Raw genomic sequence first — 107,766 nt, forward strand, 5'->3', positions numbered from 1 at the left:
TCTCTAGCGTCATATCCGGACACTGTTTAAGCAGGCTTTCACGAACTTCATTCCAAGGACGCGGCATACGACCACCGCCCTCTTTTCGACTAAAGTCATCCAGCGAAACAGAGAAGTTAGGCAGAATAAAGCGACCCAAAACCTCTTCATCTGGGCTGGCGGTTGATGCACTGATCGCAACACCAATACAGCTCTCTTGTGCCGTCTCAGTATCAAAGAAGCTCATCGCCAGATAGCTGATAGAATCTTCACGGGCACTGTTGCTTTTACCACCATCATCCATAAAACCGAGACAGTAGGTGCGCAGTGAACGCTCAGACTTTTCACCCGCCGAGGCGTTAAAACTTAAGTGGCGCTTATGGCCACCCATCAAAATGGTCTGCATGGCGTCCAGTAGTGACGATTTACCTGAGCCGTTAGGACCTACAATCGCGACATTACCTTTGATCGGGATCTCTTGAGCACCCAATACATACCAGTTAACTAGAACGATGCGATTAAGCTGTTTCATCGTCAGACTCCTCTACTGCACCCTTCTCTTCTGACTCCACTGACTCATCAGCTGGCTCACTCACCTCTTCGATCGACTCCTCTGGAGTGTCAGCAATATCATCCATCAAGGCCGCATCAGCGCTTTCGATGTCACAGAGCGCCTCAAGCTGTCGGATGTAATCTTCGACCACCACTTGACGAATGGTGGGGTAGATGCCGATTGGAATGTTTTTAGGGTCGGTCTCATTCGCCTTGCCGCGTTCAATCAAACCGTGACGTGAGAAGAGCGACAGGATCTCTTTTAGACGCGTCTCATTAGGGATCTCTTTACCGGTTAAACTCTCGTAAGTGCTCAACAGATCATCAGACGTGGTGTACGCCTTACCGCTCTCTACTTCGAAATTTTCCAGTTTCTGTTCATACATTTGACGCATACAGAGCATCAACAGAGACTCATCGAGCTTCAATCGCATGACTCGCTCTTCACCCTGGGGTAGCACACCCAAATAGGCTTCATCAGGTTGATAGACCAGAGACCAACCCAGTGCCGCGAACAGGTTACGGAAGTACTCCATATTCTGCGAAATAAGGAAATAAGTATCACGCTGTGCAGGGCGATCCGCATAGAGGAACTGGTTTGTCAGTAGTGAGTTTGCAGCGCGAACGAAATCGGCTTCTGTACTCTTTTCATTGCGCGTCAGCGCTTTTTGTAAATCACCAAGCATCAGGCGTTGTTCCTGTGTATTTTGAAACCACGGCACTCCACCATATCGGCAACGCGCACGTACTCTTCATCAAATTCTATTTGGTAGCGTTCAGCTGTCTTACGCGCTTTCTTACCTAACGAATTTAGGTGTCGCACATAGCTGAAGCAGATGTAATCTTCGATTGAATCAATGGTAAATTCAGACGCCGAGACCAGGGTTTCACCATTTAAAAAGTGACGATCTAGGTAGGCCTCAATTCGATCCACTTTCACCTCACGGCGTGCCTTCCACTCTTTGAAGAGCTGACGCATGTAAAGAACCTTAGGATCGATCTGCTGTTGGGTAATGACTCTAGGCGCTGTCTCAACACGTCGACGCACTGGCGAGCGAATGGACGAAGGCGAGATAAAGCCATACTGATCAAGCGACTGAACCGGTGGTATCTCCCGACCATCTTTCTCCGCCAATTTGGCAATGACACGCGACAGTCGAGCCGCCATACCCGGCGTTGTCTTGTCCATGTAACGAACTGTGTCGGCTACCCGTTTCTCTAGCTGGTAACGGAAATCATCAATGATCGCCAGACGCTGGTCGACCGACTCGAAGATCCGGATGATGCGATTGATGTGCTGGTGCACCATCGCTTCCGCAGTTTCAGATTCGATTTCATACTGCATCTGATAGTGCTCAGTCAGCATCTCTACCTTCAGCGTATCGAACTGAAGATCACGCAATAAAGAGAGAATTTGACGTCTAAAACGGAAGGGGTTGTTCTTTGTTTTCAACGTCTTATAGTCAGAAACAAGAATGTGCTCAACGAAACGATCAAAGAAGCCACGGACAATCTCTTGCGGGTTATGCGACTCAGCCAATGATATTTTAAGTTCGCGCAGACCCAACATCATATCGGTCAGGTGTGCACTGAACTCGGCTGCTGTGTCTGCCGCTTCCGATAGGGTAATACCACGACCCACCGGATCATTGATGGCCGATTCCAGAGACGACAGCACGTTAAGAACGGTGCCACCGTAACTGCGTTTTTCCAAACGCGCGATCGAAACCAGGTTACGCAACAGGTAACTGACCGAAGGAGAGAGCAACACATAGGTGCGATAGATCTTCTGCTCTTCCTCTAACCAGCCCGTTTGCACTAGGCGTCGGTAGATACGGTTTGTGTAATCTGCGCTAGAGGTAGGCAGCTCCGCCTCCTCTTCAGACTCAGCCACCCAGCGACGAACACCAAGCTTAACAACGGCATTTTCGATGGTTGAACGGACTAAATCTTTGGCAATAAAGGGGTCTATAAGATCTTCATCAAAGAAGAGATCGGCCAATTCAAGAAGAACAGACTGGTAAACCTGTCTATTCTGCCCAGAGAGCGGCGCAAATATATCGTCTGGTAGCTTATTGAAAAGCACTAAAAATCCACCATTTGAGGGCTGCCCATTCAATAGGCAGCAAATCGAATAACCATCGATTCTAACAAAAAAAGGAGTGCTGTATAGGCCTCTTAGATGAGACTTTGGCGTAAAAGAAAAATCTTTAACCCTTGAGTCAAAAAACAGCCCTCAACCACCCTGCCACAAGAACTGTTTTACCTAACATGAAAGCTTGTTATTATCTGCTTTAAAGCGGGCCAACATGGCCCATCAGTACCGCAGAGTGACCTACCTCACCGAAGCGGATTCGTTTCACCACCTTAAAGGCGTTGTGGATGAAATTTCGTTTCCCTGTCGTCATCATTGACGAAGATTTCCGTTCTGAAAACATCTCTGGCTCAGGCATTCGTGACCTTGCAGCCGCTATTGAAAAAGAGGGTATGGAGGTTGTCGGCTTAACCAGCTACGGCGATCTTACAGCATTTGCTCAACAGGCGAGCCGCGCCAGCTGCTTCATCATCTCTGTCGATGATGAGGAGTTTGATTCGGGTGAAACGGATGATCTGTCCGACGAAGTACTGAATAACATCCGCGACTTTATTAGCGAAGTTCGCAAGCGTAATAACGAGATCCCAATCTTCTTGTACGGTGAAACTCGTACCTCTCGTCATGTGACGAATGATATTTTGCGTGAGCTTCACGGCTTCATCCATATGTTCGAAGACACTGCCGAGTTCGTTGCACGCCACATTATTCGTGAAGCGAAAAAGTACCTCGAATCACTAGCACCGCCCTTCTTCAATGCGTTGATGAACTACGCAAGCGACTCTTCATACTCTTGGCACTGCCCAGGACACTCGGGCGGTGTTGCCTTTTTGAAAAGTCCGGTTGGGCAGATGTTCCACCAATTCTTCGGGGAGAACATGCTGCGTGCCGATGTCTGTAATGCGGTTGAAGAGCTTGGACAGCTTCTGGACCACACAGGCCCTGTTTCAGATTCAGAGCAGAGTGCTGCGCGCATATTTGGCGCTGATCATCTCTTCTTTGTCACTAACGGTACCTCGACGTCGAACAAAGTAGTCTGGCATTCAACCGTTGCCCCTGGCGATATTGTGGTAGTGGATCGTAACTGTCATAAATCGATTCTGCATTCGATCATCATGTGTGGTGCGATACCGGTCTTCCTAATGCCAACTCGTAACCACTACGGCATTATCGGACCGATTCCAAAGAGTGAGTTTGATCCCGAGACGATTCGTCGCAAGATCGAAGAGAACCCCTTTGCTCGTGAAGCACTGAACAAAAAACCTCGCGTACTGACACTGACGCAATCGACCTATGATGGCATTCTCTACAACGTAGAGACGATCAAAGCGATGCTGGGCGACACCATTGATACGCTGCACTTTGACGAAGCTTGGCTGCCTCACGCAGCATTCCACAAGTTTTACAACCACATGCACGCGATTGGCGGCACAGAGAGCCGTGAACGCTCTGACGACACCCTGGTGTTTGCAACACAGTCAACGCACAAACTGTTGGCAGGTTTGTCACAGGCCTCTCAGATCCTAGTACAGGACGCTAAGAACCGTAAGCTGGATACCTTCCGATTCAACGAGTCCTACCTGATGCACTCATCGACCAGCCCTCAGTATGCGATCATCGCCTCTTGTGATGTTGCCGCTGCGATGATGGAGCCTCCCGGTGGTACAGCACTGGTCGAGGAGTCCTTGTATGAAGCGATCGACTTCCGTCGCGCCATGGTTAAGGTTGAAAAAGAGTTTGGTGAGAACGACTGGTGGTTCAAGGTTTGGGGGCCTCAGAAGTGGGATGATGAAGGTCTTGGCGATCGTGATGCTTGGGTCATCCATGAAGAAGACACTTGGCACGGCTTTGGCAAGATTGAGTCTGGCTTTAACATGCTCGACCCAATTAAGGCGACCATTATCACACCGGGATTGAACATCCATGGTGAGTTTGATGAGCACGGCATTCCCGCGGCGATTGTGAGCAAATACCTTGCAGAGCACGGCATTATCATTGAAAAAACGGGACTCTACTCATTCTTCATCATGTTCACCATCGGCATCACTAAGGGCCGCTGGAACTCCATGGTGACTGAACTTCAGCAGTTCAAAGATGACTTTGATAACAACCTACCCATGTGGCGGGTTATGCCTGAATTTGTCGCACAGCACCCTGAATATCAGCGCATTGGTCTGCGTGATCTTTGTCACTCACTGCACGACATCTACCGCAAGTACAATGTCGCAAAAATCACGACAGAGATGTACCTCTCTAAGATTGAGCCTGCTATGACACCGGCAGATGCCTGGTCGAAGATGGCGCACCGTGAAGTTGAACGTGTCTCAATCGATGAACTAGAGGGTCGAACCACCGCCATGCTCGTGACACCTTACCCACCGGGCATACCACTGCTTATACCGGGTGAGCGCTTTAACTCAACCATCGTTGACTACTTGAAGTTTGTTCGCGAATTTAACGCCCAGTTCCCTGGCTTCGAAACAGACTGTCACGGACTAGTGCGAGAGAACATAAACGGCGTCGACCACTACTACATCGATGTCGTAAAAGACTGATTCAACAAGACGAGATAACGGCACCTTCGGGTGCCGAATTTTTATGAAAATAGAGTTCGAAAAATCCATCACCACTGAACAAGCCGGCAGCAATGTCACCGACTTTCTGGCGCAAGAGACCGCAATCTCCAAACAGAAAATTAAGGACGCACTGAGTAAAGGTGCCTGCTGGCTGAAGCGTGGCCAAAAAGGTCGTAAGCGCCTGCGTAAGGCCAAGGAGATTCTGCAAAAAAACGATCGGATCTCTCTCTTTTACGATTCTGAACTCTTAGGCCGTAAACCAGAAGGTGCGCAATGTTTGGTGGATGCTCAAGGTTACTCTGTCTGGTTCAAACCAGCCGGTATGGTTGCACAGGGAAATGACTGGTGTGATCACCTTGCCATTACTCGTTTAGCCGAGCAAACACTTGAACCGAAACGCGCTTCGTTTTTAATACACCGTTTGGATCGTGAAACGGCAGGTCTGATCGTGATCGCTCATAAACAGGGTGTTGCAGGCGCCATCTCGCGCGAATTCCAAAACCGTAAGGTTGAAAAATTTTACCGCTGTCTTGTCTCAGGGCAGGCACCCGAGTCCGGTGAAATCATCAATAAACTGGATGGCAAACCGGCCCATACCAAATTCACCCGACTGCACTACAACTCCGATCGTGACTATTCGGATCTCTATGTAGAGATACTGACCGGGCGAACACACCAGATCCGACGTCATCTCAATCAGATCGACCACCCTGTTATGGGTGATCCACGCTACGGAAGTGACAACAAAAACCTAGCAGGCATGCAGTTATTTGCTGTCAAATTGGCATTCAACTGCCCTATTCAACGCCGCAAAGTCACGTTTGAACTCTCCAACGAGTTTTTGAAACAGCACAGCAACTCGGAGTTGTCTGACGCAACGCCTTAACAAAATTGCCAAGACAGTTGGGTGTAGCATCAAGGGCAGATGACAGGCTAAAGCCAGTCACTGGTTTAGCGACTTGGCTTCGGAGCTGCGGTGACTGGCTTTCAGCCTGTCATCCGCCAGACCAGCCACTCAATAGATATCGCCAACCACTGCGCAAAGCCTTACAATACTCGGCTGACCTATTTGGATGGAATCATGTTCGACAAAAAGACCAAAGCCCAGATCCGCGCCGAGCTTGAACAGCAAGTTCAGGATTTTCTGCGCTCTGGTGGCGAGGTTAAAGAGATTCCTCAGGGTCAGAGTGGAGTTCCGCACGGAGGACTGATACGCCCCGTCTTTAATGACGGCAAACCGCGCGAGTCGAGAACCCCCTGCGAGGGTGTGTTGCAGACCATCGATGCAAGACGCCTAATCAAAGAGCGCCCTAAATTAGCTAGAAAACTGAGTAAACCTAAACGCAAAGTCATTTACGACGATTTCGGAGAGCCTATCCGAGAAGTTTGGGAGTAAGAAACCTGCGAACAAGTCCCGCAGAGAAGATGCGAAACTTATTCGCAGATTCCCTAGGTCAGCGATTCATTAAATCCAGTGTGAATCTGAGTCGCTCCACCGCACTCTCCATCTCCAGTGCTTGCTGCAAATAGTGAGCATCAAATCGAATTAATCCAAACAGCTCAAAACTGAACGCTTGTGGCGATTTTGTTAACCACTCCTCTTGATTGAGAATGTCTCTCAATTTATTGGCCGCTCGGCTATCACCTTGCACCATTGCCAGTACACGATGGCGCACCTTATCAACCAGCTCAATCGCTTCTGATAACTCATCTTCAGTCATCTCACGATCAGCCATTGGTTGACACTCATACACCGAGTAGGGAATCTGCTGCAGTGATTGACCCAAACGGTATCGCTGATCGATATGGACATCCACCACTAGACGCCCATCATCTAACTGCTTAATCAGCTCGCACTGACCAGCACTAAACACTGTGTAGGGTCGATAGGTTGCTTGGTTTGTCTGCAACGCCTCTTTCAGAGGCAATCCCGATTTGGCAGGACTGATCTCTTTTTGTGTGTGACAAATCGCTACCGGCATACCTGTCTCCAAACAGTGATTGATCATCTGTCGGTAACGAGGTTCAAATACATGCAACGGAAACACTGTGCCAGGAAAGGTGACACAGTCGGGAATGGGAAAAATGGCGATTTGAGTCACGCAGCCTCCTTAAAGTAGTTAAAGAGATTACGCAACTCAATTAGGGTCGGACTACTTAAACTCGGTGACTGGCTTTCAGCCTGTCTTCCGCTCTACAAAATAGTGCCAAATGATAGTGCAGATGACAGACTAAAGTCAGTCACTGGACCTGGATTGGCGTCGCGGCCTTTTTAAGACCGCTCCAACTATCCCCTACTTACTTCGCCAGACCGACTTTAAGGGCCAGTTCGGCCGTACGGTTCGCGTAGCCCCACTCATTGTCGTACCAGAGGTAGAGCTTCACCTGAGTGTCGTTAACCACCATGGTCGAGAGCGCATCGACGACACTTGAACGAGGATCCGTCTTGTAATCGATCGAAACCAGTGGACGCTCTTCATAGCCCAAAATGCCTGCTAAATAGCTCTCTGATGCGGATTTAAGCAAATGATTAACCTCTTCAACACTGGTCGCTCTGTTGACCTCAAAGACACAGTCTGTAATCGATGCATTGGTTAGAGGTACACGTATCGCGTGGCCGTTCAACTTACCTTTTAGGTCTGGGAATATATGCGTAATTGCCGTCGCCGAACCGGTTGTGGTGGGAATCAAACTGGTACCACAAGAGCGAGCACGACGCAGATCTTTGTGCGGAGCATCAATAATAGTCTGGGTATTGGTAATATCATGAATGGTCGTCATAGAACCGTGTTTAATACCTAAATTCTCATGAATTACCTTCACCGCAGGTGCTAGACAGTTGGTAGTACAAGAGGCGGCTGTCACAATTCGATGCTGCTCAGGGTCAAATAGGTCATCATTCACCCCCATGACACAGTCCAGCACACCCTCTTGCTTGACCGGCGCAGTGACGACGACACGCTTAACCCCTTGATCAAGGTAGGGCTGGAGTGCCTCTTTTGATTTGAACTTCCCTGACGCCTCTATGACCAGGTCACAGCCACTCCAGTTGGTCTCATCAATGGTCTTGTGCGAGCTAACGGCAATGAACTGATCTGCCACCTGCATGCCACCATCAACGGGAAGTGCCTCTCTGCTCCAACGTCCATGAACGGAATCGAAATTCATAAGGTGAGCCAAGGTTGCCGCATCCCCAGCGGGATCATTGATCTGAACAATCTCCACATCCGCACTATCAAACAGTACACGAGCTGTCAGACGGCCCATTCGACCAAACCCATTGATACCAACGCGCATAAAATACTCCTTCATAAGATGACAGAATTATTTCAGCGTTTTGTTACAAATTGAAGACAAATGAATCTTTTGACACATATCAATGCGGCTATATTAGAAAGGCGTAATCTACAGTTAACCAAACAAACAGAAGGAGCAAGCAAATGGCTGCTATTTCAAAAGATCACACACCGGCAACTGTATGGGCACTGGATCTAGTCTTTCTACTGGTCGCGATTTCACCCGCCCTAATTTTTGTAGGCTCACTGATCGCAGGTTAATGGTCGATAAGGGTTAACTGCCCATAGGATAAAAGGTCAGCGGATGCTGGCCTTTTTTGTGGAAAAAAAAAGCACCCACTGCGGGTGCTGAATTGTGCTGCTAATAATAGGAATCGAACTAGACAGCCAAGGGACAATCACAAATTAAAACTAGCATCTAAATAGAGCCTCTGCGACCGCAACTGTGCTGACTGTCCCTATTGTCTTAATACCGTTTTTCATAAGAACCTGACTTCACATCATGCAAACGCTTATAGACTGTTAGCAGAGAGTGATGAGTGTTTAGGTTAGAGAATGTCTCATCAAGCCCGGACAGAGCATCGAACAGCTTCTCTCCAGCAATATTAGCCAGAGCTTCTTGGTATAGCGCTTCACCATAGAGCGCAACCAATGGGCGTTCATACTGTTCTCGTTCACGATTGGAATCTATCTCTAATCGTATCAATTCAGAAAGACAGCGGTGCAATTTAATCTCATCGTCTGTTAGGTGACCAAAGTTTAACATCCAGTCAACTTGCTCTAGGGCTAACTCTAACTCGCCAGACTTAAGCGCGAGCTTGAACTTAATATCCCCAATGCGAACACGATCCCAGGGCGAATCAGAGTCCGTTGCGACCCCTAACAGCTTAGCAAGACGCTGTTGATCATCAAATCCACCCTGCTCTAACTCTTCCAACAGATCCAACGCCATCTCCTGATCAAGTTGAGCGGGCGATAACAGTCGTGATCGCAGAGGCGCAGCTAGATTGTTGTTTCGCCAAATTAACTCATCAACAGGATAGATCTCTGACATCCCTGGGACCAAAATCCTGCAACAATCGAGCCCAAGGTGTTGATAGTCAGCAATATAGATCTGTAAATCTACGCCATGAATGATTCGACAGAGCTCGTCAAACTCATCCTCAGAACTTCCCTCTATATTCCACTCGGTAAAGGGGTAATCAGGCTCATCGGCGAACATATCCCATGCGACAACCCCACTGGAGTCGATAAAGTGCGTCTCCAAGTTTTGAGGCTCTGCCGCCTCATCAATATCAAAGGTTGGGTGCGGGAAATCGTTCAGAGAGTCCAAAGCCCTACCCTGCAACAACTCAGTGACGGTTCGCTCCAGTGCAACTTCAAACTTAGGGTGAGCACCAAATGAAGCGAAACAGCCACCATCATTGCGATTAAAGAGCGTGACATTTACCAGAGGGTATTTTCCCCCAAGAGAGGCGTCACGCACATCAACCAAAAATCCTTGAACACGCAGTGCTTTGATGGATGCTTCGATGCGAGGATATTGTGCAATCACCTTAGCCGGAATGCGCGGCAGTGTAATACCGCTGGAGATAATGGTGTTCTTTATATGACGCTCAAAAATCTCAGACAGCGCTTGAACGCGCGCTTCAAAGAGATTATTGCCGGCAGCCATACCATTGGAGACATAGAGATTCTCCAACACATTGACTGGAAACCAGACTGTCTGTTTATCCGACTGACGAACAAAGGGTAAAGCGCACACACCCCTATCAGCTCGACCCGAGTTTAGGTCTACCAACATATCGGCACTGAGCTCCTCATCAGGGTCGTAGTGATTTCGGCTGTTTTGATCCAGCAGGCCTTCTGGCCACTGACCGGCAGAGGCTGGGAACCAGCGCTCATTGGGATAGTGAACAAACTCACGATCGGAAATGTCTTGACCGAAAAAGTAATCGGCAAAAAAGTAATTAGTACTCAATCGTTCATAGAACTCGCCCAGCGCACTGGCAAGACAAGCTTCAGGAGTAGACCCTTTACCGTTAGTAAATAATAGTGGGCAGTGACGATCACGAATATGCAGTGACCAGACGTGAGGCACAGGATTGAGCCAACTCACCTCCTCTATGTCAAAACCAAGATCCTTCAGCCCCTGACTCATGCGCTCGATCGACTCTTCAAGCGGGGCATCTTTTCCTGGAATTCTGGTCATTTTTTGTACTCTTTGTGGACTAACAGAGGTGTCAGCTAACTTATTATTTATTCGAAAGATTATACCTGAAGAAATAGTAGGAAAAAGTTCAAATGAGCGCTTGACGAAGGTCCGCCCCGTAATTAGTATATGCGCCCTCAGTTGAGCAAACAGTTCCTCGATAGCTCAGTTGGTAGAGCAGTAGACTGTTAATCTATTGGTCGCTGGTTCGAGTCCAGCTCGAGGAGCCAACTTTACTCAACAAGAGAAAAAGTCGGAGTATAGCGCAGCCTGGTAGCGCATCTGCTTTGGGAGCAGAGGGTCGTAGGTTCGAATCCTACTACTCCGACCACTTTTTCTCACTCCTCGTCGGAGTATAGCGCAGCCTGGTAGCGCATCTGCTTTGGGAGCAGAGGGTCGTAGGTTCGAATCCTACTACTCCGACCATCTCTTTGTGCCGGTATAGCTCAGTTGGTAGAGCAACTGACTTGTAATCAGTAGGTCCCGAGTTCGACTCTTGGTGCCGGCACCATTTACTACCTCTTATCACCGTTCATTTTTTCTTTAAGCACTCTGCGAACATAGCCACTTTTATAGGCATTTTTAAGGTATAGTGCTCGCATGAATATTAAGCTCATTACCTTATCCCTTGCAGCCCTGACTCTTCAAGGCTGTGTACTTACTAAAGTCGTGACGGTACCTATGCGCGTTGGTGGGGCAATCATCTCTGTTGTACCCGTGGTCGGTGACCCAATTGACGAGTCAATCGACACCGTGGCGGATGGAATTGACAAAATCCCGATTTAAAATTGCTCTAAATCAGACAAAGATGTTCTTTTTCTGACACCCTACTAAACACTCTCTAAAGTACAGGCATTAGACCCAATCTGGAGAGTGTTATGCTACCTGCCGTAAACAATATTCTTTACGCATCAGACATTAATGATGGCTCACGCCCTGCGTTTCGACACGCTGTTAAACTCGCCGAGCTGTACGATGCCAAACTCACCTACTTGCACGCCGTAGAGAAGATCAGTGACGGCGCAGCTGCTGTTCTACAAAATGTCATCGATCGTGATGAGCTTAATGAGTTAGAGAGAAGTGGCTCTGCCCGTTTGATGGAAAAAGTGGAACAACGCATCAAAGCGTTTTGCGAGGACGAGGTTCCAGAAGGGTCCATTAATCCGAGCGACATTGCCACCTGCGTCGATCAAGGCACACCTTGGCAAGTCATCATCGATACAGCTGACAAGATCAATGCGGATATGATTGTCATGGGTGTACGGACCCATGCGACCCTTCAGCACATGTTATTGGGCTCAACGTCACGCAAAGTCATGAGCCACAGTGTAATACCTGTGTTGATCGTCCCTTTAAGCTAATAGTTAGCGATTAAACAGACGCTGCTCAAACTGATGATTGAGTTGAGCGTCTGTCTCTTTGAGATCAGTTACAACACTAAACCGAGTCACCTCACCATGCGTGAACGGAAAATTAGCCGTGTACATGATGCGCATCCCTTCATAAAACTCACGCATCTCCAATACCACGTCTCCTGTTGATCCTGACACTCTTACCTTTGGATCCTCAAATTGATAAGAACCGAAGGTCACAGGATCAACGCAAGTGATCGTCAAGTAGCCCAATGAGGGCTTACGTTCGAATCCATATAGATCTGCCACATGTTCGGAAAGCTCTTCACTCGCAGAAACATAGGTTTTAACCTTACAATCTTCTGCCCATACACCGGTTGAAACAAAGGCTAAAGAGCCAGCAAATAGTGAAGCAATTACCTGTTTTTTCATAACAATCCTTACTAGCGACCTAAACTGTAAAATTCATCATTAGGGCGCAAACTCATGACATTGGCCATGCGATTAGAGAAGCCAAACAACCCTGTGATTGAAGTGATATCCCAAATATCATCATCACTGAACCCCTGAGCATGCAGCCTATCAAAGTCTGCCTCACCGACCTCATTAGCTGATTGAGCTACCTTCATGGCAAAGTCCAACATAGCGCGCTGGCGTTCAGTAATATCTGCTTTACGGTAATTAGCGACTATCTGATCGGCAATCAATGGATTTTTCGCACGTATTCTCAAAATTGCGCCGTGCGCAACAACACAGTATTGGCACTGATTAAGACTACTAGTGGCTACCACAATCATCTCACGCTCAGCCTTTGTCAGCCCCGATTCCCGCTCCATAAGCGCATCGTGATAAGCAATGAACGCACGGAACTCGTCTGGCCTCCTAGCCAATGCCAGAAAAACATTAGGAACAAAACCGGACTTTTCCTGAACCGTTAAAATAAGATCACGGATATCCTCAGGTAGATCCTTTATATCAGGGGTACTAAAAACACTAATCTGATTACTCATTAGAAGAGACTCATATTCTAAATTTTTACTATTTATACCAGAAACATGATCTGTGCTGTATTGAACTGATTCAATCAGTGCTAGGATAAATCTATAGGATAAAGTAGATAGAACAATGACAGATGACACCCGAAAGCCAAGAATACTTATAGTTGAAGACGATGAATTTTCTCAAGATTTCATCAGTGGAGCCCTAGATACACTGGCTGAAGTGAGTATCGCAAACAGTGGCGAACAGGCGCTTCAAAAATTGAGTGACACCGGTCAATTGCCAGATTTAGTGGTTGTCGACATTGTCATGTATGCAATGAACGGTATCGAGATTACCCGTTATATTCGCCATGATTTGAGTGAATATAAAATACCTGTCTTTGTTCTGTCTTCACACGCTGATGCAGCAATGGAGAGAATTGCCTACAGTGCTGGTGCTACCGTGGTGTGTAAGAAAGGACTATCATCACAAGCTTTGTTACAGCGCATTCGCGGGCTTCTGGATATTTCATTTAATCCCCACTCTTAAGAAACATTGCGTACACAGGTATATTGGACCGTCAATAACTACTAAAAATCTTATTCCAACCGCACTACTCATTGCACTATGGGTGGTTCGTTAACGGATTAGGATTGGCGTTTCTGCATCGCCATAAAGTGCTCTATCCCTTTGATTTGATCTTCAGCGTGGTGGTTTACATACAAGACGGTCGTCTCGTTACCCTCACAGATCTTCTCAATCAGAGCCAATACCAACTGTCGGTTCATATCATCTAGCCCTAGACAGGGCTCATCCAGAATTAATAGCGGTGGATGTTTTACCATGGCGCGCGCAATCAACAAGAGTCGCTGATCACCGTAAGAGAGCTTGTTGAACGGCACATCGGCGCGATCCTGCATACCCAGCAGTGCAAGCCACTGATCGGCAATCATCTTCTGATTATCGGTTGATTTGGTGTACATACCAATGCTGTCAAAGAAGCCCGAGATAATGACATTTTTACAACTGATGCTGACACGATACTCCCATTGCAGTGCGGTCGACACATAACCAATAAACTGCTTAATCTGCCAGATACTCTCGCCGTTACCGCGCTGAAAACCGAACACAAAGATGTCGTTGACGTAACACTGCGGGTGATCGCCAGTAATCAATGAGAGCACACCTGTTTTACCACTGCCGTTTGGACCGCTCAGTTGCCAATGTTGGCCAGGATTTATCGTCCAGTTGAAGCCCTCAACAATTACTGCATCACTGTATTTGATCGAGATATCGGTCAGTTTGACCAGTGGATCATTCGGATTCAGTTCTGGAAGCGGGTTAGCAGGATCCGCCGGTGGAACCTCTAGATCTGTCGTTTTCAAGTGAAGCAGTTGGTATAGCTCTGCATAAGCCGATTCATCGCTGCGATCGACCTGAAACGCCAGACGGCCGGCATCATTACCCACTTTCTCCATGTAAGCGACATGCGTAATAAAATCGGGCATCTCATCGAAGCGGTTTAACACCAGTATCATCGGCGTTGTATCAATGATGCTTGCTAAATGCTTCTGCAGCATCGCAAGCGTATCAGCATCTAACCCATCAAAGGGTTCATCTAAGATCAACAGTTCAGGGTTGTTGGCCAACGCACGCACCAACATCATCTTTCGGCTCTCACCGGTCGAGAGCTTGCGGAATGCTCTATCCAACAGGGGTGACAGACCGAACTGCTCGACTAATTCAGCCGCTAATAGTTGATCTTCACAGTGTTCAAAGATCATCTCTCGAACGGGTGTTCCTTCTGAGATGACATCTAAAATATCCGCGTCGTCCTTTTTCAGCTCCTGCTTGATCAATTCAGCCTGTGCTTCGAATGAGACGAGTCCAACTCTGTTTGGGACTCCCTCTATGGATCCATTCAATGCATCACCAAACCCTGCTAACACCGCTGCAAGCGCCGACTTACCAGAACCATTGGTACCGGTGATGACCCAATGCTGATTGGGCTCAATGGTCCAATCGACCCCTTTAAGGTCAAAGCGTTCATCAAAGTTTACGTCAAGGTTTTCAATGTGAATGGATGTCGACATGGGGATTCCTAATCAACAAATAGAGTTTATAAAAAGCATAAAGCCGAGTACTCCTTGCGAGGCACTCGGCTTTGAGTCGTTTAAATTTTATCTAAAATTAAACGATCTTCTTCATGTCAGCCATGTGGCCACGAAGAACTGTACCGATCGCTTCAACTGGGTGAGCGCGTAGTGCAGCGTTAACTTCGATTAGACGAGCGTTATCTACGCCGTTGTCGTCAAGATCTAGGCCTTTACCGATAACGTCAGACTTGATGCCCTTCATGAAGTCAGCTAGTAGCGGAACACACGCGTGGTTGTATAGGTAACAGCCGTACTCTGCAGTATCAGAGATTGTTGCGTTCATTTCGTAAAGCTTCTTACGAGCGATAGTGTTTGCGATTAGTGGAGTCTCGTGAAGTGACTCGTAGTACGCAGACTCAGCGATGATACCAGCAGCCGTCATTGTTTCGAATGCAAGCTCAACACCTGCTTTGACCATAGCAACCATAAGGATGCCTTTGTCGAAGTACTCTTGCTCAGAGATCTCTACGTCGCCTGCTGGAGTCTTCTCGAAGTTAGTCTCTGCAGTCTCTGCACGCCATTTAAGAAGATTAGCGTCATCGTTCGCCCAATCCTCCATCATGACACGTGAGAAAGTGCCGTCGATGATGTCATCCTGGTGCTTGTTGTAAAGCGGACGCATGATCACTTTTAGCTCTTCAGCAAGGTCGAAACACTTGATCTTAGCTGGGTTAGATAGACGGTCTAGCATGTTGGTAACGCCGCCGTACTTAAGTGCTTCAGTGATGGTTTCCCAACCGTACTGAATCAACTTAGATGCGTAACCAGCGTCGATACCCTCTTCAACCATCTTGTCGAAACATAGGATCGAACCAGTCTGCAACATACCACAAAGGATAGTCTGTTCACCCATAAGGTCAGACTTAACTTCTGCGATGAACGATGACATTAGAACGCCCGCTTTGTGACCGCCAGTACCTACAGCGTAAGCTTTAGCCAGTGCTAGACCTTCACCCTTAGGATCGTTATCTTCGTGAACCGCGATCAGTGTAGGTACACCGAAGCCACGCACGTACTCAGCACGTACTTCTGAACCAGGACACTTAGGTGCAACCATGATAACGGTTAGGTCGTCACGGATCTGCATACCCTCTTCAACGATGTTGAAACCGTGTGAGTAAGATAGGCAAGCGCCCTCTTTCATCAGAGGCATCACCGCGTTAACAACGGCTGTGTGCTGCTTATCTGGAGTTAGGTTAAGTACGACGTCTGCAGTAGGAATAAGCTCTTCGTAAGTACCAACAGTGAAACCGTTGTCCGTTGCGTTTTTCCATGACTGACGCTTTTCAGCAATCGCTTCAGGACGCAGAGCGTAAGAGACATCTAGGCCTGAGTCGCGTAGGTTAAGACCCTGGTTAAGGCCTTGCGCACCACAACCTATTACAACCATTTTTTTGCCTTTAAGCGCTTCAACGCCATCAGCAAATTCAGACATATCCATGAAACGGCACTTTGCCAGTTCCGCTAGCTGCTCACGTAGTGGCAGTGTATTGAAGTAGTTAGCCATGCTAAACAGATCCTCATTTAATTGGGAGGTGCGTCGTTGAACGACACGGACAACTGACTAGAGTTCTAATCAAAGTGGGCAGATTATAAGCAAAACCAATAGTTTCTTAAATTGATATATTTGCAACACAACATCCCGATTTGCGCAACAATAGACAATTTAGATAGACTACCCCCATGAATTTAAAGAATCTGAAACAGTTTTTAGCATTGGCCGACACTCTGCACTTTGGACGGGCCAGTGAAGAGTGCCATGTCAGTCTATCAGCCCTCTCTCGAAACATTCGCCAACTCGAAGAGGAGCTGGGCGTAGAACTGTTCAAACGTGATAATCGGACTGTAGTTCTTACCCAAGAGGGGCAACGCTTTCTACAGTACGCCCGCGAAACTTACAGTCAGTGGAATATTATTCGCAGCGAATTGACGGACAAAACAGGACAGCTCAGCGGTGAGATCAGTATCTACTGCTCGGTAACAGCTAGTTACAGCTTCCTGTACGAATTGTTAAACCGCTTTCGCCAAGTACATCCGCATATCGAGATTAAGCTTCATACAGGGGACCCTGATCGCGCCATTGCACGTATCCAAGAGGGTATAGAGGAGATCACCATTGCCGCTCAACCCGACAACCTGAGCAAAAGCCTCTCATTTAAACCGATTACCCAATCTCCCTTAGTATTTATTGCACCGGCAGAGGCACAACCCAACTTACCCAACAGCTCACCACAAAGCGTTGAGGATTGGCAGAGCACCCCTATGATTCTCTCTGAAGCGGGTGTTGCTCGAAGTCGGGTCGACGACTGGTTAAACGAGCAAGGCATCACACCCAATATCTATGCTCAGGTTGCAGGTAACGAGGCGATCGTCAGCATGGTGAGCTTGGGGTTCGGCATTGGTGTCGTGCCCAAAATTGTTTTGGATAACAGTCCACTGGTCGAGCGAATCAGAATACTGGATGTACAACCCGCTCTAAAACCCTATGAGATCGGACTATTTACACTAACACGTAGCTTAAAAAACCCATTGATTGAAGCGTTCTGGGAGCTAAGCTAATGATGAAACTGATCGCTGTTGCATTTCTGCTTCTCACCACTCCTCTTCAAGCCGCCAGTTTCAGGGAGACCTGGCAAGCACTGTTCAGTGAACAGTATTCAGAAGCTATCGCCGGTGCTCGTGATATTCAGCTCAATGAAGACCCCAGAGGCAATTTTCTGTTTGGTTATATGTATCTGTTTGGTAAAGGGCTGGAACAAGATCCTGTTAAGGCTGAATCCTATTTCAAACGCGCCTCGGAGGCCGGCTTTAATGGTGCAACCTTTCGATTGGGAAAGATGTACCGGGAGGGACACCCTGGCGTACCGAAACAGACAGCACTGGCCTATCAGCTCATTTCACAAGCCGCTGAAAAAGGCGGACCCAACGCACAGTTCAACTTAGCGCAGATGGTCGAAAACGGGGAAGGTACCGAGATCGATTGGGAGAGAGCGTTTAAGCTATACCAAGGCGCAGCTTCCAAAAAACACGCCTTCGCGCACTGGAATCTAGGCTACTACTACCTCACTGGAAGAGTCGTTGCTAAAGACGTCAATAAAGCGTCTGAACACTTTGAGACCGCCTTCAAGGAGGGATCTTCCAAATGGCTAGCAATTGAGATTAATAGGCGCTTGATTGAAGATATAGCCCCTGAGATTAGAGGGATACTAGAAGAACAACTCATCACCCTGTCTCGCAGCCCCCGTGACTGACTTCAGTCTGTCATCGGCTCTATGAGCGTTTTCCAGACAACCCAATTAACCGGACAGCGGATGACAGGCTAAAGCCAGTCACCGGAAAACAAAAAGGGCCACCCTAACGGGTGACTTTATTCCTGTTGGAGCGATTTTGAGCACAGCGAAAAGTCGCGAATTTGAGATGAGAGGATTACGAAACAGATCCCTGTATTTCGCCCCTTCGGGGCCGCGCTTTGATCGCCTGCGACGTGACTGACTTCAGTCTGTCATCGGCTTTATGAGCGTTTTCCAGAGGGTCCATTTAAGCCAACAGCGGATGACAGGCTAAAGCCAGTCACCAGAAACACAAAGGGCCACCCTAACGGGTGGCCCTTTGTGTTTGTATGGTCGGAATGAGAGGATTCGAACCTCCGACCCCCTGCACCCCATGCAGGTGCGCTACCAGGCTGCGCTACATTCCGGAAACTTGGCGCGCATGTTACAGGATGCGCTTTCGGGTTTAAAGCCTAGTTGGCGTTAATTCTCATCGATTTAAGAATATCTTCCAGCTCGGTAATCGATTGGCGAATCAACTGCTTATACCGCCCTTGATCATCGTGTGTATTACCTGCTGTCAGATACTGTTTTGCTCCAGCAATAGTAAGGCCTTGTTCGTAGAGAAGGCCCTTGATTTCACGAATCAGAAGAATGTCTTGGTGCTGATAGTAGCGGCGATTACTGCGTTTAACCGGCTCAATTTGTTCGAACTCTTGCTCCCAGTAGCGAAGCACATGAGGCTTTAGATCACACAACTTGCTGACTTCACCAATCGTAAAGTAACGCTTGGTTGGGATGGTAGGAAGATCGCTCGACATTATTGTTGCTTAGCTGAATGCAGCTCTACTCGCTCTTTAAGCTTTTGCCCCGGACGGAAGGTTACCACTCGACGGGCAGAGATAGGCACCTCTTCACCCGTCTTAGGGTTACGTCCAGGACGCTGTCGCTTATCGCGTAGATCAAAATTACCAAAACCCGAGAGTTTGACATGCTCGTTATGCGAAAGACTCTCTTTGATCTCATCGAACATCGATTCAACCATCTCTTTCGCTTCGCGTTTGTTTAGACCGAGTTCTTCAAAAAGACGCTCTGCCATATCCGCTTTGGTTAACGCACTCATACCAAACCCCTTTATTAGGCTTAATCTCGCAATACTGCACCTAGATCAGAGGTCAGTTTTTCAACGACCGCTTGCACTGATGCATTGATCTCTTCTTCGTTAAGAGTGCGCGATGGGTGCTGCCAGGTCAAGCCAAGAGCAAGACTTTTTTGTCCATCTTCAATACCTTGGCCGGTATATACGTCAAATAGGATGACCTCTTTTAGGAATTCACCGCCCTCTGACTGCGCAATAGAACGAACCGAGTCAAAGCTCACCTCTGCACCGATCACCATCGCTAAATCACGACGTGACTCTGGGAATTTAGAGAGGGATGCAAAACGAGGTAGACGCCCTTCCAACAGAGATGATAGCTTCATCTCGAATAGATAGACTGGACCTGCAAGATCTAAGCTCTTCTGTAAGCTTGGGTGCATCGCACCAACCCAACCCACTGTCACGCCCGCTTTCTCAATGCGAGCTGACTGACCTGGGTGAAGGGCATGGTGAGTATCGGCAACCAGCTTAAACTGGCTCGCATCGCCACCCAAAGAAAACAAGGATTCCAGATCACCTTTGATATCAAAGAAATCGACCTTGTCACTCTTACCCATCCATGACTCGGGTGAACGGTTACCCGAAATAATACCCGCTAGGCTGTTCTCTTGTTCAAGCTCATCACCATTGGCAATAAAACACTGACCAATCTCGAACAGACGCACTCGACTCTGTTGACGCGCTTGGTTATAAGCAACTGCTTTAGAGAGACCTGGCCAGATAGTGGTACGCATAACCGCCATTTCAGCAGAGATAGGGTTAGCAAGCGCTACCGCTTCATTCTGATCGTCAAACTGTTTTGCTAGACCCGCTTCGATGAAGCTGTAGGTAATCGCCTCTTGGTATCCACGAGAGACCAAATGACGACGCAGGGTGCTTGCCGTTAGTTTCGACTCTTTGATTGAGGGCAGAGGAAGCTCGGCACGGGGTGTGTTAGACGGCAGATTGTTGTAGCCGTAAACGCGTGCAATCTCTTCAATCAGATCAACTTCGATGCTGATATCAAAACGGTAGCTAGGAACCGCAACCATCCATGAGCCATCGCCATTAGCACGCAACTGAAGACCTAGACGCGTTAGGATCTCTTCGATCTCTGCCGCTGGAATTTCAAGTGCCAACATATCAGTGACACGCTGGTGACGCAGTTCAAGTGCGACCGGCTTCGGCAAGTTCGTTTCAGATACAGCCTGGATAACCGGACCAACCTCACCACCGACAATATCAATCAGCAAGGCTGTCGCACGCTCAATAGCACGCGCCTGTAACTGCCAATCAACACCACGTTCGTAACGGTGGGATGCATCCGTATGCAGACCATAGTTTCGTGCGCGACCTGCAATCGCGATAGGGTCAAAGTAGGCACACTCAAGCAGAATATCTTTACTCTCTTCAGAGACTTCAGAGTTACCGCCCCCCATGATGCCCGCCATCGCAATTGCTTTATTGTGATCGGCAATCACTAGCGTATCAGCGTTCAGCTTAATCTCACTGCCATCAAGCAGTGTTAGCGCTTCGCCCTGCTCGGCCATGCGAACACGAATACCACCTTCAATCTTATTCAGATCAAAAGCGTGCATTGGCTGCCCTAACTCAAGCAACACATAGTTGGTAACATCGACAACAGGATCGATAGAGCGAACGCCAGAACGTTCTAAACGCTCAACCATCCAACGTGGCGTCTGTGCATTGATATCGATGCCACGAATGACACGACCCAAGTAGCGAGGGCAAGCTGAAGCGGCTTCTAACTCGATCGAAACGGTATCACCAATGGTTGCTGCAACAGCAGAGCAATCGATCTCAGCCACAGCGGCTTTATTCAATACACCCACTTCACGAGCCATACCGACCATACCTAGGCAGTCACCACGGTTAGGCGTCAAATCGACATCGATAATCATATCTTCAAGATTAAGGTAGTCACGGACACTCTGACCGACTGGAGCATCGGCTGGAAGCTCCATGATGCCGCCATGATCATCCGATAGGCCTAGCTCATCTTCAGCACAGAGCATACCCATGGATTCAACACCACGTAGCTTGGCTTTTTTAATCTTAAAGTTACCCGGTAGAACGGCACCGACCGTTGCAAAAGCGGTCTTGATTCCAGCACGGGCGTTGGGGGCACCACACACCACTTGGAAGGTCTCACTACCGTCACTTACCTGACATACGCGCAGTTTATCGGCATCTGGGTGCTGCTCGGCACTCAGAACTTCACCCACAACCACACCGGAAAACTCTTTGGCAACCGACTCAATCTCATCAACTTCTAAACCCGCAAGGCTGAGTTGATCCGCTAAACCCTGCGTATCGATGGCAGGCTGAACCAGTTCACGTAACCACTGTTCACTGAATTTCATAGTTAAATACTCTCGTCTGCTATCGGCTGAATTAGTTGAACTGGCTTAGGAAGCGCAGATCGTTTTCAAAGAATAGTCGTAGATCGTCAACGCCATAACGCAGCATTGCGAAACGCTCTACCCCCATACCAAAGGCAAATCCGGTGTACTCTTCAGAGTCGATACCCGACATCTCAAGTACTTTTGGATGAACCATGCCGCAGCCTAGTACTTCTAGCCATTTACCATCACCGCGATCGATATCGACTTCAATAGAAGGCTCAGTAAATGGGAAGTAGGAAGGACGGAAGCGCACACGCACATCCTCTTCAAAGAACTCACGTAAGAACTGCTCAAGCGTACCTTTAAGATCTGCAAAGCTGATGTTCTTATCGATGATCAAACCTTCAACCTGATGGAACATTGGTGAGTGGGTCTGGTCATAGTCACAACGGTAGACACGACCTGGACAGATAATACGAATAGGCGGCTTCTGCGCCTCCATCGTACGAACCTGTACTGGAGAAGTGTGGGTTCTTAACAGACGGTGAGCGTCAAAATAGAAGGTATCGTGCATCGCACGCGCTGGGTGGTGCGATGGAATGTTGAGCGCTTCGAAGTTGTGGTAATCATCTTCGATCTCAGGCCCCTCTTCTACCGAGTAACCGATGCGACTGAAGAAAGCTTCAATACGATCCATCGTTTTTGTCACTGGGTGCAGGCCACCCAACTCTGGCTGACGACCAGGAAGCGTGACATCCACCTTCTCTGCAGCCAACTTCGCTTCAAGTGCAGCATTTTCGAGTAGGCTCTTACGCGCATTCAGCACATCGGACAGCGCCTCTTTGGCCACGTTGATGCGTGCACCTGCAGCAGGACGCTCTTCGTTAGATAGTTTACCAAGCCCTTTCAATAGCTGGGTAAGGTGCCCCTTCTTACCTAGGTACTGAACACGAACTTCGTCTAAAGTTTTTACATCGCTCGCTGCTTCAGCAGCGGCTTTTCCTTCCGCCAACAGGGCGTCAAGATTTTCCATTTACGGCTCCACTCTCTGGGTCCAAATACAAAAATAGGGGAAGAGCGAGCACCCTTCCCCTATCTGAGTCGATCAATTCATCACCCTAGGGTGACGATTGTCTTAGGCTAGTGCTGCTTTTGCTTTTTCAACAACAGCGGTAAACGCTGTTTGCTGATGCACTGCCAGATCAGCCAGTACCTTACGGTCGATCTCAACGTTAGCCTTTTTAAGGCCAGCGATCAGACGGCTGTACGACAAACCATTGATGCGAGCTGCTGCGTTAATACGAGCAATCCACAGAGCACGGAACTGACGTTTGCGCTGACGGCGGTCACGGTAAGCGTACTGACCCGCTTTGATGACAGCTTGTTTGGCTACGCGGAATACACGACTACGAGCGCCGTAGTAACCTTTAGCCTGTTTCAATACTTTTTTATGACGTGCACGAGCTTGTACACCACGTTTTACGCGAGGCATGGTAACTCCTTCTTAATCCTATTCGTAACCAATTAAATGTATGGAAGCATGCGCTTAACCAGAGCCTGGTCAGCTGCATGTACCTGAAGCATTGGGCGTAGCTGACGCTTACGCTTAGTAGTCTTCTTGGTCAGAATGTGACTTTTGAAGGCTTGCTTGTGCTTGAAGCCATTAGCAGTCTTCTTGAAACGCTTTGCCGCACCGCGGACAGATTTAATCTTTGGCATTTACTTTCTCCACGCATTCGTTAGTTATCTGTTGGAACGAACAAAACCTGCAACACCATACTGGATGGCACGGCAGGTCTTAGTTTGGAACCAACTACTTTTTCTTAGGAGCTATGACCATGACCATCTGACGACCTTCAAGTTTAGGACGAGCTTCAACAGTACCGTAGTCTGCCAAATCCGTTTCAACTCGATTAAGAAGCTCCATTCCGAGCTCCTGGTGCGCCATCTCACGACCGCGGAAGCGAATCGTAATCTTGGTCTTATCTCCACCTTCTAGGAAACGTATCAGGTTGCGTAGTTTTACCTGATAATCCCCCACATCAGTCCCTGGACGGAACTTAATCTCTTTAACCTGCATCTGAGTCTGTTTCTTCTTAGCCTCATTTGCACGTTTTTTCTGGTCGTAAAGGTGTTTACCGTAGTCCATCACCTTACAGACGATTGGGTCGGAATCGGAGATCTGTACTAGATCCAATCCTGCCTCTTCAGCCGCACGAAGCGCTTCATTAAGGCTTACAACACCAACCTGCTCTCCGTCAGCGCCGATTAAACGACACTCACGAGCTCGAATATTTTCATTAATTGGCGGCAAATTCTTTTGACCGCGCTTGTTATCACGCTTGATAGCTAGTTTCTCCTAAAGCGTTTTTATTCGCTGCGACCTTTGCGATTATTCTCTTGAATCAACAAGTTAGCAAAGTCTTCAACACTAAATACACCCATATCTTCACCTGTGCGTGTGCGTACAGCAACGCTGCCAGATTCAACTTCTTTATCGCCGATTACTAGAAGATAAGGGATTTTCTGTAGAGTGCGCTCGCGGATTTTAAAGCCGATCTTCTCATTTCTCAAGTCCGAAATTGCTCTAATACCGCTATTTTGCAGCTTAGATACCACTTCATTGACAAAATCTGACTGTTTATCCGTGATATTCATGACGGCAACCTGCACTGGAGACAACCAAGTCGGCAGCGCCCCCGCGTAGTGCTCAATCAAAATACCGATAAATCGCTCAAACGAACCTAGAATCGCACGGTGCAACATAACCGGTGTTTCACGATCGCCCTTCTCGTTAACAAACTGAGCATCGAGTCGACCCGGCATCGAGAAGTCGACCTGAATCGTTCCACACTGCCAAACACGACCCAGACAGTCACGTAGTGAGAATTCAATCTTAGGACCGTAGAAGGCACCTTCACCAGGCAGTTCTTCCCAATTCAGACCCGCTGCGTCCAAAGCATCAGCCAACGCCTTTTCAGCTTTATCCCAAACTTCATCAGAACCGACACGCTGCTCAGGACGAGTAGAGAGTTTGTAAATAATGTCGCTGAATCCGAAATCAGTGTAGACCTCATGTAGGAAGTCGATGAATTCAGCCACCTCAGATTGAATAGAGTCCTCAGCACAGAAAGTGTGACCATCATCTTGAACGAAGCCACGAACACGCATGATACCGTGCAGTGCACCAGATGGCTCATTGCGGTGACACGAGCCAAATTCAGCCATACGCAAAGGTAGGTCACGGTATGAACGCAATCCCTGGTTGAATACTTGAATGTGACATGGGCAGTTCATCGGCTTAACGGCAAAGTCACGGCTCTCAGAGTGGGTCGTGAACATCTGCTCTTGGAACTTATCCCAGTGACCTGATTTTTCCCACAGAGTACGTTCAACCACCTGCGGTGTCTTGATCTCTTGGTAGCCACGTTTGCGCTGCTGTTCACGCATGTACTGTTCCACTGCCTGCCAAAGAGTCCAGCCATTCGGATGCCAAAACACCATACCTGGTGCTTCTTCCTGAAGATGGAACAGATTCAACTGCTTACCGAGTTTACGGTGGTCACGCTTCTCTGCCTCTTCAAGGCGGTGCAAGTAGGCTTTAAGGTCTTTCTTGTCACCCCAAGCTGTGCCGTAGATACGAGTTAGCTGCTCGTTTTTAACGTCACCGCGCCAGTAAGCGCCAGCCACTTTCATCAGTTTGAAAACTTTTAGGTGGCCCGTATTAGGCACGTGAGGGCCACGACATAGATCGATGAAATCACCCTGCTTGTAGAACGAAAGATCCTCTTCACCAGGAATCGATTCAATGATCTCGACCTTGTACTTCTCGCCCATCGCTTCGAACATTTTCACTGCGTCTGAACGACTCATAACTGAGCGCTCAACAGGAAGGTTCGACTTAGCCAGTTCCGCCATGCGCTTCTCGATCTTCTCTAGATCTTCTGGCGTAAATGGACGCTCATAAGCAAAATCGTAGTAGAAACCGTCATCGATCGTTGGACCGATCGTCACTTGAGCACCAGGGAAAAGATCTTGAACAGCCATCGCCATCAAGTGCGCAGTTGAGTGACGAATGATATCGACACCCTCTTCATCGCGCGCCGTGATAAGAGAGACGTCTGCATCCGCCTCGATGACAAAAGAGGTATCAACCAATTCACCATTCACTCGACCGGCAAGGGTAGCTTTCGCTAGACCTGGGCCGATATCAGACGCCAGATCAAAAACAGACAGTGGCTGATCGAATTCACGTTTACTTGAATCAGGAAGAGTAATAACAGGCATTTATAGATCCTAGTGCTCAGTGGTGACCCATACGACAGGCCACGTAAGTTATGTGCGAACGACTCAGTCGAAGCGCGTTTCAATTGAAGGGCAGTATTATACAGATCTAACCAACCAGTCTCCACCCTGATCCGGCTTAAAACCCAATGGTTAGCCACGAAGTGACTGATTTTTATCAAGCATCGTGGCATCATTGCGACAACAAAAATGATAAGAGTACAGGGATGAAAGCACCTCGCCTTAAAATCAGCACCCGCTTAACACTACTGGTCAGTCTATTGATCCTGACGCAGGCGATTGTGTTGGGAATTTTCACCCTAAGATATCTAGCGGATTCACTCGAAGATCAGATCGGTCAACGCGCCCTGCAGCTCTCGTCAATGATCTCTCAAACCCCCTCTATTCGCGACGCTGTCAGTCGCAGTGATAGTGACGCTGTCCAAGCCATTGTAGCGGACCTCAGATTAGCAACCGACGCCAGTTTCATCTCTATTGGCGACATTGACGGCATACGTCTCGTTCACCCAAAACCAGAACGCATCGGCAAACCGATGGTGGGTGGTGATAACTATCGCGCACTGGAACTCGGTGAGAGCTACATCTCTAAAGCCGTTGGCAGCCTTGGGGAGTCAATCCGAGGCAAGACACCGGTGCTGGATGATCAGGGTAAGATCGTCGGCGTGGTTTCGGTCGGTTATTTAACCAAAACCATCGACCAGACCATCTTTAACTATCAAGGCACCGTCATCGTAGGCACCTTTGCCCTACTCTTGGTATCGATTATGTTGGCCATGTGGATTGCACGCCGTTTTAGGTCTGCCATTTTTGACCTTGAACCTCACGAGATCGCTGCCCTATTCCTAGAGCGAAACGCCACGCTAGAGTCGGTTCGAGAAGGGATCATCTCCATTAACTCAAAAGGTGAAATCACCACCTTTAACCGAGCAGCCTTGAGAACACTGGGGATTGATGATCAAGATGTTTCAGGACGCCCACTCAGTGAGGTGCTTCCCGATTCAAGAATGCCCATGCTGCTTGAGACCGGTGAAGCCGAGTACGACCGAGAGACTCTCGTCAACGGCCGACAGCTGATCATTAACCGATTACCCATAGTTAAAGAGGACCAGGTGGTGGGTGTGGTTGCCAGCTTCCGCCCAAAAGATGAGTTGACGGAGGTGAGCCGAAAGCTAACCCGCATTCGCCAGTATGCTGAAGCACTTCGTTCACAAGCACATGAATACGCCAATAAACTGCACACCATTGCAGGTCTTATCAGCTTAGATGCCAAGCAGGAAGCGCTCGATCTTATTGGGCAGGAGACTAAGGAGCACCAGGAGCTATTAACCTGGCTAAAAGAGTCGGTGGCAGATCCGGTCGTAGCAGGCTGTATACTCGGAAAATTCAATCGCGCGAATGAACTAGGACTGACACTTGAGATTGATGAGGGTTCACAGCTTCACCAACTTCCGTCTCATATTGAATCACAGCAGATGGTGACGTTAATCGGCAACCTCATTGATAACGCTTTTGATGCCTCACTTTCGGCCCACTCCGAAGAGGTACGTCTATCAATGACCGATATGGGCTCGGATATCATTATTGAGGTCGAAGATGACGGTGAGGGTATTGATCCCAACAAGATCAACAACCTATTTACCTCAGGCGTCAGCAGCAAAGGCGAAGGTCGCGGCATAGGACTATTTTTAGTGCAAGAGACCATAGAGGCCCTAGGTGGCCACATTACTGTTGAGGCCTCACACTCAGGCGGAAGCCGTTTTACCCTCTATCTACCAAGGAGTGGCAAGGATGTCTGATACATTGAAAATACTGATCGCTGAAGATGATCCACAGATTGCTGAAATTCAACGACGTTTTGTGGAGCGCATCGATGGCTGTGACGTCATAGGCATTAGCCACTCAACCCGAGACGCACAAGATATGCTCGACGTTTTCCAGCCGGATCTTGTGCTGTTAGACATCCACTTCCCTGACGGAAGCGGTTTAGATCTTCTTAAAACCCTGCGTTCAGGGGACTCACAAACCGACGTCATCATGATTACAGCCGCTAAAGAGGTCGATAGCCTATCCGAGGCTCTGCGCCTGGGTGTGTTTGACTATGTTCTGAAACCCTTAGTTTTTGATCGACTCTCTGGCGCCTTAAACCAGTACAGATCACATAAAACCACCCTTACCAATCAAGCTAACGAGCTGTCTCAGCAAGATGTTGATCAACTGCTCTCGCGTCACAGAGAGAGCAAAAACAGCAGCCTTAAACTTGAAGCTCTACCCAAGGGGATCGACCAGATTACACTGGATAAAATCGTTGCGGTGTTCAGGGAGAGTCATGACTCTTTAAGTGCAGAACAGGTAGGCGAGCGCATTGGCTCTAGCCGCACCACCGCGAGACGCTATTTGGAATATCTAGTGGGACAAGAGCGACTCAATGCCGATATTAACTATGGCACGGTCGGCCGACCTGAACGGCGCTACAAAGGGCTATAAACAAAAAAACGCTGAGTCTTATCAGCGTTTTTTATTAGAGCATCTACCAACCTGTCGTGGTTAGCTACTCTGCGTAGGTGGTTTCAATTTGCCACGGAAGATGAACGGCGCTAGGAAGCCAAGAACAGCAGCAATCCATAGACCGACTGAGATGTTACTGCTGAACAGATAGGTCCAGTCACCATCAGAAAGCACCATCGCACGGCGCAGGTTCACTTCCATGTGACCACCCAACAGGATACCCAGAATCACCGGTACTGAAGGAATGTCCATCTTGCGAAGCAGGTAACCCAGCACACCAAAGCCAATCATCAATAGTAGATCGAAGTAGCTACCGGTCAGTGAGTAGATACCGACAAAGGCAACCAGGGTCACACCTGGCAGCAGAATCGCAGGGGATACCTGTAGCACTCGGCTGAACATCTTCACCATTGGGACGTTAAGCACCAACAGTACAACGTTGGCAATCAGTAGTGAGGCGATCAAACCCCAAACCACCTCAGGTCGATCGTTAAACAACGTGGGACCTGGGGTGATATTCAACGTCATCAACAGTGCTAGCAGAACGGCTGTTGTACCTGAACCCGGAACACCTAGCGTCAACATAGGTACTAACGCACCCCCTGCCGCCGCATTGTTACCCGCCTCTGGTGCAGCGATACCACGTGGATCACCTTTACCGAACTGCGAGTTGTCACGTACCGATGACTTCTCTTGCATGTACGCCAAGAAACTACCCAACGAAGCACCTGCACCCGGCAATAGACCTGCAATAAAACCGATCACAGTCGCTTTTAGCATGGTCCATTTAGTGCGAGCAATGTCTGCCCAAGGGATACGTACTTTCTCTAGTTTCACGCCTATGGCAGAGTCTTTACCGTGTGACTCAATAAACACCAGTACTTCAGAGACCGCAAAAAGACCAACGATGGCTACCAAGAAGTCGATACCATCAAACAGGTGCATGTTATCGCCGGTAAAGCGAGTCATACCCGTTGAAGCATCCACACCAATAGTCGCGATTCCCAGACCGATACAGACGGCTAATGCTGCCTTAGCCTGGTTGTTAGAACCGATACCACCTAAGGTGGCAAAGGCCAGCATGTAGAGCGCAAAGTACTCGGCCGGGCCGAACTGGTAAGCCACACGAGCCAACAACGGCGCAAGCAGCATTAAACCAATGGTCGCCAACAGTGCACCGACAAACGAAGCGACACCTGAGAGTACCAACGCATCTCCGGCGCGACCTGCTTTGGCCATTGGATACCCATCAAGACAGGTCATCATAGCCGGCTCATCACCCGGGATATTCAGAAGAATCGAAGAGATACGACCGCCGTACATGGCGCCGTAGTAAACACTCGTCATTAACACCAGTGCCTGAGTTGCATCTAGACCAAATGAGAATGTTAAAGGAATTAGTATCGCAACACCGTTCGATGGACCTAGACCCGGCAGAGAGCCGATCATCGTTCCAAGGATACAGCCTGCTATAGCAAGGGCCAGGGTAAATGGCGAGAGCGCCACATCAAAACCAATGGCCAAATTTGCAAAGATATCCATACCCTACCCCATCAACCAGCGCGGTAGCGCGAAAAGACTTAAACCGAAGATGAACTTAAAGATCAGGAACAGCGCTCCTGAGAAAAGCACTCCAGTCACCACAGCATTTTTTGCTCTAGCTTCAATCAGATAGGATACAGCGGTACCGGCTATCGCGGTTGAAACTAAGAAACCCAGCGGTTTAAGTGTGTAGGCATAGAAAACCAGCGCTACAACTGCAAAGCCAATGTGCATAAAGGTTGTTAAACCTGGCCACTCTGGCTCTTGATCCGGTTTCATGATCATCACAAGACCACAGATTACCGCTACCGACGCAATCATCATCGGGAAGGCTTTTGGGCCGAGAGGATCAGAGAAAAAAGGCTCTTGCAGTTGAGTGGCGCCCGCGAAATACGCGAGCGCCAGCACAACGACGATCAACCCCGTTATGCGATCTGTCATTACTTGATTACACCAAGCTCTTTAGACATATCTTGTACTTCCTGCATCACACCGTTTAGGTAGTTCTGGAAGTCTGGGCCCACTTTCGTGAACTTAACAAGACCGTTTGCTTCCATAGCGTCCGCCCACTCTTTAGAGGCTGCAACCTGAGCTAGCGCATCAGACCACTGCTTGTAAGAAGCTTCAGACGCACCTTTTGGAGTGTACAGACCACGCCAGTTAACCGCGACAACATCGATACCCTGCTCTTTAGCCGTTGGAATCACAGCATCTAGACCTGGAATTTCGATACGCTCGTCAGTGAATGAAGCCAGTACGCGAACGTCGCCGTTTTTGATGAAGCTTACAACACCTGAGATGTCACCTGTCATTGCTGACGTAAAGCCACCAACTGTCTGAGTGATCGCATCCGCGTCACCATCAACTGCGATGTACTTAACCTTACGGATATCCGTGAAGCCTTTACGTTTCAGCGCCATTAGGACTTTAAGGTGATCGTAACCACCTGCAGCTGATCCACCGGCAAAGGCGTGCTTACCTGGGTTCGCAATGACATCATCAAGAAGCTCATTCAGAGTCTGGTATGGCGAGTCTTTAGCAACCACGATAACACCAGGGTCAGCACCGATAGCACCTAGGAAGCGAACCTGATCAGACGTCATACCTGAGTAAGCGTTTTGAGCTAGACGCGTTGCTGTAGCTGTTGAAGCAGCAACAATAAGATCACCGTCGTCGTTACGCTCGTTAACCACGTGCGCGTAGGCTAGACCACCGCCTGCACCCGCCATGTTAGTGACTTGAACGGGATCTTTAACTGCACCGATGTCATGCATGATTTTGCCGATTTGACGACAAGTGAAGTCCCAACCACCGCCTGGGTTAGCAGGTGCAATACACTCGGCCGCCATAGCAGAAGAGGCAACGCTCATTGCAACGCCTGCTGCTAGAAATTTAATTTTTGCTAGTTTCATTTTCTTCTCCTTGTTATGAACACTGACATCGCAGTTTGATGAACAGTTAACGGGAATTTAAAAAAATCAACTCTTAAGAAAAAGCTTGTGGCGATAAGGATTATTAATTCTATAAACAGCATTTTGTTCATAAAGTTCACAAGAAAGCTTAACAGTATGGAATAAAAGAATTGTCTATTGACGGGCGAACGCTAACAAAGAGCGTGTGTAAAGCACATGCTCTCTTGCCGCCTCCTGCGCGGCTAACCGATCCCCTTGTTCAAGAGCCGAGAATATCTGCTGATGCTGTGGATTAATCCTCTCAGGATATCGCCCATATCGTTTAAGTGTTAGATCTAAGGCCTTGTAAATAGAAGAAAAATAACGGTTGTAGAAGAGCTCGCTTAAACTAGCGACTACGAGGTTGTGGCTGTATTTAGCGATCAGCATATGAAACTGAAGATCCGCTTTTGCACGAATCAATGTCGTGTTCTTTTGACTCCGCAGCTGCATCTTCTCGAACTCAGATCGAATGATTGCAATCTGCTTTTTCGAAGCGTTTTCAGCACAACATCCAGCGGCCACAGATTCAATAAAAGCTCTTAACTCAAGCACATCCCTAACGTCATTCAATGTCGGCTCCGCTTTCACCGGTAAATTAAGAACCACACTCTCTAAGGGGTTAACCAGACGAGTAAGACGTCCCTGCTGTTTAATGAGCAGACCGGCGGCAAGCAACTCTGACATAGCCTCCCTGATCGCACTTCGTGATACTGAAAAGTGAGCGGCCAACCTTGACTCAGACGGAAGGGTTTCGCCTGCTCGAGTGGTATCCATCAATAGCGATAACAGAGAAGAAGTGATCGACATAACTGGTCTGACAAGTGGTGTTTATTTTCTGCAAGAGTACGCTGCAACAGGATAGAGTGCAAAAAAAGTTAAGGAGCCCATCAATGAGTATCATTTGCGAACTATCTGACCTACGTCGTCTTTACCACAAACGTGTCCCTAAAATGTTCCAAGGCTACTGTGAGTCTGGATCATGGACGCAACAGACGCTGGCAATGAATGACTCTGACTTTAACAAGATTCTGTTTCGTCAGCGCGTGGCGCGCGATCTTGCACCCCGGACCTTAGCGACTCAAATGGTAGGACAGGACGTCACCATGCCGGTAGCCATGGCACCTGTTGGTCTTTTGGGTATGCAACACGCCGATGGTGAGATCAAAGCAGCGCAAGCTGCAGAGGCCTTTGGCGTTCCTTTTACTCTGTCTACCATGAGTATCTGTTCCATTGAGAAGGTAGCCGAAGCAACCACCAAACCTTTCTGGTTCCAGCTCTACGTTCAGAAAGATCGTGAATTCACTAAGAAGCTGATCGAACGTGCCAAAGCTGCAGGCTGCTCCGCTCTGGTTGTTACACTGGATCTGCAGATGATAGGTAAGCGCCACGCAGACCACCGCAACGGTATGACCGCACCTCCCCGCCTGACTATCCCTAACATTTTAGATATTTCACGTCGTCCACGCTGGGCATTCGGCATGTTGGGGACTAAAAATCGTGAGTTTGGCAACATCCAAGGCTGTGCGACCGGCGTTGATGACATGAACGATCTAATGAAATGGACCGCTGGATCCTTTGATCCCAACCTAGATTGGGACGACTTGAAGTTCTTCCGTGAACTTTGGGATGGCCCTTTGATCATCAAAGGCATTCTAGAAGCTGAGGATGCGAAGAAATGTATCGAGCTAGGTGCCGACGCCATTGTCGTCTCAAACCACGGTGGCCGTCAGTTAGATGGTGCTCGCTCATCGATCAGTGTTCTCCCAGAGATTGTTGATGCTGTTGGTGATCAGATCGAGGTCTGGATGGATGGTGGCATCCGCTCTGGCCAAGATGTGATTCGTGCTCGCGCACTGGGTGCTAAAGGCGTGTTGGTCGGCCGTCCTATGGTCTATGGCCTTGGTGCTATGGGTAAAGCGGGTGTGACAAGGATGTTAGAGATTTTCCATGAAGAGGCAGAATTGACCATGGCCTTTATGGGACATCGTGACATTGCTTCTGTGTCTAAAGATGACATTGTCATCAAAGGCGAACTCTAAAAAGAGCGATCAATTGGTAAACCTAAAGAGTTAATCGATTGATCAATGCTCGTTTTATCTCTTCAAGAGGCGCTTGATCGCTTTTAGAAAAAGCCAATTGGTTAATGCTGTGAGCTAGCCAAGTCGCCTCTTGATCACCTTGCGCATCGGCCCAGTGTTGTAGGGTTTTATAACGCTCGCTACCCTCTGCCCCAGCACAACCACTCGCTAACACGAGTGATCTAAGCTGATCAGCCGTCGTTGCTGAGTAGATCGCACGTTTAAACGCCTGTACTCTTGCTCTTCTTTGCCTAAATGCTCCCGCTAAAAGAGTCACTTTAATGAGGATAGCGACAGCGATTATCGATAAGAGCACAATGGCGGTCATTGGCAATTTCCAGGGCGCTTTAAGCAGCAGATCAACTGTGTCTAATCGCCCCGTTAGTGTATTAAAGAAAGGGAGTTTTACTGTGACAATCTGGCCAAACGACCAGCGCTTATAGGGGACAAAAAATTCACCCTCAGAATCTATGATTTGATCTGTAGAAATAGCCATCGCTCTGGCTAGCGCACTTCTTACACCCCATAAGGTTTGCGCCGAAGACCCTGCAACCACCTGGACACTGATTCGCCAACCAAGCTCACCCTGCTGTACCTCAATATTCGGCTTGCCGATACTGATGCTGTTTGGCAGATAGCTTGGCAGAGGTAAGACTTCAATAACCTGAGCTGGTAGATAGAAAGTCCACCGGCCACGCCCTCGTTGGATAATGGGTGGTAACTCAATGAGGTAATTTCCAGACTGTTGGGCAGAGAAGCGCCAACACCGTTTTGCGATGAGCTGCTCCTCAAATAAACCTGTTCTGGATAGTGTCTGCACTGCAGAGATTCCCGGAATTTCCAGCGACTCAATCTTAATACGGTTGCGTTGCTCAGATAACGGCATACTCACACAACTCTCAATGGATTCGCCTTGCCAGATCTGTTCCGGCAGTGTGTCCCAGATAGGTGTAATGTCTACATTATTAACCACCGCAGGTGTCACCATCAGATTAAAACGCTGCGATTTAGCCCCACCCAATGCTAGGGGGCCCAAGGTTAGCAGACCTGATTGTCTTGGAAAGAGTGTAAGGCGCTGCTTTACTTCTACCTGCCCATCGGGCAATTCTCTCTCTTTACGATAACCTTTTTCTGTAAACACCTGAGTTTGCCAACGCTTAACATTCAACTCATCTGGCGAGGTGGGGCCAACATAGAGGATATTGACTATCACAGAGCGGCCCTGCTCGATCTGATCTTTTTCAGGCAGGATAGACAAGTTGGCCGCATGAAGCTGCCCGATGCTGAAGACGAGCATCAATAACAGTTTTACCACGGCCGTTCCCCCTCCACTTTGATAGGAGTTGGATCGATGCTATTAGGTAAATCTAACTCAAGGCGCATCACACGACTCAATAACTCTGCAGTCGTTCCGGAGTCGGTCGATTCAGTTCTGATCCAGCGTGGCTGGTACTCCAGCTCGCTCTGCCTGCCTAAATGCTGATCGATGGAGGCCATTAACAGGGGTTTGACCTGATCGGCCGATAGGTTAAGTATATTTTCCGGAAGCTCCTGACTGACACCAAGGTAGACACCTTCGGCCACCTGATCCAAAAGGTCGATCGGTAGGTTACCTGAAGCGTTATGCCAATCGGCTTTATCGGCACTCTTTTGAATATCCAATAACAGCTGCTTCATTGATGCTTCGAGTGAACGCGCAAAGGCTAGGTTCACCGCTATTTTTTTCGCATCCACCCCAAACTCTTCTGCCTCTTGGTAGAGCAACTTAGCTTGTGTGTATTCGCCTCGGTAGAAGTGAGTATTCGCCAGGTTAAACAGTGCAATCCCACGATCAATATTCGATTCAGAGGACCAGACAGCCGACGCAAAATTGAGCTGCGCGCACTCCCAATCTTGCTGACGATAGCAGGCTTCTGCTTGCTGAAACTGTGATTCATATTTCGAAGGTTCAATAAACTGCGGAACCACCCAATAGGTCAGCATCACTAACAGCAAAAGTAAGCCATAACCGAATAGCGCAGCTCGTTTTAGACTAACCATTCGACCACCTCGTTGGTGAACGATGAATGAGAACGACTATGAGCAGAAGTGCTATCAATAGCGGTATCGAAAACCACTCAGACCAGACAACTCGGGCGTAGTTCTCTGGAGTGATACGCCTAGACTCAATATTGAGCCACTTTAGCAAGGGCTGCCCTAACAAGGATTCCGGTGTCCTGTAGCTAAAATCAGGATGCAGTGACGCCAGCGATTTAAGAAAGGTGATGTTCATTTGAGTGTTTGCCGAAGGGTGACCGGGTACTTGAGTAGGCTCTCCACCGCCCAACCCGATTAGATTCAGTGTCATCGGCATAGAGGCATGCAGGGATACTAGAGCGGACTCTATGCTCTCGCTGTTTTCCAGAGCCACATCTCCATCCGTTAAAAGCACTATATGGCTTTTTGTATCAGGCCCCCTTGGCAGAGACCGAATGGCCGACAATGCCTCAACTAGGTTACTCCCAAGAGTGGGCAGATAAAACTCATCACCTTGAGCTAGAAAATGTTGGATTAGATGACTGTCCATGGTCGGTTTTAATAGCCAGTGTGCACTGCCAGAAAAAGCTAATAGACCTGTCTCAACGATCTGTACATCAGGGTCCAGCCAAGAGTTTGCCAGCTCGGTGGCTGCAGTTATGCGAGGCACCACACCCTGAAGACCTCGCGCATCTATCGCTCGCATGGAGTCTGAATAATCCAACAGGATAATGACTCGATCCTGCGCTGATGTAAGATCATTTGGTATGAATTGGGGGGTTCTAGGTCCCGCTAATGAGAGGATCAAAAGCGCCCAAACCGATGACAATAAGAGCGGCTTTAACCCCTCCTGTCCAGAGCGACTGGGTGGCTGAACCCAAGGGAGCAGCTCATCATCGACCAGCTGTGTCAGTCTCCTTTTTTCTCTAACAGTAGAGATAACGAGAATCGCCAATGGCAATAGCATTAGCCATAGCAGAAGAGGTTCGCGCCAATAAACCATCAGACGCTCCTCCTAACAAAGATCAGTATCAGCAGCGTGAGTCCAGACAGAATAAACCAGGGGTAGAGCGGCTCCACCAAGGGCAATGTATTAATCGATCGATTCTGAGTCGTCTGCTCACGTGAAATGGTTTGCAGAGCCTCTTCAAAAGCATCGATGTTCAGAGCGTGAAACATCTTGCCGGCGCCCGCTTTAGCCACTTCATCCAACAGAGCGAGGTCCACGGGATCATAGACAAATCCGGCACGCGCTTTCTGTTCCTGAGAGAGCTCAGTCGAGCCTATCGCAATGACATAGAGAGTATAGCCGGCATCAGCTAGGGCTTTCGCAGCAGCTTGTGGAGAGGTTTCACCCAACTGCATACCGCTGTCGGTCACCATCACAACGACAGGATTAAGATCCGTTGGATAGTTGTCACTGACCAGCTTGAGTGAAGCCGACATGTCGCTTAAACGCCCGCCGAGTGTCACCCTAATACGAGCAATGGCTTGTGTCACGGCGTCTCGATCATCGGTAAACGGCAACCAATGATAGGGAGGGTTACCCATAATACTTAGGCCAATACGATTACCCTGAAAGCCATTAACGAACTCTGATAAGAGCTCTTTGGTAAGGCTCATTCTTTCAATCGACTGTTGACCGTCAAAATAGTCTTTCAGCACCATCGTGATGTTAGTATCCACCAATAGCACTAGGTCTACAGGATCTTTCTGATCTGGTAGCTCAATGGTGTCACGGTAGACAACGGGTTGCGCCAAAGCCAATACGAATAATGTCATCGACATCAACAATAGCCGTTCACGACGAGGCTGGTATTGCGATGCTTCCGGCTGTTCATTAGTCAGTTCGCCATAAAGAGGGTAACGAACTCTCTCTCTTTGCAGTAGGTCTGGCCAAGGCGCATCAGAGTCTCTTCGACGCCAAAAGAGAATCAAAATCAGAGGCGTTAGTAACAACCAAAGAGGTTGTAACATTCCCCAATCAGAGAACATGTCGCGCCCTCTTGATCAATGTTTGAACTTCATCAAGTGTCGGTTCAACAGGTTGAAACCGCAACCTGTTCAGTTCCTGTAGTAAGGCAGTGTCAATGACCATGATTCCCGCTAATTGATGACAGCCCTGACGCGGCGTCATTGACTGATTTGATAGTGCGCGCTGCAACTTTGCCAGCGGTGTAAAAAAGCGGTACCAAATTGCAATAAATAGGGTGAATAGTACTGTCAGAGAGAGTATAGCCGTCAGTGCCAGATTGGATGAGTGGTCAACCATTGGCAAAATATCGAACAGCCTTAACGGTGCTTCATTCATGATACTCACCACCTAACAGGCTCAGGGTAAACTGATCGAGCGAACTACAGACCTCAATCAGTGGGATGCCTGATTGTGACATTAGATCCTGAATCTCTAACAACCGATTCAAGTAGGCTTGATGAATACGAGCGATGGACTCTTGGTCATCGACACAGAACCTCTTAGGACCCCAGATCAAATCACGACCTAACAGCGCCTTTGGATCTCTCTCCATGGGGTCTGAAATGAGGAACGCGCTCAATGATCTCTTTTCTGATAGTTCAGTTAAAAGCGCTCGGTGATCTGAGTTCAACGATCTAAAATCTGAAATCAAAATGACTTTAGCACCGGTGGGTGTATCAGAAACAAGTTGCGTTAAAACAGCATCCCAGTTGATCGCTGAATTCTGCGAAGGCGGTGCAGGCGAGACCAAAGCCTCACAGAGAAGGTTGAGCCAGTCATCCCCCACCCTAGAGTCAAACACAGTGGCATTCTGCTCTAATAAAAACGCACCCAGTGCATAATCTTGCTGATGGTAAATACCTGCTAACCAGAGTGACAATCTAGCCGCTTGAGTGACTTTCAGACGCTTCTTTGTGCCAAACCGCATGGTTGAGTTGCGATCAACGACCAACTGAAGAGGTTGCTGAAATTCACTGCGGTAGGATCTAACTAACCACTCTTGAGATCGAGCAGAGGCGCGCCAATCGATCTTTCGAGGGTCATCCCCAAACTGAAACACCCTTAGGTCATCAAATTCCGTACCACTGCCTAATAATGCTGCTTTATTAGCACCACTGTTTAGACGTTGATTAATCTGACCTACTACCTGTGAAGCCAAGGCAGCGCCAGAGGCAATCAGTTGTGCTATCTCATCAGGAGTCAGCAGTGGTTGGTCAACTAAGCTGTTCACAACAGACCTGTTAAACCGCGGGGAGCGTCTCTAAAAGACGATGAATCACTGCCTCTTCAGTTACCCCGTCGGCCTTAGCCGAGAAGCTGAGTACCAAGCGATGACGAAGTACATCAACGGCAAGCGCATAAATATCCTCAGGAAGCACAAAATCACGCTGATTCAGTAGTGCTCTTGCGGTCGCCGCCTGAAGCAGAGCAATCGACGCGCGGGGCGACGCACCCGCTTTCACATACCCACACCACTCTGGGATGTATTGATTTAATCGACGAGTGGCAGAGACCAACTCTATCGCAAACCGCTCTACCCTTTCTTCAATAAAGACACTGTTTAACGACTCTCTCAGGGCAAGAAGCTCACTGGGTGTCAGTAGGGCCTGCATGTCGGCCTCGACATGCCCCTCCTGGGCGGCACGAGCTCGACGAGTGATCTCGATCTCTTCATCGATGCTTGGGTAGTCCAATACGATCTTGAATAGGAAACGATCCAGTTGAGCTTCAGGCAGAGGGTAGGTACCCGATTGTTCTAGGGGGTTTTGAGTTGCCAACACCATAAAGACAGGAGGCAGAGGATAGGTTTTACCGGCCACCGTGATTTGATGCTCGGCCATGGCTTCCAACAGTGCAGATTGCACCTTAGGTGGCGCACGGTTGATCTCATCAGCCAGTAACACCTCATGAAACAGTGGTCCTTCGATAAAACGGAAGCTGCCACTATTGGCATCGAACACTTCACTGCCAGTCAAATCGGCTGGCATAAGATCCGGTGTAAATTGAACACGCTGAAAACGGGCATTCATTCCCGCGGCGAGAGAATGAACCAGAGTTGTCTTAGCTAGACCCGGTGGGCCTTCAAGGAGCACGTGCCCGCCACTGAGTAACGCAATAAGAAGACGATCGATCACAGACTCTTGGCCGACGATGATCTCTTCGATTTTAGACCTTAACTCATGCAGTGGTGTCAGCTCGCTCACGGTTCAAACCCCTTCGGTGAAGTAATGAACCATTGTAGCTAATTTAGTTATACCGTTATAGATCTTTGGCTTAAACAAAAAGAGCGCCCTAAGGCGCTCTTAACAACCATAGAATAGTTTATTTACTCTCTAATCGGTTTAGGCCCGCAAGAGCAGCAACACGGTAGGCTTCAGCCATGGTTGGGTAGTTGAAGGTGGTGTTTACAAAGTACTTCACAGTATTCGCTTCACCCTCTTGTGCCATGATCGCTTGGCCGATGTGGATGATCTCGGATGCTTGGTCACCAAAGCAGTGGATACCCAGAATTTCCAGAGATTCACGGTGGAACAAGATTTTCAGCATACCAACGGGTTCACCGGAAATCTGAGCACGCGCAGTATCTTTAAAGAAGGCTTGACCCACTTCGTAGGGTACCGCTGCCGAGGTAAGCTCCTCTTCGGTTTTACCGATCGAGCTGATCTCTGGAATGGTATAGATACCTGAAGGCACTTCACTGACAAAACGAAAATCATCGGCATCCAACATATCTTCTGAAGCGGCACGCCCTTGATCAAGCGCTGCTGATGCCAGGCCAGGCCAGCCGATCACATCACCTACAGCGTAGATACCATCGACTTCCGTACGGTAGTGATCATCAACATCCAACTGTCCGCGACCGTTGGCTTTCAAACCGACCTTATCAAGATCAAGTTGTGCGGTATTGCCGGTACGACCGTTACACCATAGGAAGGCATCCGTACGAAGGACCTTACCAGACTTCATGGTGATTACGACACCGTTCTCTGTCCCTTCAATCTTGTCATACTCTTCGTTGTGACGAATCATGACGCCGTTGTTGCGTAGGTGGTAACTCAACGCATCAGAGATCTCGCCATCTAGAAAAGATAGAAGACGATCACGATTGTCGATCAAATCCACTTTCACCCCTAACCCACTGAAGATAGAGGCGTATTCACAACCGATAACACCGGCACCGTAGATCACCATATTGCGTGGTGTATGGCAGAGTTTAAGCACAGTGTCTGAGTTGTAGATACGTGGGTGGTTAAAATCAACATCCGGTGGACAGTATGGGCTGGAGCCCGTTGCGATGATGATGTTTTTCGCTTTGAGCGTATCAGCACTGCCGTTATTACCTACAATACTGACTTCACTGTTTGAAACCAGCTTGGCTTCACCAAAGAAGAGATCAACACGATTGCGCGCATAGAAGTTAGTGCGTAGCATGACCTGATTAGAGATCACCTTCTCGGCACGACTTAACACTTTAGGAAATGAGAACCAGCGTGGTTCACCGATATCACGGAACATTGGGTTGGTGTTGAACTCGATGATCTGTTTAACGGAGTGACGCAGCGCTTTAGAAGGGATGGTACCTTTATGAGTACAGTTACCGCCGACTGTGGACTGCTCTTCGATCACCGCTACACGGCGACCTTTTTTAGCTGCATTCATTGCAGCACCCTCACCCGCAGGACCCGAGCCAATTACCACTACATCGTATTCGTAGGCTGCCATTTAGTACCTCAACTTTCCTTGTCGTTATCGTCGATCGATCTACTTAACTTCGTAAGCTAGATCGTCTTTATTAATCTCTTTCTTTTGGACCGCGTCTTGCTCGCCATCACAATCTTCGGGACGACCGCCACAGATATCACAAACGGTATCCATGCCAAGTGCACTCATGCCACCACAAGAGCCCTTAATTGGCTTATTCGAGAAGATCACGCCTACTGACATACCAACGATGACAACCAGTAGAACAATAAATGTAATGACCATAATTTCCATGGCTTACTCTCCTTCTTGAACAAAGGCTTCAAACTCTGCTGTTGCCTGTTCGATAAATGTATCACCCTGCTCTGACTTATATAAGAAGTAGGCTGCTATCCCCTCTTCTTTGGCGAACTCAAAGCCTCTGTTTTCGCCCATGACCATCAGGGTCGTTGCTAATGCATCCGCCTCAGCACAGGTCGGCGTTAATACGGTTACTGACGCTAAGCGGTGAGTAATCGGTTTACCCGTCTCAGGATTAATGGTGTGCGAAAAACGGATACCGCCTTCCTCAAAGTAGTTTCGGTAATCACCGGATGTAGCAATCGCCGTATCCTTAACATTAATGATTCGTCCGATACTGCGCTCCATCGATGCCGGTGACTCAATGGCAATGCGCCAGTGTGAACCATCTGGCTTCAAGCCTTTAGCGCGAAGCTCACCGCCGATCTCAACCAAATAGTTGTAAATACCTTCGGCTTCGAGAGTCTCAGCCAGTTGATCAACGCCGTAGCCTTTAGCGATGGCCGACAGATCAACATACTGCTGTCCTAATTTTCGCAAACGAGTGGGGTCTTTTAAAACCTCGACTTTTTGGTAACCAATACGTTCCTTCAACGAAGCGATCTCTGCCTCGGTAGGTGCCTTTTCGATACGGCCATTGGGCCCAAAGCCCCAAAGGTTAACCAACGGACCCACTGTGACATCAAACGCCCCGCCGGATCGTTCACTGATCGTCAATGACTGCTCTACAACCGCTGCCAGCGCGTCTGAGACTTCCATCTCACTGCCTGCAGGAAGCTTATTAAAGGTCGAGAGTTCACTATTAGGAATGTAGGTCGACATCTGCTGATTAACGGTTGCTAGAACCTTACCGGCACGATTGCGAATATCGTTGATTCGATCTTCATTAAGGTCAACCCAGCGCATACTGAAGGTAGTGCCCATGGTTTGACCATCAATGCCAACCACCTTCTCATTTTCAAAAAAGTTACAGCCCGTTAGAACAAAAACGGCCAGTAGCATAGCTACCGGCCATTTAATAAGGCTTTGAAAACCTGAAATCATCTATTAGCCACCGAAGTCGTCAAGCATGATGTTCTCACGTTCAACACCTAGGTTGAGTAGCATGTCGATCACCGCTGCGTTCATCATTGGTGGTCCACACATGTAGTACTCACAATCTTCTGGCGCTTCATGATCCTTCAAGTAGTTCTCTAGAAGGACGTTATGGATGAAGCCAGTCAGACCTTCCCAGTTATCTTCTGGAAGTGGATCAGACAGAGCTAGGTGCCATTCGAAGTTTTCATTCTCTTCAGCCAACTTGTCGAACTCTTCTGTGTAGAAGGCTTCACGAACAGAACGTGCACCATACCAGAAAGAGATCTTACGCTTAGAGTTTAGACGCTTAAGCTGATCAAAGATGTGTGAGCGCATCGGCGCCATACCTGCACCACCACCGATGAAGACCATCTCATTGTCAGTCTCGCGAGCGAAGAACTCACCGAATGGACCGTAAACATCAATCGTATCACCTGGTTTCAGGCTAAATACGTACGATGACATGATGCCTGGTGGCACATCGTCACGACCTGGAGGTGGCGTTGCAATACGGATATTAAACTTAACCACACCGCGCTCTTCAGGGTAGTTCGCCATAGAGTAAGCACGAATCGTTGTTTCGTCGACTTTAGAGACGTAACGCCAGATATCGAACTTATCCCAATCTGGGTGGTACTCTTCCTCGATTGCGAAGTCTTTGTAGTTTACGGTGTGTGGTGGACACTCTAGCTGAACGTAACCCCCTGCACGGAAGTCGACGTTCTCGCCTTCAGGCAGACGCAGGGTCAGCTCTTTGATGAAGGTTGCGACGTTCGGGTTAGAGTCAACCGTACAGGTCCACTTCTTAACGCCGAAGACATCATCTTCAACATGAATCTTCATGTCCTGTTTAACAGGCACCTGACAGCTTAGACGCCAGCCCTCTTTTGCTTCACGCATTGTGAAGTGTGACTCTTCAGTAGGCAACATAGAACCGCCACCTTCATGAACTTCACACTTACACTGGGCACAGGTACCGCCACCACCACAAGCAGAGGCAAGGAATACACCCTTGTCCGCTAGAGTCTGCAGCAATTTACCGCCTGCAGGCACTGTGATTGTTTTTTCAGGATCACCGTTAATTTCAATTGTTACATTGCCGGAGCTAACCAGCTTAGCGCGGGCAGCCAAGATAATAGCAACCAGTGCCAGTACCACGACTGTAAACATCACCACGCCTAGGATGATTTCTGCATTCATAGCTAATTCATTCCTCTCCTAGTAGACCAGTTACAGAGACACGCCAGAGAATGACATGAAGCCTAGCGACATCAGACCGACAGTGATGAAGGTGATACCTAGACCACGCAGACCCTCTGGTACATCTGAGTACTTCAGCTTCTCACGAATACCAGCCAAGGCTGTGATCGCAAGTGCCCAACCGATACCTGCGCTCGTGCCGTAAACAACACTCTCACCAAAGGTGTAGTCACGCTCAACCATGAACAGCGCAGCACCCATGATTGCACAGTTAACTGTGATCAGTGGTAGGAAGACACCCAACGCGTTGTAAAGCGCTGGAACGAATTTATCTAGGAACATCTCTAGGATCTGAACGATCGCAGCGATAACGCCGATGTAAGAGATGTAACCTAGGAAGCTAAGGTCAACTTCTGGGTAACCCGCCCAAGCCAATGCCCCTTCACGAAGCAATAGGTTGAAGATCAGGTTGTTTACTGGAGTCGTAATCGCCAATACAACGATAACGGCTACACCTAAACCAAAGGCTGTTTGAACCTTCTTAGAGATCGCCAAGAAGGTACACATTCCCAAGAAGAATGCGAGAGCCATGTTCTCAACGAAGATCGCCTTAACGGCAAGACTGATCATCTGTTCCATCAGTGAGAACCTCCTTTAGTGTTAGCCGCCATTTCAAAATCTGGCGCCTCAACTTGTTTTGGATCCCAAGAGCGGATGATCCAGATGAAGATACCGATTAGGAAGAAGGCACTTGGAGGAAGCAACAATAGACCGTTGCTCTGGTACCAACCACCATTAGTGACTAGCGGAAGAATCTCGATACCGAACAGTGAACCGGCACCAAAGAGTTCGCGGAAGAAACCGACAAACATCAATACAGCGCCGTAACCAAGACCGTTACCAATACCATCTAAGAAGCTTGGTAGTGGTGGGTTCTTCATCGCGAAGGCTTCTGCACGACCCATTACGATACAGTTAGTGATGATCAAACCAACGAATACCGAAAGCTGCTTAGAGATATCGTAAGCGTAGGCTTTCAGGAACTGGTCAACAACGATTACCAAGGATGCAATGATCGTCATCTGAACGATGATACGGATGTTACCCGGGATATGGTTACGAATAATCGACACGAACATGTTCGAGAATGCGGTAACCACAATAACAGCCAACGACATAACCAGTGCCGTTGCCATGTTTGACGTAACCGCTAGTGCAGAACATACACCCAAGATTTGCAGTGCAATTGGGTTGTCCTTAAAGATAGGGGTCGTCAAGATCTCTTTTGACTTAGCCATGATTAAGCGTCTCCTGCACGAAGGTTAGCCAAGAACGGAGCGTAGCCGTTTTTGCCCATCCAGAATTGAACAAGGTTAGTGACACCGTTACCCGTCAACGTTGCACCTGAAAGGCCGTCAACTTTGTACTCAGCGTTAACTGTCGATGAATCAACCTTACCTTTGATCAGCTGAAGCTCTGGCTTCTGCATGTCATTGGCGTAGACTTTTTTGCCCGGCCAGATCGCTTTCCAAGCTGGGTTGTCCACCTCACCACCAAGACCCGGAGTCTCTGCGTGTGAGTAGAAGCCTAGACCGACCACTGTATTTAGATCACCTTCCAATGCTAGGAAGCCGTACAGCGTTGACCAAAGACCGTATCCGTGAACAGGCAGGATGATCTTATCCAGTGCACCGTTATTGCCTTCTACAACGTAGACTGGCATGAAGTTAGGCTGACGCTTGATCGACGCTTTATCATCTTCACGCGACAGTGATTTTGATAGCGCAGGGTCTTTAGCCGCCTTCTGGATATCGAACTTAGCACCGTCTACTGCATCAGTGAACTTGCCTGTTTCCATATCAACAACTTTGGTTGTGATCTGTGCGAACAGCTCATCAACCGATTTGCCTGGTTGAAGAAGACCCGCTGCCGCAAGAATGTTTGTCTTACGGTCAAGATCTTTGTTAGCAACCTGTTTGGGTTTAAGGATGACAGCTGCTGCTGACACCACTACCGAACAGATTACACATAGCAGAACGGTTACCGTAACCGTTTTGCTAATCGTATCGTTATTAGCCGACATTACGTGCGATCCTCCGTTTGATGTTCGCTTGCACCACGAAATTATCGATGAGCGGCGCAAAGAGGTTCGCGAATAGGATCGCGAGCATCATACCTTCTGGAAATGCTGGGTTAACCACGCGGATAAGAACAACCATCACGCCGATTAGAGCACCAAAAACCCACTTACCTTTATCCGTCATTGAGCCAGAAACTGGGTCGGTCGCCATAAAGAACATACCGAACGCGAATCCACCCATAACAAGATGCCAGTAGAAAGGAACGCTGAACATTGGATTGGTTTCAGAACCGATCGCATTGAACAGTAACGTGGTCGCAACCATGCCGAGGAAAACACCGGCAACAATTCGCCACGCGGCAACACGAGCAAACAGCAACACTGCACCACCAATCATGATCGCCAATGTTGAGGTTTCACCCACTGAACCTTGAATCGAGCCTAGGAAAGCATCCATCCAAGTCACGTTTGCAGCAAGAACGCCCTCGATACCACCGGCAGCGGCTAGACCAAGCGGTGTTGCACCTGAGAAGCCATCAACTGCGGTCCAGATCGCATCACCTGACATCTGTGCTGGGTAAGCAAAGAATAGGAATGCACGGCCTGTCAGTGCTGGGTTAAGGAAGTTTTTACCAGTACCACCGAACACCTCTTTACCGATAACAACACCAAAGCTGATGCCCAGTGCGACCTGCCATAGCGGAACAGTCGGAGGAAGAATCAGTGAGAAAAGGATCGAAGTTACGAAGAAACCTTCGTTCACTTCATGGCCACGCTTCATTGCAAATAGGACTTCCCAGAAGCCACCTACAATAAAGGTCGTTGCATAGATGGGTAGCCAGTACATGGCACCATGTAGGATGTTATCCCAGGCGCTTGTTGCGTCGTAACCTGCAAGAGCAGAAATTACAGCACCCCGCCAGCCTTCCGCTTCGGTCAGGCCAAGCACTTCCATTGCGCTGTTTGCTTGGAAGCCAACATTGTACAGGCCAGCAAATACCGCAGGGAAGGTACACATCCAAACCAGGATCATCATACGTTTTAGGTCAACCGCATCACGAACGTGTGAGGCTGTCTTAGTCACGGCACCTGGCGTGTAGAAAATGGTATCTACCGCTTCGTAGAGTGCGTACCAGTTCTCGTACTTACCACCTTTGTGGAAGTGAGGTTCTAAAGAATCAAAAAAACCACGTAAGCTCATAATCTTCTCCTCCTTAGGCTTCTTTCTCTATACGAGAAAGGTTGTCACGAAGGATCTCGCCGTACTCATATTTACCTGGGCAGGCAAAAGTACAGAGCGCCAGATCTTCCTCTTCCAGCTCAAGACAACCAAGGTCCATAGCAACAGCGATATCGCCGACAACCAGTGAACGAAGCAGTTGAGTTGGAAGAATATCTAGGGGCATCAAACGTTCAAACTGACCAGTAGGAACCATGGCACGTTCTGAACCGTTTGTTGTTGTAGTAAAGGCAAACTTTTTACCCGGCTTGAACATAGATACAAACATGTTCATCACAGAGAATTTCTCTGTGCCTGGTGCTACCCAACCCATGAATTCACGTTCTGTGCCTTCACGAAGAACGCTTACCTGGTTGGCGTAACGCGCAAGGTAAGCGGTTGGACCAGACGCTTTAGCACCATTCCAAACAGAGCCATTGATCACACGGTTATCGCCAGCTTTAAGCTGACCAGCCGTCAACTCATCAAGTGACGCACCAACACGTGTTTTAAGCAGCGTAGGCACCTCAACTTGGGGACCCGCTAAAGATAGGTAACGCTCAGTGCTCAAACGACCCGTTGTAAATAACTTACCGATCGCGATCACATCTTGGTAACCCAAGTACCATACCTGCTTGTTACGGTGAACAGGATCAAGGAAGTGAATGTGTGTACCTACGTTGCCGGCAGGGTGAGTACCTTCAAAGGTTTCTGTTGTAACACCAGATACGGAAGGTAGCTCTGTACCTGGAGCTGCACAGAGATAAACGTTGTTGGCTTGGATGCGAGTCAGAACGGTTAGACCCTGTTCAAACGCCTCTTTTTCGGCACTTAGAACAACGCTAGGGTCCATCGCTAATGGATTGGTGTCCATCGCAGTCACAAAGATCGAACTTGGTACCGCATCGACTGCTGGTACCTTACCGAAAGGACGAGTTCTTAGAGAAGCCCACAACCCTGAAGCAATTAGGTTTTCACGAACCTGAGACTCTTCCAAAGAGGCAAGCTCAGAAGCTGCGTAACTAGAAAACTCAACTGCGTCTTCGTCTGAATCCAATTCAATGACGACTGACTGTAGCACTCGACGTTCACCGCGATTAATCGCAGTAACAACCCCTGCACCAGGAGCTGTGAATTGAACGCCATCATTCTTCTTATCAGTAAAGATCACCTGACCGAGTTTTACTCGATCCCCTTCCCGAACCATCATTGTTGGTTTTAGACCAACGTAATCGGCTCCTAGAAGCGCCACAGTTTTAACATCAGCTGAAGGGGATACCTTCTGTTCTGGTGCACCTGTGATAGGCAGATCTAGACCCTTTCTGATCTTGATCATTCGCTTTATTCCAATCCGCTAAAAATTTTTAAAGCCTCGTACTGAAACCATCTCGCTCTTTTGAAGCTCAATCGTACAGACGGACCTTTCCCAAAATCGCGCAAATTATACCTGACAGAGGTTTATTGCCGCTACAGAGGGAGAGGGGCTTTCAGTGATTATGTAGTTAATTTACAGGACAAACAGCTAACTAATTTTGAATAAACAGTTAACGGTTTGTTATATAGATGCTTTTTAAAACCGAAGGCGGGGGTGTTTATGACGGACAGGAATAACCTGTCCGGTTATGTGGAATTATACTACCAACATTAATAAAGGTAGGGACTCCATGCAGGAGCGCGAACATCACCACGAGTATTCGGCATTCTAAATCGTACCTGACCATCCAAAGAGACTGCTGATAGCACACCTTGATTACCCTCTTGCGTTGCATAAAGGACTACGCTGGCATTAGGCGCAATGGTGGGAGACTCTTCCAAACCGGTCTCTGTCAGAATATCGAGTCGATCAGTCTTTAGATCCAATACCGCAACAGAGAAGCGATTACCTGACCCACCTGAGCGGTGAATCAACGCTAGGAAGCGACCGTCAGGGGTCATGCTGGCACGGGCGTTGTAGTTTCCTTCGTAGGTTACTCGAGTCATTTGACGTGTCGCCAAGAATAGACGATAGATCTGTGGCGACCCTCCTCGGTCAGAGGTGAAGAAGAGCGACTCACCATCGGGCGCCCAGCTTGGCTCGGTATCGATCCCATAGTGATTAGTCACTCGTTGCAACTGACCCGAGGTCACATCCAACACATAGATCTCGGCATTACCGTCTTTAGAGAGCACCAGTGCTAGCTTATTGCCATCAGGTGACCAAGCCGGCGCACCATTCAAGCCGGAGAATGATTGGATTCGTTCGCGTTTCCCGGTTGCCAGGTACTGAACATAGATTGATGGACGACCCGTTTCAAACGAAACGTAAGCGATCTTCTTGCCATCCGCGGACCAGCTCGGTGACATGATCGGTTCGCGTGACTCTAAAATTACACGCGGACGGTTGCCATCCCAGTCAGCCATCTCAAGACGGTAGCGAGAGGTTTGACTGGTCAACTGTTCAGCGGTGACGTAGACGATGCGAGTTGAAAAAGCACCACGATTGCCTGTCAGTGCCTGATAGATCTGATCCGCAATAAAGTGAGCCGCATCTCTAAGTTGGTTAATGTCACTCTCTAAAGGCTGGATCATGATGTTCTCCTCTTTAAGAACATCATAAAGTTCATAGCGAAGGCTGACGCGTGTCGCGGAGATCGGCTCGATTTTACCGACCACAAGGAAGTCACTCTTCGTCATTCGCCAATCACGGAAGAAGACCTGGCTGCGCTCAGAAGGCAGGCTTAACATCGCTGATCTTGGTAAAGTAGTGAATAGACCTGAACGTGATAGATCTTGATCGACAATCTGCGCCACATCTTCTGGGAGCGCACCCTGCCCTGTCCACTTAAAAGGGACAACCGCTACCGGTGTTGGCTCAGAAAGACCCTGTGTCACTTCGACAACCAATTCAGCTTTAACGATTAGTGGCGCCCACAACAGAACAAATATCAGGCTTTTAAATTGGTTAAGATTTACCATCTCAATCCCTCAGGTCTAAATTCAATTAACACTCTACGCAAATTACGCTCAAACGTAATCGGGTCGACGCTTGCAATCAACTCATACTGCCCTACACGCTCAATCGCCTGAAGTACTGATCGATCGTAAGCCATGTCACCACTGCTTTTAATAATCTCTGCCAGATCCACTTCACCCGATGGGAAGAAGTGAATCCGCACGGTCGCTGTCATCCCGTTACGTGCTGTAGAGGGCAGACGCCAGTTATCTTCTGTTAGCGTTCGAATGTAGGCACCTACATCAGCGACCGTTTGTGCTGCTCTTTCAGCTGCTGCGGCACGCTGCCTTGCCAGCTCTTCGCGACGTTTTGCTTCAGCCTGCTCCTGGGCTTTACGCTCTGCATCCGCTTTTCGTTTGGCCTCTTCTGCAGCTTTGCGTTTAGCCTCTTCCGCTTGACGCTTCTTAGCTTCCGCCTTTTTCTTAGCCTCTTCAGCGGCTTTTAATTTGGCTTTTTTAGCCTCTGCATCAGCTTTTTTCTTAGCCGCTTCAGCTTTTTTACGCTCTGCAGCTTTACGTTCAGCCTCTGCTCTCTTTTTCTCTTCAGCCGCTTTTTTGCGCTTAGCGTCATCGGCTTTTTTCTTATCAGCGGCTTTTTTAGCATCCTCTTTACGTTTAGCGTCCGCTGCTTTCTTGCGCTTTGCCTCATCGGATTTGGCTTTCTTGGCTCGTTCCGCGGCTTTTTTCTTCGCAGCCTCTGCAGCTGCTTTATCTTTCATCAATTTCTCTTCAGCGGCTTTCTTTTCAGCCAGAGGCGAAAGATCGACCATTCGAGCCTCGATATGTCGCGGCTGCGCTTTACGATCCACCTCTTGACCGATCCAAACCCCTGAAATAACCACCAACACCAGTGCATGAACCAGTGCAGCAAAAAGGGTTGGCAGAAGATAACTACGATCGAACAAGGATCTACTCCGTCACCAAACCGACTCGTTCAGCTCCAGCACCCTGTAACAGCACCATTAACTGAACCACCTGATCATAGCTCGCTTGACGATCACCTCGAACCAACATCATTTTTCCAGGGTTAACCGAGAGTATCTGCCTGATCTGACCCGCTATCTGTTCGGCACTTTTAGGAACCGTCTCATCTTCACCCAAATTGATGTAGTAAAGTCCTTCTGCATCAACCGTCACGATCAATGGCTCTTCATCTTGAGTCTCTACAGGCTCAGAGGAGGCTTTCGGGAGTTCCACATCAACGCCTTGAGTCAACATAGGAGCTGTCACCATAAAGATAATCAGCAGAACCAAGGTCACATCGATATAGGGTACGACGTTAATCTCTGCATTCAATTTGCGCTTTGTGCGCTGACGCCTAATCATCTTTTACCCTTAACGAGCATGAACGCGACGGTAAAGAATGCTAGAGAACTCATCGGCAAAGGTTTCGTAACTGTTCAACAGAGAATCCACCGATGCTGAGTAACGGTTGTAGGCCACCACGGCCGGAATCGCCGCAAACAGACCTATAGCCGTCGCGACCAAGGCTTCTGAAATACCCGGCGCTACCGAGGCAAGGGTCGCCTGCTGAACGTTAGCCAGACCACGAAACGCATTCATGATACCCCACACGGTTCCAAACAGACCGACATAGGGGCTGGTAGAACCCACCGTTGCAAGGAAAGGAAGGTGCGCTTCGAGCTTCTCCTCTTCACGTGCCATTGCGACACGCATGGCTCGCTGCACACCGTTCATCACCATATCCGGATCAGCATTTGACTGCTGTGTCAGACGTGTAAATTCTTTGAGTCCAGCACGGAAAATATTTTCAGCTCCGCTCTCTGAATTAGGTTCAGCATTGGCTTCGCGGTAGAGCTGACCTAAATCAGCACCCGACCAAAAACGCTCTTCAAATGCTTTAAACGCTTTTTGTGCACCGCTAATGACGCGGCGACGTTGAAAGATAACAACCCAAGATAAAAACGAAGCCGCCAAAAGCGACAACATAACTAACTGGACGACGAAACTCGCACCAAATACGAGACTCCAAATCGACAGCTGATCTTCCACACTCAACTCCTGTTAATCCCAAGCTTCCGGATGCGCTTGGGTGATTGATGTAATTAACTCTTTTGGCCAGCGTTTCGGACGCATGGCTCCAGTGACGGATATCACTTCAACTTCTGCTTGGCAGAGGACTCTATCAGATCCCTCCTTAACAACAGCTTGCAGAAATTTAACACGTGCACCTTGCGGTTTTTTGACGGTTGTTCTGACAATTAACGAATCATCAAGCCTAGCCGGCGCTAAATATTGCGCCTCCACCGAACCAACCACAAAAATCAAATTTTGCTGTGACAGTTCGTGCTGCGACCAACCCGCCGAACGCAACAACTCCGTCCGAGCACGCTCCATAAATTTTAGATAATTAACGTAGTAAACAATACCGCCAAAATCGGTATCTTCTATGTAGACTCTGACAGGCCACTGAAACGCCATAATAAACTAGTTTCCTTCAGGCTTATCGACACCAAAGTATCGGTAAGCATGGTCGGTTAGCACCCGCCCTCTTGGCGTGCGCATGACAAAACCTTGCTGAATCAAATAGGGCTCGAGAACGTCTTCGATGGTGTCACGCTCTTCGCTAATGGCTGCCGCAAGACTGTCCACACCAACAGGACCACCACCAAACTTTTCTAGCATGGCGAGCAGCATTCGACGGTCCATGTGATCAAAACCATGTTGATCGACATTGAGCATATTCAATGCCAGATCAGCCATCTCTTCGGTGATACGCCCATCCCCTTTCACTTCAGAGAAGTCACGTGCACGGCGCAGGAGCCGGTTGGCAATACGAGGAGTACCGCGAGAACGACGTGCAATCTCGTGCGCACCACCCTCATCGATTTCAGAACCACTTAAACGTGCCGTTCGCATGACAATATTGGTCAGATCGGAAATCGAATAGAACTCTAACCGCTGCACAATACCGAAACGATCACGCAGTGGTGACGTCAATAAGCCGGCACGTGTCGTAGCACCGACTAACGTAAAGGGGGGCAGTTCCAGTTTGATCGATCGTGCAGCTGGGCCTTCACCGATCATGATATCGAGCTGGTAGTCCTCCATCGCGGGATAGAGTACCTCTTCGACACTGGCACTGAGTCGATGAATCTCGTCTATGAAGAGCACATCTCCCGGCTCAAGATTGGTCAGAAGAGCTGCAATATCACCCGCTTTCTCTAAAACAGGGCCAGAGGTGGTTTTAATTTCACTGCCCATCTCATTGGCAATAATATTGGCCAGTGTGGTTTTACCCAATCCTGGCGGGCCAAAGATCAGAGTATGATCCAGTGCTTCATTACGCTTGCGAGCGGCATGGATGAAGATCTCCATCTGCTCTCGAACTTGCGGCTGACCTTCATAGTCTTGAAGTGTCTTAGGGCGAACCGCGCGATCATGCACCTCTTCATTGGGTGTCTTAACCGGCGATATAAAACGATCAGGTTCAATCTGCATCTTAGCTTGCCACCATCATCTTAAGTGCCTGACGAATCAACGATTCTGTATCGGCCGTCTCACCCAATTCGGTGACCGCTTTTTCAATCGCCTTAGTTGCTTGCAGCGGTTTATAACCCAATGCGACCAGTGCCGTCTCTGCATCTGCTCTGTAATCGACGGTAGGCTTCGCATCCACGATGGGCATTGCAAAATCACTCAGTTCCGCTTCAACACGGGTCGGTAGCTCAAGTCGATCCAGCTTATCCTTCATCTCGATGATTAAACGCTCAGCGGTTTTTTTACCGACACCGGGCAGACGTACCAGGGCTGTACTGTCCTCATGCTGAACCGTTCGAATGAACTCTTGGACGGAGATACCCGAAAGAATGGTCAACGCCAACTTAGGCCCCACCCCATTCACCTTGATCAGGGTTCGAAACAGAGTGCGTTCGTTTTTGTCGGCAAATCCATAAAGAAGCTGTGCATCTTCACGCACAACGAAGTGTGTATACAGCGTTACAAAGGTGCCGACGTCCGGCAATTTGTAGAAGGTATTCATGGACGCTTCCAGTTCATAACCGACACCGGAAACATCTATCAGCAACTCTGGAGGTGACTTCTCTACCAATTCACCTGTTAAACGACCTATCACAATCTGACCTCAATAAAGTAACGCATTGATATTATTCGAAAGCACTTACAATCTCCATCGCCCTTTTACTGAACGACGAGTTCCCGCTGTCGCTATTAAGCCTTGACGGGTATAGGCATGACAGAGTGCGATGGCCAGCCCATCAGCCGCATCGACCTGTGGCAACCCCGGAAGTGACAAAATACGCTGCACCATCATCTGGACCTGCCCCTTATCCGCAGCGCCAGTTCCAGCTACTGCCTGCTTCACCAGGCGTGCCGCATATTCATGAACCTCTACACCCCGATTGACGGCCGCTACGATAGCGGCCCCTCGTGCCTGCCCTAACTTAAGCGCAGAGTCAGCGTTACGAGACATAAAGACCTGCTCTATCGCACACTCTTGAGGCTGGTAGCGCTCAATCAGTTCAGAGACACCGCTAAAGACTTGATTTAACTTATCAGGAAGGGTCGCATCCGCGATTTTGATACAACCACTGGCAACGTACTCAGCCTTATTACCCTGAGCATTGATGATGCCGTATCCGGTAATTCTTGAACCTGGGTCGATTCCCAATATCAGCATCGGTCGCCTGTCGTAGTGATTGTTTTAATGCTGTATATACTAACAGTAGTTGTGATTGAGACCAATACCTTAAACAGACAGCGGTTGACAGGCTAAAGCCAGTCACCGGAGCATTTTTCTGGCTTCGGAGTGGCGGTGACTGGCTTTCAGCCTGTCAGCCGCTTTATCAGCAATCGCAAGACACAAAAAAACCGGCTTACCGCCGGTTTTTTTTAATCAAACACTCGATTAAGGTGTTTTACGCAACTTGATGTTTAGATCACGCAGTTGAGCCGCGCTCACTTCTCCCGGTGCTTCAGTCATTGGACAAGCCGCTGACTGAGTTTTAGGGAAGGCGATCACTTCACGAATCGAAGTAGAACCTGTCATCAGCATAATCAAGCGATCAAGACCGAACGCCAGACCCGCATGTGGTGGCGCACCGAACTTAAGCGCGTTCAATAGGAAGCCAAACTTCTCGTCCGCCTCTTCATCACTGATACCCAGTACTTTGAAGACCGCTTTCTGCATCTCTTGGTCGTGGATACGAACCGAACCACCACCAAGCTCACAACCGTTCAGAACCATATCGTAAGCACGTGACAATTGACCTTCAGGCTGAGCAATCAACTCTTCTGGTGAACAGCTCGGTGCTGTGAATGGGTGGTGAAGCGCTGTCATGCTGCCATCAGAGTTCTCTTCGAACATTGGGAAGTCGACAACCCATAGTGGCGCCCACTCACGCTCAAGCATGTTAAGGTCTTCACCCACTTTGATACGCAGTGCACCCAAGGCTTCGTTAACGATGTTGGCTTTATCCGCACCGAAGAAGACAAGATCACCATCTTTCGCTTCAAGGCGCTCCATAATCTGCAGCGCAATCTCTGCACCCAAGAACTTAACAATTGGAGACTGAAGGCCTTCAGCGCCAGCCGCTAGATCATTCACTTTAATCCACGCCAAACCTTTCGCACCGTAGATTGATACGAACTTAGTGTACTCATCAATCTGCTTACGAGTCAGCTCTGAACCGCCCGGTACTTTAAGAGCCGCGACGCGACCTTTTGGATCCGTTGCTGGGCCAGCAAACACTTTAAAGTCGACAGTTGCGACAAGGTCTGCAACATCAACCAATTCCATAGGAATACGCAGGTCTGGCTTATCAGAACCAAAACGCTGCATCGCCTCAGAGTATGGCATGTGCGGGAACTCGCCTAGATCGATGTTCAATTGATCTTTGAACAGGCCACGGATCATATTTTCAGTGATTGCCATCACCTCGTGCTCATCAAGGAATGAGGTCTCGATATCGATCTGAGTGAACTCTGGCTGACGATCAGCACGCAGGTCTTCATCACGGAAACACTTAGCAATTTGGTAGTAGCGATCAAAGCCAGAGACCATCAGCAGTTGTTTAAACAGCTGTGGTGACTGAGGCAGTGCGAAGAAGCTACCTTCATGAGTACGGCTTGGGACTAGGTAGTCACGTGCACCCTCTGGTGTAGCACGAGTCAGAATCGGCGTTTCGATATCTAGGAAACCTTGATCTTCAAGGTAAGCACGAACCTGGTGAGTCACTTTAGAGCGGAAACGAAGCTTCTCTTGAATCTCTGGACGGCGGAGATCGACGTAGCGGTGACGAAGACGAACATCTTCACCAACTTGCTGGTGCTCATCCAACTGAAAAGGAGGAGTTTCAGCCTTGTTCAGGATGATCAGCTCTTTACCCAGCACCTCGATAGCACCCGTTGGCATATCCGGGTTGGTAGTACCCTCTGGCCGAGCACGAACAAGGCCTTTAACCTCAACTACGAACTCGTTACGGCAGATATCCGCCAACGCGAAACTCTCTTCGCGATCTGGATCAAACACAACCTGTGTCAAACCCTCACGATCACGAAGATCTAGGAAGATTACGCCACCGTGGTCACGACGACGGTGCACCCAACCTGCCAGGGTAATTTCTTGTCCAATATGTTCTTCACGAAGATCGCCGCAATAGTGGCTGCGCATAACTCTGCTGTCCTATCTACTAAAACCCGCTGAAACGAGTATTAACTAAAATGGTTAGGCCTATGGCCGAAAGGCGGGAATTATACCTGAATTAACAGGCTATTACAGGGCAATTTTTGGTATTTCAAAGAGTATCTTGTGGATTCTAGAGCGGGTGACAGGCTTAAGGCCTGTCACCTTTGGGACGTCAAACTATCTACGAAGAGCGGTAACTGGTTTTCAACCTGTCAAACGCTGATTATACCGCTCTAAACTCAACTTCACCGGTTAACAAGGCATCCAAACGCTCTTTGACAGAGGCTAGCTCATCTGAGCTGTAAGGCTGTGCTGGCACTTTCCCCCAGACTGGTCCTGGCCAAGCAGGATCACTCTCTAACCGGGCGATAACATGTATATGCAATTGGGAAACCATGTTACCTAGATTCGCAACATTCATCTTTTTGGCCGCGAAGATATCGGATAACGCTTGAGCCAGTGCACTGGTCTCCAGCAGCATCTGCTGTTGATCCTCTGCACTGAGATGGTAGATCTCTGTCATACCCGCACGACGAGGTACAAGAATCAGCCAAGGATATTGGCTATCATTCATCAGCAAAACCGAAGAGAGCGGGAAATCACCCAACTTAATCGTATCCGCAGCAAGTTGAGCATCTAACTGAAATTCGAGTTCTAGTTCATCCATTTCTATATACTCCTCGTAACGACCTAACCTTTTCTTAAATATAGACCAAGCAGATGGAAATTAGGACTCATCAATCCATTAATAGTATTGATAAGCATCGTTGGAATGAACTTAAGGATTCCGACTATCCCTTTCTGCGTCATGAATTCTTGGCCGCGATGGAACATTCAGGGTCTGTTTCGACGGAACAGGGTTGGCAACCCTGTCACTTAGAATTAATTGAGGAGGGTGAGACGATTATCTATCTCCCTCTCTATATTAAATACCACTCTTGGGGTGAGTATGTTTTTGATCAGAGTTGGGCAAACGCTTTCCATCAATCCGGCTTAAACTACTATCCAAAGCTTCTAAGCGCAGTCCCTTTTACGCCATCAACCGGCCCGAGATGGGTAGGTAAACTGAAAGCTGAAGAGTCTCTACAGAGAATATCCCAAGCGATTAAAACCTTTGCTAGCGAGTACAAATTAGAGAGCTGGCACCTTCTCTTTCCAAACGACTCATCGATAAAAAGCGCTCTGCCTAGGGATTTGTTAATCAGAAGCGGACTGCAGTATCAGTGGTTTAATAGAGATTATCGTGACTTTAACCACTTCCTAGAAGGGCTCACTTCTCGAAAACGCAAAGAGCTGCGTAAAGAGCGCGAAAAAACCGAGGCGTTTAAATTCATTCACCTCTCAGGTTCAGATATTACCCAAGATCAACTTCAGCAGTTTTACGAACTCTACTCACTCACCTACCTTAAACGGGGACGTGAGCCCTACCTAAATGAGAGTTTCTTTACCGAATTAGTGCACACCATGCCCGAGCAGATGCTGTTTGTCTTTGCACAACTTGACGGAAAAATCGTTGCGGGCGCCCTATCCTTCCATGACAGCAGTACGCTCTATGGTCGCTATTGGGGCTGTTATGAAGAGTATGACGCGCTGCACTTCGAGACCTGCTACTACCAGGGGATCGACTACTGCATTGCACGACAGCTCAAGCGCTTTGACTCAGGTGCACAGGGAGAACATAAGATTAAGCGCGGTTTTGAACCTATATTTACTCACTCTGTACATTGGGTTAATCACCCAGAATTTCACAAAGCGATCGCTAACTTCGTTGATGAGGAGCGGGACTATCTGTCATCACAAAAATCTTACTTATCTGAAAGACTTCCGTTTAAGAACACAGATTTATAGTCTACTCTTATGAAAAGATTCCAGACAATCCATTTAACGGACTAAACATGACACTGCTCAACCAGCTCAAAGACGCTTATCTTATTCGTGACCTTGTAGAAGGAAAGATACGTTACTTTTGGGAATTCCCCTCTGGAGAGCGCGCCAGCGAACTACTGGTCTCTTATGATGCGGCTTATGACTGGTGGCGACAGGCGATTCATGATGCCTATGAAGGCCCCGAACGTCGTACTTCACCTTTTGATCGACGCGCTAACAGTGTTAAACGCGCCAGCGAGGTCAAACATGGGCAAGTGACCGTTCAGTCTTACGGTGGGCGACGCACAACTGATACGCCACCGAAAATTAGAGAGGATCGAGCTGAAGCTAAAATTGAGAGGTTAAAGTCCCAGCTGTCGCATTGGAGTGATCAATAAACGAGCGATCAGTGCAGTGGGGTTTCGTACTTTTTCTGAATCGCAATCAATTGAGGCTGAATATCGAGTGGGGCGTACTTGATCGCTTGATCAAACAGCTCTTTGTTCGCCTCTGATAATCGCTCATCTTCGTCCATCTGTGACAACTGACTCATCGCTTCAAGAAATTTAGGGTGCGGTTTCGTAGCAGACATCACAGACCTCCTGATCCAATAGATTAGATTCTATTGTGGCCTAAAGTATTCACTAGGCAAAGTGCTTTTTAGCGCAGAACAAACTCTACTGTTCCGCGCCTTTAGCTTTGGCTTCGGATGCTCGTAATTGATAATCATCTTCAGGTTTGGAGATCCACCCTTGAAGTTCACGATCAATCAATCCACACAGCATGTTAATGTGTGATGCATCAGAGTTTAGCGCTTCAATGTATTCATAACGCTCACCACCCGCCTCTTCGAAATATTCGCGGTTCTCTTCACCGATCTCTTCAATGGTCTCAAGACAATCAGACGAAAACCCAGGGCAGACCACCTGAACAGATTTCACACCCTGGCCAGGTAGGGATTTAAGCGTCTCATCAGTATATGGCTTCAACCACTCTTCGCGACCAAATCGAGACTGGAAGCAGGTCATGTACTCCCCCTCTTCTAACCCCAAACGATCGGCAATCAGTCGTGTCGTTTTATGACACTGACAGTGGTACGGATCGCCATTTAAAAGGTATCGTTTTGGTACACCATGATAAGAGAGAATGAGTTTATCCGCTCGCCCATGCTCAGCCCAATGAGCTTGGATCTTCTCTGCTACCGCCTCAATGTAAGCAGGTTCATCAGCGTACTGCTGAATAAAACGGAAATCTGGAATCAGACGGCGTTTTTGAAAATCACTCGCTACCGCATCAAAGGTAGAAGCGGTCGTTGAAGCGCTGTATTGCGGATAGAGTGGCAACACTACTAACTTTCGAACACCCGCTTCTTGCATGCGATCTAGCACTGATTCAATCGATGGATTGCCATAACGCATCGCAAAATCAACCACGACGCGATCGCCATACAGCGATTCAAAATGGTTACGGATAGCTTCTGTCTGATTTTTAGTATGAGTAAGAAGCGGTGAGCCTTCGTCCGTCCACACGGTTGAGTAGGCTTCAGCAGAACGCTTCGGGCGTATATTTAAGATGATAAGATTGAGAACCATCCACCAAATTGGACGCGGAACTTCCACGACACGAGGATCCCAAAGAAACTCCTTAAGGTAGCGTTTAAGCGCTTTGGGAGTCGGTGCATCCGGTGTACCCAGATTGGTCACAAGGACGCCGATTTTATCTTTCTGGCTATGAGAAAATTTTGGAAAGCCTTTGTATTTCATCTAAAAAACGCTCTAAATGTTTGATGGTGACAGTGTAGCCAATCTTATGTGAGTGCACCAAGACTGAAATCAGAAAAATCCATACGCACTCTATGGGCTTTACGATCACCTGTAGCAACTGACAATAAAAAACCGGCACATAGCCGGTTTTTTTTGAGTTGACTTGTATTAAGACAATTCGAGTGGCTTGAACGGAACCAAAGTATCCACTTCAGCGTCGTAATCAACACCGTCAATACCGAAGCCGAACAGCTTCAAGAACTCATCTTTGTAGAGTTGGTAATCGGTCAATTCAAACAGATTTTCAGAAGTGACATCTGGCCATAGGGCTTTACACGCCGTTTGAATACTGTCACGAAGCTCCCAATCATCTAGACGGAAGCGGTTGCCTTCGTCCATTTCGCAGCTGTCACCGTAGAGACCGGTGCGGAATAGTCGGTCAATCTGCTCTTGGCACCCTTCATGAACACCTTCAGCACGCATGATTTTGAACACCATAGCTAGATAGAGTGGCATCACAGGAATAGCAGACGAGGCCTGTGTCACAACGGACTTAAGAACCCCTACGTTTGCTTGACCACCCTTTTTCGACAAGCGCGCATTCAATTCAGAGGCAGCACGATCCAAATCCTGCTTCGCTTTACCAAGGGTACCGTGCCAGTAGATCGGCCAAGTGATATCGGTACCAATGTAGCTGTAAGCAACGGTTTTAGCACCGTCAGCCAAAACGCCTGCTTCATCCAGAGCTTCGATCCAAAGCTCCCAATCCTGACCGCCCATCACTTTGACGGTTGCGTCGATCTCTTCTTGATTGGCTGGTTCGACTTCCGCTTCGATGATGACATCTTTGTTAGTATCGATCGCTGTTGAACGGTAGACCTCACCGATCGGCTTCAAGGCAGAACGAATCACCTCACCAGAGTCTGGCATTTTACGAACAGGAGACGCCAGCGAATAGACCACAAGATCAATTTGACCTAAGTCCTCTTTGATCATCTCAATGGTTTTCGCTTTCGCTTCATGAGAGAAAGCGTCGCCGTTAATCGATTTAGCGTAAAGCCCTGCTTCGTGGGCCAGCTTTTCAAAACTCGCCGAGTTATACCAACCCGCGGTACCTGGTTTCTTCTCGGTTCCCTCTTTTTCAAAGAAGACACCAATGGTAGAAGCACCCGCACCAAAGGCTGCTGTTATACGTGAACTCAAACCATAACCCGATGATGCACCTACAATAAGTACACGCTTAGGACCATCAATCGTTCCTTGCGCTTGAGTCTTCGCAATTTGCTCGCGAACGTTTGCTTCACAGCCTGTTGGGTGAGTTGTTGTGCAGATGAAACCGCGAATTTTTGGTTTAATGATCATGGTAGAAAGTTTAGTCCATTCAATATAACGAAACGCAAAGATACCTGATTTATCCCCACTGGGGAATCTTGAAACCTCTCTTGCACCCCATGAAAAAGTGAGTAACCTATTGCAAAAACCCAATTCCACACTGTTTAGGATGATTTATGGATAATTTACACGGCTACTACTTAGAAGACCTTGAAGTTGGTATGAGCGACAGTTTTGCAAAGACCATTTCTGAGGCAGATGTCTATGGCTTTGCAGGCATTTCGGGTGACACCAATCCTGTACACATCAACGAAGAGTATGCGGCGACAACTCCATTCGGCCAGCGCATTGCCCACGGCATGCTAAGTGCGGCATTAATCTCTACTGTGGCCGGTACGAAACTTCCTGGACCTGGAGCGATCTATGTTGATCAGCAGATTAAGTTCAAGGCACCCCTTTTTATCGGGCAAACAGCGAGAGCAGAAATCACCGTTAAAGAGATCAATGAACGCCGTCGTCGTGTCCTTTGTGACACCAACGTTTATGTTGGCGACAAGGTAATCGCAACGGGTGAAGCAACCTTTATGGTGGACGCCCGTCCAGAGGCTTAAACAGCCTAACAGCCTGTGTAAGACCATTGATTGAGACTCACAGGCTGACTTCCCCTTTCCACTTCTGTATGATCGCCAACCACTAAATCGTCGTACAGCGACATCTACGACACAATAATAAAAAAACACGGTCACACATTTATGAATAAAGTGCTTATCAGCGCCTGTCTTTTGGGCGAAAACGTTCGATACGATGGACGTCACAACCTCATTAATCACCCCCTGCTAGAGAGGCTACAAAACGAAGATCGCCTCGTTAGGATCTGTCCCGAGGTCGCCGGTGGTCTCACTGTCCCTCGCCCCTACGCCACTATTGCTCGTCGTATTCCGGTTGAAGTCATCACAGATGAAGGCGAAGACGTTACTCCGCAGTTTGTTCTTGGCGCCGAGCTCACAGCAGAACTGGCAAAGCGAGAGGGGTGCGTTGCGGCTTTGATGAAAGCAGATAGCCCAGCCTGTGGTAATCGCGACATCTCAGGCGCTGCCTTCAGTGGTAAAGAGGCGTCTGGCGCTGGTATTGCAGCGCAAGAGGTCATTGAGTCTGGCATCCCAGTCTTTAATGAGACGGAAATTGATCGCTTAGAAGCGATGTTAGAAGAGCTAGATTTAGTATCTGAAACCGCATAATTGTTTTTAAAACTTGTAGCCGAAAGAGCCCATCCTTAAACTATGGGCTCTTTTTATTTGAGCTGGAAACAATTTCACCATGCGTGCTAGTCAATTTCTTATTGCGACCGTCAAAGAGACTCCTGCTGATGCAGAGGTTATCAGTCATCAGTTAATGCTTCGTGCGGGCCTCATCCGCAAACTGGCATCAGGCCTATACACCTGGCTACCGATGGGTCTTAAAACACTGCGCAAGGTTGAAAAGATCATTCGCGAAGAGCTCGATGCTTCGGGTGCTCAGGAGCTACTGATGCCTGCGATTCAGCCGGCTGAATTGTGGCAAGAGTCAGGCCGCTGGGAACAGTACGGACCTGAACTGCTCCGTTTGAAAGATCGTCACCAGCGTGATTTCTGTGTTGGACCGACTCACGAAGAGGTGATTACCGATCTGGTTCGCAACCAGCTTAAGAGTTACAAACAGCTACCGGCTAACTTTTACCAAATTCAAACCAAATTCCGTGATGAGATTCGTCCGCGTTTCGGTGTAATGCGCTCACGTGAATTTGTTATGAAGGATGGCTACTCCTTCCACATCAACCAAGAGTCACTACAGAAGACGTACGACGACTACTTTGATGCTTACGTTCGCATCTTCGACCGCCTTAACCTAGATTACCGTCCAGTCATTGCCGATAACGGTTCTATTGGGGGTACCGGCTCTCATGAGTTTCACGTTCTTGCCGCTTCTGGTGAAGATGATATCGCCTTCTCTGACAGCAGCGATTACGCAGCCAATGTTGAAATGGCGGAAGCAATCGCACCTAAAGCCGCTCCGGATGCACCTACAGAAGAGATGCGTTTGGTTGACACGCCTGATGCTAAAACCATTGCCGCGCTCGTTGAACAGCACAACCTACCGATCGAGAAGACGATTAAAACCTTAATGGTCAAAGCGTCGGACGAGGTTGATTCAGAGATCGTTGCCCTTCTGGTTCGTGGCGACCATGAGTTAAATGAGATTAAGGCGGAGAAGCAGCCTGAAGTTGCCTCTCCTCTGACCATGGCAACTGAGGAAGAGATCCGTGCAATTGTGGGCGCCGGCCCTGGCTCCCTTGGTCCAGTCAACCTTCCTATTCCGATCGTTATTGATCGCGCAGTGGCTTGTGCGTCTGACTTTGGTGCCGGTGCTAACATCGATGGTAAACACTACTTCGGAATTAACTGGGAGCGTGATCTTCCTACCCCACGCGTTGCAGATCTTCGCAACGTGCAAGTTGGCGACCCAAGTCCAGACGGCAAAGGTACGCTGAACATTCGTCGCGGTATCGAAGTTGGACACATTTTCCAGTTGGGCTTGAAGTACTCCGAAGCGATGAATGCAACGGTATTGGATGAAAACGGCAAAGCGGTGCCAATGACCATGGGTTGTTACGGTATCGGTGTTACTCGTGTCGTTGCAGCTGCCATTGAGCAGAATCACGATGAGAACGGCATCATCTGGCCAGAATCTCTAGCACCTTTCACCGTTGCTCTAGTACCACTGAACTACGATAAATCTGATGACGTAAAAGCGCTATCGGACAAACTCTACTCAGAACTGAAGGCAAAAGGTGTTGATGTACTACTAGACGACCGAAAAGAGCGCCCAGGGGTTAAATTTGCCGACATGGAGCTAACAGGCATTCCACACCGCCTAGTGATCTCAGACCGAGGCATTGCAGCCGGTCAACTTGAGTACAAAGGTCGACGTGATGCTGAAGCCTCGGATCTTCCACTGGATAACGCAGTGGACGCGCTGATCGCGAAACTGGGCCAATAAGGAACTATTTCAATGAGCATCACTATTCTTCACAACCCTCGCTGCTCTAAATCACGTCAAACTTTGGCACTGGTTGAAGAGCAAGGGGCTGAACTCACCGTTCGTGAGTATTTAAAAGAGCCTCTATCCGCTGATGAGCTTCGTCAATTGATTGCCGCACTGGGTGTAACACCAATCGACCTAGTGCGCACCAAAGAGGATGAGTTCAAGTTGGCCGGTCTGACTAAAGAGTCCTCAGCTGATGCATTGATCGACGCTATGGTTGAGTACCCAAAACTGATGGAGCGTCCCGTTGTGATCAACGGTGACAAGGCGCGCATTGGCCGCCCTCCTGAGCAAGTATTAGAGATTCTGTAATATGTCTGCGCCGTACGTACTGGTTCTATTCTACAGTCGTCATGGCGCGACCCGTGCGCTGGCTGAATCGATCGCACTGGGCATTGAACAATCTGGTATTAACGCTCAAATAAGAACCGTTCCGGCTGCAGAAACGTCTGACCTCGCAGATAGTGAAGGGACACTCTATGTCACACAGGACGATTTAAGAGAGTGCTCAGGCCTAGCATTAGGAAGTCCAACCCGGTTTGGTCATATGGCCAGTGCGTTAAGCGCATTTATCGAGACGACCACGTCAGAGTGGCTGTCTGGCTCGCTGATCGATAAACCGGCAACACTGTTCACCTCATCCAACTCACTGCATGGCGGTCAAGAGAGTACGCTGCTCTCTATGGCTCTGCCTTTGATCCATCAAGGAATGCTGTTAGTCGGTGTTCCCTATAATGTTGCTGAACTGCACTCAACCACCCGTGGTGGCACACCTTACGGTGCCAGTCAGGTATCGCAAAACAGTCACCGCCTATCACAAGACGAACAGAGAATTGCCGTCGCTCAGGGTAAACGTTTAGGTACCCTAGCGCAGCGTTTGAGCAGTCGTTAAAGGAGTTAACATGTCTCTACAACGCAAAGCGTCAATCAGTGGTTTAATTACCCGTGTCAGCTTTATCGCCCTTTTAATCTTCTACACTCTACGTTTCTTATGGTTAGCACCGAGTTCAGGAGATAACCCTTGGGTGATTTGGCTGGTTCACTTACTGCCACTGATCGGTTTTACACCCGCTATATTAAAGGGCACACCGCGTCCTCACGCTTGGCTCTGCTTCGTATTGCTGCTCTATTTCTTGGGCAGTGTACTGACGGCTATCCAACCCCATTTAGCCCTCTATGGTGTGATTGAAGTGTTGTTGATTTCGACTCTGTTTACCGCTGCGATGATGTATACACGCTGGCAGAGTCGCTGGCTGCGTGAGCAAACCAGTCACTGATGGACAGCCAAACCCTGCGACGAATACGTTCGAGCTTTCCTATCCTCAATACACGAGTTGATGGGAAACCCCTGATCTACTTCGATAACGGGGCTACCACTCAAAAACCGCGCGAAGTGATCGATGCAATAACTCAGTTTTATCGGAAAGAGAATGCCAATGTTCACCGTGCGGCTCACCACCTGAGCAGCCTAGCAACCGCACACTTTGAACAGGCTCGAGGTCAATTAGCACAGTTCATTAATGCTAAACCCAATGAAATTGTCTGGACTCGAGGTGCAACCGAAGGTCTCAATCTCGTCGCCGAGAGTTACCTAAGACCCATTCTCAAGGCAGGTGATCGCATTGTTATCGCTATCTCTGCTCATCACGCTGCGATTCTTCCGTTTCAGCGATTAGCGCAGCAGGTTGGCGCCCACTTAGACGTCATCGAACTGACAGCGTCAGGTGAACTCAATTCAGATCAGTACCAAAGCTACCTTAAACTCAATCCAAAACTGGTGGTACTACCCCACGCCTCCAATGTCCTAGGCACCGTCTACCCCATTAAAGAGATGGTAAAACTGGCCAAGAGAGAGGGCCTAACGACTCTGATCGATGGGGCTCAAGCGGCACCGCACCTAGTCTTGGACATGCAGGATCTTGACGCTGATTTTTATGCGTTTTCGGGTCACAAGATGTTTGGTCCGACCGGTATTGGGGTTCTTTACGGGAAAGAGGCTCTGCTTAATGCGATGCCCCCTTGGCAAGTTGGCGGCGAGATGATTGAGTCGGTCAGCTTAACTGAGACCCAGTATGCCGAGGCGCCGCTGCGCTTTGAAGCGGGCACGCCCGATATTGCCGGCGCCATTGGATTGGCAGCTGCCGCTGAGTACCTAAACAATCTAGACCGTGCAGAGATAGAAGAGCACGAGCAGCAACTGACCAGTCACCTCTTGCAGGGACTCAAATCCATAGAGGGGATTAAAATACTCCCTGCTGGAGAGTTCAGCTTACCCATTGTGAGTTTCTATCATGAGACGATCAATGCCGACGACATAGCCGCTCAACTCGATGCACAGGGCATCGCTGTTCGTGCCGGTAGCCACTGCGCGCAACCGCTCATGCAGTCATTTGGATTGCACTCTTCTGTGCGCATCTCTTTAGCGTTTTATAACACAATTGAAGAGCTAGACACTTGTATCGCCCTTTTGCGTTCACTCTGTAGCCATCAACCTGTGACGAGTGATGAGACATCGAATAGCGATTCAGCAAAGCTTTGGATAGAACAGGTTGAGCAAGCGAAAGATTGGCCAACACGACTGAATGCACTGATGAGTTTGGGATCAGTCTCAATAGACCCAAGCCTAAAGCGACCAGAAAATCTCGTCACCGGTTGTGCCAGTCAGACTTGGCTAAAACTGAGTAGTGAAAAGGGTTTTATTCAGTTCGATGGGTGCTCAGAGAGCCGTCAGATTACTGCTCTGATTCAGCTTTTTAAGCACCAGATTGATCAGGGATCCACTGTCGAACAGATCAAGACTTACCTAACGGACCTTGGCTTGGAAAGGCAGTTGAGTCGCACGCGTGGCAACGCCATTCAACGTTTGATTGAATGGCTAGAGTCTCACGACTCCTGAGAAAGGTTTCGCCACACAGCGCCGTCTGATTTCTTATCCAGCATATCCAAAAAACGTTCGTGCTCAGTGAGGTCATCTTCACTCGCTTTCAACACTTTAAGACCAGAAACCTGTTCAGGAGTAAGGCGTCTGATTCGCTGTCCACCACCCTCTTCATCTTGCCCATCCACCGATAGACTCAAGGCGGTTTGACCACCCGTAATCGCCAAATAGACATCGGCTAGGATTTCAGAGTCGAGCAAGGCGCCGTGCAATTCACGGTGCGAGTTATCTATAAAGTACCGACGACAGAGAGCATCTAGGTTGTTCTTCTGACCAGGGTGTTTTTTACGCGCTAAGGCTAAGCTGTCGGTAATCGTACAGAACTCTTCGATGCGCTCTTTAATCCCGTTGCGCTCAAACTCCTTATTAATGAAGCCGACATCGAACGACGCGTTATGGATGATCAGTTCGGCACCACGCACGTATTCAATGAATTCGTGCATCACAACATTGAACTTAGGCTTGTCTGCCAAAAATTCATTGGTAATGCCGTGGACCTGCATCGCCTCAGCATCAACCTCACGATCGGGCAGAATGTATTGATGGTAGTTGTTACCGGTTAAGCGGCGTGCCACCATCTCCACACAACCGATCTCGATGATGTTGTGACCCTCTTCGGGCTCAAGACCGGTGGTTTCAGTATCGAGTACAATTTGACGACTCATTAGAGCTGTTCCTCATATCCGCGATTAGCCAACTGATCGGCTCGTTCATTACCTGGATCACCACTATGGCCCTTAACCCATCGCCACTCAATGTCATGTTGTTGTGTCGCCTGATGAAGTCGCTGCCAAAGCTCGGCATTTTTAACCGGCTTGCCCTGGGAGTTTTTCCAATTTCGCTTCATCCAGCCGTGGATCCACTCTGTGATCCCTTTGCGCAGGTATTCCGAATCTGTATAAAGAATCACTTTAGAGGGTCGTTTTAAACACTCTAGCGATTCGATAGCCGCCATGATCTCCATGCGATTATTGGTGGTTTCATGCTCCCCACCCCACATCTCTTTCTCAGCACCGCCATAACTTAATAGCGCACCCCAACCACCAGGCCCAGGATTACCTTTACAGGCCCCGTCGGTATATATCTTGACTACTTTCAACTCTTATTTCGCCTTACACCAGCACTTGTTGCTTTAGATTCTATCACTTGTAACTTGCCAAGTAGACGACGATTCCACTGCGGTTGCAGTGGTGTGAGTCCCGCTACATCTTTTCTTGCTGTTATTGTGAACAGGTTGCCTGATTTAAACGGCAACGCCTTAATCACCTTGGCCACAGGCCTGATCCGTTGCCGCCACTGGTTACTCTCCAGAGGGTAGTTGAACTCTTTAGAGTCCCCACCTAAGGATGAGAGCTGCAGCAACTTAAACCAATCGCCTAAACGGTGTTGCGAGATAAATTGGGCACGCCAAGGGGCGCCCTGATTTCTCTTAAACTGTGAGTGCAACCCTAACCAGGAGGTCGGATTAAAACCCAACAAAATCAGATGACCACCAGGGCGAAGGATACGGGCCGCTTCACGAATAACTTGGTGTGGATCCGCAGAAAACTCATGAGCATGGTGCAATACCAAAATATCAATGACCGCCGACTGCACGGGCAGCTCTTCTGGCGTTGCAATTAGGGTTCGTTCTTCCATCCCTAGCTCAACTCTAGGAGCAACCAATACAGCGTGCTGAGCTCTGGCTGTATCACAGAGCCACTGACGACCGTCCAAAGTAACCTGTAATAGACGACTGCCCTGCACGGAGAGCAATGCACGCTCGATCATCTGGCGCTCTTGTGCCAAAAACTGCTGCCCCAACTCTGAGTCGTACCAGGCTTGCAGTTCGCTGACTGCGTTCAAATCAGTCACACTACTCATCGTTTTCACCTTCAAATGAGGTTCTCATTGATCTCTATTCTAGGTAACCTGAGGGGAAATTTCAGCCTCGGAGTTCAGGATGTTTAAGCTAACCCCATTACCCGCATTTGACGATAACTATATCTGGGTCATCGAATCACCTGATGACTCATCCATTGCCGTTGTCGATCCAGGTGATGCGGATGTGGTTGAACAGCATCTGACTCAATCCAACAAAACATTGGCTGCTATCCTAGTCACCCATCACCACCGAGATCATACTGGCGGTGTTGACGCCTTGAATGCGCGATACTCAGTGCCTGTTTACGGCTCATCTGAGTCAAAGTTTCCTGGTGTAACACACCCTCTATCTGACGGAGACTCCATTGAGCTGTTTGGGGCGTCTCTATGTATCAAAGCTGTCCCTGCACACACTCTGGATCATATCGCCTACTTAGTTAACGGCGATACACCGCAGCTGTTCTGTGGCGATACACTGTTTTTAGCTGGCTGCGGTCGCCTGTTTGAGGGAAGTGCAGATCAGATGCAAAAAGCAATGGACTACTTTGCAAGCCTACCGGATGCGACCGAGGTCTACTGTACGCATGAGTACTCTCTAGCCAACCTGGCCTTTGCCAAAGCCGCTGACCCAGAAAATAGTGACATCGACCAAGCGATCACTCGATGCGAACAGCTAAGATCCGATAACAGACCGACACTGCCAAGCAGCATCGGATTAGAACGCCAGATAAACCCCTACATGCGAACGCGTGAAGCGGCATTGATTCAAAGCGCCAGCCACTATTCTAACCAAACACTCTCTGCTGGAGTCGAGACCTTGGCGGCACTGCGAGAATGGAAGAACAGCTTCTAAATAGTGATCTATGAAGTGGACTTTTTATTCCTTAACAGAAAATTAATGAAATTGACCCAATAGCCCCTCACAGGTAGAATTGCGGCTTTAAATTTTCGGTATAAATGTCCAGAAAGGCACTATGGCAAAGTTGAAATCGACACTGATGGTTGGCGCCCTTGCGATCACACTCGCAGGCTGTCAGACCGTCGCGACACAACAGAGCGCACAGCAGAGTCCAACCGAGCCTGTCCAGGTGCTTGAGAGCGAGCCTGTTCTTGTTCAGCGTACCGAACCCAAAGTGAAGCCAGAGTGGGATGAAGCCCCGATTAAATCGGTACTTCTAGAACTTGAGAAAGATCCAAAGAAAGCAGACTTGTGGGAAATAACCCGCAACAACATGCGACTCAACCACAACCTGGACAAAAAGGTCGTTCAACAGCATATCGATTGGTATGTTGAGCACGACAAATATTTGAACCGCTTAACAGGCCGCGCCTCTCGTTACTACCACTTTGTACTGCATGAAGTGATCAAACGTGGCATGCCGGCAGAGATCGCTCTAATACCAGCAGTAGAGTCCTCTTACGACCCATTTGCCAAATCACCGGCTAAAGCGTCTGGAGCATGGCAGTTCATGCCAGCAACCGGCGATCATTTCGGTCTTAAACGTAACTGGTGGTACGACGGTCGACGCGACATTGTTGCATCAACGCATGCGGCATTGAACTACCTAGAGTATCTGCACGACTACCTCGATGGGGATTGGTTGTTGGCCATGGCCGCTTACAACGCCGGTGAGGGAACCGTAGGTCGTGCAGTTAAACGCAATAAAAAAGCCGGCAAGCCAACCGATTTTTGGAATCTAAAACTGCCGCGTGAGACTCGCCACTACGTCCCTAAAATTCTAGCGATCTCTGAGGTGTTCAAAAACCCCGAGAAGCATGGTCTTGCTTTAGCACCTCTTGCAGACAAACCCTATTTTGAAATCGTCGATACTGGGGGGCAGATTGATCTGTCACGCGCTGCTGAGTTGAGCGGAGTGGAACTGGATGAGATCTACAGGCTCAACGCGGGATTTTCACAATGGGCTACGGACCCAGAAGGCCCGCACCAGCTATTGGTTCCGGTTGATAACGCGGCGCGCTTTAAAACCGAACTAGCATCACTCGCCCCTTCAGACAGAATCAACTGGGCTCGTTACGAAGTTAAGCCTGGCGATAGCTTATCGGTCATCGCTAAGCGCTTTAACACAAACATTTCGACCATTCAGACCTCGAATGATTTGAAAAGTTCTCTGATTCGCGTTGGCCAATCTCTATTGATCCCATCAGCGCTGGTTGATGCCAGCCAGTACCGCTTGAGTGATACGCAACGTCGCACCGCCAGTATCCGCAAGAGCGCACCCGCAGGCAGTAAAAAGATTCTTCACACGGTTAAATCCGGTGATTCGCTCTGGAAAATTGCGAAAATCTACGGCGTTGATCACAAGTCGATCGCTCGCTGGAACAACTTTGGCACCTCTAAGACGCTTAAAATTGGTGAGCGTTTAGCGATTTTCAAAGCCGATGCTCAAGCCTCTTCAACTGCACAGTACTTGGTCCGCAAGGGTGATAACCTCAGCGTCATTGCGCAGCGCCACAACATCAGTGTTCAGCAACTGCTTAAATGGAACGACATCAGCATCGATACCCTATTGATGCCAGGCCAACCCCTTCGCGTTAAACAACCTGAGCAGGGCTAATGGATACTTTAGGCATTGCAATCATCGTAATCTCGGTGGTTCTAGCTGTGTTCTTCAAAGTAGTTGTGATGAAACGCATCCGCGAATGGGTTGATCAAGACCTCATTCGCAGTCTCTCGATGGGCGATCAAATCAAGCTGACTAAGCTGATGGAGTTGGATCAGCAGCTTAAAAGCCAAGAGACGCCTCGTGGCGAACGTCATCAGCAACTGGAAAAGCTTGCTGAGTCACTCAATTCAACAAAATAAGTTGAATTTTTAACCCTAGCACCCTATTTCTAACGTATAGTTTTATAAACTGTTTCGTTGGAGGTTTCCGTGGCTTTGGGTTCTATTCAAAAAAATTCCATAAAAAAAATAGGCGCCATTCTCTCATTCGCCGTTGCACTGACGGCTCATGCCAGTGTCGAGTCTTCGCACGGGATCGCGATGCACGGCGACCTGAAATACGATGCAGGGTTTAGTCATTTTGAGTACGTTAACCCAGAAGCACCTAAAGGCGGAGTTTTTAAACAGGCCGCCAACGGCACTTTTGATAGCTTTAACCCTTTTATTATCAAAGGCACAGCAGCGGATGGTACCGGATTAACCTTTGACACCCTGATGGCTCGCTCTTACGACGAACCCTTCACTCAGTACGGCTTACTAGCCGAAGCGGTCCGTATGCCTGAATCCAGAGCCTGGGTTGAGTTTGATCTTCGTAAGCAGGCACGTTTCAGCGATGGTACCCCTGTGACAGCAATCGATGTCATCGAGACCTTCAGACTATTGCGTGAACAGGGCTCACCCTTCTACAAAGCTTACTACCGCGACATCCGTTCAATCACCGCTATTACAGACCATACTGTCCGTTTTGAGTTTGGCAGTGAAGAGAACCGCGAATTGCCATTGATCATTGGCGAGGTCCCTATTCTCTCTGCGAACTATTGGAAAGAACGAGACTTCACCAAGCCTTCGCTGGACCCTATCTTGGGTTCAGGGCCCTACGTTGTAGACTCTTTTGAAGCGGGTAGAACCATTACCTACAAGCGCAACCCAGATTATTGGGGAACCGACCTTCCGGTTAACCGCGGTCGCTACAACTTTGATGCCATGCAGTTTGATTACTACCGTGACAGCACCGTCGCACTGGAGGCATTCAAAGCTGAAGAGTATGACTTTAGAGAGGAGAACTCCTCTAAAAACTGGGCGACCAGCTATACGGGCCCGGCATTTGATGAGGGTCGTATTAAGAAGGAGCTGATTGCTGATGCCAACCCGGCTGGTATGCAAGCCTTTATCATGAATACGCGCCTCGACAAGTTCAGTGATCCTCGTGTTCGATCAGCCATCGCACACGGCTTCGATTTTGAGTGGACCAATGCCAACCTGTTTTACAGCGCATACACTCGCAGTCACAGTTTCTTCTCTAATTCAGAGATGGCCGCCACTGAACTACCCAGTGAAAAAGAGTTGGCCATTTTAGAGCCGTTCAGAGGCCAGATTCCGGATGAGGTGTTTACAACCGTTTACCAAGCGCCAACCACCAAAGGGGATGGGCGCAACCGAACTCAACTTCGCACAGCACTTAAACTTTTAAAAGAGGCTGGCTGGACACTAAAAGATGGCAAATTGGTTAATGATGCCGGAGATTCATTCAATTTCGAAATACTACTGGTGCAAAAGGATTTTGAACGCGTCGTTGCACCCTTTATTCAAAATCTAGAGAAACTGGGGATGCAGGTCAGCATCCGCATCGTTGATGTATCCCAGTATATTAATCGTCTTCGTTCAACTGACTTCGACATGATCGTCGGCAGCTTTGGACAGAGCAGCTCACCAGGCAATGAGCAGCGCGAATTTTGGGGATCGGAAGCCGCCGATCAACCCGGTAGCAGAAATCTAATCGGCATCAAAGATCCCGCGATTGATCAGTTAGTGGAGCTTCTGATTCAAGCTCCGGATCGTGAGCAGCTTGTGCTGCGTGCTCGAGCACTGGATCGAGTATTGCAGTGGAACCATTTTGTGGTGCCTCAGTTCCACATCGACTCACACCGTGTCGCCTACTGGGATAAATTTGAGTTACCTGCGATTCGCCCCACCTACACCATTGGACTGGATACCTGGTGGGCTAAGCCATAATGGCAGCGTACATTGTTCGACGATTACTGCTCATGATACCGACGCTGTTCGGTATCTTGCTGTTGAACTTCCTAATTATTCAACTGGCGCCTGGTGGACCGGTTGAACAAGCTCTCGCTCACCTACAGGGTTTTTCGGTTGATGCGACCAGTCGTATTGGTTCAGGAGAGCGTTCAGATATCAGCGCCGATGCACAAGGCGGCGATTCAAAATATCGGGGTGCCCAAGGCATGGACCCCGCACTGGTTGCTGAGATCGAACAACTCTATGGCTTTGACAAGCCGGCCCATGAGCGGTTTTTTAAGATGCTGACAGACTATCTAACCTTCGATTTTGGCCGTAGTTTTTTCAGTGATAAACCGGTGGTTGATCTGATTATCGAAAAGATGCCTGTCTCGATCTCTCTTGGGCTATGGACCACACTGATCACCTACCTAGTCTCCATTCCTTTAGGCATTCGAAAAGCGGTTCGAGATGGCTCCCCTTTTGATATCTGGAGTTCCAGCATCATCATTGTTGGCTACGCGATCCCAAACTTCTTGTTTGCTATTTTACTGATCGTACTATTTGCCGGCGGCACCTACTTTGAGTGGTTTCCGTTGCGAGGCTTAACTTCACCCGGATTTGAAGAGATGACTCTGATCGAAAAAATCGGGGATTACTTCTGGCACCTTGCTCTACCAATCCTAGCGTCCGTTATTTCCAGCTTCGCAACGCTGACCATGCTGACTAAAAACACCTTCCTTGATGAGATCCATAAGCAGTATGCACTGACCGCTCGGGCTAAGGGTTTAACCGAGCATCAGGTTCTTTACGGCCATGTATTCCGAAATGCCATGCTACTGATCATAGCGGGTATGCCTGCTGCATTGATTGGTATTTTCTTCACAGGATCGATGTTGATTGAGGTGATCTTCTCACTGGATGGTTTAGGGCTGCTTGGCTATGAGGCGGTTATCAACCGAGATTACCCTGTTATTTTCGGTACGCTCTACATCTTCACCCTAGTGGGGCTTCTATTAAAGCTGGTATCAGACATCACCTATACCCTTGTCGATCCTCGTATCGATTTTGAGAGTCGAGAGGGTTAAACGATGGCATCACCCATTACTCAGCGACGCATTGCACAGTTTAAAAGCAACCGACGAGCCTACTACTCGTTTTGGATCTTTATGTTGCTGTTTACCCTGTCGCTCTTTGCTGAATTGATCGCAAATGACAAACCGATCCTAATCAAAACGGATCAAGGGCTGTTCTATCCGTTAATGGAAAACTATACAGAGACCGATTTTGGCGGTGACTTTGATGCACCGGTCGACTACCGCGATCCCTATATTACTGAACTGATTGAGGAGCAAAACGGCACTCTATGGTGGCCCGTTATCCCGTTCAGCTACGACACAATCAATTTTAACTTGGACCAACCGGCCCCCTCTCCGCCTACTACCGACAACTGGTTAGGCACTGATGACCAGGGGCGTGATGTCGCGGCAAGATTGATCTACGGTTTTCGTATCTCGATACTGTTTGCCACGGTCCTGACCCTTGCCAGCTCAGTTATTGGCGTTGTGGCGGGTGCTTTACAGGGGTATTACGGAGGCAAGGTCGATCTATTGATGCAGCGTTTCATTGAGATCTGGTCCGGTCTGCCGGTTCTCTTCCTATTGATCATTCTAGCCAGCCTAGTGGAGCCTAATTTCTGGTGGTTGCTAGGGATTATGTTGCTCTTCTCATGGATGAATTTGGTGGATGTGGTGCGCGCTGAATTCTTGCGTGCACGCAACCTAGAGTATGTCAGAGCAGCAAGGGCTCTAGGGCAACCGAACTCAGTCATCATGTTTAAGCATGTCCTTCCCAATGCTATGGTTGCGACTCTGACGTTTATGCCCTTCATCTTTAATGGTGCACTGGTGACATTAACCGCGCTCGACTTTCTTGGCTTTGGCCTACCACCCGGTTCGCCATCCTTAGGTGAACTTGTGGCACAGGGCAAAGAGAATCTTCATGCACCTTGGTTAGGTGTGACCGCTTTCTTATCACTCTCTATCATGCTGACGTTACTGATCTTTATTGGTGAAGGTGTTCGTGACGCGTTTGATCCCAGGAAACAGAGCCGATGAAACCGATTCTAGACGTAAAACATTTATCGATTCGATTTCCTGATCAGCCTGAAGCAGCTGTAGAGAATCTAAGTTTTTCTCTACACGCAGGTGAAACACTGGCGATTGTTGGAGAATCGGGTTCAGGCAAATCGGTCTCAGCCCTGTCGCTATTGAAACTGCTGCCTGAGCAGACAGAGATACAAGCAGACTCGATCGTTTTCCAGGGGAAAGATCTTCAGGACGCAACAGAAGCCGAACTTCGATCAATAAGAGGCCACCGAATCAGCTACATTTTTCAGGAGCCGATGACCTCTCTTAATCCGCTTCATAGCATCGAGAAACAGATAGCTGAATCGCTTAAACTGCATAAGGGATTATCGGGCTCTAAGGCCCGTACACGAGTGATAGAGCTTCTAGAGCTGGTGGGTATCCCATCACCTGAATCCCGTTTGAAAAGTTACCCCCACGAGCTATCAGGCGGTCAGCGCCAGCGTGTCATGATTGCGATGGCATTAGCCAACGAACCCGAGATTCTAATTGCCGACGAACCCACCACTGCGTTGGATGTCACGATACAGAAGCAGATATTAGATCTGCTGATGGCACTGCAACAAAAATTGGGAATGGCCATACTGATCATCACTCACGATCTGAATGTTGTGCAGCGTTACGCCGATCGAATTCTCGTCATGCAACAGGGAAAGGTCGTTGAGCAGGGCGATACTCTTACACTGTTTAATGCACCCAACCACCCCTACACAAACACACTGCTCAATGCAGAACCTGTGCGCGACCTCGCTGCTGTTGAAGCAGACGCTAACACCTTGTTAGAAGCTAAAAACATTCGAGTCTGGTTTCCTAAAACTCAGGGCCTTCTAAAACGCGTTTATGATCACATTAAAGCGGTTGACGGCATCGATCTGCAGATCAAAAAGGGCGAGACATTGGGTATTGTCGGTGAATCAGGGTCAGGTAAATCAACCCTGGCCTTTGCCCTTCTGAAACTGACCAAAAGCGAAGGTGAGATATGGCTAGATGGCAGACGTGTTGATTCGCTCAACCAAAAGGAGATGCGACCTCATCGCCGTGTTGCCCAGATCGTTTTCCAAGATCCCTTCGGTAGCCTCAGCCCGAGAATGACTGTGGCAGAGATCATTAGTGAGGGGCTGGAAGTACAACAGAGTTTCTCACCTGAACAGAGAGAAGCCGCTGTCATTCAAGCCCTTCTGGATGTGCAGCTAGATCCAGAATCTAGACATCGCTACCCGCATGAGTTCTCAGGTGGCCAGCGACAACGAATCGCCATCGCGCGAGCACTGGTATTAAAGCCTAAATTAATCGTGTTAGATGAGCCGACCTCTGCCCTCGACAGAACGGTTCAAAAACAGGTCATTGATCTACTTCAATCCCTGCAACGCCAATATAAACTAAGCTATCTTTTTATTAGCCACGATCTCGCTGTCATAAAAGCGTTAAGTCACCGCGTTATGGTGATGAAAGGTGGCAAAGTGGTTGAATCTGGCACTGCAGAGGCTATTTTTAATGCCCCTTCGACGGATTACACCCGCGAATTAATTTCTGCATCAGCCCTTGAAAAAGAGACTGCCTGATAGCATTTATTAATAACATCATTAGTTACAATTAATTTTACCTTTTTGTCGGCGAACTTTAAGATTCGTCGCATTCTTGAAACATGACAATTTAACCAACCAAGGAGAAGACAGAATGTCTGCTTACATTAACCAGGAAGTTAAACCATTTAACGCAACAGCATTCCACGCTGGCGAATTCGTAGAAGTTTCAGAAGCTGACCTTAAAGGTAAGTGGTCTGTTGTTTTCTTCTACCCAGCAGATTTCACGTTCATCTGCCCAACAGAGCTAGGTGACCTTGCAGACAGCTACGCTGAGTTCCAGAAGATCGGTGTTGAGATCTACGCAGTATCAACTGATACTCACTTCACTCACAAAGCATGGCACGACTCTTCTGAGACGATCGGTAAAATCACTTACCCAATGATCGGCGATCCAACTGGCCAGATCTCTCGCAACTTCGACGTAATGATCGAGGAAGCAGGTCTTGCTGAGCGCGGTACTTTCGTTATCGATCCAGAAGGTAAAATTCAGATCGTTGAGATCAACTCTGGTTCTGTAGGCCGTGACGCATCAGAACTTCTTCGCAAGATCAAAGCTGCACAGTACGTTGCTGCTCACCCAGGCGAAGTATGTCCTGCTAAATGGAAAGAAGGCGCTGAGACTCTAGCACCATCTTTGGATCTTGTTGGTAAGATCTAATCGGACCTAAGTCCTTTCCCGAGGCTGCACTCGCAGCCTCGTTTCTCTCTAAAGCTTAGTTATTTTTTATTCATGAGGTCATCATGCTAGAGCCAAATATTGTCCAACAGTTGGACCAGTACCTTAGCTACATCAAACAACCGATTGAGCTTAAGTTAGCTGCTGACGACTCAGCAAAAGGTAACGAACTTAGAGAGCTCGCGACAACGCTCGCTGAGCGTAGCGACAAAATTACGCTAACTGATTGGGATCATCACCGAGTGCCAAGCATGGCCATTCTTGGTGAAGCCGATGCTGAACCACGTGTTGTGTTCTCCGGTATTCCAATGGGTCACGAATTTACAACTCTGATTCTTGCTCTTCTTCAAGCCGGTGGACACCCAAGCAAAGAGCCTGAAGAGGTTCAGAGTCAGATTAAGAGCCTTGAGGGTGAGTTCCATTTTGAAACTTACATCTCGCTCTCTTGTCAAAACTGTCCGGATTTGGTGCAAGCTCTAAACCTGATGGCACGCCTAAATCCAAACATCACCAGCACGATGATCGATGGCGCACTCTACCAATCTGAAGTAGAAGAGCGTGAGGTGATGGCCGTACCCGCTGTATTCCTGAACGGTGAACTATTTACCCAAGGGCGTACTGAGCTCAAAGAGATTCTAGCGAAGCTTGATACTGCCGGTGCTGAGCGCGAAGCAGAAGCGCTATCGGAACGCGACCCATACGATGTACTCGTTGTAGGTGGCGGTCCTGCAGGTGCAGCCGCTGCTATCTATGCAGCTCGCAAAGGGATTCGCACCGGTTTAGTCGCCGAGCGATTTGGTGGTCAGGTTCAAGACACCATGGGCATTGAGAACCTAATCTCAGTTCCCTACACAGAGGGACCAAAACTGGTCTCTAACATGGAACAGCACGTTAAAGAGTACAACGTAGATATCATCACGGCGCAACGCGCAGCGGGCCTCTCTGAAGCCGATGGCCTACATCAACTGAACTTAGAGAGCGGTGCAAACCTACAGTCGAAAACCATTATTATGGCGACGGGCGCCCGCTGGCGTGAGATGGGTGTCCCAGGTGAAGCGGAATACAAAGGTAAAGGCGTTGCCTACTGTCCACACTGTGATGGCCCACTGTTTAAAGGTAAGCGCGTAGCTGTTATTGGTGGCGGCAACTCAGGCATCGAAGCAGCTATCGATCTTGCCGGTGTGGTCAGTGAAGTAACCGTTTTAGAATTTGGTGACACACTTCGTGCAGACCAAGTGTTGCAAGACAAAGCAAACTCGCTCTCTAATGTCACCATTATCAAGAACGCGCAAACCACAGAGATCACTGGAGCGAATGGTAAGGTTAACGGCTTGATCTATACCGACCGCACCTCTGGCGAATCTCACAGCGTTGAGCTAGAAGGTGTATTTGTTCAGATCGGCTTAGTGCCAAATACTGAGTGGTTAAAAGAGAGTGCCGTTGAGCTAACCAAATTTGGTGAGATCCAGATCGATGATCGCGGTGCTACCAATGTACCAGGCGTATTCGCAGCGGGTGATGCAACCACCGTGCCTTACAAACAGATCATCATCTCGATGGGTGCCGGTGCTACAGCCTCTCTATCCGCCTTTGATCACCTGATTCGAAACTAAGTCGAAGAGGCTAGCAAATAAAAAAAGGAGAGTTTAATGCTCTCCTTTTTTGTCTCTTAACGGCACACTCCGGACCCTAGCCTCAAAACGGTGAATAGTTGCAAAGTGTAAACAGCGACCCAAAGGCTACTGAAGAGAATCCTCAGAAGCGGACGTTAGCCAAACTAACGAACGTAGAGTGACAAGTGACTGCAAGTATCGGGATTAGTATTTAGCCTCTCGGAATTGAAGGCTGTGCTTTACCCTCTGGAACCGCGTGAACAAGTGAACCCAATAACTCTGTGAATGACTGCGCAATACCAGACATTAGCTTCCAATTTTCTCAGAGCTGATAAGCGCACATTGCAGCACTTACACGATCTGATAGATTTCCCTGAAGCCGACATTTGCAGAGAGATCCTATTCCTACTCTCATCTCAGGAAAACCCGAAGAATTCTGCCCTCAAACGGGAGGCTGCCTCAAACCCGGTCAACCATTGAACGACAGACCCAACGGTTTGGCGACACCTGCGGGTATTCTAGAACTGAGAATTACGGGAAGGCTGTAAAGCTTAGATTTTGACAAGAACACTGCACCAACACTCTCGCACTCTCGTTTGATGGCTTCGTTGTCATCATCACTCAAAATCACTACGAGCGGTATTTTCAGATCAAAGCGAATGAGTCTTGAACAGAACTCTATGGCCGTTTCGTCTATTAACCAGTAATCGACTACTAAAACTTCGGTATTTAAGTACCTCATCAACAGAGCAAACGCCTGTGATGCTCGCTCGCAGGCAGGCATGCGCTTTAAAGCCCGACATATTCAGTAAGTGCTCAATCATGGCACAACTCGTATCGTTTTTATCAAGTATCAAGACGGTGGTCATGCGGAAAGCCGAGCAAGGTTAAGCAATAGAATCATAGTAGTCGCAAACGTACCATTAAATCGTGTACTTTTTATGACTCCTAACCCATCAGGACAACCAAGACTAGTCGCGCCACTCCTGACGAATTCGCTTCAATTTCTCCTTCCATGCATCTGCATCGCCATACTCGAAAAAATTGTCAGAACGCTGATGCCAGCCTCTTGGACGTCTAGCGTGCTTTATCGGACACCAAAACTGCTCAGTTCTAGCGGTGATCTCGCGACCATAAGCCATTACCCCATTTCCGTAGCCACAATAAACGCAGTTTAACTTCTCGATCGTATTCAGGTATTGTAATAGGTGACGGTCGAACACAAAGTACTTCGCACGCTTCACGCGTGGTATTCCGTATAGTCGAAAGCAGATCTGTTGGTAGATGGTTAACGAAAGATCGAGCAATGCGATCGGGACGACCATGCCATAAATGATTGGTGCTGAGAGTATGTAACTTAATTTTGCTTCGCGAAGATATTGCCATGATCCAACTCGGTAACGACGCTGAAGGTCTGCAAAGGCCTCTTCAAACTTAACCTTACCTCGCTCAAAGGTGTAGTGAAATCGTTGTTTGTGCTCTTCGAGAAGCCGGTCGACCTCTTCCGAAACATCGTTTTCAGCTTTGCGAAGTCGTTCAAGCAGTTCGTCTAACCTTGAATCTTTTGCCACCAACAACGTCTCCTGTCATAAAAACCTGATTAGTTCTTTTTATCTAACACAACTCAGCATTTCGGCGCAAAGACCACAACAGAATGCCCCTTCAGTTGAGTGAGGCTAGGGAACCTACGATCAAGTATCCAGTTTTCGGTAATCAGATCTTTTAGCCACCATTTTCGCTGGATTTGAGCCAGAACTCCCCTAAATTTCACTGTCTGGAAGCTGATTGGCAGATTCCAGACGGATTTGCCCTGCTATCGAGCCCGTAACATCTGATCTACACGCACAATGTTCGCCAGAGTAAACAGCATCGCCAACTTACCATCATTCTTGTGTAGGCCTCGGTAGCGAGCTTTTACAAAACCAAACTGGCATTTGATGATCCGAAACGGATGTTCAACTTTAGCCCGTATGCTGGCTTTCAGATATTCAGTGCGGATCTTTTCTTTGTTTATCCTTGGGTGTTTTTTCCAGGCACGGATCTTCCCAGGCTGTTCAGCGACATGCCAGTCAGCCTTCCCAGATTTCAGACTTTCGCGCTTATGAGCACCGCGATAGCCAGAGTCTGCAAAGACAAACGATTCCTCGCCATGAAGAAGGGTATCGGCATGATTCAAATCGTGCTCGTTTGCCGATGTTGTTGTGAGGCTGTGAGTTAATCCAGTACGAGCGTCCACTCCAATATGCGCTTTGAGTCCAAAGTGCCATTGATTACCCTTCTTCGTTTGGTGCATCTCTGGATCACGATCTCTTGATTTATTCTTAGTTGATGTTGGAGCCTCGATAATTGTGGCGTCAACCAAGGTGCCTTCTTTCAGGAGAACTCCTGCTTCAACTAACCACTGGTTAACTTCGGCGAATAGCTTTCGTGCCAGACCCTTGCGCTCCAGCAAATGTCGAAAGTTCATAATCGTAGTATGGTCAGGAATCGTCTTATCTAGCGATAGTCCTGAAAACTGGCGCATAGAGGCTATCTCATAGAGGACATCCTCCATGGCAGGATCGCTTAGGTTGTACCAATGTTGCATGCAATGGATCCGCAGCATCGTCGATAGCGGATAGGGTCTGCGACTATTGCCAGCTTTAGGATAGTGCGGCTCTATGATCGATTCCAAACGAGCCCATGGAATCAACTTATCCATTCGCCCTAAAAAGACCTCTTTCCGAGTCTTGCGGCGTTTTTGATTGAACTCGCTATCAGCAAAGGTGAGTTGGTGATCCATTGGATGATCCGATCAGGAGAAAGACGTGGATTCTCTCAGGCAGTAGGACTTATTCGCAACATCCATAGCTGTATACCCAACGTAAACACCAACCATTATTTTCGGTAACTCACCCGATAGAAAATACTGTAAAACACAGGTACTGCTATCAATGTCAGTACTGTAGCGAACGCTAGTCCCCCCATTATCGTTACCGACATATCCGCAAAAAACGCATCAGACAGCAATGGCGCCATACCCAAAATAGTGGTTATTGCTGCTAACGCTACAGGTCGTAACCTTGATGCACTTGCCGTTAGAATGGCAGTATTCGGCGCGCGTCCTTCAGCGATTTGCAGATCTATCTCTTCTAACAGCACGATGGCGTTTTTGATCAACATGCCAAATAAGCTCAAGAAACCTAGCAAGGACATAAAGCCAAACGGCATATCAGTAGCAAGCAGCCCGCTAACAACACCAACAGCTGCCATCGGCACGATTAACCAAATAATCAATGGCTGTCGTACTCGACCAAACAACAACACTGAAATCAGTAGCATGACCAAAAAGCCAACCGGAAGACCAGTACCCAACGCTTGTTGAGCATCTCGAGAGGACTCGTATTCGCCGCCCCACTCCAGTGAATACCCATCTGGTAATGGAATCGCCTCAATGCGCGGTTGAATACGTGTAAATGCCTTTCCTGCGGTTTCATTAAAACCCGGCTCTGCCAACACTGTTATCGTTCTTAATCGATTACGACGGTGAATTTGCGTTTCTTCGTTAACCAGTTCTAGCCCCTCTGACACTTGATAGAAGGGTATATATTCTCGCTGGCCTGAGCTCCATACCTGGCTATTCTCTATTGCATCGACCTCTGGCACATTGAGTCCTGCCATTTTTGCACGAATAGAGTAGCTGTAGTCACCGTCTTGTAAACGCCCCAGCTCAACACCAATAGATGCATATTGAATGGCTTGAGTAAAATCTGTGCGCGAAACACCTGCAATCCCAGCATTAAACGCATCGAAGTGCGCATTCAGCGCCATTCCTTTTTCTCGCCAGTTATGACGAATATCGCGGATCTGCCCATCTTGCAACATGACGGCTTCGGCCTTAGCAGCCAACTCTCTTAGCACCTCAGTGTTAGGGCCTGAAAAACGAGCGGCTATCTTAGCGCCGCCACCCGGTCCAAATTGCATCCGCTCGGTATAAAAATGCGCATCCAAATCAACATTAGGCAAACGAGCAGATAAGTCCTCTATTAAAGCGTCAATCTGATCACGTGACTCCATCCTGACGAGGAAGAAACCGTAGCTTTCATTGGGCTGCTGCGGACCATAAGTAAGTGTAAAACGATCAGCACCACGACCAATGAAACTAGTTACCGACACAACATGTTCACTGTTAAGAATTAGAGATTCAGCTTTTGCCACAATATCTGCAGTTTGTCTTATGTCCTGAGATTGTGGGCCCCAGTAATGTACAAAAAACAGTGGTGCATTGGATGCTGGGAAGAAGCCTTGCTTAACCATACCAAAGCCGGCATAAGCCACCAAAGTAATCGCCAGCAGTACTGCAACGGTGATCCAACGTAATTTCAGCGCTGCCGTGAGCACCTTTAAATACCCTGTATATACGATGCCATTACTGGTATCAGACTCTTCTTCAGTGCCTACTTTGTAGAAGTACTTACCAAATAACGGCACAACGGTCGCCGCAAGCACCCAGCTTAGTAGCAAAGAAACCATAACAACGGCAAACAATGAATACAAAAACTCACCTGTTGCATCATCTGACAATCCGATGCCGGAGAACGCCGCAATGCCGATAACCGTAGCGCCAAGCAATGGCCACTGAGTACGCTTGACGATAAAGCTAGCAGCTTCAATCGCAGACTTACCCTGACGCATACGTAGCATCATACCTTCTGCCACTACAATCGCATTGTCGACTAACATGCCCATGGCGATAACCATTGCGCCTAATGAAATCCGCTCAAGCTGCAAACCCATTAACCACATCAGCAACACGGTGCCCATAACTGTAATAAGTAATACAGAACCCACTACCATGCCGCTACGCCAACCCATAAATGCCATTAAGGTGAGTGTTACCACAGTAACTGACAAAATGAGGTTGTTAATAAAACCTTGTACCGATTCGTCTACCAGTGCAGCTTGATCATATATGGGGGCCAATGTGATACCGGCCGGCAGTTCACTGAGTAATTGCTCAACTTTGGCGTTTACACGCTCACCAACTTCTACAATATTGACATCATTCAAAGCTGACACGGCCAACGTAATCGCTTCATGTCCTTGGTATCGGATCAGCACCGGTTGAATGTCGAGAGGCTCAAAACGCAATTCAGCGACATCTCGAATTTTAATAGAACGGCTGGTACCAGGGACTACCAAAGACAAGTTATATATCTCATCTAATCGATCGACCGGATTTTCGACCAACAAGCGCACTTTTTGCCCTTCAACCTGAATACGTCCGCCATTAAACGGTTTTAGGTTGTCAGCCAATAGATTGCTCAAGTCAGGAAAAGAAATGCCAAAACCGGCCAACTCAAACGGGTTAATATAGGCAACTAGCTGTTCTTGACGCACGCCACTTACCTGAACCTTCGCAACCCCTTCAGTCACTAACAGTTCTCGCCTGATTATGCGAGCAAACTCACGCAATTCATTTGGCGAGAACTCTGGCGCACTTAGCGCGTAATAAATGCCATAAACATCGCCAAAATCATCATACACATTGGGGGTTTGCGCACCGACCGGTAGGTTCTTCTCGACATCACGTAGGCGTTTCCTCAATTCATCCCAGATCTGCGGAAGCACATCCGAATCGAAAGTAGACTTCACCTCTACAGTGATTTCCGATACCCCTGGTTTAGAAATTGCCTCCAATTGATGCAATTGCGACATTTGCTGAATCGCGATTTCGAGTGGCTCGGTGATTTCATGCTCAACCTTTTCCGCACTGGCTCCCGGAAATTGCGTTACCACTTGGACTTGTTTGATGGTAAATGCGGGGTCTTCCAAGCGCCCAATTGAGCCGAGTGCAAATATCCCTCCCACTAACAAAACCAAAATCATTAGCCAGACATTAACCGGATTTTTAATAGAGTAGCGCGCGATATCCATGCGATTACTCCGCCATGTAGGGTTTTACAATCAGACCATCGCGCATTTTGGCGCCACCTGCAGCAACTACACGCTCACCTAGCGCTATTTCACCATTCACTAATGCGTAACTTCCCTCAATCTGCAGCACATTGATGTTCACGCGGTTAACTGTGGAATCTGCATCGTTATAACGCCACACATGAAATCCTTCGGTATCGTTGCCCTGAAGCGCCGTAAATGGAACTAATACGCCGGTATCAACTGTTTTATTGCCTAATGTCACTTTAACAACTGCTCTTGCTCCGGGTGTTAAGCTGCTATCGCGTCCATCGGCTGCAAACACCACCTTATATGTTTGCGTTATTGGATCAGGTTGCGTAGCGTGTTCAACATATTGCAGCACATATTGCTTGTGCGGAGCAGAAACAATGCTCGCACTCGCCTCAACGGGAGAGCCTTTTTGATAGCTGCTGAGTAAACGTTCCGGTACATTAATATTGAAATAAAAGCGCGATACATCTTGTACTTTAGCGACGGTTTCACCCGCGCGGACATAGCTATTATTTTCAACAATGCGCTCAGATACCTGTGCATCAAAAGGTGCCGTTAAAGTTGTATAACTCAGATCTTGTTGTGCCTTATCACGAGCGATAACCGCTAGCTCCCAAGCAGTTTTAGCATCGTCTAATTGAGCTTGAGACGACAACCCTTTCTCAAACGTAGACGTAGTTCGAGCTAAATCTCTTTTCGCTTGATCCAATCGCGCTGTGGTTTCACGTAATCGCTGTTCAAACGGCGTTGGATCGATTTGAGCTAAAATTTCACCTTGCTTGACAATAGTGCCCGTCAGCAGGTTCTCTTTAATTAATCTTCCCGAAACTTCAAAGCTCACTTCTAATGTTTTAACCGCTGACACTTCGGCGGGGAAGGCGCGTTCGGTTTGATTTGGATTACTGATCGTTTCAACCAGTTTGACTGCTTGCACCTGGGCTTGCTCAACCTCTGCCTTAGGTGCATCACTGCAGGCAGACAGCACCAGTAATGACGCCGAAAGCGCTAACGCAACGACTCCCTTGCATTTTGGTAAATATTGAAAACTCATTTTTGTTCCATTGCTTGTATCGCGTTATGTCTCATATCAAGTTGTGTAAATGGGTCTTATTTTCATCCCATAACATTCTGTGGCATCTGAATTTAACCAATCGTTCGCAAAGCACATTTATAGCTTGACCATCATCATCTTGTTGAAACTCTTTGACCCAGCGACCAATGATTTGCTGACTCACATCCAACATTCTGGCCACTTCTGTTCGTGTGTGACCTTGTTCTAGCACCAAGCTCACAGCATCCAATTTAAATTCTTTCGTATACCGCTTTCTTCCGGTCATTTACTTTCTCCAGCTAAGGTTTAATTATATACTTAACTGGACTGAAATTAGATCTCTCTGTTGGATTGGTTAAAGAATAATCCTCAGAAAATTCAATATTTTTCTGGATTTAAACGTCTGCTTCTAGGAATATTAGATATTTCTTAAGGACCGCTATGGGCCAGCACTCGTCGCTAAAGGGCTGGCTTTTATCGTCTGCTGAAGAGGTGGCGCCGTGGATTCTAACTGCACTACTTGAGCAAGAACTTCGCCGGACTATCTTCACGTCCAAATCGAAATCTAACTGATAGACCTCCGCGAGGTTGCGAGTATCTCAATTGAGATACATAATACTGTTACTACTTGGAGGATCAGTTATGGCTCACTCATCAATGTTACACGTTCGCGTCGACGACCAGCTGAAAACCGAAGCAACTGAAACTCTAGCTAACTTCGGATTGACCGTTTCCGACGCGGTAAGGATTTTGCTCACCAGAATTACTAAAGAAGGCGGCTTGCCAGCTGGGCTCACCTCAGATCCTGAAGCTCACGATGCCTGGTTTCGAGAAAAAGTGAATGAAGCTCTGCAAGATAATCGTCCTACCGTTGCCCATAAGGACGTAATGGATGAGGTTCAAGCAATGATCGACAGGAAACGTCGCGGTGCCTGAACTTGAATGGCTAGAGCCTGCCCGTGCCGATCTACTGTCGATAATCGAATACATTGCAGATGATAATCCTGATGCGGCCCAACGTGTAAAGGATGACATTGAATACAAAGTAACAAGATTACAAGACTTCCCCAGAATGGGGCGGCCTGGGCGGGTAGAAGGCACCCGAGAGTTAGTCATCTGGACAAATCATGTAGTCGTCTACGACGAAAACGCGATCTCTGTACGGATTCTGCGGGTATTGCACACCGCACAGCAATGGCCACCTTCTACCGAGTAATTTGTAGCTGACCAACGGTAACCCACTGCAGCTAAAAGGCCACTTTATTGAAGACGGATCTTTTTACACGTCAGTCTGCTCAGCTAAAACTAACGCATCGTCCAGCTCTACGCCCAGGTACCGCACAGTACTATCCAACTTGGAGTGTCCCAAAAGAAGCTGCACAGCACGCAGATCATGAGTCCGGCGGTAAATCAGCGTGGGCTTTGTTCTTCGCATTGTATGCGTCCCATAATCGCAGGGATCGAGTCCGACACTCGTGACCCACTTATCGACGATTCGTGCGTATTGGCGCGTAGAGATGGGCCGACCGCGGCTAATCCTACTCGGAAATAGAAAGTCATTACTGCCTAACCCTTTCTCATCGATCCATACACGAAGAGATTTACGCGTCTCCTCAGTGATCTCGAATTGCACCGGCCGCCCCGTTTTCTTTTGAACGACAATGGCTCTGCGCTGGATGGTGTTTCCGTGGCTAATATCCTTCACCCTCAGCCCGACCAAATCACAGCCTCTGAGCTTACTGTCTATCGCCAAGTTGAACATCGCCAAATCGCGGGTCTGTCCTGCGAGCTCAAGACGGATACGGATTCCCCATATCTCTTTAAGCTTCAGTGGGCGTTTCTGTCCGAGTAGTTTGCCTTTATTCCAGGGTACATTCTGATTTTCTTCACTCATTATTTTATCCTCGTAAGTATCACGAAGAAGTATTGATGAGCATTTCACCCCTTGCTGGCGAACGAGATCAAAGGTCTGCTTTTGGGTGATTTGAATCAGTGAAACAATGCGTTTTTACTGAGCTGCAACTCAATCTCGAGAGAGTACTTAGGTCCGGTTTGGGTCGAATGCTGCCTTTAAAGAGACTTTTAGAATGAGAATAAAACCCCCTGTAGGCATAAAAAAACCGCACTAATAAGTGCGGTTTAATTTACCGTAGCTCTGATATCAAGCTAGGCCTTCGAATACTCGATCACGGATCTGGTCAACGCTACCCACGCCCTCTACGTATACGTATTTTGGCGCAGTTGCAGCATCTTCATCAGCCCAACCACGGTAATAACCGATTAGAGGTTTAGTCTGATCATGGTAAACGTTTAGGCGAGCGCGAACTGTCTCTTCTTGGTCATCTTCACGCTGTACAAGGTCTTCACCTGTTACGTCATCTTTACCCTCTGTTTTAGGTGGGTTAAATACGACGTGATAAGTACGACCTGAACCAGGGTGTACACGACGACCCGACATACGCTTGATGATCTCTTCATCTGCGACGTCAATTTCAACGACTGCATCTAGAGCAACGCCAGCTTCTTTCAGAGCATCTGCTTGAGGAATAGTGCGCGGGAAGCCGTCGAATAGGAAACCGTTAGCACAATCTGATTCTGCAATGCGCTCTTTAACTAGGCCGATGATGATGTCGTCTGATACCAGACCACCTGCGTCCATAACCTTCTTGGCTTCAACACCTAGAGGCGTACCCGCTTTTACGGCTGCACGTAGCATGTCCCCAGTAGAGATCTGTGGGATACCGTATTTCTCAGTGATGTACTGAGCCTGAGTACCCTTACCGGCACCTGGTGCACCGAGAAGTATCATTCGCATTAATTTTCTCCTTAAAAAAATACGCTGCGCCTGGGCGCAGCATTAAAATTCTTACCGCTGACATTAATTTAGGTGTGGCTATTACACAATTCGACCATAGCCGTGCGGTGTCACCTTTAGCACTTTATAAAGCAGTTTAAAGTGCGCTCAAGGGAGTCAAATATCCCGAGCAAGCCACGCATATTAGCATGGCTGTATAGAGCTTGAGAACTGAATCACTATTAGGCTTTAAGCGAATAGTGCCAAAGACTCTATCAAACCTATTTTTTAGATTTCTCGATCTTTTTGGCTTCATCCCACCAAGCGTCTAACTCTTCTAGCGAAAACTCTCTCCAATCCTTACCACTGGCTAGTACCCTATCCTCGACATGGTTGAAGCGACGTTCAAATTTAAGGTTGGTATTACGAACAGCCTGCTCGGGATCGACTGATAATTTTCGTGCAAGATTGGCGTTAACAAATAGTAGGTCACCTAACTCTTCGCGAACCGCACCCAAATCACCTTGCTGCATCGCTTCGCGGAGCTCTTGGATCTCCTCTTCAATCTTATCCAGCACACCGGTAGCATCATCCCAATCAAACCCCACCTTAGAGGCACGTTTGGTTAGCTTTACGGCACGACTCATAGCCGGCAGTGTCGTTGGTACCTCATCTAAAACACGGGCACGATCTTTACTTTCGCGCTCCTGCTCTTTGATGCGCTCCCACTGTGCATTCACAGTTTGCTGATCTATTTCAACCGACTCAGCACTGTCACGTAACTGACCTGTTGGAAAGACGTGAGGATGGCGACGCACCAGCTTACTGCAGAGTTGATCAACCACTTCATGAAGATCAAATAGGGATTGCTCTTTACCCAGTTGCGAATAGAAGATGACCTGAAACAGTAGATCACCCAACTCATCTTTTAGATGAGGCCAATCCTGTCGTTCGATGGTATCAGCTACTTCGTAAGCCTCTTCAAGGGTATGAGGTACGATTGAAGCAAAGGTCTGCTCCAGATCCCATGGACAACCGGTTTTAGGGTCACGCAAACGCTCCATCAGGTAGATGAGGTCATCCAGGGTATAGCGATGACTCATTAATGAACCCCTGAGCGTTCACGGCGAACGTCACTGACATTCGGAATTTGATTGATCTTATCCATAACTTTGCCAAGCTTATCGAGTCGACCTATCTCAAGGGTCAGCGCCAAATTCGCTTCATTACTGCTCTTATCCGTCAGCGTGTTAGCCGACAATATATTGATTCGCTCGTTCGCTAAGATGGTCATAACATCGCGCAACAGTCCTGATCGGTCAAAGGCCTCTATGACAATATCGACTGGGTAGGTGGCTTCAGCCTCCTCTTCCCAAGCCACTTGAACAATTTTACTGGGCTCTACCTCGCGCAGGTGTTGCAGCTCTTTACAATCTTCACGGTGGATCGAGACACCCCGACCCTGAGTCACGAAACCAGCAATGGCATCGCCGTGAATCGGCTTACAACAACTAGCAAACTGTGTCATCAAGCTGCCGACGCCAACCACATGGACACCAGAGTCACTCGACTTACTCTGTTTTGGTGACGAAGCTGGAACATCCAGATCCAATTGTGAATCACGTTCGGCCTGCTCTTCACGCGCTTGTGCAGCTGAGATCACTTGCGAGATTCTTAAATCACCAGCACCGAGGGCCGCAAACATGTTCTCATTGGAAAGGAACTTAAGACGTTGTGCGATATCCGATAGGTCTACCTCAGTGGCGTCTAATGCCAATCGCTTAAACTCACGCTGAATCATCTCTTTACCCGCATCCACATTTTGATCACGAGCCTGAGTCTTAAACCAATGAGCAATCTTAGCTCTACCCTTAGAGGTTTTTACATAACCTAGGTTGGTGTTGAGCCAATCACGACTTGGGCGCTCTTCTGGGCCTGTCATGATCTCAACTTGATCACCAGTCTGCAGCGCGCGGTTGAGCGGAACAATACGACCCGAGACACGTGCACCTCGACAGCGGTGACCGATTTCCGTGTGCACACGGTAAGCAAAATCAACTGGGGTAGCGCCAGCAGGAAGATCAATGACGTGCCCTTCTGGCGTGAATACATAGACACGATCCTGGGTCACATCGGAGTGGAGAATATCACCCAATGATTCAGTATCGCCCAGTTCGTCATGCCACTCGAGAACCTGGCGTAACCAAGAGATCTTCTCTTCATAGCCATCGGCGCGACTCGCTGTATCTGTCCCTTTGTAGAGGTGGTGAGCACAGACACCTAGCTCAGCCTCTTCATGCATGTCAAAGGTGCGAATCTGAATCTCTACTGCCTGTGATTCAGGACCGAATACCGCGGTATGCAGTGAACGATAACCGTTGGGTTTTGGTGATGCGATGTAGTCATCAAATTCGTGCGGGATATTTCGCCATGCGCCATGAACTATGCCCAGCACGGTGTAACAATCACGAATTTCTGGCACCAATATACGCAGGGCACGGACATCGTAAACCTGATTGAATTCGATATTCTTACGCTGCATCTTTCGCCAGATACTGTAGATGTGTTTAGCGCGGCCAGAAACCTGACCATCAATACCTACCTCTACAAGTTTCTCTTCGAGCAGCTTAATGACACTGTCGATGTACTCTTGACGCGCAAGACGCTTTTCAGCAAGTAGCTTTGCTATGTGTTTGTAATCATTAGGTTTTAGATATCGAAATGAGAGATCTTCTAATTCCCATTTGATGTGGCCGATACCCAACCGATGCGCTAATGGGGCGTAAATATCGAACACTTCACGTGCAACGATGTAACGTTTACGTCGATCCGCATCTTTTACTGCACGAATCGCGCAGGTCCGCTCAGCCAGTTTGATGAGTGCAACGCGAACATCGTCCACCATGGCGACCAGCATCTTACGAACGTTGTCGACCTGACTGCCGCCAGTGCCTAACACGCCCTCTTCATCACGTGGATTTTTGCGACTGCCAATTGCAGCCATCTGCAAGACACCGCGCAGAAGACGAGCGATTTCAGCACCGAATTTAGCTTTAACCCGGTCGATTGATAGTCGCTCTTCTCGCACTGCACGGTAAAGCACACCGGCTACCAGAGCCTCTTCTGTCTGCTGCAGGTCAACGAGGATCTGGACCATCTCCAGACCAGTAAGATAGGCGTTTTGCCCCAGTGACCAGACATCATGAGTTGAGCTCTCTTCATTCAAGGAGGCTTCAACTAATTCGCATGCCTGACGGAAACGCGCTTCATCTTCGAATGTATAACGGTTAGATAGAATCTCTAACCAACGATCCAGATCAACGGATCCATCTTCACGGACCGGTTGATCGTCACGAACCTTAACCAATGTAGGCTACTCCTGTATTGCGAGTAGCGAGCTGATACCCTAGCTCAAACTCATAAAAACGGCGTCAATATTAGAACGACGGGGCTTAACCTAGGATGACTTAGAGAAGACACCTGTCGAAAGATAACGATCGCCTCTATCACAAATAATGGCGACGATTACTGCATTTTCAACCTCTTGAGCCAATCTTAGCGCGCCAGCAACGGAACCACCTGACGAAACACCACAGAAAATACCCTCTTCGGTCGCTAAACGACGCATCATGACTTCAGCATCCGCCTGATCAACATCCAATACACGATCGACACGACTCTCTTCGAATATCGTTGGTAGATACTCTTTTGGCCAACGACGTATGCCAGGGATTTGAGACCCTTCAGAGGGTTGAAGACCAACAATTTGAACGCTTGGATTCTGCTCTTTAAGGTAGCGCGAGGTCCCCATGATGGTACCTGTAGTTCCCATAGAGCTGACAAAGTGTGTGATAGTTCCTGAGGTTTGTTGCCAGATTTCAGGCCCTGTTGTGCGGTAGTGCGCTTCAGGATTATCTAAGTTACCAAACTGATTTAGAACCTTGCCTTCACCACGCGCTTGCATTGCCTCGGCCAAGTCTCGAGCACCTTCCATGCCCTCCTCTTTTGTCACCTCAATCAACTCTGCACCATAAGCACTCATAGCCGATTTACGCTCTTCGCTCATGTTATTCGGCATGATCAGTTTAAGCGTATACCCCTTGATTGCAGCGGCCATCGCCAACGCGATACCGGTATTGCCAGAAGTCGCCTCGATCAATGTATCACCTGGTGCGATCTCGCCTCGCTCTTCGGCTAGAGTGATCATACTCAAGGCAGGACGATCCTTAACGGAGCCCGCAGGGTTATTACCCTCTAATTTACAGAGAATGGTGTTGCTATTTGGCGCTTCGATACGTTGCAGTCTGACTAGCGGTGTATTGCCAACCAGCTCAGCGATAGTAGGGTATTGAGTTGAGCTCATCTCTAATCCGTTATAAGAATTGATTTTATTATTCGATTATATCAGGGGAATTCCACCATCGAAATGGTGAATTAAGCCTGAGCGATTACTTGAGCAACCACATAGTGCTGCTCATCACTGTAGCTTAAAAACCACCGGGTAATGCCAAGTACCTCGGCGTGTTCTAGAGCTTTGTCAGTCACCAACAGATCAGGGCGACCTGCACTGTTCTTAACCACCTCGAGGTGCTGCCAGCTAACGCCTTTAGCGATACCTGTACCCAAGGCTTTAACGGCCGCTTCCTTCGCTGCAAAGCGTTTAGCTAAAAAACGCGCGGGTTGGCTAGATTGGTTGAACGCTTCCAACTCAGTGGGGGTCAATATTCTCTCAGCAAAACCGGGAGTTCGCTCAAGTGCGCGCTCCACTCTAGAGATTTCAAGAATATCGACACCGGTTCCAACAAGCATTTAACTGGCCATCGCTCTGGCATTAAGCATCAGATCACGCATTTCACGAACCGCTTGATCCAAGCCGACAAAGAGTGAACGGGCGATGATCGCATGACCAATGTTTAGCTCATTGAACTCTGGAATTTCTGCAATCGGCTCTACGTTATGGTAGTGCAGACCATGACCAGCGTTGACCACCAGACCTATTGAGTGAGCATAGGTTGCTGCCTCTTTAAGTCGTTCAAGCTCGTCTAACTGCTCTTGGCCTTCTGCCTCAGCGTAAGCACCAGTATGCAGTTCAATCACTGGAGCTCCCACACGTTTAGCCGCATCAATTTGTGCCTGATCAGGATCGATAAAGAGTGAGACTTCGACTCCGGCTCTCGCCAAGCGCTGACACGCCGACTGAATGTGAATTTCATGACCAAGTACATCCAGACCGCCTTCAGTCGTTAACTCTTCGCGTTTCTCTGGCACTAAACAGGCGTGTGCAGGTTTGATCTCTTCAGCAAAACTGACCATTTCATCAGTAACCGCCATCTCAAAATTCATACGAGTCTGAAGCGTTTGCGCCAATAGACGAATGTCACGATCTTGAATGTGGCGACGGTCCTCACGAAGGTGCACCGTAATACCATCGGCGCCAGCGTGCTCAGCAATAGACGCTGCATAGACAGGGTCTGGGTATTGAGTACCACGAGCTTGACGAAGAGTCGCAATGTGATCGATGTTCACACCTAATAAAATACGATTTGGCTGGATCACTCACTCTCTCCTTTTCTCTCTTTAGATCTCGGTTGAAACAACTCTCTTGATCGCAACGGCTTGTCACCTAACTGCTCTTTTAAGAGCTCTCTCATTAAATACTTTGCCGCTTTCTTAACGCTGGGATCAGTATACTCACCTTGTTCAATGGAACGAAGCTGATCACCTGTGAAATGCGCCGAGGCAACCTCATCTACCGCACTTATCCCCTGCACAACATCATAACGGTAGTACGGCTGATGACAGCCTGACAGATCGCTCCAACTCCCTAACTCCTTCAGTAGCGCCTGCTCAAATAGCCGTAAACTCACCTCGTGATCTTGAGATTGAAGCAGATCATTAAGCAGCACTTTGTAATTGAGGAATAACTTAGGTGTCGCCTCTAAGGGTTGAAGCAAACGCTCCAGTAGTTCATTGGCGTACAAGCCACACATTAACGCTTTGCCAGTCAAAGTGGGGAGTAGTTCTGCCAATTCGGCTTGATGAAGCGTTTTAAGCTCTGACTGGCCTGAAAATCGAACGGCCAATACTGTAAAGGGTTGAAGCGTATGGCGTAACTTTGAGCCTGGCCTGCGCACACCTCGAGCAACTACTGATACTTTGCCATACTCGAGTGTAAATAGATCGACAAGTGCACTGGTTTCACGATAGGGACGCGAGTGAAGAACAAACGCTGCGACCTGTTCAGTGCGACTGTTCATTTAGTCGTGATGATATCCAAGGCTTGCTAGGGCACGTTCGTTGTCTGCCCAGCCGCGTTTCACTTTAACCCAAAGGTTCAGCATGACCTTGGCATCAAACATGCGTTCCATATCGATGCGAGCGTCACGACCGATCACTTTAATTCGCTCACCCTTATCACCGATAACAATACGTTTTTGCCCCTCTCGCTCAACAAGAATCAGTGCACTGATGGTCAACAGACCACGTTCATCTTGAGTAAACTCTTCGATCTCAACCGTGGTTCCGTAAGGGACTTCATCCCCTAGATTACGCATCAGTTTTTCACGCACAAGCTCTGCCGCGACAAAACGGGAGCTACGGTCGGTGATCTGATCTTCAGGGTAGAAGTGCATCCCTTCCGGCATGTAGGATTCAACGGCACGCTCTAGTTGATCGACGTTATGCCCTTTGTGAGCAGAGATAGGCACGATCTGATCAAAATGGCGTTTGCTATTGAGCGTTTCGATCCAAGGGAGAAGCGACTCTTTATCCTTGAGTAGATCCACTTTATTAACCGCCAATATGACTGGGCAACGAAGCTTCTCCAACTTAGAGAGTACGATCTCATCCTCTTCGGTCCAAGCGGTACGATCGACAATAAAGACGACTAGATCGACATGACGCAGCGCCTCAGAGGCGGCTTTGTTCATGTAACGGTTCAGTGCTTTACCTGTAGCGTCGTTGTGTAGCCCGGGTGTATCAACGTAGATAACCTGCAGATCCTCTTCGGTTTTAATACCAAGAATCTGATGACGAGTCGTTTGAGGTTTTTTTGAGGTGATGCTCAGCTTTTGACCAAGGATATGGTTGAGCAGTGTGCTCTTACCCACATTCGGTCGGCCAACAATAGCAACATAGCCACAGCGTGTATTCGCTTCCATGATTACTCCTGCCCTAGTGCAATCAGTGCAGCACGAGCGGCTTCTTGTTCTGCCTGGCGGCGGCTGGATCCAACACCCTTGCAGCTTTGATCCAACAGTTGAACCTGACAAGAGATATAGAAGGTCTGATCATGCGCCTCACCAACGACTTTATCCAGTTGGTAATCAGGTAGCGGCTTACGTCGTGACTGCATAAACTCTTGAAGGCGCGTTTTAGAGTCTTTGACTGACTTTTTAAGATCGATCGCTGCTAAACGCTCTTTGAACAACCCTAAGATGAACTGTTTAGACGTCTCAAAATCACTGTCCAAGTGAATGGAACCAATGATCGCCTCTACCGCATCAGCCAAAATTGAGTCGCGACGGAAACCACCACTCTTTAACTCACCCGAACCAAGGCGAAGATAATCACCCAAACCTAGCTCACGACCGATCTCTGCAAGAGTTTCACCTTTCACCAACTTTGCTCTAAGACGGCTCATTTCACCCTCTTTAGCCTGTTCAAACTGCTCAAACAGCGCATTAGCTATGACAAAGTTTAGGATTGAATCGCCCAAAAATTCCAGGCGTTCATTGTTGCGCTTACCACAGCTTCGGTGCGTTAACGCCAATTCAAGCAGGGATTCATCTTGGTAGGTGTGGCCAAGCTTTCTAGCCAACTCTGAGACAGGTCGTATCAAGGTTTTATCGCTTTAAATTCATCTTTAAAAACAACGACAGCATCAATGTTGCCGTACAGTGGGACGCGCTCTTCATAGTCCAGCGTGAATATCAGTTCACCAGTATCCTGAGTGATCTGCAAAGCGTCACGTCCAGGCAGAGCTACTTGATTAATCGTAAATCGACGCTCGATATCACGACGAATCTCGGCGCGACTTTTTGAGAGTTCAGCCGGGTCAGCAATAATGTCTTCAATAATGCTGACCACGGTTGTATGGGTTGAATAAGGCGCTAGCAGTTTAAACCCAAGGCTAAAGCCAACTGAGCCAACAATAAGCAGCAACAGTATCGATAGTGTACTGATGCCCTTTTGTCGAATGTGCTTATCCATACTCAACCTCAGTATTATTTACTGAATGGATCGCATCGCTGTGAAATCTGGAATGCTCAATAGTTGAGCCCAATGCATCCAAACACTCACCGCTTTACCGACGATCAATTCATCAGGAACAAAGCCCCAATAACGGCTGTCATTACTGTTATCGCGGTTATCGCCCATCATAAAGTAGTGGCCCTCTGGCACACGCCAGCCACCATTCATTACACGTGCATTCACATCGCGATAGATCTCGTGCGAAACATCGCCTAGCTGCTCTTCAACTTGAAGACGCTTGGGGTTGATCGCTGGTATTTGAGCAATCAACGTTTGATTCTGCGGCTCACCGTTCACAAAGAGCATCTTATCTTTGTAAACAATCTCGTCACCCGGAAGACCTATCACACGTTTAATATAGTACACACTCGGGTTTTGAGGGTATTTAAATACCATAACGTCGCCACGTTGCGGCTCGTTATTGTCAACAAACTTTATGTTTCCAACCGGTGTACGAAGACCGTAGTGGTATTTATTCACCAAAATAAAGTCACCAACTTTCAGCGTTGGCAGCATCGAACCTGAAGGGATTTGAAAGGGTTCGTATAGAAATGAACGAAGAATTAAAACAGCCGCTAATACTGGAAAGATAGAGCTAGAGAGTTCGGCCCAGTAGGGTTTATTAACCTTAGGTTCTTCGAAACCCTCTTCCACCATTTGCGACTCTTTGCGTTTTCTAGAGGGCGCAAAAAAGGCGATATCCAATAACCATAGCAGGCCTGTAACTAATGTAACTACGACCAGAATCAGTGCAAAATCTAAGTTCATATTAGCCTCAGCTGTCTACCTTCAGTACGGCTAGGAATGCATCTTGCGGGATCTCAACTCGACCCACCTGCTTCATGCGCTTCTTACCCTCTTTCTGCTTAGCGAGCAGTTTCTTCTTACGGCTCACGTCACCACCGTAACATTTTGCCAAGACGTTCTTGCGCAGAGCTTTAACCGTTGTACGAGCAATGATCTTACCACCCAGAGCCGCTTGAATAGCAACATCGAACATCTGGCGTGGAATTAGGTCTTTCATCTTTTCACAGAGCAGACGGCCACGGTACATTGAGTTATCGCGGTGCAGGATAACGGCCAAAGCATCCACTTTCTCACCGTTAATTAGAATGTCCATGCGAACCAGCTTAGCGGCCTCGAAACGGGTGAAGTTGTACTCAAGCGAAGCGTATCCACGTGATACCGATTTCAACCGGTCAAAGAAGTCCAATACCACTTCAGCCATTGGTAGTTCGTAACTTAACTGAACCTGCTTACCGACAAACTGCATGTTCTTCTGAATACCGCGCTTCTCCACACACAAGCCAATGACTTGGCCAAGGTAATCCTGAGGCACAAGGATATTCGCTGTCACGATCGGCTCACGCATCTCACGAATACCGCCTGGGTCAGGCAGTTTCGATGGGCTGTCAATGTAGATGATATCGCCGTTGTTCATCTCCACTTCGTAGACAACCGTTGGGGCTGTAGTAATCAGATCGAGATCGTATTCGCGCTCAAGGCGTTCTTGGATGATCTCCATGTGAAGCATACCCAAGAAGCCACAACGGAAACCAAAACCAAGTGCATCCGATGTTTCAGGCTCAAAGAAGAGAGAAGCATCGTTAAGCGTTAGCTTGTCGAGCGCTTCACGGAAGTCTTCATAGTCATCCGAACTCGTTGGGAATAGACCGGCGTAAACCTGTGGTTGAACTTTTTGGAAACCTGGCAGTGCATCAACATCAGGAGTCTTTTGATGCGTCAAGGTATCACCCACTGGTGCACCGTGAATATCTTTGATGCCGGCAACAACGAAGCCTACTTCACCCGCTTGTAAGATGTCAGTTTTCACCTGTTTCGGTGTAAAGATACCGACCATCTCAGCCTGGTAGTTCATGCCAGTCGATTTAACCATGATGCGATCTTTACGACGCAAGGTTCCTTGAGTCACACGAACCAGTGAGACAACCCCAAGGTAGTTATCAAACCATGAGTCGATAATTAGGGCTTGAAGTGGTGCTTCACGGTCACCTTGTGGTGGTGGGATTACATCGATCAGCGCCTCTAGAACTTCTTCAACGCCCATACCCGTTTTAGCTGAACAAGGGACCGCAGCTGAAGCGTCGATACCGATCACCTCTTCAATCTCCTGACGAACCACTTCGGGTTCAGCCTGAGGTAGATCCATTTTGTTCAAGACAGGTAGAACCTCAAGGCCCTGCTCTATCGCGGTGTAACAGTTGGCTACCGACTGCGCTTCAACACCTTGCGCGGCGTCTACAACAAGAAGTGCGCCTTCACAAGCATAGAGTGAGCGTGAAACTTCATAAGAGAAGTCGACGTGTCCCGGCGTATCGATGAAGTTCAACTGGTAAGTTTCACCGTTGCGCGCTTTGTAATCCAAGGTGACACTTTGTGCTTTGATGGTGATGCCACGTTCGCGCTCGATATCCATTGAATCGAGGACTTGCTCAGCCATTTCACGATCAGACAGACCGCCACAAATTTGAATAATGCGATCGGCTAACGTCGACTTACCGTGGTCGATGTGTGCAATGATACTGAAGTTACGAATGTGATCTAGTTCACTCACTCTGTGTAAAACCTATACTCTTGGAACGACAAAGAAATTTAGCGCACAATTCTACTCGAATTCATGCCCTATAGATAGAAAACAGGGGCCATTAAGGCCCCTGCAGAGGATCTTTTCAACGATCCATTAAGTTCACTCGAGACGCATTGCCAAAAAGACTGGATTACCGCCACGAATCACTCGAAGTGGCACCGCTTTGTCATCTGGCAAGTCGGCCACGATATCGCTCAGTTGCTCCACTGAGCTGATTGCCTTACCGGCTAGCATAGTGATCACATCACCCTGACGTACCCCGGCATTAGCCGCTGGGCCCTGTCCAACTGATTCAACATAAACACCTGCATCAACACCGGTACGCTCTTTGATTTCAGACGTCATATTTTGAACCACCAAGCCCAGAGACTTTCTCTCTTTAGGCTCAGGTTGCGCTCGATTGGACGCTAACTCTTCATTTGAGGGAAGCTCGCCAATCGTCACTTTCAAGTTGACTGACCTACCTGAACGGAACACCTCGACATCCGCTGTTTCACCCGGTGCAATACGACCAACCTGAGCAGGTAGCTCGGCTGACAAACCGATCTCACGGCCATTAAATTTAACGATGACATCACCCGCTTCAAACCCTGCCTCTTCTGCAGGACTATCACTTAATACCTGTGCAACCAGCGCACCTGATGGTTTATCTAAGCCGAATGATTCAGCAAGGTCGCGTGTAACCTCCTGAATGATTACACCCAACCAACCTCGAGAGACGCTTCCCTTCTCTTTGAGCTGATTGGCAACCTCCATAGCCACATCGATCGGAATGGAGAAAGAGACCCCCATGAAGCCACCTGAGCGGGTATATATCTGCGAGTTGATACCGACCACTTCGCCATCTAGATTGAATAGCGGGCCTCCGGAGTTGCCTGGATTGATCGCCACATCTGTTTGAATAAAAGGTACATAAGAGTCACCTGGAAGGGCTCGTTCCTTAGCGCTGACAATACCGGCCGTAACGGTTGAGTCAAAACCAAAAGGACTGCCAATAGCCAGTACCCATTCACCCACTTCAAGCTCAGAAGAGCTACCGATCTCCAGTGCCGGTAGATCTTTAGCATCGACCTTAAGCAGCGCCACATCTGAACGTTGATCAGAACCAATAATCTCTGCCTCAATTTCGCGTCGATCATTCAGTCTAACCAGAACTTTCTCAGCTTTATCGATCACATGGTGATTGGTCAGAATGTAGCCATCATCCGAAATGATAAAGCCCGAGCCCAGCGATTGTGGATGCATACGAGGCTGCTGCCCAGGGGGCTGCTGAAAGCCCCTGAAGAAGTCGCGGAAGATCTCTGGCACTTCCTGGTCGTTGAAGTTATGAGGCATAGCCGAACGAGAACTCTGTTTCTGTTCTTGAATCGTGCTTATATTGACGACAGATGGCGACAGCGTTTTCACTAAATCCGTAAAATCGGGTAACTGCTTGGCCATCGCCAAGGATGAAATAGCGATACCCGCTACGAAGGTAATTGATCGAAGAAAGGTCATATTTACTCCTTAGGTAAAAACCTTAGCGAAGCAAACGTGGCTGATACTGCCCTGATGCAACGCCTCTTAAACCCATATTACGGCCAATGAACAAGCCGACTATGAATCCAAGGATAGCGCCAACTATCTGAAAAAATTCTGAAAAGTTTAAAAATCTCGCCAAAATTGGCAGAAGGATCATACCGACCAGCGGTATAAGGTAGACGGTGACAGAGGCCCCAACCAAGGCACCCTCTTCCAATCCAACCCAAACCTCTTGGCCTGGCGATACAATAAGACGACTGGGGTTATCGATCAGAACTTCAACGCGTTTGGTTGGGAACCAATCGCTGAGGCGTTTCTGGCCACAAGTCGATGAGCTTGCACAGGCTGCACAAGCACTTTGGCGACTCACCTCTACCCAAACTTGATCGGCCTCAGAACGGAGAACCGTCGCGCGCTCTTCGATCATGAATTAGTTGCTAGCGACCACCACGCTTGCAGCCACTTTATCTGCATCAGTCAGTGACAAGTCACCCACCACTGAGACAAAACGATCATCAACTAAACGACCTACAGCTACCAAACCTTGAGCGCTTAAGGCACCTTCCGATGCAGAGACTGCTTCAGCCGGTTTAATCACCACACTCAGCACCTGATCGCCCTTTTTGTAGAGTTTTGATTGACTGTCACCAACCAGTCGTTCTGATACTTCAGCAAAGCCATCAGGTAGCCAGTTAACCTGCCAGTCAGTCGCATTGCTGTTTAACAGTGCAAGATGCTCATCGATCTGACCGCGAAGACCTTCAGATAGACGAATCACTTCTAGGGCTGGCTTGCTCTCTTGTGAAGCCTCAACGCCTGACGCCAGAGATGTGCGCATAAGATCCGAAGAACCTTGATTACGCTCTAGGTAGCCATTGGATGCCAATGAGCTCGGCTCACCTAACTGAGCGCTGTTCAAACCAATCATGACAGCTAGAGTAAGGGATGCAGCAACAGCCATGCTACCTAACGCACTCCAACTAGAGGTTTTTGTCTCTACAACCTGAGTTGATTGCTCTTCTGAAATAGAGGCCATGACTTGAGATGAGATATCAACAGTAGAGTCGATGCTCTGTTCACGCATCAAGGTACGAGCGAGGTGGTAACGACGCCATACTTGCGCGTCTTCACTGTTCTCGTCGTAATGTTTAAGAGCACGACGCAACTCAAATTCAGTTGCCTCCGAGTCCATCAATGCAGAAAGACTTTCTCTATTGCTCGACATATTTGATCCTCATTTGCTCTAGTTAGAGAGCATTGGTTTCAACTCATTATCAATCGCTTCACGAGCTCGATGGATCCTTGATCTGACGGTACCAATTGGACACCCCATTACTTCGGAGATCTCATCGTAGCTCATCCCTTCAAGCTCTCTGAGTGTTATCGCCACTCGAAGCTCTTCAGGAAGTTGCTCGAGCGTTCGGGTCATCACCTCGAACATCTCATCTCGATGCAAACTATTTTCTGGTGTTTCAAGATCTCTAAGCTCTGTGTCGCTCTCTAGATCTTGAAAATCTAAATCTCTATCAGGTGGTCTTTTACTTCTTGCGACTAAATAGTTCTTCGCAGTGTTAATGGCTATACGATACAGCCAAGTGTAAAAGGCACTTTCACCTCTAAAATTCTTAAGCGCCTTATAGGCCTTAATGAACGTCTCTTGTGCAACATCCAACGACTCTGATTGATCGTGAATGTAACGCCCTACCAGTGCAATAATCTTATGCTGATAACGCTTAACGAGCAGATCAAACGCACGCTGATCACCTGCCTGTACACGCTCAACAAGCATCTGATCGGTTATCTTATGGTTGGAATCGTTCACTCTCTATCCTAGTCAATGCCAAAGGGCTTCGGAGGATGACAGTATGATTGTTACACCAACCTAATATCAAGCCGATCAATCTCTTATACAGACTAAGATTCAAAAAATGTCGAAAAGTTCCCCAATTATTGAAGTTTTTTTACAAACCCCTTACCAAGAGCTAAACACACTCGCATAATAGAGCTCTTTTTTACGGTCTCAATAAGTCAAAACAGATGGCACGATTTGAAGCAGATGTACTGATCATTGGCAGTGGCGCAGCCGGTTTAACAGCCGCACTAAATTTACCCTCCAACCTGAAGGCGCACGTCTTGAGCAAGGGTAAATTAGAGCATGGTGCTACCTGGTGGGCACAGGGTGGAATAGCCGGTGTTTTTGATCCAAAAGATCAAACCGAAAACCACATCAACGACACCCTCGTTGCTGGTGCCAACCTTGGACACTTAGACTCTGTTCAACACACCGTAAAAGATGGCCCCAAAGGCATTCAATGGCTAATTGATCAGGGTGTACCTTTCACACGACAGGAAGAGCAGTATCATTTAACACGAGAAGGCGGCCACTCACATCGCCGTGTACTTCACTCGGCCGATGCAACAGGCAAAGCGATTCAACAAACTCTAATCAGCCAAGCAAGGTCGGCCAGCAACATTGAGCTGTTTGAAGATCGAATTGCGATCGACCTGATCACCCGTCGTAAATTAGGCTTAGGTGAAGATGCGTGTGTAGGTGCCTATGTCTACAACCAAGAGACAGAGAGCGTTGATCTGTTTCTTGCTCGAACCGTCATATTAGCAACTGGCGGTGCCTCTAAGGCTTACCTCTATAACACCAACCCGAACGGCGTCGCATCCGGCGATGGTATTGCAATGGCTTGGCGAGCAGGCTGCCGAGTTGCAAACCTAGAGTTTAATCAGTTTCACCCTACCTACCTTTATCACCCTAAGGCACAGAGCTTTTTGGTCACCGAAGCGATCCGTGGCGAAGGCGGTATTCTGAAACTACCTAACGGCACCCGTTTCATGCACCGTTTTGATGAGAGAGCCGAACTGGCACCACGCGATATCGTCGCCCGCGCCATCGACTTTGAGATGAAACGTGTTGGTTGTGAATATGTTCACTTGGATATTTCTCACAAACCCGCAGATTTCATTAAAGAGCACTTCCCAACCATTTATGAGCGCTGTTTAGAACTTGGGATCGACATTACTAAGGAACCGATACCCGTAGTACCAGCTGCACACTACACCTGTGGCGGTGTCATGACCGACATAAATGGCCAGACCGATATCAAAGGACTCTTTGCCATTGGTGAGACCGCGTTTACAGGCCTTCATGGCGCAAACCGATTAGCGTCAAACTCTCTACTTGAGTGTATCGTGTACGGTAAATCCGCGGCTGAACAGGTGGCATCACTGCTACAAGAGAGTGGAGAAGCCTTCCCAGAAGTCCCTAACTGGGATGACTCACAGGTAGTTAACTCAGACGAAGATGTCATAATCTCGCACAACTGGGATGAACTGCGCCGTTTTATGTGGGACTACGTGGGTATTGTACGTACTGATAAACGCCTACAGCGAGCACAGCACCGTATCGATCTATTGAACGATGAGATCAATGAGTACTACAGCAACTATAAAGTGAGTAAGTATCTGATCGAGCTTCGTAATCTAGTGACCGTCTCGGAATTAATTATCCGCTGTGCTATGAAACGCACTGAATCACGTGGCCTTCACTACACGCTCGACTACCCAGAACAGTCACCTGATCTTTATGACACCGTTCTGGTGCCGGAAAACTACTTCTGGGGCGTTAACGCTTAGCAGCAATAGGCGCGTATTGAGAAATAACCGATAAGCGCCGCCACCCACTCTCTGGTAATTGGTCAAACCAGACACAAATCCAAACGGGTAATGCACGCTCTAATGGTTGTACTTTAATAAAGAGAACAAACCTTAAGTTTATAATTTGAACAGGTGGAGCTGTCACTAACATCTTCTCATCTATAAACAGGCAAAACCTATCTTTATCGGCATTCCAAACAAAGCCGGTAAAGCGCTCAAATGGAGCCAAAGCACGATAGACCCATAGTGAGAAGGTAAGTAACAGAAGATACACCGCAGTCGATGCACCGGTGAGTAAAGGGGTTAAACCGACTAAAACAAAAAAGCCAAACGTAAACAGACGTTTGGCTTTAGATTCAATAAGATCAAACCTTACTGGCGCGAACACAATCCAACACCACAGTGACCGCCCTCTCCATATCTGGGTCAGCCGGCTTTTCACGCTGCATGAACCAGAGAAAAAGCTCCTGATCCTCACAATCAAGAAGCTTCACAAAGCGATCTTGATCCTCAACTGATTGGTCCCGAAAATGATTCTCCATGAACGGAACAAACAGCAGATCCAGTTCCCACATACCACGACGAGACTGCCAAGTAAGACGACGAATGTCTTCTTCAGAATACACGCTATACCACTCCAAAACGCGTTGATTAGATGAGAGTAAATATAGCATTAAATGGGCATGGTAGGGGGAGAAAGTTGAGACGTTGGAGCGGTCTTGCAAAGGCTGCGAAGGTTGGGAGCGTGATTGGAGAGCAGGTGACAGGCTAAAGCCTGTCACTGGTGTGCTTAACTCGCTACGGAACTACGGTGACTGGCCTTCAGCCTGTCACTGGTGTGCTTAATTCACTACGAAGCTACGGTGACTGGCCTTCAGCCTGTCATCCGCTGTTGACGTTGGCAGAGATCTTTTTTAAAACCGTTGGAGCGGTCTTGCAAAGGCCGCGATGGATTTGGCAGAGATCCTTTACGAAGCTCTCAATGACCTACAATAGGTGCCGAGCGTTGCTCGTCATCGCTTCGCGACGCTTGCAGCGCCTCCCCGCCGCACTTTCAGTGCATCTGTGGTCACATGGGCATTCGCTCAGAAGTCTCCTTGCTACCAAAAAACAAAAAACCCCAGGACCTTTCGGTACTGGGGTTCTTTGTTTATTAGGTGCCTGGCAATGACCTACTCTCACATGGGGAAACCCCACACTACCATCGGCGATGACGCGTTTCACGACTGAGTTCGGTAAGGGATCAGGTGGTTCCACGTCTCTATTGTCACCAGGCAAAA

The 107,766-nt window shown here is 48.3% G+C and carries 111 protein-coding genes, 5 tRNA genes and 1 rRNA gene (1 of these 117 cut by a window edge); 36 read left to right on the top strand and 81 right to left on the bottom strand.

All coding sequences use genetic code 11. The annotated features are described in order from the left end of the window. The 3 genes in view from XMD530_RS10040 to XMD530_RS10050 are tightly spaced (each overlapping or abutting the next) and all read right to left on the bottom strand, a layout consistent with a single transcriptional unit that may run on beyond the window. On the bottom strand, positions 1 to 511 hold the start of the coding sequence (locus XMD530_RS10040) for an SbcC/MukB-like Walker B domain-containing protein (RefSeq protein ID WP_173507113.1). The gene continues 2,903 nt to the left of window position 1, outside the view; 511 of the gene's 3,414 nt are visible here — the first part of the coding sequence; its start codon is at positions 509 to 511; its stop codon lies beyond the left edge, outside the window. Next, positions 498 to 1,217, bottom strand: coding sequence for a DUF4194 domain-containing protein (locus XMD530_RS10045; RefSeq protein ID WP_173481105.1), 720 nt, complete (start codon positions 1,215 to 1,217; stop codon positions 498 to 500). The genes XMD530_RS10040 and XMD530_RS10045 overlap by 14 nt, the downstream gene beginning before the upstream one ends. Then, positions 1,217 to 2,617 (bottom strand): Wadjet anti-phage system protein JetA family protein, encoded by a 1,401-nt coding sequence (locus XMD530_RS10050; RefSeq protein WP_173483510.1) that lies wholly within the window; start codon positions 2,615 to 2,617, stop codon positions 1,217 to 1,219. The genes XMD530_RS10045 and XMD530_RS10050 overlap by 1 nt, the downstream gene beginning before the upstream one ends. 296 nt (positions 2,618 to 2,913) lie before the next feature. On the opposite strand from XMD530_RS10050, the gene XMD530_RS10055 reads away from it, so the two are divergent. The 3 genes from XMD530_RS10055 (at position 2,914) to XMD530_RS10065 (ending at position 6,595) form a co-directional block, all read left to right on the top strand. Next, on the top strand, positions 2,914 to 5,178 hold the full coding sequence (locus tag XMD530_RS10055) for an Orn/Lys/Arg decarboxylase N-terminal domain-containing protein (protein ID WP_173481107.1): 2,265 nt from the start codon (positions 2,914 to 2,916) through the stop codon (positions 5,176 to 5,178). 43 nt (positions 5,179 to 5,221) lie between these two features. Beyond that, entirely contained in the window at positions 5,222 to 6,085 is an 864-nt protein-coding gene (locus XMD530_RS10060) for an RluA family pseudouridine synthase (protein WP_173481108.1), read from the top strand. Positions 6,086 to 6,175: 90 nt separating this feature from the next. Then, entirely contained in the window at positions 6,176 to 6,595 is a 420-nt protein-coding gene (locus tag XMD530_RS10065) for a hypothetical protein (protein WP_173481109.1), read from the top strand. Positions 6,596 to 6,653: 58 nt separating this feature from the next. On the opposite strand, the gene XMD530_RS10070 is transcribed toward XMD530_RS10065, so the two are convergent. The 3 genes from XMD530_RS10070 to ycaO form a co-directional block, all read right to left on the bottom strand. Further along, a complete protein-coding gene (locus tag XMD530_RS10070) occupies positions 6,654 to 7,301 on the bottom strand; it encodes an LON peptidase substrate-binding domain-containing protein (RefSeq protein WP_173481110.1) in 648 nt (215 codons plus the stop codon). A gap of 196 nt (positions 7,302 to 7,497) precedes the next feature. Further along, a complete protein-coding gene (locus XMD530_RS10075; protein ID WP_173484055.1) occupies positions 7,498 to 8,496 on the bottom strand; it encodes an ArsJ-associated glyceraldehyde-3-phosphate dehydrogenase in 999 nt (332 codons plus the stop codon). A gap of 465 nt (positions 8,497 to 8,961) precedes the next feature. Next, complete coding sequence (gene ycaO / locus XMD530_RS10080; protein ID WP_173507114.1) at positions 8,962 to 10,707, bottom strand: 30S ribosomal protein S12 methylthiotransferase accessory factor YcaO; 1,746 nt, start codon at positions 10,705 to 10,707, stop codon at positions 8,962 to 8,964. Positions 10,708 to 10,861: 154 nt separating this feature from the next. Between ycaO and XMD530_RS10085 the strand changes: the two genes are divergently transcribed. The 6 genes from XMD530_RS10085 to XMD530_RS10110 all read left to right on the top strand — a co-directional run bounded on the left by XMD530_RS10085 (position 10,862) and on the right by XMD530_RS10110 (position 12,068). Continuing rightward, positions 10,862 to 10,937: transfer RNA gene (locus XMD530_RS10085), tRNA-Asn, on the top strand. Between the two features lie 24 nt (positions 10,938 to 10,961). Then, positions 10,962 to 11,038 (top strand) — tRNA-Pro (locus XMD530_RS10090). A gap of 18 nt (positions 11,039 to 11,056) precedes the next feature. Next, positions 11,057 to 11,133 (top strand) — tRNA-Pro (locus XMD530_RS10095). A gap of 9 nt (positions 11,134 to 11,142) precedes the next feature. Next, a tRNA-Thr gene (locus XMD530_RS10100) sits at positions 11,143 to 11,218 on the top strand. Between the two features lie 89 nt (positions 11,219 to 11,307). Further along, the gene (locus tag XMD530_RS10105; protein ID WP_173481113.1) at positions 11,308 to 11,493 is read left to right on the top strand and encodes a DUF6726 family protein; all 186 of its coding nucleotides are present in this window, start codon (positions 11,308 to 11,310) and stop codon (positions 11,491 to 11,493) included. A 92-nt stretch (positions 11,494 to 11,585) separates the two neighbouring features. Beyond that, complete coding sequence (locus XMD530_RS10110) at positions 11,586 to 12,068, top strand: universal stress protein (RefSeq protein WP_173481114.1); 483 nt, start codon at positions 11,586 to 11,588, stop codon at positions 12,066 to 12,068. A 3-nt stretch (positions 12,069 to 12,071) separates the two neighbouring features. Here XMD530_RS10110 and XMD530_RS10115 read toward each other — a convergent pair whose 3' ends face one another. Continuing rightward, positions 12,072 to 12,491, bottom strand: a complete 420-nt coding sequence (locus tag XMD530_RS10115; RefSeq protein WP_173481115.1) for a DUF4426 domain-containing protein — start codon at positions 12,489 to 12,491, stop codon at positions 12,072 to 12,074. A gap of 11 nt (positions 12,492 to 12,502) precedes the next feature. After that, positions 12,503 to 13,069 (bottom strand): peroxidase-related enzyme, encoded by a 567-nt coding sequence (locus XMD530_RS10120; protein ID WP_173483506.1) that lies wholly within the window; start codon positions 13,067 to 13,069, stop codon positions 12,503 to 12,505. Between the two features lie 115 nt (positions 13,070 to 13,184). Here XMD530_RS10120 and XMD530_RS10125 point away from each other — a divergent pair, with 115 nt between their 5' ends. Next, positions 13,185 to 13,589, top strand: coding sequence for a response regulator (locus XMD530_RS10125; protein WP_173483505.1), 405 nt, complete (start codon positions 13,185 to 13,187; stop codon positions 13,587 to 13,589). Between the two features lie 98 nt (positions 13,590 to 13,687). Here the strand turns inward: XMD530_RS10125 and modF are convergent, their stop codons facing one another. Together modF and ilvC are read right to left on the bottom strand one after the other, a co-directional pair. Then, complete coding sequence (gene modF / locus XMD530_RS10130) at positions 13,688 to 15,133, bottom strand: molybdate ABC transporter ATP-binding protein ModF (RefSeq protein WP_173489164.1); 1,446 nt, start codon at positions 15,131 to 15,133, stop codon at positions 13,688 to 13,690. 97 nt (positions 15,134 to 15,230) lie between these two features. Beyond that, positions 15,231 to 16,703 (bottom strand): ketol-acid reductoisomerase, encoded by a 1,473-nt coding sequence (gene ilvC, locus XMD530_RS10135; RefSeq protein WP_173483503.1) that lies wholly within the window; start codon positions 16,701 to 16,703, stop codon positions 15,231 to 15,233. A gap of 176 nt (positions 16,704 to 16,879) precedes the next feature. On the opposite strand from ilvC, the gene ilvY reads away from it, so the two are divergent. Then, on the top strand, positions 16,880 to 17,755 hold the full coding sequence (gene ilvY, locus XMD530_RS10140) for an HTH-type transcriptional activator IlvY (protein WP_173481120.1): 876 nt from the start codon (positions 16,880 to 16,882) through the stop codon (positions 17,753 to 17,755). Further along, positions 17,755 to 18,447 (top strand): tetratricopeptide repeat protein, encoded by a 693-nt coding sequence (locus XMD530_RS10145; protein WP_173489163.1) that lies wholly within the window; start codon positions 17,755 to 17,757, stop codon positions 18,445 to 18,447. Before ilvY ends, XMD530_RS10145 begins: the two co-directional genes overlap by 1 nt. Positions 18,448 to 18,816: 369 nt before the next feature. Here XMD530_RS10145 and XMD530_RS10150 read toward each other — a convergent pair. From XMD530_RS10150 to thrS, 9 genes are all read right to left on the bottom strand, one after another. Continuing rightward, positions 18,817 to 18,893: transfer RNA gene (locus XMD530_RS10150), tRNA-Pro, on the bottom strand. Between the two features lie 45 nt (positions 18,894 to 18,938). After that, positions 18,939 to 19,286 (bottom strand): MerR family transcriptional regulator, encoded by a 348-nt coding sequence (locus tag XMD530_RS10155; protein WP_173482050.1) that lies wholly within the window; start codon positions 19,284 to 19,286, stop codon positions 18,939 to 18,941. Beyond that, positions 19,286 to 19,588, bottom strand: a complete 303-nt coding sequence (gene ihfA, locus XMD530_RS10160; RefSeq protein WP_173482051.1) for an integration host factor subunit alpha — start codon at positions 19,586 to 19,588, stop codon at positions 19,286 to 19,288. The genes XMD530_RS10155 and ihfA overlap by 1 nt, the downstream gene beginning before the upstream one ends. Before the next feature lie 20 nt (positions 19,589 to 19,608). Beyond that, complete coding sequence (gene pheT, locus XMD530_RS10165; protein WP_173495471.1) at positions 19,609 to 21,987, bottom strand: phenylalanine--tRNA ligase subunit beta; 2,379 nt, start codon at positions 21,985 to 21,987, stop codon at positions 19,609 to 19,611. Positions 21,988 to 22,018: 31 nt separating this feature from the next. After that, entirely contained in the window at positions 22,019 to 23,002 is a 984-nt protein-coding gene (gene pheS, locus XMD530_RS10170) for a phenylalanine--tRNA ligase subunit alpha (protein WP_173483500.1), read from the bottom strand. 102 nt (positions 23,003 to 23,104) lie between these two features. Beyond that, positions 23,105 to 23,461, bottom strand: a complete 357-nt coding sequence (gene rplT / locus XMD530_RS10175; protein WP_173482054.1) for a 50S ribosomal protein L20 — start codon at positions 23,459 to 23,461, stop codon at positions 23,105 to 23,107. A 32-nt stretch (positions 23,462 to 23,493) separates the two neighbouring features. Continuing rightward, positions 23,494 to 23,688 (bottom strand): 50S ribosomal protein L35, encoded by a 195-nt coding sequence (gene rpmI / locus XMD530_RS10180; RefSeq protein ID WP_173482055.1) that lies wholly within the window; start codon positions 23,686 to 23,688, stop codon positions 23,494 to 23,496. Positions 23,689 to 23,782: 94 nt separating this feature from the next. Continuing rightward, entirely contained in the window at positions 23,783 to 24,283 is a 501-nt protein-coding gene (infC, locus tag XMD530_RS10185; protein ID WP_173482056.1) for a translation initiation factor IF-3, read from the bottom strand. A 56-nt stretch (positions 24,284 to 24,339) separates the two neighbouring features. Further along, the gene (thrS, locus tag XMD530_RS10190) at positions 24,340 to 26,256 is read right to left on the bottom strand and encodes a threonine--tRNA ligase (protein WP_173482057.1); all 1,917 of its coding nucleotides are present in this window, start codon (positions 26,254 to 26,256) and stop codon (positions 24,340 to 24,342) included. 224 nt (positions 26,257 to 26,480) lie between these two features. Between thrS and XMD530_RS10195 the strand changes: the two genes are divergently transcribed. Continuing rightward, complete coding sequence (locus XMD530_RS10195) at positions 26,481 to 28,070, top strand: sensor histidine kinase (RefSeq protein ID WP_173483498.1); 1,590 nt, start codon at positions 26,481 to 26,483, stop codon at positions 28,068 to 28,070. Next, a complete protein-coding gene (locus tag XMD530_RS10200; protein ID WP_173507115.1) occupies positions 28,063 to 28,758 on the top strand; it encodes a response regulator in 696 nt (231 codons plus the stop codon). Before XMD530_RS10195 ends, XMD530_RS10200 begins: the two co-directional genes overlap by 8 nt. A 60-nt stretch (positions 28,759 to 28,818) precedes the next feature. On the opposite strand, the gene XMD530_RS10205 is transcribed toward XMD530_RS10200, so the two are convergent. The 4 genes from XMD530_RS10205 to XMD530_RS10220 all read right to left on the bottom strand — a co-directional run bounded on the left by XMD530_RS10205 (position 28,819) and on the right by XMD530_RS10220 (position 32,582). Continuing rightward, positions 28,819 to 30,321, bottom strand: coding sequence for a tripartite tricarboxylate transporter permease (locus XMD530_RS10205; RefSeq protein WP_173482060.1), 1,503 nt, complete (start codon positions 30,319 to 30,321; stop codon positions 28,819 to 28,821). 3 nt (positions 30,322 to 30,324) lie between these two features. Further along, positions 30,325 to 30,762, bottom strand: a complete 438-nt coding sequence (locus XMD530_RS10210; RefSeq protein WP_173482061.1) for a tripartite tricarboxylate transporter TctB family protein — start codon at positions 30,760 to 30,762, stop codon at positions 30,325 to 30,327. Continuing rightward, complete coding sequence (locus XMD530_RS10215; protein WP_217363566.1) at positions 30,762 to 31,733, bottom strand: tripartite tricarboxylate transporter substrate binding protein; 972 nt, start codon at positions 31,731 to 31,733, stop codon at positions 30,762 to 30,764. The genes XMD530_RS10210 and XMD530_RS10215 overlap by 1 nt, the downstream gene beginning before the upstream one ends. A gap of 174 nt (positions 31,734 to 31,907) precedes the next feature. Next, positions 31,908 to 32,582, bottom strand: coding sequence for a FadR/GntR family transcriptional regulator (locus XMD530_RS10220; protein WP_173483497.1), 675 nt, complete (start codon positions 32,580 to 32,582; stop codon positions 31,908 to 31,910). A gap of 83 nt (positions 32,583 to 32,665) precedes the next feature. Here XMD530_RS10220 and XMD530_RS10225 point away from each other — a divergent pair, with 83 nt between their 5' ends. Further along, complete coding sequence (locus XMD530_RS10225) at positions 32,666 to 33,814, top strand: alpha-hydroxy acid oxidase (protein ID WP_173483496.1); 1,149 nt, start codon at positions 32,666 to 32,668, stop codon at positions 33,812 to 33,814. Between the two features lie 22 nt (positions 33,815 to 33,836). Here XMD530_RS10225 and XMD530_RS10230 read toward each other — a convergent pair whose 3' ends face one another. The 26 genes from XMD530_RS10230 to XMD530_RS10355 all read right to left on the bottom strand — a co-directional run bounded on the left by XMD530_RS10230 (position 33,837) and on the right by XMD530_RS10355 (position 57,747). Continuing rightward, positions 33,837 to 35,168 carry a hypothetical protein gene (locus XMD530_RS10230; protein ID WP_173482064.1) on the bottom strand — a complete coding sequence of 444 codons (1,332 nt, stop codon included), beginning with the start codon at positions 35,166 to 35,168 and terminating at the stop codon, positions 33,837 to 33,839. Beyond that, a complete protein-coding gene (locus tag XMD530_RS10235) occupies positions 35,162 to 35,893 on the bottom strand; it encodes a hypothetical protein (RefSeq protein ID WP_173482065.1) in 732 nt (243 codons plus the stop codon). The genes XMD530_RS10230 and XMD530_RS10235 overlap by 7 nt, the downstream gene beginning before the upstream one ends. Then, the gene (locus tag XMD530_RS10240; protein ID WP_173482066.1) at positions 35,886 to 36,872 is read right to left on the bottom strand and encodes a VWA domain-containing protein; all 987 of its coding nucleotides are present in this window, start codon (positions 36,870 to 36,872) and stop codon (positions 35,886 to 35,888) included. The genes XMD530_RS10235 and XMD530_RS10240 overlap by 8 nt, the downstream gene beginning before the upstream one ends. Continuing rightward, positions 36,872 to 37,864, bottom strand: a complete 993-nt coding sequence (locus tag XMD530_RS10245; RefSeq protein WP_173483492.1) for a VWA domain-containing protein — start codon at positions 37,862 to 37,864, stop codon at positions 36,872 to 36,874. Before XMD530_RS10245 ends, XMD530_RS10240 begins: the two co-directional genes overlap by 1 nt. Continuing rightward, positions 37,854 to 38,180 (bottom strand): hypothetical protein, encoded by a 327-nt coding sequence (locus tag XMD530_RS10250; RefSeq protein ID WP_173483491.1) that lies wholly within the window; start codon positions 38,178 to 38,180, stop codon positions 37,854 to 37,856. The genes XMD530_RS10245 and XMD530_RS10250 overlap by 11 nt, the downstream gene beginning before the upstream one ends. Beyond that, entirely contained in the window at positions 38,173 to 39,075 is a 903-nt protein-coding gene (locus XMD530_RS10255) for a DUF58 domain-containing protein (protein WP_173482069.1), read from the bottom strand. Before XMD530_RS10255 ends, XMD530_RS10250 begins: the two co-directional genes overlap by 8 nt. 10 nt (positions 39,076 to 39,085) lie before the next feature. After that, positions 39,086 to 40,048: a MoxR family ATPase gene (locus tag XMD530_RS10260; RefSeq protein ID WP_173482070.1), complete on the bottom strand. Its 963-nt coding sequence runs from the start codon at positions 40,046 to 40,048 to the stop codon at positions 39,086 to 39,088. A 118-nt stretch (positions 40,049 to 40,166) separates the two neighbouring features. Beyond that, positions 40,167 to 41,567: a Si-specific NAD(P)(+) transhydrogenase gene (gene sthA, locus XMD530_RS10265; protein ID WP_173482071.1), complete on the bottom strand. Its 1,401-nt coding sequence runs from the start codon at positions 41,565 to 41,567 to the stop codon at positions 40,167 to 40,169. 39 nt (positions 41,568 to 41,606) lie between these two features. Further along, complete coding sequence (gene nqrM / locus XMD530_RS10270; protein WP_173482072.1) at positions 41,607 to 41,840, bottom strand: (Na+)-NQR maturation NqrM; 234 nt, start codon at positions 41,838 to 41,840, stop codon at positions 41,607 to 41,609. 3 nt (positions 41,841 to 41,843) lie between these two features. Then, on the bottom strand, positions 41,844 to 42,890 hold the full coding sequence (locus XMD530_RS10275) for an FAD:protein FMN transferase (protein ID WP_173484066.1): 1,047 nt from the start codon (positions 42,888 to 42,890) through the stop codon (positions 41,844 to 41,846). Between the two features lie 3 nt (positions 42,891 to 42,893). Further along, positions 42,894 to 44,123, bottom strand: coding sequence for an NADH:ubiquinone reductase (Na(+)-transporting) subunit F (gene nqrF, locus XMD530_RS10280; RefSeq protein ID WP_173482074.1), 1,230 nt, complete (start codon positions 44,121 to 44,123; stop codon positions 42,894 to 42,896). Positions 44,124 to 44,153: 30 nt separating this feature from the next. Further along, positions 44,154 to 44,762: an NADH:ubiquinone reductase (Na(+)-transporting) subunit E gene (gene nqrE, locus XMD530_RS10285; protein ID WP_173482075.1), complete on the bottom strand. Its 609-nt coding sequence runs from the start codon at positions 44,760 to 44,762 to the stop codon at positions 44,154 to 44,156. After that, a complete protein-coding gene (locus XMD530_RS10290) occupies positions 44,762 to 45,421 on the bottom strand; it encodes an NADH:ubiquinone reductase (Na(+)-transporting) subunit D (protein WP_173482076.1) in 660 nt (219 codons plus the stop codon). Before XMD530_RS10290 ends, nqrE begins: the two co-directional genes overlap by 1 nt. 2 nt (positions 45,422 to 45,423) lie before the next feature. After that, positions 45,424 to 46,206 (bottom strand): Na(+)-translocating NADH-quinone reductase subunit C, encoded by a 783-nt coding sequence (locus tag XMD530_RS10295; protein WP_173483483.1) that lies wholly within the window; start codon positions 46,204 to 46,206, stop codon positions 45,424 to 45,426. Next, entirely contained in the window at positions 46,196 to 47,404 is a 1,209-nt protein-coding gene (locus XMD530_RS10300) for an NADH:ubiquinone reductase (Na(+)-transporting) subunit B (RefSeq protein ID WP_173482078.1), read from the bottom strand. The genes XMD530_RS10295 and XMD530_RS10300 overlap by 11 nt, the downstream gene beginning before the upstream one ends. 13 nt (positions 47,405 to 47,417) lie before the next feature. Continuing rightward, positions 47,418 to 48,758, bottom strand: a complete 1,341-nt coding sequence (locus XMD530_RS10305) for a Na(+)-translocating NADH-quinone reductase subunit A (RefSeq protein ID WP_173482079.1) — start codon at positions 48,756 to 48,758, stop codon at positions 47,418 to 47,420. Positions 48,759 to 49,066: 308 nt separating this feature from the next. Further along, complete coding sequence (tolB, locus tag XMD530_RS10310; RefSeq protein WP_173482080.1) at positions 49,067 to 50,377, bottom strand: Tol-Pal system beta propeller repeat protein TolB; 1,311 nt, start codon at positions 50,375 to 50,377, stop codon at positions 49,067 to 49,069. Next, complete coding sequence (gene tolA, locus XMD530_RS10315) at positions 50,371 to 51,318, bottom strand: cell envelope integrity protein TolA (protein ID WP_173507116.1); 948 nt, start codon at positions 51,316 to 51,318, stop codon at positions 50,371 to 50,373. Before tolA ends, tolB begins: the two co-directional genes overlap by 7 nt. A gap of 4 nt (positions 51,319 to 51,322) precedes the next feature. Further along, positions 51,323 to 51,739 (bottom strand): protein TolR, encoded by a 417-nt coding sequence (tolR, locus tag XMD530_RS10320; protein WP_173482082.1) that lies wholly within the window; start codon positions 51,737 to 51,739, stop codon positions 51,323 to 51,325. Positions 51,740 to 51,748: 9 nt separating this feature from the next. Beyond that, positions 51,749 to 52,426, bottom strand: a complete 678-nt coding sequence (gene tolQ, locus XMD530_RS10325; protein WP_173482083.1) for a protein TolQ — start codon at positions 52,424 to 52,426, stop codon at positions 51,749 to 51,751. A 12-nt stretch (positions 52,427 to 52,438) separates the two neighbouring features. Next, positions 52,439 to 52,855 (bottom strand): tol-pal system-associated acyl-CoA thioesterase, encoded by a 417-nt coding sequence (ybgC, locus tag XMD530_RS10330; protein ID WP_173482084.1) that lies wholly within the window; start codon positions 52,853 to 52,855, stop codon positions 52,439 to 52,441. A gap of 6 nt (positions 52,856 to 52,861) precedes the next feature. Then, complete coding sequence (gene ruvB, locus XMD530_RS10335; protein WP_173507117.1) at positions 52,862 to 53,875, bottom strand: Holliday junction branch migration DNA helicase RuvB; 1,014 nt, start codon at positions 53,873 to 53,875, stop codon at positions 52,862 to 52,864. 1 nt (position 53,876) lies between these two features. Then, positions 53,877 to 54,509: a Holliday junction branch migration protein RuvA gene (gene ruvA, locus XMD530_RS10340; RefSeq protein WP_173482086.1), complete on the bottom strand. Its 633-nt coding sequence runs from the start codon at positions 54,507 to 54,509 to the stop codon at positions 53,877 to 53,879. A gap of 45 nt (positions 54,510 to 54,554) precedes the next feature. After that, positions 54,555 to 55,073 (bottom strand): crossover junction endodeoxyribonuclease RuvC, encoded by a 519-nt coding sequence (gene ruvC / locus XMD530_RS10345; protein WP_173482087.1) that lies wholly within the window; start codon positions 55,071 to 55,073, stop codon positions 54,555 to 54,557. Positions 55,074 to 55,301: 228 nt separating this feature from the next. Next, on the bottom strand, positions 55,302 to 57,065 hold the full coding sequence (aspS, locus tag XMD530_RS10350; protein WP_173507118.1) for an aspartate--tRNA ligase: 1,764 nt from the start codon (positions 57,063 to 57,065) through the stop codon (positions 55,302 to 55,304). A gap of 238 nt (positions 57,066 to 57,303) precedes the next feature. Next, on the bottom strand, positions 57,304 to 57,747 hold the full coding sequence (locus XMD530_RS10355) for an HIT domain-containing protein (protein ID WP_173482089.1): 444 nt from the start codon (positions 57,745 to 57,747) through the stop codon (positions 57,304 to 57,306). A 53-nt stretch (positions 57,748 to 57,800) separates the two neighbouring features. Here XMD530_RS10355 and XMD530_RS10360 point away from each other — a divergent pair, with 53 nt between their 5' ends. Continuing rightward, complete coding sequence (locus XMD530_RS10360; RefSeq protein ID WP_173482090.1) at positions 57,801 to 58,928, top strand: GNAT family N-acetyltransferase; 1,128 nt, start codon at positions 57,801 to 57,803, stop codon at positions 58,926 to 58,928. Between the two features lie 47 nt (positions 58,929 to 58,975). Next, a complete protein-coding gene (locus XMD530_RS10365) occupies positions 58,976 to 59,344 on the top strand; it encodes a hypothetical protein (protein WP_173482091.1) in 369 nt (122 codons plus the stop codon). Between the two features lie 8 nt (positions 59,345 to 59,352). On the opposite strand, the gene XMD530_RS10370 is transcribed toward XMD530_RS10365, so the two are convergent. The 3 genes from XMD530_RS10370 to fabV form a co-directional block, all read right to left on the bottom strand. Beyond that, positions 59,353 to 59,538 carry a hypothetical protein gene (locus tag XMD530_RS10370; RefSeq protein ID WP_173482092.1) on the bottom strand — a complete coding sequence of 62 codons (186 nt, stop codon included), beginning with the start codon at positions 59,536 to 59,538 and terminating at the stop codon, positions 59,353 to 59,355. An 85-nt stretch (positions 59,539 to 59,623) separates the two neighbouring features. Then, the gene (gene hemH, locus XMD530_RS10375) at positions 59,624 to 60,709 is read right to left on the bottom strand and encodes a ferrochelatase (protein ID WP_173482093.1); all 1,086 of its coding nucleotides are present in this window, start codon (positions 60,707 to 60,709) and stop codon (positions 59,624 to 59,626) included. A gap of 168 nt (positions 60,710 to 60,877) precedes the next feature. Then, on the bottom strand, positions 60,878 to 62,071 hold the full coding sequence (gene fabV, locus XMD530_RS10380) for an enoyl-ACP reductase FabV (protein WP_173482094.1): 1,194 nt from the start codon (positions 62,069 to 62,071) through the stop codon (positions 60,878 to 60,880). A 146-nt stretch (positions 62,072 to 62,217) separates the two neighbouring features. Here fabV and XMD530_RS10385 point away from each other — a divergent pair, with 146 nt between their 5' ends. The 7 genes from XMD530_RS10385 (at position 62,218) to XMD530_RS10415 (ending at position 68,018) form a co-directional block, all read left to right on the top strand. Continuing rightward, positions 62,218 to 62,652: a MaoC family dehydratase gene (locus XMD530_RS10385; protein ID WP_173483480.1), complete on the top strand. Its 435-nt coding sequence runs from the start codon at positions 62,218 to 62,220 to the stop codon at positions 62,650 to 62,652. Positions 62,653 to 62,793: 141 nt separating this feature from the next. Beyond that, on the top strand, positions 62,794 to 63,279 hold the full coding sequence (locus tag XMD530_RS10390; protein WP_173482096.1) for a DUF523 domain-containing protein: 486 nt from the start codon (positions 62,794 to 62,796) through the stop codon (positions 63,277 to 63,279). Between the two features lie 79 nt (positions 63,280 to 63,358). After that, entirely contained in the window at positions 63,359 to 65,077 is a 1,719-nt protein-coding gene (locus XMD530_RS10395; protein WP_173482097.1) for a proline--tRNA ligase, read from the top strand. 12 nt (positions 65,078 to 65,089) lie between these two features. Then, positions 65,090 to 65,434, top strand: coding sequence for an arsenate reductase (glutaredoxin) (arsC, locus tag XMD530_RS10400; RefSeq protein ID WP_173482098.1), 345 nt, complete (start codon positions 65,090 to 65,092; stop codon positions 65,432 to 65,434). 1 nt (position 65,435) lies between these two features. Continuing rightward, positions 65,436 to 66,014, top strand: coding sequence for an NAD(P)H:quinone oxidoreductase (gene wrbA, locus XMD530_RS10405; RefSeq protein WP_173507119.1), 579 nt, complete (start codon positions 65,436 to 65,438; stop codon positions 66,012 to 66,014). 10 nt (positions 66,015 to 66,024) lie between these two features. Next, positions 66,025 to 66,399: a DUF2069 domain-containing protein gene (locus XMD530_RS10410; protein WP_173482100.1), complete on the top strand. Its 375-nt coding sequence runs from the start codon at positions 66,025 to 66,027 to the stop codon at positions 66,397 to 66,399. Beyond that, a complete protein-coding gene (locus XMD530_RS10415; RefSeq protein ID WP_173482101.1) occupies positions 66,399 to 68,018 on the top strand; it encodes a SufS family cysteine desulfurase in 1,620 nt (539 codons plus the stop codon). Before XMD530_RS10410 ends, XMD530_RS10415 begins: the two co-directional genes overlap by 1 nt. Here the strand turns inward: XMD530_RS10415 and dnaQ are convergent. From dnaQ to XMD530_RS10430, 3 genes are read right to left on the bottom strand one after another with little or no spacing between them, the layout of a single operon-like run. Beyond that, on the bottom strand, positions 68,006 to 68,725 hold the full coding sequence (gene dnaQ / locus XMD530_RS10420) for a DNA polymerase III subunit epsilon (RefSeq protein WP_173482102.1): 720 nt from the start codon (positions 68,723 to 68,725) through the stop codon (positions 68,006 to 68,008). The two genes, XMD530_RS10415 and dnaQ, sit on opposite strands and share 13 nt — an antisense overlap. Then, on the bottom strand, positions 68,725 to 69,159 hold the full coding sequence (rnhA, locus tag XMD530_RS10425) for a ribonuclease HI (RefSeq protein ID WP_173482103.1): 435 nt from the start codon (positions 69,157 to 69,159) through the stop codon (positions 68,725 to 68,727). The genes dnaQ and rnhA overlap by 1 nt, the downstream gene beginning before the upstream one ends. Continuing rightward, positions 69,156 to 69,923: a class I SAM-dependent methyltransferase gene (locus XMD530_RS10430; RefSeq protein WP_173482104.1), complete on the bottom strand. Its 768-nt coding sequence runs from the start codon at positions 69,921 to 69,923 to the stop codon at positions 69,156 to 69,158. The genes rnhA and XMD530_RS10430 overlap by 4 nt, the downstream gene beginning before the upstream one ends. A 79-nt stretch (positions 69,924 to 70,002) precedes the next feature. Between XMD530_RS10430 and gloB the strand changes: the two genes are divergently transcribed. From gloB to ahpF, 9 genes are all read left to right on the top strand, one after another. Further along, complete coding sequence (gloB, locus tag XMD530_RS10435) at positions 70,003 to 70,776, top strand: hydroxyacylglutathione hydrolase (RefSeq protein ID WP_173482105.1); 774 nt, start codon at positions 70,003 to 70,005, stop codon at positions 70,774 to 70,776. Between the two features lie 121 nt (positions 70,777 to 70,897). Further along, positions 70,898 to 72,499 carry a LysM peptidoglycan-binding domain-containing protein gene (locus XMD530_RS10440; RefSeq protein ID WP_173494511.1) on the top strand — a complete coding sequence of 534 codons (1,602 nt, stop codon included), beginning with the start codon at positions 70,898 to 70,900 and terminating at the stop codon, positions 72,497 to 72,499. Continuing rightward, positions 72,499 to 72,747, top strand: coding sequence for a hypothetical protein (locus tag XMD530_RS10445; protein WP_173494512.1), 249 nt, complete (start codon positions 72,499 to 72,501; stop codon positions 72,745 to 72,747). The genes XMD530_RS10440 and XMD530_RS10445 overlap by 1 nt, the downstream gene beginning before the upstream one ends. Positions 72,748 to 72,816: 69 nt before the next feature. Beyond that, positions 72,817 to 74,619 carry an extracellular solute-binding protein gene (locus XMD530_RS10450; RefSeq protein ID WP_371731515.1) on the top strand — a complete coding sequence of 601 codons (1,803 nt, stop codon included), beginning with the start codon at positions 72,817 to 72,819 and terminating at the stop codon, positions 74,617 to 74,619. Then, the gene (locus XMD530_RS10455) at positions 74,619 to 75,710 is read left to right on the top strand and encodes a microcin C ABC transporter permease YejB (RefSeq protein WP_173484077.1); all 1,092 of its coding nucleotides are present in this window, start codon (positions 74,619 to 74,621) and stop codon (positions 75,708 to 75,710) included. Before XMD530_RS10450 ends, XMD530_RS10455 begins: the two co-directional genes overlap by 1 nt. Positions 75,711 to 75,713: 3 nt before the next feature. After that, positions 75,714 to 76,739: an ABC transporter permease gene (locus tag XMD530_RS10460; protein WP_173482109.1), complete on the top strand. Its 1,026-nt coding sequence runs from the start codon at positions 75,714 to 75,716 to the stop codon at positions 76,737 to 76,739. Next, positions 76,736 to 78,331, top strand: coding sequence for an ABC transporter ATP-binding protein (locus XMD530_RS10465; RefSeq protein ID WP_173482110.1), 1,596 nt, complete (start codon positions 76,736 to 76,738; stop codon positions 78,329 to 78,331). Before XMD530_RS10460 ends, XMD530_RS10465 begins: the two co-directional genes overlap by 4 nt. 115 nt (positions 78,332 to 78,446) lie before the next feature. Further along, the gene (ahpC, locus tag XMD530_RS10470; protein WP_173482111.1) at positions 78,447 to 79,013 is read left to right on the top strand and encodes an alkyl hydroperoxide reductase subunit C; all 567 of its coding nucleotides are present in this window, start codon (positions 78,447 to 78,449) and stop codon (positions 79,011 to 79,013) included. Between the two features lie 83 nt (positions 79,014 to 79,096). Next, positions 79,097 to 80,644, top strand: coding sequence for an alkyl hydroperoxide reductase subunit F (gene ahpF / locus XMD530_RS10475; RefSeq protein WP_173494515.1), 1,548 nt, complete (start codon positions 79,097 to 79,099; stop codon positions 80,642 to 80,644). Positions 80,645 to 81,113: 469 nt separating this feature from the next. On the opposite strand, the gene XMD530_RS10480 is transcribed toward ahpF, so the two are convergent. The 6 genes from XMD530_RS10480 to XMD530_RS11455 form a co-directional block, all read right to left on the bottom strand. Further along, positions 81,114 to 81,428: a hypothetical protein gene (locus XMD530_RS10480; protein ID WP_173482835.1), complete on the bottom strand. Its 315-nt coding sequence runs from the start codon at positions 81,426 to 81,428 to the stop codon at positions 81,114 to 81,116. Positions 81,429 to 81,615: 187 nt separating this feature from the next. Further along, positions 81,616 to 82,215, bottom strand: a complete 600-nt coding sequence (locus tag XMD530_RS10485) for a hypothetical protein (RefSeq protein ID WP_173482836.1) — start codon at positions 82,213 to 82,215, stop codon at positions 81,616 to 81,618. 242 nt (positions 82,216 to 82,457) lie between these two features. Further along, positions 82,458 to 83,426: an IS5 family transposase gene (locus XMD530_RS10490; protein WP_173494980.1), complete on the bottom strand. Its 969-nt coding sequence runs from the start codon at positions 83,424 to 83,426 to the stop codon at positions 82,458 to 82,460. 95 nt (positions 83,427 to 83,521) lie between these two features. Then, on the bottom strand, positions 83,522 to 86,560 hold the full coding sequence (locus XMD530_RS10495) for an efflux RND transporter permease subunit (RefSeq protein ID WP_173507120.1): 3,039 nt from the start codon (positions 86,558 to 86,560) through the stop codon (positions 83,522 to 83,524). 4 nt (positions 86,561 to 86,564) lie between these two features. Next, positions 86,565 to 87,644 carry an efflux RND transporter periplasmic adaptor subunit gene (locus XMD530_RS10500; RefSeq protein ID WP_173482839.1) on the bottom strand — a complete coding sequence of 360 codons (1,080 nt, stop codon included), beginning with the start codon at positions 87,642 to 87,644 and terminating at the stop codon, positions 86,565 to 86,567. 31 nt (positions 87,645 to 87,675) lie between these two features. After that, positions 87,676 to 87,930, bottom strand: coding sequence for a transposase (locus tag XMD530_RS11455; RefSeq protein WP_173482840.1), 255 nt, complete (start codon positions 87,928 to 87,930; stop codon positions 87,676 to 87,678). A gap of 356 nt (positions 87,931 to 88,286) precedes the next feature. Between XMD530_RS11455 and XMD530_RS10510 the strand changes: the two genes are divergently transcribed. Together XMD530_RS10510 and XMD530_RS10515 are read left to right on the top strand one after the other, a co-directional pair. Then, the gene (locus XMD530_RS10510; RefSeq protein WP_173482841.1) at positions 88,287 to 88,580 is read left to right on the top strand and encodes a type II toxin-antitoxin system RelB/DinJ family antitoxin; all 294 of its coding nucleotides are present in this window, start codon (positions 88,287 to 88,289) and stop codon (positions 88,578 to 88,580) included. Then, the gene (locus XMD530_RS10515) at positions 88,573 to 88,860 is read left to right on the top strand and encodes a type II toxin-antitoxin system RelE/ParE family toxin (protein WP_173482842.1); all 288 of its coding nucleotides are present in this window, start codon (positions 88,573 to 88,575) and stop codon (positions 88,858 to 88,860) included. Before XMD530_RS10510 ends, XMD530_RS10515 begins: the two co-directional genes overlap by 8 nt. A 63-nt stretch (positions 88,861 to 88,923) precedes the next feature. Here the strand turns inward: XMD530_RS10515 and XMD530_RS10520 are convergent, their stop codons facing one another. The 17 genes from XMD530_RS10520 to rpoE form a co-directional block, all read right to left on the bottom strand. Beyond that, on the bottom strand, positions 88,924 to 89,538 hold the full coding sequence (locus tag XMD530_RS10520; protein ID WP_173482843.1) for a tyrosine-type recombinase/integrase: 615 nt from the start codon (positions 89,536 to 89,538) through the stop codon (positions 88,924 to 88,926). A 267-nt stretch (positions 89,539 to 89,805) separates the two neighbouring features. Beyond that, positions 89,806 to 90,459, bottom strand: coding sequence for an adenylate kinase (gene adk, locus XMD530_RS10525; protein WP_173482113.1), 654 nt, complete (start codon positions 90,457 to 90,459; stop codon positions 89,806 to 89,808). A gap of 260 nt (positions 90,460 to 90,719) precedes the next feature. Further along, positions 90,720 to 91,541 (bottom strand): nucleoside triphosphate pyrophosphohydrolase, encoded by an 822-nt coding sequence (gene mazG / locus XMD530_RS10530; RefSeq protein ID WP_173507121.1) that lies wholly within the window; start codon positions 91,539 to 91,541, stop codon positions 90,720 to 90,722. After that, positions 91,541 to 93,805 carry a GTP diphosphokinase gene (gene relA, locus XMD530_RS10535; protein WP_173506127.1) on the bottom strand — a complete coding sequence of 755 codons (2,265 nt, stop codon included), beginning with the start codon at positions 93,803 to 93,805 and terminating at the stop codon, positions 91,541 to 91,543. The genes mazG and relA overlap by 1 nt, the downstream gene beginning before the upstream one ends. Before the next feature lie 90 nt (positions 93,806 to 93,895). Continuing rightward, the gene (gene cysM / locus XMD530_RS10540) at positions 93,896 to 94,801 is read right to left on the bottom strand and encodes a cysteine synthase CysM (protein WP_173507122.1); all 906 of its coding nucleotides are present in this window, start codon (positions 94,799 to 94,801) and stop codon (positions 93,896 to 93,898) included. A gap of 71 nt (positions 94,802 to 94,872) precedes the next feature. Next, positions 94,873 to 95,247, bottom strand: coding sequence for a holo-ACP synthase (acpS, locus tag XMD530_RS10545; protein WP_173482117.1), 375 nt, complete (start codon positions 95,245 to 95,247; stop codon positions 94,873 to 94,875). Then, the gene (gene pdxJ / locus XMD530_RS10550; protein ID WP_371731474.1) at positions 95,248 to 95,991 is read right to left on the bottom strand and encodes a pyridoxine 5'-phosphate synthase; all 744 of its coding nucleotides are present in this window, start codon (positions 95,989 to 95,991) and stop codon (positions 95,248 to 95,250) included. Beyond that, positions 95,991 to 96,695, bottom strand: a complete 705-nt coding sequence (recO, locus tag XMD530_RS10555; protein ID WP_173482119.1) for a DNA repair protein RecO — start codon at positions 96,693 to 96,695, stop codon at positions 95,991 to 95,993. The genes pdxJ and recO overlap by 1 nt, the downstream gene beginning before the upstream one ends. Next, positions 96,696 to 97,598, bottom strand: a complete 903-nt coding sequence (gene era / locus XMD530_RS10560; protein WP_173482120.1) for a GTPase Era — start codon at positions 97,596 to 97,598, stop codon at positions 96,696 to 96,698. Between the two features lie 2 nt (positions 97,599 to 97,600). Continuing rightward, positions 97,601 to 98,278 carry a ribonuclease III gene (rnc, locus tag XMD530_RS10565; RefSeq protein ID WP_173482121.1) on the bottom strand — a complete coding sequence of 226 codons (678 nt, stop codon included), beginning with the start codon at positions 98,276 to 98,278 and terminating at the stop codon, positions 97,601 to 97,603. Further along, positions 98,275 to 98,649 carry a DUF4845 domain-containing protein gene (locus XMD530_RS10570; RefSeq protein ID WP_173482122.1) on the bottom strand — a complete coding sequence of 125 codons (375 nt, stop codon included), beginning with the start codon at positions 98,647 to 98,649 and terminating at the stop codon, positions 98,275 to 98,277. Before XMD530_RS10570 ends, rnc begins: the two co-directional genes overlap by 4 nt. A gap of 18 nt (positions 98,650 to 98,667) precedes the next feature. Then, positions 98,668 to 99,459: a signal peptidase I gene (gene lepB / locus XMD530_RS10575; protein WP_173483455.1), complete on the bottom strand. Its 792-nt coding sequence runs from the start codon at positions 99,457 to 99,459 to the stop codon at positions 98,668 to 98,670. A gap of 7 nt (positions 99,460 to 99,466) precedes the next feature. Then, positions 99,467 to 101,266, bottom strand: coding sequence for a translation elongation factor 4 (gene lepA, locus XMD530_RS10580; protein WP_173483454.1), 1,800 nt, complete (start codon positions 101,264 to 101,266; stop codon positions 99,467 to 99,469). 132 nt (positions 101,267 to 101,398) lie between these two features. Beyond that, positions 101,399 to 102,796, bottom strand: coding sequence for a DegQ family serine endoprotease (locus tag XMD530_RS10585; protein WP_173483453.1), 1,398 nt, complete (start codon positions 102,794 to 102,796; stop codon positions 101,399 to 101,401). A 22-nt stretch (positions 102,797 to 102,818) separates the two neighbouring features. Continuing rightward, positions 102,819 to 103,247, bottom strand: a complete 429-nt coding sequence (locus tag XMD530_RS10590; protein ID WP_173483452.1) for a SoxR reducing system RseC family protein — start codon at positions 103,245 to 103,247, stop codon at positions 102,819 to 102,821. 3 nt (positions 103,248 to 103,250) lie between these two features. Continuing rightward, complete coding sequence (locus XMD530_RS10595; protein ID WP_173483451.1) at positions 103,251 to 104,045, bottom strand: MucB/RseB C-terminal domain-containing protein; 795 nt, start codon at positions 104,043 to 104,045, stop codon at positions 103,251 to 103,253. 18 nt (positions 104,046 to 104,063) lie between these two features. Beyond that, complete coding sequence (rpoE, locus tag XMD530_RS10600) at positions 104,064 to 104,642, bottom strand: RNA polymerase sigma factor RpoE (protein WP_371731764.1); 579 nt, start codon at positions 104,640 to 104,642, stop codon at positions 104,064 to 104,066. Between the two features lie 215 nt (positions 104,643 to 104,857). On the opposite strand from rpoE, the gene nadB reads away from it, so the two are divergent. Further along, positions 104,858 to 106,465, top strand: a complete 1,608-nt coding sequence (nadB, locus tag XMD530_RS10605; protein ID WP_173482128.1) for an L-aspartate oxidase — start codon at positions 104,858 to 104,860, stop codon at positions 106,463 to 106,465. Here nadB and XMD530_RS10610 read toward each other — a convergent pair. From XMD530_RS10610 to rrf, 3 genes are all read right to left on the bottom strand, one after another. Then, positions 106,455 to 106,874 (bottom strand): hypothetical protein, encoded by a 420-nt coding sequence (locus XMD530_RS10610; RefSeq protein ID WP_173482129.1) that lies wholly within the window; start codon positions 106,872 to 106,874, stop codon positions 106,455 to 106,457. The two genes, nadB and XMD530_RS10610, sit on opposite strands and share 11 nt — an antisense overlap. After that, positions 106,852 to 107,112, bottom strand: a complete 261-nt coding sequence (locus XMD530_RS10615; RefSeq protein ID WP_173482130.1) for a succinate dehydrogenase assembly factor 2 — start codon at positions 107,110 to 107,112, stop codon at positions 106,852 to 106,854. Before XMD530_RS10615 ends, XMD530_RS10610 begins: the two co-directional genes overlap by 23 nt. A 533-nt stretch (positions 107,113 to 107,645) precedes the next feature. Further along, a 5S ribosomal RNA gene (gene rrf, locus XMD530_RS10620) occupies positions 107,646 to 107,761 on the bottom strand. Positions 107,762 to 107,766 lie beyond the last annotated feature (5 nt).

Source organism: Marinobacterium sp. xm-d-530, from assembly GCF_013283365.1.
Classification (GTDB): Bacteria; Pseudomonadota; Gammaproteobacteria; order Pseudomonadales; family Balneatricaceae; genus Marinobacterium_E.

Coding starts and splice junctions, on each gene's coding strand:
- era (WP_173482120.1), bottom strand. CDS start 97,598: ATGGAAGCGAATACACGCTGTGGCTATGTTGCTATTGTTGGCCGACCG.
- XMD530_RS10215 (WP_217363566.1), bottom strand. CDS start 31,733: ATGAAACTAGCAAAAATTAAATTTCTAGCAGCAGGCGTTGCAATGAGC.
- XMD530_RS10225 (WP_173483496.1), top strand. CDS start 32,666: ATGAGTATCATTTGCGAACTATCTGACCTACGTCGTCTTTACCACAAA.
- ihfA (WP_173482051.1), bottom strand. CDS start 19,588: ATGAGTGCGTTAACCAAAGCGGATATGGCAGAGCGTCTTTTTGAAGAA.
- XMD530_RS10125 (WP_173483505.1), top strand. CDS start 13,185: ATGACAGATGACACCCGAAAGCCAAGAATACTTATAGTTGAAGACGAT.
- sthA (WP_173482071.1), bottom strand. CDS start 41,567: ATGGCAGCCTACGAATACGATGTAGTGGTAATTGGCTCGGGTCCTGCG.
- XMD530_RS10590 (WP_173483452.1), bottom strand. CDS start 103,247: ATGATCGAAGAGCGCGCGACGGTTCTCCGTTCTGAGGCCGATCAAGTT.
- XMD530_RS10235 (WP_173482065.1), bottom strand. CDS start 35,893: ATGGTTAGTCTAAAACGAGCTGCGCTATTCGGTTATGGCTTACTTTTG.
- nqrM (WP_173482072.1), bottom strand. CDS start 41,840: ATGGAAATTATGGTCATTACATTTATTGTTCTACTGGTTGTCATCGTT.
- pheS (WP_173483500.1), bottom strand. CDS start 23,002: ATGGAAAATCTTGACGCCCTGTTGGCGGAAGGAAAAGCCGCTGCTGAA.
- cysM (WP_173507122.1), bottom strand. CDS start 94,801: ATGAGCTCAACTCAATACCCTACTATCGCTGAGCTGGTTGGCAATACA.
- mazG (WP_173507121.1), bottom strand. CDS start 91,541: ATGAGTCATCGCTATACCCTGGATGACCTCATCTACCTGATGGAGCGT.
- XMD530_RS10195 (WP_173483498.1), top strand. CDS start 26,481: ATGAAAGCACCTCGCCTTAAAATCAGCACCCGCTTAACACTACTGGTC.
- XMD530_RS10295 (WP_173483483.1), bottom strand. CDS start 46,206: ATGTCGGCTAATAACGATACGATTAGCAAAACGGTTACGGTAACCGTT.
- ahpC (WP_173482111.1), top strand. CDS start 78,447: ATGTCTGCTTACATTAACCAGGAAGTTAAACCATTTAACGCAACAGCA.
- XMD530_RS10055 (WP_173481107.1), top strand. CDS start 2,914: ATGAAATTTCGTTTCCCTGTCGTCATCATTGACGAAGATTTCCGTTCT.
- recO (WP_173482119.1), bottom strand. CDS start 96,695: ATGAACAGTCGCACTGAACAGGTCGCAGCGTTTGTTCTTCACTCGCGT.
- XMD530_RS10240 (WP_173482066.1), bottom strand. CDS start 36,872: ATGGTTTATTGGCGCGAACCTCTTCTGCTATGGCTAATGCTATTGCCA.
- XMD530_RS10370 (WP_173482092.1), bottom strand. CDS start 59,538: ATGTCTGCTACGAAACCGCACCCTAAATTTCTTGAAGCGATGAGTCAG.
- XMD530_RS10110 (WP_173481114.1), top strand. CDS start 11,586: ATGCTACCTGCCGTAAACAATATTCTTTACGCATCAGACATTAATGAT.
- XMD530_RS10410 (WP_173482100.1), top strand. CDS start 66,025: ATGTCTCTACAACGCAAAGCGTCAATCAGTGGTTTAATTACCCGTGTC.
- tolB (WP_173482080.1), bottom strand. CDS start 50,377: ATGGTAAATCTTAACCAATTTAAAAGCCTGATATTTGTTCTGTTGTGG.
- modF (WP_173489164.1), bottom strand. CDS start 15,133: ATGTCGACATCCATTCACATTGAAAACCTTGACGTAAACTTTGATGAA.
- XMD530_RS10510 (WP_173482841.1), top strand. CDS start 88,287: ATGGCTCACTCATCAATGTTACACGTTCGCGTCGACGACCAGCTGAAA.
- rpmI (WP_173482055.1), bottom strand. CDS start 23,688: ATGCCAAAGATTAAATCTGTCCGCGGTGCGGCAAAGCGTTTCAAGAAG.
- XMD530_RS10385 (WP_173483480.1), top strand. CDS start 62,218: ATGGATAATTTACACGGCTACTACTTAGAAGACCTTGAAGTTGGTATG.
- ilvC (WP_173483503.1), bottom strand. CDS start 16,703: ATGGCTAACTACTTCAATACACTGCCACTACGTGAGCAGCTAGCGGAA.
- XMD530_RS10480 (WP_173482835.1), bottom strand. CDS start 81,428: ATGCCTGCCTGCGAGCGAGCATCACAGGCGTTTGCTCTGTTGATGAGG.
- gloB (WP_173482105.1), top strand. CDS start 70,003: ATGTTTAAGCTAACCCCATTACCCGCATTTGACGATAACTATATCTGG.
- fabV (WP_173482094.1), bottom strand. CDS start 62,071: ATGATCATTAAACCAAAAATTCGCGGTTTCATCTGCACAACAACTCAC.
- XMD530_RS10465 (WP_173482110.1), top strand. CDS start 76,736: ATGAAACCGATTCTAGACGTAAAACATTTATCGATTCGATTTCCTGAT.
- XMD530_RS10155 (WP_173482050.1), bottom strand. CDS start 19,286: ATGTCGAGCGATCTTCCTACCATCCCAACCAAGCGTTACTTTACGATT.
- XMD530_RS11455 (WP_173482840.1), bottom strand. CDS start 87,930: ATGACCGGAAGAAAGCGGTATACGAAAGAATTTAAATTGGATGCTGTG.
- ruvC (WP_173482087.1), bottom strand. CDS start 55,073: ATGCTGATATTGGGAATCGACCCAGGTTCAAGAATTACCGGATACGGC.
- XMD530_RS10390 (WP_173482096.1), top strand. CDS start 62,794: ATGAATAAAGTGCTTATCAGCGCCTGTCTTTTGGGCGAAAACGTTCGA.
- XMD530_RS10460 (WP_173482109.1), top strand. CDS start 75,714: ATGGCATCACCCATTACTCAGCGACGCATTGCACAGTTTAAAAGCAAC.
- ruvB (WP_173507117.1), bottom strand. CDS start 53,875: ATGCAGATTGAACCTGATCGTTTTATATCGCCGGTTAAGACACCCAAT.
- XMD530_RS10115 (WP_173481115.1), bottom strand. CDS start 12,491: ATGAAAAAACAGGTAATTGCTTCACTATTTGCTGGCTCTTTAGCCTTT.
- thrS (WP_173482057.1), bottom strand. CDS start 26,256: ATGCCTGTTATTACTCTTCCTGATTCAAGTAAACGTGAATTCGATCAG.
- XMD530_RS10595 (WP_173483451.1), bottom strand. CDS start 104,045: ATGTCGAGCAATAGAGAAAGTCTTTCTGCATTGATGGACTCGGAGGCA.
- XMD530_RS10570 (WP_173482122.1), bottom strand. CDS start 98,649: ATGGATAAGCACATTCGACAAAAGGGCATCAGTACACTATCGATACTG.
- adk (WP_173482113.1), bottom strand. CDS start 90,459: ATGCGAATGATACTTCTCGGTGCACCAGGTGCCGGTAAGGGTACTCAG.
- XMD530_RS10500 (WP_173482839.1), bottom strand. CDS start 87,644: ATGAGTTTTCAATATTTACCAAAATGCAAGGGAGTCGTTGCGTTAGCG.
- XMD530_RS10250 (WP_173483491.1), bottom strand. CDS start 38,180: ATGAATGAAGCACCGTTAAGGCTGTTCGATATTTTGCCAATGGTTGAC.
- XMD530_RS10430 (WP_173482104.1), bottom strand. CDS start 69,923: ATGAGTAGTGTGACTGATTTGAACGCAGTCAGCGAACTGCAAGCCTGG.
- wrbA (WP_173507119.1), top strand. CDS start 65,436: ATGTCTGCGCCGTACGTACTGGTTCTATTCTACAGTCGTCATGGCGCG.
- ilvY (WP_173481120.1), top strand. CDS start 16,880: ATGAATTTAAAGAATCTGAAACAGTTTTTAGCATTGGCCGACACTCTG.
- XMD530_RS10445 (WP_173494512.1), top strand. CDS start 72,499: ATGGATACTTTAGGCATTGCAATCATCGTAATCTCGGTGGTTCTAGCT.
- lepB (WP_173483455.1), bottom strand. CDS start 99,459: ATGAACTTAGATTTTGCACTGATTCTGGTCGTAGTTACATTAGTTACA.
- XMD530_RS10105 (WP_173481113.1), top strand. CDS start 11,308: ATGAATATTAAGCTCATTACCTTATCCCTTGCAGCCCTGACTCTTCAA.
- XMD530_RS10300 (WP_173482078.1), bottom strand. CDS start 47,404: ATGAGCTTACGTGGTTTTTTTGATTCTTTAGAACCTCACTTCCACAAA.
- XMD530_RS10455 (WP_173484077.1), top strand. CDS start 74,619: ATGGCAGCGTACATTGTTCGACGATTACTGCTCATGATACCGACGCTG.
- acpS (WP_173482117.1), bottom strand. CDS start 95,247: ATGCTTGTTGGAACCGGTGTCGATATTCTTGAAATCTCTAGAGTGGAG.
- XMD530_RS10200 (WP_173507115.1), top strand. CDS start 28,063: ATGTCTGATACATTGAAAATACTGATCGCTGAAGATGATCCACAGATT.
- arsC (WP_173482098.1), top strand. CDS start 65,090: ATGAGCATCACTATTCTTCACAACCCTCGCTGCTCTAAATCACGTCAA.
- aspS (WP_173507118.1), bottom strand. CDS start 57,065: ATGCGCAGCCACTATTGCGGCGATCTTCGTGAAGAACATATTGGACAA.
- XMD530_RS10120 (WP_173483506.1), bottom strand. CDS start 13,069: ATGAGTAATCAGATTAGTGTTTTTAGTACCCCTGATATAAAGGATCTA.
- XMD530_RS10520 (WP_173482843.1), bottom strand. CDS start 89,538: ATGAGTGAAGAAAATCAGAATGTACCCTGGAATAAAGGCAAACTACTC.
- XMD530_RS10245 (WP_173483492.1), bottom strand. CDS start 37,864: ATGTTCTCTGATTGGGGAATGTTACAACCTCTTTGGTTGTTACTAACG.
- XMD530_RS10355 (WP_173482089.1), bottom strand. CDS start 57,747: ATGGATGAACTAGAACTCGAATTTCAGTTAGATGCTCAACTTGCTGCG.
- XMD530_RS10210 (WP_173482061.1), bottom strand. CDS start 30,762: ATGACAGATCGCATAACGGGGTTGATCGTCGTTGTGCTGGCGCTCGCG.
- pheT (WP_173495471.1), bottom strand. CDS start 21,987: ATGAAATTCAGTGAACAGTGGTTACGTGAACTGGTTCAGCCTGCCATC.
- tolR (WP_173482082.1), bottom strand. CDS start 51,739: ATGATTAGGCGTCAGCGCACAAAGCGCAAATTGAATGCAGAGATTAAC.
- XMD530_RS10290 (WP_173482076.1), bottom strand. CDS start 45,421: ATGGCTAAGTCAAAAGAGATCTTGACGACCCCTATCTTTAAGGACAAC.
- ahpF (WP_173494515.1), top strand. CDS start 79,097: ATGCTAGAGCCAAATATTGTCCAACAGTTGGACCAGTACCTTAGCTAC.
- XMD530_RS10585 (WP_173483453.1), bottom strand. CDS start 102,796: ATGACCTTTCTTCGATCAATTACCTTCGTAGCGGGTATCGCTATTTCA.
- XMD530_RS10045 (WP_173481105.1), bottom strand. CDS start 1,217: ATGCTTGGTGATTTACAAAAAGCGCTGACGCGCAATGAAAAGAGTACA.
- nqrF (WP_173482074.1), bottom strand. CDS start 44,123: ATGAATGCAGAAATCATCCTAGGCGTGGTGATGTTTACAGTCGTGGTA.
- XMD530_RS10060 (WP_173481108.1), top strand. CDS start 5,222: ATGAAAATAGAGTTCGAAAAATCCATCACCACTGAACAAGCCGGCAGC.
- ybgC (WP_173482084.1), bottom strand. CDS start 52,855: ATGGCGTTTCAGTGGCCTGTCAGAGTCTACATAGAAGATACCGATTTT.
- rplT (WP_173482054.1), bottom strand. CDS start 23,461: ATGCCTCGCGTAAAACGTGGTGTACAAGCTCGTGCACGTCATAAAAAA.
- XMD530_RS10305 (WP_173482079.1), bottom strand. CDS start 48,758: ATGATCAAGATCAGAAAGGGTCTAGATCTGCCTATCACAGGTGCACCA.
- XMD530_RS10205 (WP_173482060.1), bottom strand. CDS start 30,321: ATGGATATCTTTGCAAATTTGGCCATTGGTTTTGATGTGGCGCTCTCG.
- dnaQ (WP_173482102.1), bottom strand. CDS start 68,725: ATGAGTCGTCAAATTGTACTCGATACTGAAACCACCGGTCTTGAGCCC.
- XMD530_RS10220 (WP_173483497.1), bottom strand. CDS start 32,582: ATGTCGATCACTTCTTCTCTGTTATCGCTATTGATGGATACCACTCGA.
- XMD530_RS10075 (WP_173484055.1), bottom strand. CDS start 8,496: ATGCGCGTTGGTATCAATGGGTTTGGTCGAATGGGCCGTCTGACAGCT.
- nadB (WP_173482128.1), top strand. CDS start 104,858: ATGGCACGATTTGAAGCAGATGTACTGATCATTGGCAGTGGCGCAGCC.
- XMD530_RS10415 (WP_173482101.1), top strand. CDS start 66,399: ATGGACAGCCAAACCCTGCGACGAATACGTTCGAGCTTTCCTATCCTC.
- XMD530_RS10440 (WP_173494511.1), top strand. CDS start 70,898: ATGGCAAAGTTGAAATCGACACTGATGGTTGGCGCCCTTGCGATCACA.
- ycaO (WP_173507114.1), bottom strand. CDS start 10,707: ATGACCAGAATTCCAGGAAAAGATGCCCCGCTTGAAGAGTCGATCGAG.
- XMD530_RS10495 (WP_173507120.1), bottom strand. CDS start 86,560: ATGGATATCGCGCGCTACTCTATTAAAAATCCGGTTAATGTCTGGCTA.
- XMD530_RS10365 (WP_173482091.1), top strand. CDS start 58,976: ATGACACTGCTCAACCAGCTCAAAGACGCTTATCTTATTCGTGACCTT.
- nqrE (WP_173482075.1), bottom strand. CDS start 44,762: ATGGAACAGATGATCAGTCTTGCCGTTAAGGCGATCTTCGTTGAGAAC.
- XMD530_RS10490 (WP_173494980.1), bottom strand. CDS start 83,426: ATGGATCACCAACTCACCTTTGCTGATAGCGAGTTCAATCAAAAACGC.
- XMD530_RS10395 (WP_173482097.1), top strand. CDS start 63,359: ATGCGTGCTAGTCAATTTCTTATTGCGACCGTCAAAGAGACTCCTGCT.
- XMD530_RS10145 (WP_173489163.1), top strand. CDS start 17,755: ATGATGAAACTGATCGCTGTTGCATTTCTGCTTCTCACCACTCCTCTT.
- XMD530_RS10275 (WP_173484066.1), bottom strand. CDS start 42,890: ATGATTTCAGGTTTTCAAAGCCTTATTAAATGGCCGGTAGCTATGCTA.
- XMD530_RS10360 (WP_173482090.1), top strand. CDS start 57,801: ATGGAAATTAGGACTCATCAATCCATTAATAGTATTGATAAGCATCGT.
- hemH (WP_173482093.1), bottom strand. CDS start 60,709: ATGAAATACAAAGGCTTTCCAAAATTTTCTCATAGCCAGAAAGATAAA.